The following is a 115,343-nucleotide window of genomic DNA, read 5'->3' on the forward strand; positions in this document are numbered from 1 at the left end:
CCCGCTGATTAAGAGTCAGCTGCTCTAACCAACTGAGCTAGCGGCGCCTGCTGACGTCGTAGACCTTAGCATCCTGATCGGCGGGAGGAAAAATCGATATGCGCACCGTCGCGCGGGCTGCCCGCACGGCCGCCCAGAGCAGGATTTCCGCGCCGGGGAGCCAGGGGCGGCGGGTGTCGGGAGCGACCAGCCAGCGGGAGTCGAACGGCGCCGGATCGGCCGCGCCGACCAGTGCCGGGACGGTCACCGCGTCTCCCTTGCCGTGGCACAGCAGCGGCGGGACGGACTCTGTACGGCCGTGCTCCGCGGCATCCGTGCCCCACTCCTCCCAGCCCAGCAACGAGGGCAGCCGTTGAGCCGTCCCGGGGGTGGCGAACAGGAGCATCCGGCCCCGGTAGGTCGCGACCGGCCCGGAGCCGGGACCCTCGTCCCACAAGCGGTCGACCATACGGCGGCCGAAGATCGCCGGAGCGTTCACCACGTCGAAGGCGGAGCCGCAGGGCAGGACGACCGGGGCGTCCGGCCGCTCCCGCCACAGGGCGAGCGTGCTACGCGGATACGTTCCTGCCGAGGCGAGCCAGGCGGCACCGTCCGGGGTCACGCCCGAGATGTCGAAGCGGTCGGCGAAGGGGTCGTCCTGTGTGCGGCTCATGGCGAACAGATCTACCGCCCGTGAGCGTACGGTCTCCGAGAGTTGCCAGAAATCGGGACAGGAGGGGGCGGTAGGGAGTATCTTGCCCGCCGGGCATATGCCAAAAGCCAAGCCGAAAACTCCCGGGTCCCTCGGGTCACACCGGGTCTGCGGCCCCGCTGTCCCGCCCCTCGGTGCCGCGCAGCAGATCCCGCCCGAACTCGACCATCTTCTTCGCGTAGTCCTCGGTCCACTCGGCCTGCTCCGCGATGTCCGCCGGCGTCAGCCGGTCGAACCGGCGCGGGTCGGCGAGCTGAGCCGCCGCGATCGCCTGGAACTCCACCGCGCGGTCCGTCGCGGCGCGGAACGCGTGCGTCAGCTCCGTCGCCCGCGCCAGCAGCGCGCGCGGGTCGTCCATCGACTCCAGGTCGAAGAAGTGCTCCGGGTCCTCGGCCGCCTGCGCGGGCTCGAAGAGCAAGGGCGCGGGGCGTAGCCGCGATTCGTTGCGACGCGGCGTGTGCTCCGCCATGTCTTCTCCTCCTCGTACGTCACGGATGACCCGCCTCACGAGCCGGACCACCGTCCATTGTCTCCCGACCGCGCAAGAGGCCCCGGGCATACCACCCGGGCACGGTCCCGGGACTCTCAAGCCCCCCGGACCACGCGATGTTCCCCGAAGCGCGACGGCACCGCGTGATTGGCTGCCCAGCCGTCAGGGTCTCCACACCACCCGGTGTTCTGCCAGGTGCGCGAGCACAGCGTGATTCGCCTCCCACCCGTCCGGAAACTTCACCGTCACCCCCAGCTGCACCGGCTCCGTGGACGGGTGGTCGTCCAGCAGTTCGCTCACCCCGGCCCGGCAGACCACGATGCACGCGTGGCGGTGTCGGGAGGCCAGGACGCAGAGGCGGCCCGTCTCCAGGTGGAAGGCGGTGGCGTCGGGGCGGCCGGAGAGGGGGTGGAGGACCACCGTGACGTCGAACTCCCGGCCCTGGAGCCGGTTCGCCGTGTCCACGGTGACGTCCGTGACGCCCAGCTCCGCCAGCGCCGCGCGGACCGCCGCCGCCTGGTCCCGGTGCGCGGTGCCGACCGCGATCCGGTCGGCGGTCAGGGGGGTGGGGTCGGGCGAGCGCTCCGACGTGGCCGCGCCGCCCCGGTCCAGCAGCCGTCGTACGACCGTCGCCACCGCCCGCACCGCCTCCGGGTCCGTGCGGGGCGTGTGGCGGGCGGGGAGTTCCAGCAGGCCCCAGCCCGACTCGGCGGCCTCGTCGAGCACCCGGTCCGGGCCCGAACCGTCCGACGGGACACCGAAGGCGAGCCGCCGGTCGCCGTGGCCGGTGCCGCTGCGGAAACGGGTGTACGGGTAGAACGCGTTCGAGACGAGGGGGGCGGCCGACGCCGGGAGGCGCCAGGACACCGGGAGGCGGTGCTGCGGGAGTTCGGGGTTGTGCGCGAGCAGGGTCGTCACCGCCGAGGCCGAGGGGTCGTACGACAGGCCCGCCCACTGCTCCGCGCCGACGATCGCGAACGGGTCCAACTGCCCCGGGTCGCCCACGAACAGCGCCCGCTCGAACAGCCCGGCCACGGCCAGCAGCGAGTCCGAGCGCATCTGGTACGCCTCGTCGACGATCGCGTGCCGCCACGGCTCGTCAACTTTGACGTGCGCCCACTTGGCCGCCGTCGAGATGACCACCGGGAGCCCGGCCAGCTCACCCGCCTTCGCCGACTTCCGTACGTTCGGCAGGTCGTCCAGCGCCTTGTCGTACGGGTCCGCGTCACTGCTGTGCAGCCGGCCCACGGGCAGCTCGCCGTTCTTCTCGGCGAGCCGGACGACGAGGTCGTCGACCTGGGCGTTGGTCTGCGCGACCACCATCAACGGGCGCCCCGCGTCGGCCAGTTCGAGCGCGGCCCGGACCACGAGGGTGGACTTGCCGGCACCGGGCGGGGAGTCGACGACCACTCCGCGCGCCGTGCCGTGCAGGGTGTCGCGCAGGATGGCGTCGGTGGCCCGGCCGGCCTCGGCACCGGGGTCGAAAGTCGGGTCCGGAGTCACAGGACGTCCTCCTCGGTCACCGGATCCGCCGACTCCTGTACGGCGATCTCCTCGCCGGGCGGGCCGCCGTGCGTCCACGGTGTGTCCTCCTGGTCGGGCAGTTTCGCCCCGCCCCGCTGCTCGTGCTCGAAGAGCGTGAAGCAGATCCGGTCGCCCTTCTCCGGCACGGAACCGACGTCCGGCTCCTTGCCCCGGCCCATCTTGTCGACGACCCGGAGGACGACGAGGGCGCCGTCCTCCTCATGGCCCACGAACTCCGCCGACTGCGGCTTGCCGCCCAGGGACCGGAACACCTTCACCCGCTCCCCGAGATGCGGCCGGTCGTCCGTCCGCACGGTCACCAGCGGGCGCGGACGGGGGCTCTTGCCCTCGCTGTACGACATCACCACATCCGTGACCTCGCCCGCGAAGGCCTCTCCGGCGAGCCGCCGCCCGGCCATCACCAGCGGGTCGTCCAGGGCCTCCTGGGCGTCCAGGCGGGCCTGTTCGCGCTCACGCGTGGCGAGCTTGTTGGCCGCGGTCACCGCGTCGTCGCGGCGCGGCTGCGGGGGCTCACCGGCGGTGATCCGGTCGCGGTGCCCGGTGAACGACCAGCGGTCGCGCGTCCACCGGTCGACGGCGTGCGCGCCCTCCGGGAGTGCCCGCAGCAGATCCAGCCCGTGCCACACCGCGTCCCAGGTGGGGCGGGTGCGGCTCTCGACGAGGGCCCTGATCTCCCGCTCGGCGGCGGTGAGTTCACCGAGCCGGTCGTCGGCCTCCAGGCCGTCCTCGGCGGCGGCGAGGGCGGTACGGGCGCGGTCGTAGCGCTCGATGGCCGGGGCGAGCAGCTTGTTGTCGAACGCCGGGTCGGTGGCCGGCCCCGCCGGCGGGCACACCAACTGGCCCTGTGCGTCCCGGCGTAGCTCCGCGTCGAGCGCGGCCTCGGCGCCCGGGACGCCGTCCGGGGGGTCGATCCAGGCGAGCAGCGCGCCCAGGTGCTGGTCCTCCAGGCTGGACTGACCGGTCGCCCAGTGTCGGCCGAGCACCTCGGTGAGCGCGAGCAGCAGCGCCGAACCGGGCACCCGGGCCCGCTCCCCGAAGTGGGTCAGCCAGCGCCCGAGCAACGGCACGTGCGGGGGCGCGGGATGCGGGGTCTCCGGGTCCTGCTCGGCCGTACGGCGAAAGCGCATCGAGCGGCCGAGCAGCCGGACCAGCTCGATGCCGGGGCGGCTCGGCACGATCAACTGCGGGGCGTCGGCGCACAGTTCGACCTCGACCTTGACCCGCTTGCCGGTCTCCGGATCGGTCTCGTTGCGCTCGGCGGCCTCCACGTCGTCCGCGAACGTGTCGATGTACGGCAGGACCACGTCCGCGAGTTCGGCCAGGAACGCGAACCTGAGGTCACGGTCGCGCGGCTGCGGTACGACGAGCAGCCGCGGCGCGTCCCGGTCCGTGCCGACGAGCGCACCGAGGGGCGCCCCCGCCTCACCGGCGGTGGTGAGCGGCACGAGGACCAGGGGGCGCTCGGACAGGTGCCGGTGGCGCACGGTGGCGGTGGGCTGGGCGCGGCCGGTGCGAACGGCCTCCAGCCGGGCGAGAGTCGAGATCAGCGACATGGGGCGCCCTCCGGGAGGTGCGCCAGCGCCTCGGCCCGCAACTCCGCCGCTCTCCGCAGTGCCGCCACCGCCGGGTCGTCCGGGTCGCCCGCCTCGCCGTGGGCAGCCGCCAGGACCTCGTCGATCGTGGTCAGGTCGCCCAACTCGGCGCGCAGGGAACGGCCGAGAGCGGTGACGGCGCCGGACGCGCGGGAGTGGTCGCGGCAGTGGAAGGCCAGCTCGCAGGCGGCCAGGCACTCGGGGGCGTAGCTCGCCGGGACCGACTCGACGGCCGCCGTCAGCTCGGCGGCCGGGCGGTCGGGGGCGAAACAGGTGCCCTCGGGGAGGGTGTCGGCGATGTCCTCGATGCGGGTGAGACGGGCGAGTTGACGCCCGGTGACCGCACGCTGTTTGCGGACGTCGACGGCGGACGCGGTGGGCAGGTTGGAGAAGTCCTTCGGGCAGACGAGCAGCACGCGCGTGCGTACCCGGGGGACCGGATCGAGGCGGGCGGCCACCTCCTCCAGGGCCAGCACGTACACCGCCGACTGGCGGGCCGCCGCGCCGACCTTCGCCGGGTCCGCCGAACCGTCCAGCATCGGGAAGGACTTGATCTCCACGACCGTCCAACTGCCGTCCGGGTGCACGACCACCGCGTCCGGCTCCAGGAAGGCCGGGGAGCCCGCCACGTCCAGGGCGAGCATCGGGTGGTCCAGCAGCGTCCAGGCGGCGGCCTCGGTCGCCTCGCGCAGTGCCAGCGCCGTACGCGCCGCGCGTCCCTCGGGGCCGACCGCCGTCAGTACGGGCACATGCGCGTGCACCGGCGGCTCGGCGCCCGGGTCCAGCTTCTCGTGCACCAGCCGCAGCAGCTCCGCGCCGCCGTCCGCCTTCACCCGGGCCTCGAACGCGTTGCCCCGCATGAAGGCGAACTGGGACTGCCCGAAGGCGGACGGGGAGCCGAGCGCTTCGGCCAGCACCGCCTTGTTCACCCCCGCGCCGTCCAGGATCGCCCGCCGCTCGCAGCCCGGGTTCGCGGCCAGGGCCGCCAGGGCGCGTGCGTCCAGCGCCTTGGCCGGGACGTCCGGGCCGCGCAGCTCAGCGAGCCGGTGCCGGAGCGCCGTCCCCCGCGTCCGTGGGGGAGGCACCCGGCTCGGCTCCGGTACCGAGCTGTGACTCGCGCTGCCGTGGAATTCGTTCACCCGGGGAAGTCTGGCATCCACCACTGACAATTGAGGTTTCTGTGCCGGGAGAGGCGTCACGGGAGCGGGCCGCGACGAGTGAGCCGCGCCCCTCGAACCGCGCCCTGATCCGGTCCGCGCCCTTCATGACCTGCGGCGCCAGCAGGAACCCGAGCCCCATCACGACCACACCCGCGACCGCGTCGAGGAGGTAGTGGTTCGCGGTGCCCATGACCACGATCGCCGTCAGCAGCGGATAGGCGACGCCGAGGACCTTGGTGAGCCGCGTGCCGCCGTAGCGCCACAGCATCACTCCGCACCACAGCGCCCAGCCGCAGTGCAGGCTCGGCATCGCCGCGTACTGGTTGGTCATCCCGCCCAGGCCGCGCGGCGCGCTCGCGTCGCCGCCCCACCAGCCGTACGAGCTGTACTTGGCCATCGTGTCGACGAAGCCGTAGTCCGGGGAGAGGAGACGGGGCGGGCAGGTCGGGAGCAGGGTGAAGCCGATCAGGCCGATGAACGTGGACGTCATCAGCCAGGTGCGGGCCGCGCGGTAGACCTGTGCACGTGACCGGAACAGCCAGATCAGGATCGCGGGCGTGACCAGGTAGTGCAGCGACGCGTACCAGAAGTCGGCCGGGATGCCGAGCCAGGCCTCGCGCGTGAAGAGCCGGTTGAGCGGGTGCTCGGCGTTGATGTGCAGGAACTTCTCGACGCGCAGGATCGCCAGCCCGTGGTCCACGGCGCTCGCCGTGTCGCCCCTGGCCAGCAGGCGGCCCGCCGAGTACGAGGCGTACACCATGAGGATCAGCGGCAGCTCGGTCCACCAGCGCAGCCGGCTTCGCCGGTCCGCCTCGATGCCTGGTGTCTCGGTCTGCGGCATCCGATCGCCCTCCCCCTTCTCTCCTGGTGCGGTGCCCGGTGTTCCGGCTCGCCGGTGTTCGGTCGGGACACTTTACGGCGTATGTGCGCGCCCTGTTTCGGGCGCCCCCGGACCTCAAAGACGCAGAGATCGCCCCCCGGGTTGCCCTTCTCAATGGTGCGAGATGATGGAGTGACCCGCCTCTCGGCATCTCCCGGAAAGGTCCCCCATGGCACCGCGCATCCTGCTGGCCCGGCACGGACAGACGGCATGGTCGCTGTCCGGGAAGCACACCGGCAGGACCGACGTCCCGCTCCTCGAAGAGGGCCGGCGCGGCGCCAAGGTGCTCGGCGAGCGACTGCACCGCTCCCCGCTGGACGGCCTCCCCGGGGTCGAGGTGCGCACCAGCCCGCTGGCACGCGCGCGTGAGACCTGCGAACTCGCCGGCTTCGGCGACCGCGCCACCGACTGGGACACCCTCATGGAGTGGGACTACGGCGCCTATGAGGGCCTCACCCCGCAGGAGATAGCGGTCTTGCGGCCGGGCTGGCTGATCTGGCGCGACGGCGTCCCCGAAGGGGAGACCCTCGCGGAAGTGACCGCCCGCGCGGACGAGGTCGTCGCCTGGGCACGGTCCGAGGACCGTGACGTCCTGGTCTTCGCGCACGGCCACATCCTCCGCTCGATCGGCGCCCGCTGGCTGGGCCTGCCGATCGACTTCGCGGCACGGATACGGCTCAACCCGACGTCCCTGTCGGTGCTCGGCTGGGCCTACGACGAACCGGCGATCGAGAGCTGGAACGACCTGGGGCATCTGGTTACGTAGTCATAGGCGTGCCCCTTCAGGGGCGCGGGGCTGTGTCGATCTGCGGCTCCGCCGCGTGGGCGCGCCCAGCCCTCACCGGCCCGCAGCAAAAAAACTACGCCGCAGTTCGAGGCAGACTGGAGTGCCTCTCCAGAAACGTGGAAACCCCCGAAGCCCGCCGATGAGGCAGCAGCACCCGCGCGGTCCCGGCCAGCATCGTCTGAATCCGCGACGACTGCACCAGGTCCAGAAGATCCAGCACCCGCATCCCCGCAGTCGCCGCCTCGTCGGGCCGGCCTCCCCGCGCGAGATCGTCGGCAAGTTCGGCTGTGTACAGCGCGATGTTCCGCGTGAAGTGCGGATCCTGGAGCTGGGCCGCACGCCGAGCGTGCCGAGAAGCCCTCGGCCAGTCGCCCAGCGTCGACCAGCACTGCGCCTCAAGCCCCTCCAACTCGGCCTCTCCGTAGAAGCTCATCCACTCGGGGTCGGCGTCCGAGTGGCCCCGCTCGTAGAGGGCCTGCGCTCGGGCCAGCGCCTGTTCGCAGCCGGTGCGGTCGGCGAGCCCGGCCCAGCCGCCCGCCTCGCGCAGCGCGAGCAGCGACATCAGACGGGCGGAGCCCACCGGGCGGGCGACCCGCTGCGCGGCCTGTGCGGCGCGTACCGCCTCGCGCGGGCGTCCGGCGTCCCGCGCGAGGAACGCCGTATTGCAGAAGGCGTGTGCCTCAAGGCCCGCGTCGCCGGTCATGCGGGCGGTGGCGAGGGCTTCCGCGTAGTGCGAGCGGGCGTCGTCGAAACGGCCGGAGTCGTGGGCCAGCCAGCCCACCGAGATGGCGAGTTCACCGGCTCCGGAGTGCAGTCGTTCGGCGACCGACTGCCGGGTGGTGCCCGCGTCGAGCAGGGCGTAGGCGGCGCGCAGCGGGGCCGCCGCGCGCCGGTAGAGGCCGTCGGCGCCGTGCCGGTCGTCGAGCAGCCGGATTCTGCGGACGGCCTCTTCCAGGGCGCCCGCCTCGCTCGTACCGGGGCGGCGGACGGAACGTTCCGCTGCCACGGCGTCCAATGTGAGCCCCAGCGGGCCCAGGGTGCCGGCGGCCACCGTGACGGTGCCGCCCCTCATGAATGCGCGACGCAGCACGTCGCTCTCCTCGTGGTTCTCGTGGTTCTCGTGCGTGTCGTACGGGTCCTGGGTGTCATACGGCTCGTACGCCCCCTGCGTCTCATCCGTCCCACCTGTCTCGCCCGAGGTGTATCCCGGGCTCGTGGGGTGTGCGGGGGGCGTGTCCTCGGCGGTGCGCGCCCCGCGTCCGCGTACGGACGAGCGGGGCGCGAAGCCGAGGTCGGCGAGCGTGCGGCCGGGGAACATGTGCAGGAACACCCGTTCGTACGCGTAGTTGGGGCAACGGATCTCACCGGCTTCGACGCGGCCGACATAGCGCGCGTCGCAGCTGACCCGCTCGCCGATCTCGCGGGCGGACCGGCGTACGGCCGCGGCGAACTCCGCCGGTGAGCGCTGTCCGCGCAGCCGCCGGAAGGCGAGATTGGGTCTCGGTGGTTGGGGGAACTGGGGCGGGAGCACCGTTGACGACGCCATGGCCGGGTCCTCTCGTGCGAACCGTCGAACCATGCCGGATTCAGGGTGACTTGTTGAGTGACGCCCTGTTTCCAGCGGGCAAGAACGTACCTGCTGTGCATGACCCGCCACGCAGGGTTTGGCTACAAACCGGATATCTCATCCGGGATCTGCCATGAACTGCCATCCTTTGCGGCGGACTTGTGCCGTAGCCGTTGACGCTTCGACGCGTTGAACTCCATGGATCCGGGAGCCACCCGACTCCCGACCCGCTCGTCCAAGGAGGGGTTCCGTGGTGGAGACCGGGCTGGAGACCAGTCAGAGCGTCGATCCTCGAATGCCGAGCGCGGAGTGCAGTGCGCCACCGTTCGCGGACTCCGCCTGCGATCTGGTGACCGTGCCGACGCGGCAGGGCCTGGAGGCCGTCGACATCCTGCGGCGCGGTGCGGGCGACGGGGTCGGCCCCGTCCTGCACGACGACGGCGGCGACACCCTCGGCTTCCTGGTCCCGCCGGGCACGGCGGCGGCCTGGGACGTTCCGGGCAGTACCTGTACGGAGACCCACGGCCGGGGTCTGCGCCTCGCCCCCGACCCCGAGCCCCCGGTCGAGGGCTCCGACTGGCTGCTGCCCCCCGGCGACGCCGACCTCGCGACCGACCCGGCGGTCCTGCGGGCCGCGCTGGGCGAGGCGGCCCGCCTGATCGAGGCGGCGGACGGCTGTCGCTGAGCGCTCGGCGGCGGTGCGCGGACGGTGGCCGTCGGTGCCGGGCGCGCCGTCCCGTCCAGGGCCCCCGATAATGGGCCAATGGGAAAGTCCAGGAACACCCGGCGAGGTGGTGCCGGCTCTGCCGAGGCCGTCGTCGAGGCGGTCGACGGTGGGCTCGCCGAGCTGATACCCGACCGGGACCGTGCGCGGGCCTGGACCCTGTTGATCGACGGAGCGCCGCAGTCCTACGTCGACCTCGACGACCCGGCGTATCTGTCCTTCGAGTACCAGCGCCGCCTGGGCCACGTCATCGACCTCGCCGCACCGGCAGGCAAACCGATCCAGGCAGTGCACCTCGGCGGTGGCGCCCTCACGCTCGCCCGGTACGTCGCCGCCACCCGCCCCCGATCCACCCAGCAGGTCGTCGAGTTCGACGCGGCCCTCGTCCAACTGGTCCGGCGCGAGCTGCCGTTGGACCCGAACGCGCGGATCAGGGTGCGCTCCACCGACGCCCGCGCGGGACTCGCGAAACTGCCCGAGGGCTGGGCGGACCTCGTCGTCGCGGACGTCTTCAGCGGCGCCCGGACGCCCGCCCACCTCACCTCGATCGAGTTTCTCGACGAGGTGCGCCGGGCGCTGGGACCCGGCGGGATCTACGCCGCCAACCTCGCCGACGGACCCCCGCTCGCCCATCTCCGCGGTCAAATCGCCACCGTGGCCGCCCGGTTCACGGAACTCGCGCTGATCGCCGACCCGACCGTGCTGCGCGGCAAACGGTTCGGCAACGCCGTCCTCGTCGCCTCCGACCACCCGCTGCCGCTCGCCGAACTCACCCGGCGCGCCGCCTCCGACCCGCACCCCGGCCGGCTCCAACACGGCCGCGAACTCACCGACTTCACGGGCGGCGCCGTACCGGTGACGGATGCCGCGGCGGTCGCCTCACCGGCGCCGCCCCCGTCCGTGTTCCGCTGAGTTCGAAAATCCGGCCGACCGGAATCCGGCCCGACCGGAATCCGGCCCGACCGGTCAGAAGTCCAACCCCCTTGCCAGCAGCGGCAGATGGCGCTGGTACAGCTCCGCCAGGTCCTCCTGGCCGTCACCCTCCACCCAGTGCCGTACGAGCGTCGTGAACACGGCGATGATGGCCGCCGCCGCGCACTTGATCTCCAGGTCGGTCGCGGCGCGGCCGGTGCGTTCGGCGATGATCGCGGCGATCACCTCCTCGCTGCGCTGCTGTTCGACGACGTTGCGGGCCCGGATCGCGGCGTCGGTGAAGGTGATGCGGGTGCGCAGGAGCAGGTCCTCGCGGTCCTGGTCCAGCATCTGACCCAGCGGCCCCTTCAGGGAGTTGAGGATCGCGTCCACGATCGGTTCGTCGGCCGGGCGCGCGCGGAGGGCCTCGGCGAGCGCGGGGTCGTACTCGTCCTGGATGACCACGTCCTCCTTGGTGGGGTAGTACCGGAAGAACGTGCTCGGCGAGACCTCCGCCGCGTCCGCGATCTGGTCGACCGTGGTCGTCTCGTACCCGTGCTCGGCGAAGAGGCGGTAGGCCTCACGGCGGATGCGCTCGCGGGTCTGCCGCTTCTTGCGCTCACGCAGGCCGAGGGGGGCGGCGGAGGTCTCGTGCGTCGTCATGCCACTGATTCTGCGTGTTCGCGCGGGGACCGGGCCACCGTCCGGGAGCAGGTGGCGCGGCCGGGCAGGAAGAGCAGGGCCAGCACGGCGGCGAGCAGGGAGATCGTGCCGCAGGCGGTCAGCACCAGGTTCATGCCGTGCACGAAGGCCTCGTGGGCGGAGTTCGCGAGGCCCGTGTCGTGCAGTTGCCGGGCGACCTCGTCGGCGCCGGAGACCGAGTCGCGGGCCGTGTGCGCCGCCTGCGCCGGGAGGCCGCCGGTGCGGACGCGGGCGAGATAGCCGTAGCCGAGGAGGCTGCCCAGGCCGGCCACGCCGAGGACGCCGCCGAGTTGCTGCACGGTCTCCAGGAGGCTGGTGCCCGAACCGGTGTTGTCGGTGGGCAGCGAGCCCATCACCAGGCTGGTCGCGGGGACGACGGCGAGTCCGAAGCCGAGGCCGGTGAGGGAGAGCCACAGCGCGGTGAAGCCGTATCCGGTCGAGCCGTCCGAGGTCGCGCCGAGCAGGGCGCCGGCGGCCAGCACGGACAGGCCGAAGGGGATGACCGTACGGACACCGAGCCGCGGCACCAGGGGCTCGCTCGCCGCGGCTGCCGCCATCAGGCCGCCGATCAGGGGCAGTACGCGCAGTCCGGTGCCGAAGGAGTCGTTGCCGAGGACCGCCTCCAGGTACTGCGGGACGACGAACAGGATGCCCATCACCGCGAAGTTGACGAAGACGGCGATCAGGGTGCCCCACAGGAAGCGGCGGTCGGTGAAGAGCCGCAGGTCGACGATCGGGTGCGGGTGGCGGCGCTCGCGCACCACGAAGGCGGTGAGCAGTACGGCCGCTGCGGCGAGCGGGACGACCACGCGCGCGTGCGTCCAGCCGAGCTGCGGGATGAGGATCGTGCCGTAGACGAGAGTCGTGATGCCGAGGCCGCCCAGGAGGGTGCCGAGGGTGTCGAAGGCGGGTGTCTCCCGGGGGCGGGCCTTGTCGTGGGGGAGGAGCCATATGCCTGCTGTCAGGGCGAGGGCGGCCACGGGGAGGTTGAAGAGGAAGATCGAGCCCCACCAGAAGTGGTTCAGGAGCCAGCCGCCGACCAGGGGCCCGACCGGCATGCCGAGCGCGGTGGCGGCGGTCCAGACGGCGATGGCCCGGGGCAGTTCCTCCTTGGCGAACACGCGCGGCAGGATCGCCATGGAGAGCGGGGTGATCGCGGCGGCGCCCAGACCGAGGACCGCGCGGGCCGCGATGACCTGAGCCGTCGAGGAGGCGAGCGCCCCGCCGAGCGAGGCGAGTCCGAAGAGCGCGATGCCGGACAGGAGCAGGCGTTTGTGGCCGTAGCGGTCGCCGAGCAGGCCGACCGGGAGCATCGCCACGGACAGGGTCAGCAGATAACCGCCGCCGATCCACTGCAACTGGGCGCTGTCGGCGTGGAGTTGGCCCGCGATGGTCGGCAGGGCGACGTTGATGACGGTCCCGTCGAGGCCGACGATCAGCACGCTCAGGGTGAGCGCGGCGAGCGCGAGCCAGCGGCGGGGGGACGAGGACAGAGGAGTGAGGGCGTGCGCGGACATGCGGACCTCCCAGAAGGTGGCAACCTAATGAGAGGCTACTTCCAAATGGGAGTCGACTGTCAATATGTAGTTGGCTTTCACTTTCTGGTTCGTGCGGTCCGGGCCGCCCGCGCGCTAGTAGTTCCCCACATCCACCCGCGGCGCCCCGTCGTGCCAGGTGCAGATCACCGACACCTTGCCCGTGCCCTTGGTGAACTCCACCCGGAGCCACGAGGGCGTCTTCCACACCTGCATCGACCAGCCCGTACCCGGTGTCGCCGACACGAGCGTGACGTAGGCCGGATCGGTGTCGAGTTCGAGCACCACCCGCCCGCCGTCGGTGTCGTAGCTCTTGACCTGGCCCGAGGTGGAGACGGAGGGGGACGGGGACGGGCTCGCGGTCGCCGTCTCCGTGGGGGTCGGACTCGGGGTGCGGGTCGGTGTCGGGGTGCTCGACGGGCTCGGGGCCGACTCGGCCCGTACCGTCGGCTCGGCGGGCGGTGTCGCCTCCTGCGCGGTCGCGCCGGCCGCCGTGATGGGCAGGGCGCGCGGGGGGTCGTAGGCCGTGCCCGTCATGACCGTGTGGACGCCCCACCAGGACAGCGTGACCGCCGCGCCGGTGGCGAGCAACCAGGCCAGCACGTGCGCGAATCCGTTGACGAGTCCTCTGGGCATCGCGGCCATACTGCCTCACGCGCCCCACGAGTGTCCCGGCGATGGCCACGGCTTTGTCCACAGGCGGGAGTTGTCCACAGGCCCGGATACGGTTCGCCCGCATGGGCTACGGTGCGGCGCATGGCAAGTGTGCTCGTGGTCGAGGACGACCAGTTCGTACGCTCGGCCCTCATCCGGCATCTGACCGACGCCGCACACACGGTGCGCAGTGTCGGTACGGCACTTGAGGCGCTGCGCGAGGTCGCCCATTTCCGTTTCGACGTGGTCATCCTGGACCTCGGACTGCCCGACCTGGACGGGTCCGAGGCGCTGAAGATGCTGCGTGGAATCACCGACGTACCGGTGATCATCGCCACCGCGCGGGACGACGAGTCGGAGATCGTCCGCCTGTTGAACGCGGGCGCGGACGACTACCTCACCAAGCCCTTCTCGGTCGACCATCTCTCGGCTCGTATGTCCGCGGTCCTGCGGCGCTCCCGTGCCGCCACCGGCGAGGCACCCCCGTCCTCGGTCCTCCGCGTCGGCGGCCTGACCGTCGACCCGCTGCGCCGCCAGGCGGACCTGGACGGTGTCCGACTCGACCTCACCCGCCGCGAGTTCGACCTCCTCGCCTTCCTGGCCGGGCGCCCCGGTGTCGTCGTCCCGCGCAAGGAACTCCTCGCCGAGGTGTGGCAGCAGTCCTACGGCGACGACCAGACGATCGACGTCCATCTGTCGTGGCTGCGCCGGAAGTTGGGGGAGACGGCGGCCCGGCCGCGCTATCTGCACACCCTGCGGGGTGTCGGCGTGAAGCTGGAGCCACCGGGAGCGGAGTCGCTGCGATGAGGTGGGCACTGGTCAGGGTCTGTCTGGCGATCGCGGCCATGGTCGTCGTCGCCTTCGCGGTGCCGCTCGGCCTGGTCATCAAGGAGATGGCCCGCGACCGCGCCTTCTCGAACGCCGAGCGGGAGGCCGCCGCCGTCGCCCCCGCGCTGTCCATCACCACCGACCGGGACCAGTTGGAGAAGGTCGTCGCCTCGGCGGGCACGGACTCCGGAATGGCCGTCCACATACCGGCGGGGGAGGGGAAGGCCGCCCTCGACATCGGCCGGCAGCGCGCCGCCGGCAAGGACATCGCGACCGTACGGAAGCTGGGCCGCGCCTCCACCACCGAGGTGCCCGGCGGCTCCGTCCTGCTCCAGCCCGTCGCGCTCAGCTCCGGCGAGATATCCGTCGTCGAGGTGTTCGTCCCGGAGTCGGAGGTCAGCAACGGCGTGGGTACGGCCTGGGCGGTGCTCGCCGGGGTCGGCATCGCGCTGATCGTCGGTTCCGTCGCGGTCGCCGACCGGCTGGGCGTACGGATGGTGCAGCCCGCGCAGCGCCTGGTCGAGGGCGCGCACGAACTGGGGGAGGGGAAGCTGGGGGCGCGGGTGCCCGAGGAGGGGCCGACCGAACTGCGGCTGGCGGCGGTCGCGTTCAACTCCATGGCCGACCAGGTCGTACAACTTCTGGCGAACGAGCGGGAGTTGGCGGCCGACCTGTCGCACCGCCTCCGCACACCCCTCACCGTGCTGCGGCTCAACGCGGCCTCGCTCGGGGACGGTCCGGCCGCCGAGCAGACGCGGACCGCCGTCGCACAGCTGGAGCGGGAGGTCGACACCATCATCCGGACCGCGCGCGAGGCCAAGCCGCGGACCGTGGCGGCCGGGCCCGGCGCCGGGTGCGACGCGGCCGAGGTGGTGCGCGAGCGGATGCGGTTCTGGTCCGCGCTCGCCGAGGACGAGGGCCGCAAGGTGCGGGTGGCCGGGGTGGAGCGGCCGGTGCGGATACCCGTGGCCCGCGCCGACCTGGTCGCCGCCCTGGACGCCCTGCTGGGCAATGTGTTCCGGCACACGCCCGAGGGCACCGCCTTCGCGGTCGACGTGCACAACAGCGACGACGCGGTGATCGTGCTCGTCTCGGACGCGGGCTCCGGCATACGGGACCCCGAGGCGGCGATGGCCCGCGGGCGCGGCTCCGGCAATGACGGGTCGACCGGGCTCGGCCTCGACATCGTGCGCAGGCTCGCCGAGTCGACCGGCGGGGACGTCCGGATCGGCTCCTCGATGCTCGGCGGTACCGAGGTGCGGATCTGGATCCAGCTGGACGGGCGGGAGCCGGAGCGCAAGGGGCATCGGGGAGCCGTACGACGGCGTCGGCCCGGCAGATTGGTCTCGACCTTTAACCGTTCCCGATCCCTTCCTTAAGCGCGCCCTAAGATCGCCAACCCCCGTCCGGATCAGGCGCTTTGCCCGATTCCGGATCGCTAGCGTGCTGCCGCACCCACCCCCCAGGCGGACAGCGAAAGCAGGCACGCGATGAGCACCCACCGGCGCAGGATCAGCAACAGGAACAAGGTGATCGGCGGCGCGGTCGCCGCGGCGGTGGTCGGCGGCGGCGCGATCCTGCTGACCGGCGTGGCCCAGGCGGCGAGCGTCGGCGCGGCCTACACCAGGACCAGTGAGTGGTCGACCGGGTACACCGCCCAGTACGTCGTCACCAACACCACCGGTGCCACCAAGAAGGACTGGACGCTGGAGTTCGACCTGCCGTCCGGTTCGAAGCTGAGCTCGCTGTGGAACGCCGAGTCGAGTGTGAGCGGGCAGCACATCACCGTGAAGCCGCCGAAGTGGGACACGGACGGTCTCGCGGCCGGCGAGTCGGTCACGGTCGGCTTCGTGGTCAACGGCACGGGCCAGCCGACGAGTTGTCTCATCGACAACGCCAAGTGCTCGGCCGACGGCACAGCGACCCCCGAGCCGACCGGCCGCCCGACGACCTCGTCGCCGACGCCCACGCCGACCCCCACACCCACCGCCAAGCCGACGCCCACGCCCACCCCGACCCCCACCGCCTCGCCTTCTCCAAGCACCGGCACGACCGCCGCCGGAGGCTTCGCCCCGTACGTCGACACCTCCCTCTACCCGGCCTTCGACCTCCTCGGGAACGTCACCGCGACCGGCGTGAAGAACTACAACCTCGCCTTCATCACCGACGGAGGCGGCTGCACCCCGAAGTGGGGCGGGGTGACGGACCTCGCGAGCGACGGCGTGGCCTCCCAGATCGGCGCGCTGCGCGCCAAGGGCGGCGACGTGCGGGTCTCCTTCGGCGGTGCGTCCGGCTCCGAGCTGGCGACGACGTGCGGTTCGGCGAGCGCGCTGGCGACGGCCTACGGCAAGGTCGTGGACACGTACGGCCTAACGAAGGTCGACTTCGACATCGAGGGCGGCGCGCTGCCCAACACGGCGGCGAACACGATCCGCGCCCAGGCGATAGCAAAACTCCAGCAGCAGCACCCGAATCTGGACGTCTCCTACACCCTTCCGGTGATGCCCGAGGGGCTTACCCAGGACGGTGTGAACCTGTTGTCCAATGCCAAGTCCAACGGCGTGAAAATCGCCACGGTCAACATCATGGCGATGGACTACGGACCGGCTTACAGCGGAGATATGGGAACGTACTCAGAGCAAGCGGCTACCGCTACTCAGGCCCAAGTCAAGAGTTTTCTCGGGCTCTCTGAAAGCGCTGCATGGAAAGCGGTTTCTGTCACGCCGATGATCGGTGTGAACGACGTTTCATCGGAGGTCTTCAAGGTCGACGACGCGACCCAGCTCGTCGCTTTCGTCAAGGCGAAGGGGCTGGGCGGCATCTCGATGTGGTCCGCGACCCGCGACAAGCAGTGCGCCGGCGGGGCCAAGCCCACCGCCGACGCGACCTGCAGCTCGATCGTGCAGGCCCCGTCCGCGTTCTCCAAGGCCTTCTCCGCCTTGCAGTAGTCGCCCCATGCGCCCCAGGAGCCCCTTGCGGCTCCCGCGGCCCCAATCGCCCCACAGCGGACGTATGGCCACTCGGCTGTACGTCCGCTTCTCTTGCTGGTGCATGTCGATTACGTTTCGACAAATGAAGGCGGCGGGTGTTGACGCATGACCAGACATGGGACTGTTATTACGCCACCGTGTTTGGTCGCGTTGGTTTCTGGTCGGTTACGACGACCTGGGGCGTGGCGCATTCCGGCCGAACCCTGTCCGTCAGGAGCCGTTCATGCCCGACTTCTCCCTCCCCGCCGCGAGCCGCCGTTCCGTCCTGCGCGGCATCGGCGGCGCCGCCGTCCTCGGAGCCGGTATCCCCCTGCTGAGCGCCTGTGGCAGCAGTGGCAGCGGGTCCGACTCGAAGACCGTGACGCTCGGGTCCAACGCGTCCGACGCCGTGCCGAAGAAGGCGTTCGCGAGCGTCTACGCGGACTTCAAGAAGACCTCCGGCATTACCGTCAAGGTCAACACGAAGGACCACAACACCTTCCAGGAGCAGATCAACTCCTACCTCCAGGGCACCCCGGACGACGTGTTCAACTGGTTCGCCGGGTACCGCATGCAGTTCTTCGCGGCCAAGAAGCTCGCCACCCCGATCGACGACGTCTGGGCGAAGATCGGGGACAACTTCCCCGACGCGATGAAGAAGCTCAGCAAGGGCGAGGACGGCAAGTACTACTTCGTCCCGCTGACCACGTACCCGTGGGCGATCTTCTACCGCAAGAGCGTCTTCGCGGCGAAGGGCTACACCGTCCCCACCACCTGGGACCAGCTGGTCGCCCTGTGCAAGAAGATGAAGAGCGACGGCCTGGTCCCGATCGCCTTCGGCGACAAGGACGCCTGGCCGGCGATGGGCACCTTCGACCAGATCAACTTCCGCCTCAACGGCTACGACTTCCACAAGGCGCTCATGGCGGGCACCGAGTCGTGGACCGACCCCAAGGTCAAGGCGGTCTTCGACCACTGGTCCGAGCTGCTCCCGTACCACCAGGACGGCTTCATGGGCCGCACCTGGCAGGACGCCGCCCAGGGCCTGGTGGCGAAGAAGGCCGGCATGTACCTCCTGGGCACCTTCGTGGCGCAGCAGTTCACCAACAAGGCCGACCTCGACGACCTCGACTTCTTCGCCTTCCCGGAGATCAACTCCGCGTACGGCCAGGACACCGTCGAGGCGCCCACCGACGGCTTCATGGTCAGCAAGTCCCCGAAGAACCACGACGGTGTCGTGAAGCTCATGGAGTACCTGGGCAGCCCGGCGGCCGAGGAGCTCTACCTCAAGACCGACCCGAGCGTGGTCGCCGCCTCCAGCAAGGCCTCCACCGCCGCGTACTCGCCGCTGCAGAAGAAGGCGTTCGACATGATCGGCGCCGCCAAGAGCCTCACGCAGTTCATGGACCGTGACTCCCGTCCGGACTTCACCTCGACGGTGATGCAGCCCGGTCTGCAGAAGTTCCTCCAGAACCCCAAGGGCGTCGACAGTCTGCTGTCCTCGATCGAGCGCCAGAAGAAGACGATCTTCGCCTCCTCATGATCTCCGAGACGACTACGACGAGCCCGGAGGCGGACGCCGTTCCGCCTCCGGGCCCCGCGCCTGCCAACAAGCGGGTCCCGAAGGGCGCCAAGCGCCTGCTGACCCGCCGTGACCGCATCACGCTCGCCTTCATGGCGGGCGTGCCGACGGTCCTGCACGTGGCCCTGGTCTGGGTCACCGCCCTCGCGTCGATCGCCCTGGCCTTCACCAGCTGGGACGGCATCGGCTTCGACTCGATCAAGTGGGTCGGGCTGGACAACTTCAAGCAGTTGTTCTCCGACAACCCGCAGTTCTGGCCCGCCCTTGAGCACAACGTCATCTGGTTCGTCGTGCTCATCCTGCTGCCGACGCCCTTCGGCCTGTTCCTGGCCGTGCAGCTGGACAAGAACATCCGCTTCAGCCGCGTCTACCAGACCGCGTTCTTCCTGCCGGTCGTCATGTCGCTGGCGGTCACCGGCTTCGTCTGGCAGCTGATCTACAACCCGGACACCGGCCTGATCAACAGCCTCATCGGGGCCAACAAGCCCGGCCACTACATCGACTGGATCGGCGACCCCAAGCTCAACCTGTGGGCCGTCCTGATCGCCGCCTCCTGGCGGCACGCCGGCTACATGATGATCTTGTACCTGGCCGGTCTCAAGGGCGTCGACCCGTCCCTGCGGGAGGCCTCCGCACTGGACGGCGCGAACGAGTGGCAGACGTTCAAGAACGTCATCTTCCCGACGCTGCGCCCCACCAACACGGTCGTCCTGGTCGTCACCATCATCGAGTCGCTGCGCGCCTTCGACCTGGTCTACGTCTTCAACAAGGGCGCCCAGGGCACCGAGCTGCTGTCGATCCTGATCACCAACAACATCATCGGCGAGTCCAGCCGGATCGGTTACGGGTCGGCGATCGCCGTCGTCCTGCTGGTCATCTCCCTCGCGGTCATCATCCCGTACCTGATCGCGACCTTCCGGAAGGAGCGGCGCGCATGACCACCCCCACCGCCGCGCTCGGCGGGAAGCAGCGCACCCCGCTCCGCCCCGCCCGGGTCCTGCTGCACACGTTCCTCGTCGTCACCTCGCTGGCCTGGCTCGCCCCGCTCCTGTGGGCGGTCTACGCGGCCCTGCGCCCGTACTCGGAGACCAGCAACAAGGGGTACGTCTCCTGGCCGGACAAGCTGAACCTCGACAACTTCAAGAACGCGTTCCAGCAGTCCGACATGACGCACTACTTCGTCAACACAGTGATCATCGCGGTCCCGGCCGTGCTGCTCACGCTGCTGCTGGCGTCGATGGTGGCTTTCTACGTCAGCCGCTTCGACTTCCGGTGGAACATCGCCCTGCTGCTGGTGTTCACGGCCGGCAACCTGCTGCCGCAGCAGGTCATCATCACCCCGCTGTACCGCCTGTACCTGCTGATCGACCTGCCGGGCATCACGGCGAGCGGCAAGCTCTACGACTCCGCGCTCGGCCTGGTCCTCATCCACGTGGCGTTCCAGTCCGGCTTCTGCGCGTTCGTGCTCAGCAACTACATGCGGATGCTGCCGACCGAGCTGACCGAGGCGGCCCTCGTGGACGGCGCGTCCGTGTGGCGCCAGTACTGGCAGATCGTGCTGCCGCTGTGCAAGCCGGCGATGGCGGCCCTGGGCACCCTGCTCTCCATCTGGATCTACAACGACTTCTTCTGGGCGATCGTGCTGATCTCGACCGGCGAGAACATGCCGATCACCTCCGCCCTGAACAACCTCTCCGGCCAGTACTTCACCGACCCCAACCTGGTCGCGGCCGGCGCCCTGCTCACCGCGATCCCGACCCTGATCGTGTACTTCGCGCTCCAGCGCCAGTTCGTCAGCGGTCTCACGCTGGGCGCCAACAAGGGCTGACGCCACTCCGGTCCAGCCCTTCCCGTTGAAAGAGAACCACCGTGCACGACCACCCCTTCACCGCGCTCGCCTCCGTCCCCGTGAATCCGCGCACCGCCCGGGTCCACGAGGAGGGCTGGCAGTCCTGGAGCCCGAGCGGCGCCTACCCCCTCGGGGCGCGGCCGTACCGGCCGGCCAACGCCAACTGGGCGACGGTGTGCTACCGCCCCGGTGCCACCGTCCCCGCCGATGTCTTCCAGGGCGAGGGTCTGCTCGCCCTCGACCCCGGCGACGGCTCACCGACCCGCCTGTGGGCGGCGGTCGACCCGACCGGATCGGTCCCGTCCATCCGGCTGTCGGTACGGGACGGGGTGGCGGAGATCGCCGCCGACGGCCCGGTGAAGGAGTGGACGGGGTCCGGCATCCAGTCGGTGCTGGGGGACTGGGCCGACAGCCTGGCCCTGCCGTCCCTCCGCCCCGCGCCCACGGTCTGGTGCTCCTGGTACGAGTACTTCACCGCCGTCACCGAGGACGACATCCACGAGAACCTGCGCGCGATGGACACCCTCGACCTGCCCATCGACGTCGTCCAGATCGACGACGGCTATCAGAAGGCGCTGGGCGACTGGCTGACCCTCTCCGGCCGCTTCCGCTCACGGGCCGGCATCGCCGACACGATCCGCGCGCGTGGCCGCAGGGCGGGCATCTGGACGGCCCCCTTCCTGGTCGACCCGGCGAGCGACCTGGCCGCCGAACACCCCGAGTGGCTGGTGCGCGACCCGGCGGGCGGCTTCGCCCACGCCGGCCGCAACTGGGGCCACGACCTCTGCGTTCTGGACCCCACCCACCCCGGCGCGGCGGCGTACCTGACCGAGGTCTACGCCACCCTCCGCACCGAGGGCTACGACTACTTCAAGGCCGACTTCCTCTACGCCGGCGCCCTGGACGGCGTACGCCACAAGGAAGTTGACGCCATCGAGGCCTACCGGGCCGGGATCGCCCTGATCCGAGAGGCGATCGGCCCGGACGCCTACCTGCTGGGCTGCGGGGCGCCGATCCTCCCCTCCATCGGCCTGTTCGACGCGATGCGGGTCAGCCCCGACACAGCACCGCACCGCCGCCCCGAGGCCGACGACCACTCCCAACCCGGCCAGGATTCCGCCGAGTTCACGGGATTCGCCCGCCAGTGGCAGCACGGCCGCCTCTGGACCAACGACCCCGACTGCCTCATGGCCCGCCCGGCCGTGGAGACCCGCGAACGCTGGGCGGCCCATGTCGAGGCCACCGGCGGCCTGATGGCGTCGAGCGACCGCCTGCTGTCTCTGGACCAGTGGGGTGTGGCGACAACCCGTCGCCTCCTGACGGGAGTTGAACAATGACCATTGCCTACGGCGGCGACTACAACCCCGAGCAGTGGCCCGAGGAGGTCTGGGCCGAGGACATGCGGCTCATGGCCGAGGCCGGGGTGACCATGGTCAGCGTCGGCATTTTCTCGTGGGCGCTGCTGGAACCGGCCGAGGGCGAGTACGACTTCACGCTCCTGGACAAGGTCCTGGACCTGCTCCAACAGCACGGCATCCAGGCCGACTTGGCGACCCCGACGGCGGCACCCCCGGCCTGGTTCTTCCGCGCCCACCCCGAGGCACTGCCGGTGGACCGGGACGGCCGCAGACTGTCGTACGGCAGCCGCCAGACGTTCTGCCCCTCCAGCCCCGCATACCGTACGGCCGCGTTGCGCATCGCGGGCGAACTGGCGCGGCGCTACGCAGCTCACCCCGCGGTCGCGATGTGGCACATCCACAACGAGTACGGCTGCCACAACCCGGCCTGCTACTGCGACGAGAGCGCCGAGGCGTTCCGGGTGTGGCTGCGCGCGAAGTACGGCGACAGCCTCCCGGCGCTCAACGACGCCTGGGGCACGGCCTTCTGGAGTCAGTGGTACTACGACTGGGCGGAGATCCTGCCCCCGCGCGCCACGGGCGCGGTCCCCAACCCGACCCACCAGCTGGACTGGCGCCGCTTCTGCAGCGACGCGCTCCTGTCGCTGTACAAGGCGGAACGGGAGGTACTGCGCGAGGCGGCCCCTGCGATCCCGGCCACCACCAACTTCATGGTGATGTTCAACTTCGACGCGCTGGACTACTGGCGGTGGGCACCGGAGTTGGACGTCGTCTCGAACGACCACTACCTCCGCTCCACGGACCCCGAGTCGGAGATCGACATCGCGATGAGCGGCGACCTGGTCCGTTCGCTGGCGGGCGGCCGGCCCTGGCTGCTGATGGAGCACTCGACCGGCGCGGTGAACTGGCAGCCGGTCAACAGGGCCAAGAACCCCGGTGAGTTGAGACGCAACGCGCTCGCCCATGTCGCGCACGGCGCGGACGGCATCGCCTACTTCCAGTGGCGGGCGGCGAAGGCGGGCGCCGAACAGTGGCACTCGGCGATGCTGCCGCACGCGGGGACGGACAGCGCGATCTGGCGGGACGTGGTCCAACTGGGCGCGGACCTGCGGTCGTTGGCGGAGGTGCGGGGCAGCACGGGCACGGCATCAGTCGCAGTGGTCTGGGACTGGAACGCCCGCTGGGCCCTGGAACTGCCGTCCCAGCCCAGCGAGGAGGTCCGCTACCTGGACCAAGTCCGCTCCTGGTACGAGCCGTTGTGGCGGTCGGGCATCGCGATGGACTTCGTCCGCCCCGACGCGGACCTGTCGCCGTACCGCCTGGTCCTGGCCCCCAGCCTGTACCTGGTGGACGACGCCGGCGCGGCCAACCTCTCCGACTTCGCGTCGTCCGGCGGCACGCTCGCGGTGGGCTTCCACAGTGGGGCCGTGGACGAGAACTGTCATGTGCGGCTGGGCGGTTACCCAGGCGCCTTCAGAGACGCGCTGGGCGTCCGGACGGATGAACTGTTCCCGCTGCTGCCCGGGGATTCCCTCGGACTGAGCAGCGGCGGCGGTACGGCGTCCTTGTGGTCGGAGCGGGTCGCCCTGGCGGGCGCCGAGGCGATCACGTCGTACGCGGAGGGCCCGTTGACCGGCATCCCGGCGGTGACGCGGAACGCGTACGGCACGGGCACGGCCTGGTACCTGGCCACGCAGCCCGACCCGGCGACCCTCGCCGGGCTCCTGGACCTCATCCGCCGTGAGGCGGGAGTTGAGCCGGTGCGGGTGACGCCGGACGGCGTGGAGGCGGTGCTGCGGCGCGGGGCGGACGCGGACTATCTGTTCCTCATCGACCACGCGGGGACGGGCGCGGAGGTGCCGGTCGCGTCCGGGGCGGCCGAACTCCTCACAGGCGAGGGTGAGTTGGGCGGCTCGGTGAGTGTTCCGCCGGGCGGAGTCGCGGTCGTCCGGGAGCCACGCAGGCCCTAGCTCAGAACGGCCCGGGCCCGCCGAACCCCCCGAACCCGCCGGGTCCACCGGGCCCGCCGCCGAACATCCCTCCATGCGGCCCGTGATGGTGGAAGCCGTCGAAGAGCGCGTCCGCGAGCAGCATGCCGCCGACTCCCGCGGCGCCCGCGACGAGGGCGGTCTTCCACCATGGGGCGCTGTACCAACCCCCGGCCATGGAACGGCCGTTGACGACCCCGCCGGGGTAGTAGTACGGCGTGTTCGCACCGGGTTGCGCGGACGCGGTGTACGTCTGCCCGCCGACCGTGACCTGACCGCCGGCACCCTGCGCGGGCAACTCGGGCCCCGGGTCGAGCCCCAGCGCGGTGCGGGCGCTGCGGATGTGGTGCAGTCCCTCGATGGCGGTCTGCGTCACCAGCCCGTACTGCATCGGCGAGTAGGCGACGGCGAGTTGCCCCTCGGCGGCACGGTGCCGCTCGGCGGCGTCGGCGAGGGCCTGGCGGGCGGCCGTGTTGCCACCCGCGTCCAGCGTGGACAGACTCCCGCCGAGCCGCTCCACCCAGCGGGTGGCCTCGGCGCCCGCGTCGGCGTCGTAGACCTGCTGCGCGTTCCCGGCTCCGTATCGCGAACTCCCGCCGCCCGCCTGCCGTTTGCCGTAGGCGACCGCGCCGCCGACGATCAGGGCCAGCAGCACCAACACGATGAAAAACATGACGTCCTCCCGTCTGCGCCGGGATCGAATCACCCGTACACAGGGATCAGACGCCTTGGGGCTGAGAGGCTGCTGCGGGGGGTCTGAGGGGCAACTGTGAAAGGCCGCGAGACCTCAGTGGCGCAGCGGGCCGACCACGTCCTCGACCACCCGCAACGCCTCCCCGTTCCGCACGAGTTCGGCGATGTGCTCGATGTCGGCGTGGAAGCCCCGGTCCTCGTCGACGGTCGGCACCGTCTCCCGGATCCTGGCCCGCAAGGCCTCCGCGGCCGGGGAGGGCGTGAGCGGTGCGAGCAGGTCGAGGGCCTGGGTCGCGCACATCAGCTCGATCGCGACGACGTAGGTGAGCTTGTGGGCCGCGCGGTAGGCCTTCAGGGCGGCCAAGTAGCCGTTGCTGACCGCGTCTTCCTGGTTGGCCGAGGTGGTGACGTTGTCGGCGGACGCGGGGACTGCCATGCCCCGCAGTTCCATCGTCAGGGCGGCGGCCGTGTACTGCGCGATCATGTAGCCGCTGTTGAGGCCGGGCTTCGGCGCCAGGAAGGCGGGCAGCTCGCTGAAGTTGCTGTTGACCATGCGGTCGGTACGGCGTTCGGAGACCTTGGCCAGGACCGTCATCGCGTTGACCATGGTGTCGGCCTGGATACCGACGTAGGTGCTGTCGCAGTTGGCTCCGCTCAGCGCGACCCCGTCCTCGCCCTCGGGGTGGATGACCGGGTTGTCGCCCACGGAGTGCAGTTCCTCGACGATGACCTCCCGGGCCTGCGCGAGCGCCCGCTTCGCGCCGCCGTGGATCTGCGGGACGGCGCGCAGGGAGAGGCTGTCCTGGAGCCGGTGGTCGAGGAACGTGGCGCTGATCGCGCTGGACGCGGTGAGCCGTCGTAGGTTGTCCGCCACGGCGGCCTGCTCGGGGTGCCGTTTGCGGGCCTGCAATCGGGCGTCGTAGGCGCGGACCGTGCCCTTCAGTGCCTGTACCGACAGGCTCGCGGCGATGTCGGCGGTGGTCGCCGCGAGGCCGGCGTCGTGGGCGGCGAGGACGGCTATCGCGGTGACCGAGTGCGTGCCGTTCGTCAGCGACAGCCCCTCCTTGCAGGCGAGCCGGGTCGGCTGCTCGCCGATGCGGGCCAACGCCTCGGCGCCGGGGAGGAGTTGGCCGCCGTAGGATGCCCGGCCCTCGCCCAGGAGCACGAGGGCCATGTGGGCCTCGGGGGCGAGGTAGCCGACGGAGCCCTCGCCGGGGACGTGGGGGGTGACGCCGGCGTTGAGCATGCGCCGGATCAGTTCCAGGGTCTCGAAGCGGATGCCGGAGAAGCCCTCGCCGAGGCCGACCAGTTCCATGAGCGCGATGGCTCGGACTATCTCGTTGGGGAGCGGTTCGCCCACGGACACGGCGTGCGAGCGGACTATGTTGCGCTGGAGTTGTTCAGCGTCCGCCGGGTCGACGACCTCCGTGACGTTGTCGCCGAAGCCGGTGGTGACGCCGTAGACGAGGCGGTTCTCGGCGAGGAAGCGTTCGATCAGCGTGCGGGACTTGCGGACCCGGTCGACGTAGGTCGCGTCGAACTCGACCCGGGCGCCGTGCCGGGTGACGGCGACGAACTGCTCGATGGTGATCGGGTCCTCGCCCAAGGTGACAGCGGCCATGGACATCTCCCCGCGCTTGACGTGCATCCATTCACTTGCGTGGCGAATGAATCACTTTATTTGGGGCTTGGCAAGGGAGGGCGGGACTTCACCGCGTGGAGGAGGGCGGCGAGGGTGTGGGGTGCGAGCGTGGCGATGCGGTGGGGGTGGTCGCTCTCGCGGAGGTGGATGTGGGGGCCGGTCGCCGCTGCCGCCAGCTCCACGCACTCGCCTTCGCCGCCGGTGCTGAACGACGACTTCTGCCAGACGAGCTGAGGCATGGCGGGTCCTTTCACAGGGCGTACATGACGTGCTGGATCAGGCTCAGCGAGTCGCGTGACTCGTGCGACTCCGGCGCGGATTCCGGGTCGACCGGCGCCAGCGCCAGCTTCGAGAGTCGCTCGAACATCTTGGCGTACTCGTCGAGTTGCTCTCCATCCCGCAGGAAGAGCGAGTTCGTCGGATGCTCCAGGTAGACCGTGTCCAGTTCAGGGGCCCCGCCGCCGAAGACGACGAAGGAGCGGGTGTGCGCGGAGTAGACGCCGGCTTCGAACGGGTAGATCTGAACGATCACGTTGGGCAGTCTGGAGACTTCCATCAGCCGCAACAATTGCCTGCGCATGACAGCCGGGCCGCCCACGCGCGTGTGGAGCGCGGATTCGTGGATGACAGCGCGGTACGTGACGGGTGAGTCGCCGGTCAGCACGCGCTGGCGGGCCAGGCGGAACTCGGCGTATCGGTCGGCGTGTTGAGGGGCTGACTCGGTGGCGGCCAGCACCGCCCGGGCGTACTCGTCGGTCTGCAGCATGCCGGGGATCACGAGGGGGTTGTGGGTGCGCAGCACTGTCGACCGGGATTCCAGCTCGGCCAGGTTCCGCGCCGCCGGGCCGATCGTGTCGTTGAACTCGTCCCACCACCCTTTGCCGCTCTCCTGGGCCATCGCCATGATCCCGTCGAACAGGGGGCCGGGCGGGCAGTCGTATTCGCGCAGGAGCATGTAGAGGCGGTTGCGTGAGACGTCGATGCGGCCCGCCTCGATGTTGCTGATCCGGGTGCGGTCGGCGTCGAGCAGTTCGCCGGCCCGGTCGCCGGACAGCCCGGCACGGTTGCGCAGTTTGCGGAGTTCCAGGCCGAGTCGCCGCTGACGCTCGCTGGGGTTGTTCCTGGGTGGCATGAGTGACCTCCTGCGGGCAGTCTGCACAGCCGAACTCCCTTGGAGCACAAGGTTGTTCGGCGGTCACTCACAAGGGTGACGCGGTGGGTAAACGGTTGCAACTTCCGAAACGGATTCCCTACCGTCATCGACAACCGCACCCCCGGAAGTACCGCCACCCACAAGCCGGTTGCCCCTCCGAAGGAGAAGCCCCTCCATGGACGACGACCCCCGATGCCTCCCCGACGTCTCCCTCGTCTTCCCGCCCCACCCCGCCTGGGTCCGCACCGCCCGTGAAACGGTCCGCACCCTCCTCGCCACATCTCGCCGCCCCGAACTCACCGACACGGCCTTGCTGCTGACCTCGGAAGCCGTCACCAACGCCATCAACGCCTGCAAGCTGGACGGCAACCTAACCCCCGTAACCCTCTACGCAGGTTGGTCCAACCCCCACAGCTTCCGCGTCCTCGTCCACGACGAGGCCCCGGGCGTCCCCACCTGCCGTACCCCCCGTCCCCACCGACGAGGACGGCCGCGGCATTCAGCTCATCGCGTACGGCGCCGACGCCTGGGGCGTGTGCACGCACGGGCCCGGCCGGGGGAAGGCGACCTGGTTCGAGCTGGGGGACCGGTGACACGGACGAGGAACCGCGGGCCTCGACAACCCCGCCGGGGCGCGGCACGTCCCCTAGGCGTGCCGCGCCCCGTCCCCCGGAGTCCCCCGTCGGTCAGGCTTCCCCCGCCGTCGGCAGTACGCCCGTCCGCGCCGCCTCCCCGTACCACCGCGCGCTCGACTTGGGCGTCCGCTCCAGCGTCGCGTAGTCCACGTACACCGCCCCGAACCGCTTCTCGTAGCCGTACGCCCACTCGAAGTTGTCCATCAGGGACCAGAGGTAGTAGCCGCGTACGTCCGCGCCGTCCGCGATGGCCCGCCGTACGGCCGACAGGTGGCCGTGGAGGTACGCGATCCGCTCGGGATCGTGCACGCGGCCCTCCGGGTCCGGCTTGTCGTCGTAGGCCGCGCCGTTCTCGGTCACGTACAGCGGCAGGCCCGGTGCCTCCCTCGTGTACCGCATGATCAGGTCGTAGAGGCCCGTCGGGTCGATCGTCCAGCCCATCTCCGTGCGCTCGCCCGGGGTTTGGAGGAACGCCACGTCGTCCGCGCCCGGCCAGGGGGAGTGCGCGCTCGCGCCATGGCCGTCGGCGCGCGGGCCCGCCGAGGCCGAGGCCGCCGCCTCCACCAGCGTCGGGGTGTAGTAGTTCAACCCCAGTGCGTCCAAAGGCTGGTGAATCAGCGTCAGGTCGTTGTCGAGGACGTACGACCAGTCCGTGATCGACCTCGTCGCGTCGAAGAGGGACTGCGGATACGAACCGTGCAGCATCGGCCCGTGGAACACCCCGTTGGCCAGGTCGTCGATCTTCCGGGCCGCCGCCAGGTCCGCCGGTGACTGCGAAGCGGGCCTGACCACAGACGAGTTGAGGCTCACCGCGATCGAGTTGCGGGCCGGAATCGCGGACCGCAGCGCCGAAGTGGCCAGCCCGTGCGCCAAGTTCAGGTGATGGGCCGCTCGTAGCGACGCCGCCGCGTCCGTACGACCCGGTGCGTGCACCCCGGAGCCGTAGCCCAGGAACGCGCTGCACCACGGCTCGTTGAGCGTGATCCACTGCTCCACCCGGTCGCCCAGCGCCTCGCCCACGATCTGCGCGTACTCGGCGAAGCGGTACGCCGTGTCGCGCTCCGGCCAGCCGCCCGCGTCCTCCAACTCCTGCGGCAGGTCCCAGTGGTAGAGGGTGAGGGCCGGCTTGATGCCGACCGCCAGCAACTCGTCCACCAGGCGGCGGTAGAAGTCGAGGCCCACCTGCACCGCCGGGCCCCGGCCGGTCGGCTGCACCCGTGACCAGGAGACCGAGAAGCGGTACGCCGTCAGGCCCAGGTCCGCCATCAGCGCCACGTCGTCGCGGTAGCGGTGGTAGTGGTCGACAGCGATGTCACCGTGCTCACCACCGGCCGTACGGCCCGGCGTATGACTGAAGGTGTCCCAGATCGAGGGCGTACGGCCGTCCTCCCGCACCGCCCCCTCGATCTGGTACGCGGAGGTCGCGGCGCCCCAGAGGAAGGCGGGAGGAAAGGTCACGGGGGTCACGGGCTCAGGCATGGAAGCGCTCCCATAAGGGGTCGTGGAGACCAACGAGTAGGCGGAGGGGGGAGGGAGGGGCCGAGCCGGCTGTGCCCGGCCCCCGGGTCGGGCGTCAGCCCTTGACCGCGCCCTGCATGATTCCCCCCACGATCTGCTTGCCGAAGAGCAGGAAGGCGATCAGCAGTGGCAGCGTGCCCAGCAGGGCGCCCGCCATGATCACCGACTGGTCGGGGATGTAGCCGGTGCCGAGGGAGTTCAGGGCGACCTGGACGGTGGGGTTCTGCTGGTTGAGGGCGATGATCGGCCAGAGGAAGTCGTTCCAGGCCATCACGAAGGTCAGGAGGCCCAGCACCGCCATCGCGGGGCGGGCCGCCGGGAAGACCACGTGCCAGACCACGCGGAGGCTGCTCGCGCCGTCCACCCTCGCCGCCTCGATCAGTTCCGTCGGCAGGGCCTGCACCAGGTACTGGCGCATGAAGAAGGTGCCGAAGGCGCTGACCAGAGTCGGCAGGATCACCGTCTGGAGGTGGTTCGACCAGTGCAGGTCCGCCATCCACAAGTACAGCGGTACGACGGCCAGTTGGGGCGGGATCATCATCGTGCCGATGGTGAGGAGCAGCAGCGTGCTGGAGAACTTGAACTTCAGCTTGGCGAAGGCGAAGCCCGCCAGGGTCGAGAACAGCACCGTGCCGATGGTGATGGTGCTCGCGACGACCGTGGAGTTGAACATCGCGGTGCCCATGCCGGCCTGGTCCCAGGCCGTCTGGAGGTTCTTGAACAGGTTCCCGCCGAACCACAGTGGCGGCGGGGTCTGGGCGAGCCGCGTGTTGGTGCGCGAGGCCGCGATCGCCGTCCACACCAGCGGGGCCAGCGAGACCAGCGTGAGGAGGACGAGGACGGCGTAGGTCAGCGGGCCCGCGTGCATCTGCTTGCCCGCGCCCATGATCCGGCGGCGGCGTGGGCCGCGCTCCGTCCGTACGGGCGCCTGATCCTGAGGGAGTGTCAATTCGCCTGTGGTCATTGGGACTTCCTCAGCCGTCGGGTGAACAGCAGGTTGATCGCGGCGACGATCAGCAGGATCAGGAACATCGACCAGGCGATTGCGGACGCCTTGCCGAGGTTGCCGATGATCCAGCCCTGGTCGTACATGTACAGACCGAGCGTCTGGTACTGGTGCTCGGAGCCGCCCTTCGAACCGCTGACCCCGCCGAACAGCAGGGGCTCGCCGAAGAGTTGGGTCGCGCCGATGGTGGAGACGACGACCGTGAAGAGGATCGTGGGGCGCAGCTGGGGGATCGTCACATGGCGGAACTGCTGCCAGCGGTTGGCGCCGTCGATCGCCGCCGACTCGTAGAGGTCGGCGGGAATCGCCTGCATCGCCGCCAGATAGATCAGCGCGTTGTAACCCGTCCAGCGCCAGATCACGATCGACGACACCGCGAACTGCGAACCCCACGTGGACTCACGCCAGTTGATGGCGTCCACGCCGACGAAGTGCAGCAGCCAGTTGACCATGCCGCCGTCCCACGAATACAGCAGCGTGAAGACGAGGGTCGCCGCGGCCACCGAGGTGGCGTACGGAGTGAGCATCACGACCCGCCACACGGTCGAGCCGCGCAGCCGGTAGTTGAGCAGATGCGCGATCCCGATCGCCATCAACAGCTGCGGCACGGTGGAGATCAGACCGATGGTGAACGTGTTCTTCAGGGCGTTCCAGAAGAAGTCCGAGGACAACAGGTTCCGGTAGTTGTCCAGCCCCGCCCACGTCTTGTGGTCCAGCGACGACAACTGCACGTTGTGCAGCGAGTACCAGGCCGTGTAGAGGAGGGGGATGAGGCCGAAGGCCCCGAAGATGATGAAGAACGGGGAGATGAACGCGTACGGCGACGCCTTCATGTCCCAGCGGTACAGCCGGCTCCGCCACGAACTCGGGCCGGGCGCCGGCGTACCGCGACCGCCGCGGGCCGCGCCCGGCTGGTGGCCGGGCGCGGCGCCGGAGCCCGGCGCGGGGTGTGCGAGGGCCTGCTTGGAGCTGCTCACTGCCCGAGCACGTCCTTGATCTCCTTGGTGGCGGCGCTCCATCCCTGGGCCGGGGTCTTGCCCTTCTGCTCCACCTGGAGGATGCCGACGTCAGTGATCGCGGTACCGATCGGCTGGTCCTTGATGCCGAAGACCTGCACCGGGATCGTCTTCGCCGAGTCGGAGAAGATCTGCGTGATCGGCGCGTTCGAGAAGTAGGCCGTCGTGGCGGCGGCCGGCTTCAGGTTCGGGTACGCCGCCGGGGTGGACGGGAAGCTGGCCTGCTTGGCGAAGACCTTCTCCTGCTGCTCCGGCGCGGTCAGCCACTTCGCCAGTGCCACGGCGTCGGCCTGGTGCTTGGTCGCCGTGGGAACGCCGAGGAACGAACCGCCCCAGTTGGCCGCGGTCGGCGCCGCCGCCACGTCCCAGTTGCCGCTGCCGGAGGTGCCGGCCTTCTCCTGGATGTAACCCATCATCCAGGCGGGGCAGGCCACCGTCGCGAAGCTGGCGTTGGCGAAGCCCTGGTCCCAGGTCGGGTCGAACTGCTTCAGCTTCGCCGACATGTTGCTGGTCGCGACCTCCATCGCCGCGTTCCAGGCCGCCTTCACACCGGTCGACTTGTCCCAGATGACGTTGCCGTCCTTGTCGTAGTACCGCTGGCTCTCGCCGCCGATGGCCGCGTTGTAGACGGAGGACGCGGAGTCCACGAACTTGGTGCCCTTGGGCGCCTTCTTCATGTAGTCCTTGCCGACATCGACGTACTTCGTCCAGTCGCCCTTCCACAGGGCGGCGAGCTGGGTGCGGTCGGTGGGCAGACCGGCCTTCTTGAAGAGGTCCTTGCGGTAGCAGATCGCCATCGGGCCGGTGTCGGTGCCGAGGCCTATCTGCTTGCCGTCCTTGGTGGTGGCCTGGGCGTTCTTCCAGGGCAGCCACTGCGACTTGTCGACGTCCTTGCCGAGGTCGACGAACTTGTCGGCCTGCGTCTGCACGGCCTCGGTGATGTTGCCGACCTCGATGGCCTGGATGTCGTCGGTGCCCGCGCCGGCCTGGAGCCGGGTGAGGACCTTGGGCCAGTACACGTCGGTACGGGTGGTGACGTCCTCCTTGATGGTGATGTTCGGGTGGAGCTTCATGTACTCGTCGTACAGACCGGCCTGCTTGTAGCCGAAGACGCCGAAGGTACCGACGGTCAGCGTGGTCTTGCCCTTGCCGCTGTCGCTCGCGTTCGACGAAGTGCCGTCCGAGTCACTTGAGCAGCCGGCCAGCACCCCTGTGGTCAGGGCGGCGACGGCCGCGAGGGCCATCAGCCGATGGGACCGTCGGGTACTCGTGCGCATTGCGTCCTCCTGTTGCCTGACGTGCCGACCCCCCGGCCAACTGCATTGTTGGGCCCGTTAGTTCACGCTGCGGCTCGGGCGGGGAACGTGCGGGATGTGTATGTGTCAGGTACCGTGGGAGCGCTCCCACCGGTGATGTGTTGAAGAGTCGTCGGTTCGCGCGGGGGTGTCAAGGGACCGGACACGGAGAGATGCGTTCAGTTATTCGTCTGTTAGCTAACTGTGCGGGAGGCGGGGATTCGGCCGGAGGCGGGGCTCCGCACGCCCCTCTTCCCTGATCAGGACTGTTACATTCCAGGCCAACGGGTGGGTCTACAGGAGGCGGAGCCAATGGCAAGCCACGGAGCGCGGGGCCGGAGCGGCGGCCGGCCGACCTTGGAGGAGGTCGCGGCGCGCGCCGGAGTGGGCCGCGGCACGGTCTCCCGGGTGATCAACGGTTCGCCAAGAGTCAGCGACACGACCCGCGCGGCGGTGGAGGCGGCGGTCGCCGAACTCGGCTACGTCCCCAACACGGCCGCCCGCGCCCTCGCCGCGAACCGCACCGACGCCATCGCCCTCGTCGTCCCCGAGCCGGAGACCCGCTTCTTCGCGGAGCCGTACTTCTCGGACATGCTGAAGGGCGTAGGCGCCGAACTCTCGGAAACCGAGATGCAGTTGCTGCTCATCTTCGCGGGCAGCGACCGCGAACGGCAGCGCCTCGCCCAGTACTTGGCCGCACACCGGGTGGACGGCGTCCTGCTGGTCTCGGTCCACGCGGACGACCCGCTGCCGGACTTGCTGGCGCAACTGGAAATCCCGGCGGTGATCAGCGGCCCGCGCTCGGCGGCGGAGACCCTGACGTCCGTCGACTCGGACAACTACGGCGGAGCCCGCTCGGCGGTCGAGCACCTGCTCTCCCGAGGCCGCACCCGCATCGCCCACATCACCGGCCGCCTCGACGTCTACGGCGCCCAGCGCCGCGTCGACGGCTACCGCGAGGCGCTGCTCGACGCGGGCCACGCGGTGGACGAACACCTCATCCAGCCGGGCGACTTCACGGAGGAGGGCGGTCGCAGGGCGATGACGGAACTGCTGACCCGCCGCCCCGACGTCGACGCGGTCTTCGCCGGCTCGGACGTCATGGCGGCGGGCGCCCGCCAGGTGCTCCGCGAGGAGGGCCGCGTCATCCCCGACGACGTGGCCCTCGTCGGCTACGACGACTCGGCCATCGCCCGCCACATGGACCCGCCCCTCACCAGCGTCCGCCAGCCCATCGAGGAGATGGGCCGCGCGATGATCGACCTGCTCCTGGCCGAGATCGCGGACCGGCGTCCGGCCACGTCCCGGGAACTTGAGCGCCGACAGGCGGTACTGGCAACGGAGTTGGTGACGCGGGCCTCTTCATGAGGGAGCGGTTGCTCGGACAAGCTGATGCCCGTGACTCGTCATCCCCTCCTGGCCGTTGCCGAAATCCCCGCCGTCGAGCCGTACCTCCGCACGGTGGGCGAGGTGTTCCGCGTCTTCCGCGAGCAGGACTCGGGATGTGTCTCCTACGGTGTCCAACTCCCGGACGGCGAGCGCTGGTTCGTCAAAGAGGCGACAACAGCCCCCGCCCAGACCTCACTTGACCGCGCCTGGGCCTTCCATCGGGCGGTACGACACCCGGCGATCGTCCCGCAGTCGCATCGGATCGCTGTGGCGGACGGCCGTACGGCGGCGGTCATGCCCTGGCGCCACGGGGAGTCCCTGTACGGCCCGGCCCGCGCCCGTTTCCGCGCACTGCCCCTCGCCTCCGTCCTGCGCGCGGTCGACCGGGTCCTGGACGCGCACCTCGCGGTGGAGGCGGCGGGCATGGTGGCGGTCGATCTCTACGACGGAGCGTTCCTGTACGACTTCGGCGGCGATCTGCTCCACCTCATCGACCTCGACGAGTACCGCCCCGGCCCCTTCGTCCTCGACGCGGACCGCCTCCCGGGCTCGGCCCGCTTCATGGCTCCCGAGGAGTGGTACCGGGGTTCCGCCATCGACATCCGTACGACGGTCTACGCCCTCGGCCGCAGCGCCCATGTACTCCTCGACGGCGGTGAGCGGCGGGCCTGGCGCGGTACGGCGGGTCAACTCGCCGTACTGGAAAGGGCGACCCGTGACGATCCCGCCGAACGGTTCGCGGGCGTACGGGAGTTCACGGAGGCGTGGCGCGCTGCCACCTGATCTCGCCGTGCTGAGAGGTGTCGGCCGCGGCACAGTACCCTGACCTTTCGGACAGACCGAGTCCGGAGACCCGGCTGATGGGGGGAACGTGGAGCTCGTCGGTCGGGACGATCAGCTGGATCTGTTGCGCCGGCTGCTGGCCGAGCCGCGGAGCCACGGGAGCGCGGTGCTGGTCCGCGGGGCCCCAGGCATCGGGAAGACGGCGTTGCTCGCCGAGACCGCCGCCCTCGCCGAGGGGCTCGGCCACCGGGTGCTGCGCACCAGCGGTGTGGAGGCCGAGAGCGACATCCCCTATGCCGGTCTGCAACTCGTCCTGCGCCCCCTTGCCGCGGGAGCCGCTGACCTCGCCACCCCGCACCGGCAGGCCCTGGACACCGCTCTCGGACTCGCCGGGGCCGGCGTCCCCGACGTGTTCCTGGTCGGTCTGGCGGTCCTCAACCTCCTGGCCGACGCGGCCGCCGTCGCGCCGGTACTGGTCCTGGTCGACGACGTCCAGTGGCTCGACGACGCCACCGCCAGCGTCCTGGCCTTCGTGGCACGCCGGGTCGGCACGGAGCCGGTGGTCATCGTGGGGGCCGCACGCGAGGGCTACCGCTCGCGCCTGAACGCCGACGAACTCACCTCCGTGCCCCTGGGTCCGCTCACGGACGGCCAGGCCGCGGAGATCCTGGCGGACCGGGCCCCGGACCTGCGGCCGACCGCGCACCGCCGGCTGCTGGCCGAGGCCGCCGGCAACCCCCTGGCCCTGACGGAGCTCTCCCGTTCCCTCGGGGCGTCGGCCGATCCGTACATGTCCCAACTGCCGCTCACCGAGCGGCTCGAACAGGCCTTCACCGACCGCTTGAAGACCCTGCCCGACATCACCCGGAGCCTGCTGCGGATCGCCGCCCTCAACGACAGCCCGTCGCTCCCCGAGATCTACCGCGCGACCCGGCTGTTCACCGGCGCGACGGCCGGGGCCCCGGAACTCGACCCGGCCGTGCGCGCCCGCCTCGTCCACGTCGTCGGCGGCGAACTGCGGTTCGGGCATCCGCTGATGCGGTCGGCGATCCACCAGACCATGCCCACCGGCGCCCGCCACGCCGCACACGCGGCGCTCGCCGCCGTACTGTGGGAACACCCGGACCGGCAGCTGCGACACCGGGCCGCCGCGGCCGACGAACCGGCGGAGGCGGTCGCCGCCGCGTTGGAGGACGCCGCGCACCGGGCCGCCCGCCGCGGTGGCATCGCGGCGGCCGTCACGGCCCTCGAACAGGCCGCCGCGCTCAGCGAGGACGCCGATCGCCGAGTGGAACGGCTGCTGCGCGCCGCCGACTTCGCCGTGGAGCTCGGCCGGCCCGAGACCGTGACCCGGCTGCTGGACCAGGCGCTCACCGGCCCACTGTCACGGCGTCAGCACGCCACGGTTGTCTGGCTCCGCGGCAGCTTCGACGAGGGACTGCACAGCCACGCGTCCGGCGCCAACTCCCTGACCGCCCTCGCCGAGGAGATGGCCGCTCAGGACCGTGCGCTGGCGCTGCGGATCCTGTGGAGCGCCGCGCAGTTGTGCTTCTGGTCCGACCCGGGCCCGGAAGGCCGCCGTACGGTCCTGGAGGCAGTGGAGCGGCTGGAACTCGACGAACTCGATCCGTGGCGGCTGGCCATCTGCGCCTACGCCGCGCCGGTCGACCGCGGCACGTTCGTGCTGGAGCGGGCCCGGCGCGTCGCCCTGAAGGAGGGCGACGACGGCCGCGCCTACCGCATGCTCAGCACCGCCTCGCTCCTCGTCGGCGGCTTCGACCTGGCGCGGGCGTTCTCGGCGGCCGGCGCCGAACCGCTGCGTGCCCAGGGACGCCTGGGGCTTTTGGCCCGCACGGTCGGCGCGGACGCGTGGAGCGCGCTCGTGGTCGGCGATCTCGGCGCGGCGATCGCCACGACCGAGGAGTCGCGAAGACTGGCGCGCGAAACCAGCCAGACGATGATGTACGCGTTGATGACCGCCACCGCGGCCAAGCTTGCCGCGTTGCGCGGCGAGGTGGATTCCGCCCTGGGGCTGGCCGAGGAGGCGGAGGAGATCGGGCTGCCCGCCGGGGCGCGTCCGGTGCTGGCCACCGCGTCGATGGCCCGCGGGCTGGCCGCGTTGGGCACGGGGCGGTTCGAGGAGGCCTTCGGGCACTTCCGACGGCTGCACGATCCGGCGGATCCCGCGTTCCAGGTCGCCCTGCGGCTGACGACCGTGGTCGACCTGGTCGACGCGGCTGTGCACTGCGGGCGGTTGGAGCTCGTGCTCCCGGTCGTGGCCGAGCTGGAGGAGATCGCCGCGGTGACCTCCGCGCCGGTGCTGCACGCCGAACTGCGTCTGGTCCGGGCGCTGTTGGCCGACGACGAGGACGCCGACCCGCTCTTCGCGGACGCGCTGCGCGCCGACCTCGGCGCCTGGCCGCTGATCAGGGCCCGTACCCACCTGGCCTACGGTGAATGGCTGCGGCGCCGGCGGCGCAGCGTCGAGTCCCGCGACCACCTCCGTGCCGCCCGCGACATGTTCGACGCGCTCGGCGTGATCCCCTGGGGGGAGCGGGCCCGCCGTGAACTGCGCGCCGCGGGCGAGACCAGCCGCCGCCGGGCCCCGGACGCCCGGGACCAGCTGACCGCCCACGAGCTGCAGATCGTCCAGCTCGCCGCCGACGGGCTGACCAACCGTGAGATAGGGCAGCGGCTCTACCTGTCCCACCGCACCGTCAGCTCGCATCTCCACCGGATCTTTCCCAAGCTGGGCGTGGCCTCGCGTGCCGAGCTGCGGACGGTGGTCAGCGCACTGCGCTGACCGGCACACCACCGTCACATGACGCTCGCTTCCGCCGGCGCGGCGTTCCTAGCGTTCCCCATGTCAGGGCATCGACAAGCGGGGGAGCGATCCCATGGTGTGGAACGGCGGCCGGCCCGCGTCCGGGCCGCGGATGGTCGGACGCCACGCCGAACGCGAAGCCGTCGGGCGGCTGCTCGACGCGGTGCGCGACGGCCTCAGCGGAGTCCTTGTCCTCACCGGCGAACCGGGGATCGGCAAGACCCGGCTCCTCGAGTACGCCGCGGCCCGGGCCTCCGAACTGCGCGTGGTCCGGCTGACCGCGGCCGAGCCCGAGACAGGTCTGGGTTTCGGCGCGCTGCACCGGTTGCTGCGGCCCTTCCTGAACCGGACGGACCGGCTGCCCGGACCGCAGCGGGCCGCGCTCGACGCGGCCCTGGGCCTGGTGCCGGGGCCGCCGACCGACCGCTATCTGGTCGGCCTCGCGACACTGACGCTGCTGTCCGAGGCCGCCGCCGACCAGCCGCTGCTGTTCCTGCTGGACGACGCGCAGTGGCTGGACCGGGAGTCGGCCGAGGCGCTCGCGTTCGCCGCCCGCCGGCTGCACGCCGACTCCCTGGGCCTGATCATCGCCGTCCGCGACGGGCTCGGGGACAACGGCCTGTTCGACGGGCTGAGCGTGCACGCGGTGACCGGCCTACCGGAGTCGGAGGCCAGGAACCTGCTCCTCTCCGTCCCCCGGCGGGTGGACGCGGACGTGGCCGACCGGATCGTCGCCGGGACCGGAGGCAACCCGCTCGCGCTGCTGGAGCTGGCCGACGCCCTGGCCGCCGAGCAACTGTCCGGTATCGCCCCGCTGCCCGATCCGCTGCCGGTGGGCCGCCTGCTGGAGGGCCACTTCCAGCAGCTGGTCCGAGCCCTCCCGCCCGAGACGGGAACCCTGTTGCTGCTGCTCGCGGCGGCCCCCTCGGACGACACGGGACTGATGTGGCGGGCCGCCGGACGGCTCGGACTGTCCGCCCGGGCCGTCCAGCCGGCGGTCGCCGCGGGAATCCTCGGCCGGGACACACCGACGGCCTTCCGGCACCCCCTGATCCGCTCGACGGTCTACGCCGCGGCCGAACCCGGCGAGCGCCGCCGGGCGCACTCGGCCCTGGCCGCCGCCTGCGACCCCGTACGGGACGCCGACCGCCGAGCCTGGCACCGGGCCGAGGCCGCCGAGGGAGTGGACGACGACGTCGCCGACGACCTGGCGGCCGCCTCCGAGCGAGCCCGCTCCCGCGGCGGCTACTCCCAGCAGGCCCGCTTCCTGTCGCGCGCAGCCGATTTCACCAGCGACTCGGACAAGCGGGCCGAGCGGCTGCTCGACGCGGCGCAGGCCCATCTGGCGTCCGGCGAGGCGGCGGCGGCGCGGATCGCGCTGGACCTGGCCGGCGCCGGCCTCCGCGGCCCGGTGATGCGCACGCGCGAGCTGCGGATGCGGGCGACCGCCCAGATGTTCCAGATCGCCGTCGCCGACGTCCCGGCGATGCTGATGGACGCCGTGACCAGGCTCGGCCCGCGGGACCCCCGGCTGACCTGGGAGCTGCTCCGTGAGGCGCTGCATGCGGCGCTGGTCGCCGACGGCTGTCCGCAGGGCACGTCGTTGACCGAGGTCGCGGTGGCTGTCGTCGCCGCCCGGCATGCCCCGGACACCGCCGCGTACGGCCGTGACGTACTGATGGAGGGTCTGGCCCGACGCGTGGCCGAGGGCTACGAGCGCGGCGCGTCCGTGTTGCGTGCCGCCCTGGACCGGCTGCGGGACGGCGCCGAGATCGGGGACGCGAACAGCCCCTTCGCGGTGATGCTGTCCATGGCCTGCGACGATCTCTGGGACGTCCGGGCCGAGCGCGAACTCACCGACCGCCTCGCGGCGGCGGACCGCGACGCCGGCGCACTGTACGCGCTGAGCATGACGCTGCTCGTCGCGGCCCGCTGCGATCTCTGGGACGGACGGTTCACGGAGGCGGAGGTCCGCTACGCCGAGTTCGACGACATCGCGGCCGATACCGGCTTCCGCGGCGGCGGAGTCATCAACCGGCTCCACCTGTTCGCCCTGGCAGGCCGGGAGCCCGAGCTGCGGGAATCGGTGCGGCAGACCGCGGCGATGAAGAGCATGGGCCACGGCCTGCTCCAGCTGCTGGCACAGCACGCGCTGTCCCTGTTCGAGCTGGGACACGGCCGCTACCGACAGGCGCTGCGGCACGCTCGGGCCGTCTTCGAGGGCGACCCCCCGGCCTGTGGCAACCTCGTTCTCCCGCTGCTCATCGAGGCCGGAGTGCGCGCCGGCGACCGGGCCGTCGCCCTCGCGGCACTGTCCCGGCTGGAGGAACGCGCCCCGCTCGCCGGTACGCCCTGGGCCCTGGGCGCCCTGGCCCTCGGCCGGGCACTGGCGGCGGACGGCGACGAGGCCGAGAAGCACTACCAGGAGTCGGTCGAACGGCTGGGGCAGGCACCGCTGGCCCTGGAACAGGCCCGGGCCCGGCTGCTGTTCGGCGAGTGGCTGCGCCGCCGCAAACGGCGTTCCGATGCCAGGAAGCAGTTGCGCGCCGCCTACGAGAGCTTCGACGCCTTCGGCGCGGTGCCGTACGCGGAGCGGGCCCGGATCGAGCTGCTGGCCACCGGTGAGACGGCACGCAGACGCACGGTCGACACCCGGTTCGACCTCACACCGCGGGAACGGCAGGTGGCTTCCCTGGCCGCCTCGGGGCTGACCAACGGGGAGATCGCGACGCGGTTGTTCGTCACCGCCTCGACCGTCGAGTTCCATCTGAACAAGGTGTTCCGCAAGCTCGGCATCACCTCCCGGAAGCAGATCCCCCGCGCGATCGGCGAACCGGACCCGGTGGCCGGGGACTGACCCCGACCGCCCGTGTCGGACCGTCACTTCTGCGCGGTCGCGAAGAAGTCGAGGTAATGACGCGCGAGTTCGGCGGGTGCCTCCAACGGGATGTTGTGCCCCGCCCGCTCGATCACCACAGCCGGCCGGGACCGATGTCACGCAGCCCGCTCCCAAGTCCTCGTACGCCGCCCGCAGTTGGACCCGGCCGCCCCGCGCGACTACTTGGCCAGGAAGGCCAGCAGCGCGGCGTTGACCTCTTCGGCGTGCGTCCACAGCAGGCCGTGCGGGGCGCCCTCGATCTCGACGTACTGGGCCGAGGGCAGCAGCGCGTGGAAGGGCCGCCCGGTGGAGTCGACCGGCAGGATCCGGTCGGCCGTGCCGTGCAGGATCAGCGTCGGTACGTCGATCCTGGCGACGTCGGCGCGGAAATCTGTGATCCAGGTGGGCACGCAGGCCACCGACGCGTACGCCGACGCGCCCGCCGCCACGTTCCAGCTGGCCCGCACCGCCTCCTCGCTGATCCGGCTGCCGAGCGTCTCGTCGAGGTTGTAGAACGCCTCGTAGAAGCCGGTGAAGTAGGCGTAACGGTCCTCCGTGACCGCCGCCAGGATGCCGTCGAAGACCGACCGGTCGACGCCGTCCGGGTTGTCGTCGGTCTTGACCAGGAAGGGTTCGAGGGAGGCGAGGAAGGCCGCCTTGGCGATCCGCTGCGAGCCGTACGTGCCCAGGTAGCGGCCGACTTCCCCGGTGCCCATGGAGAAGCCGACGAGTACCGCGTCGGTGAGGTCCAGCCCGGTCAGCACCGCGTCGAGATCGGCGGCGAAGGTGTCGTAGTCGTAGCCCGTGGTCGGCTGCGAGGACCGGCCGAAACCGCGCCGGTCGTAGGTGATGACCCGGTGGCCCGCGTCGAGCAGGGCCGGGAGCTGCTTCTCCCAGGAGTGGCCGTCCAGCGGGTAACCGTGGATCAGCACGACGGGCTGCCCGCTCCCGTGGTCCTCGTAGTACAGCTCGATGTCGGCGGAGTTCTCCCGGCCGACGGTGATGTACGGCATGTCGGTTCCCTTCGGGGGCTCGGTGGACCGGCGCAGGGTGACGGCGCCGGTGCAGTGGGGTGGACGGTGTACGGGTGCCGTGGGTCATCCCGGGGCGGTCCGGCTCACAAGGACGGCGGTGGTCCGGTGACGCGCAGGTGGAAGGCCTCGGCGGAGGCCACGACCGCGGCGAGGTCGAACTCCGGCGGAAGGTCCCCGGCCTCGGCCACCGGGGTGCCGTTGGCCCGGAAGTACTCCTCGATGCAGGCCGGGCTGAACAGCACCGCTATCCGCGCCCCCTCGGGCGAGCGCACCAGATAGCTGTGCGGAACCCCGCGAGGCCCGTACGCCACCTGTCCGGGCACCAGGTCGTGGCGCTGATCGCCGACGAAGAACGTCACCTCGCCGTCGAGGACGAACCAGACCTCCTCCTCGTCCTCGTGGACGTGGTGCGGGGGCGCGTGGCCGGCCGGGTCGGCGAACTCCATCAGGCTGAGCCGGTTGTCGGTCGCGGTGCCGGGCAGCAGGATCCTGGCCTGGCCGCCGAGGAACCAGAAGGGTTCGCGCTCGGCCGTCGGGCCGAAGGTGGGGAAGGAACTGGTCATGTCCGCTCCTGACGTCATCGGTGGCTGCTCAGGAAACGCAGCAGCATGTCGGTCGTCTCTTTCGGGTGTTCCTCGTAGATCCAGTGGCCGGAGTCGGGCACGACCGCCGGAGTGACATGGGTGGCGTAGTGGCGCACCTGTTCCGCGACCGACGTACCGAGGCTGCCGGAGGCGCCGATCGCGAGCACCGGCATGGTCAGGGGCGTCTTCTGGAACCGCGTGTTGTCGGCGATGTCCTGCGGGAACGTCCTGAACCACGCGAAGCTCGCTTCCAGGTGTGCGTAGTCGCGCAGGTAGGAGGCGAAGACCCGAAGGTCGTCCGGGGTCAGGGCGTCCTTGTGTACGGCGATGCCCCGCATGAAACCGGTCGTCCAGGTCAGCTCGCGGCCCCGGATCAGACTCTCCGGGAGGCCGGTCCGCAGGGAGAAGAAGCCGAAGTGCCACGCTCCAGGGCCCTGGGCCGTCAGAGAGGGGAACTCGTAGATGCCCGGGTCGGGGATGGGGGCCTCGCTGAGCACGAGCTTCCTGACGGTGTGCGGGTACTGCGCCGCGTATGCGTAGGCGACCATCGTGCCGATGTCGTGGCCGACGACGTTCACGCCCTGGTCCTTGCCGAGCGACACCAGGAGCGCGTGCAACGTGGCGGCCATGGTCTTCTTGTCGTAGCCGGACGCCGGGGCGTCGCTCCGGCCCGCGCCGGGCAGGTCCGGCGCGACGACGGTGTAGTGCTCGGCGAGCGCGGGCATGATGCCGTGCCACTCGTACCAGGTCTGGGGGTAGCCGTGGATCAGGACGAGGGTCGGGCCGTGCCCGCCGATCACGTAGTCGATGCCGGTTCCGGCGACGCGCGTCCTGTGTTCGCTGAAGCCGGCGGGTACTTGCTCGCCGGCCGGGGCCGCGGGCCCGGCGGAGGCCGCGGCCGTGAGCGTGATCGAGCCGAGGCCGACGGCCAGGGCGAAGACCGCGGCCACCAGGCGGCGGGATCTGGGCAGGCGGAATCTCACTGGTCTCTCCAGGGGAGGCGAGGGAGGCGGGGCTCGGCGCCCGCCGTGCCGTCACGGCCGGTCAGAGGGATTCGACGAGGCCGCCGTCGATGACGAAGTCGGCGCCGGTGATGTTCGCCGCCTGAGGACCGGCGAGGTAGAGCACGAGATCGGCCACCTCCGACGGCCGGGTGAAGCGGCCGGTCACGGACTGGGCCGCCGCGCCGCGGGCCACCTCCCGGGGGTCGACGTCCCGGGACCGGCCCACCGTTGCGGCGACCCCGTCGGCGCCCTGCCACAGCGCCGTCTCCACCGGGCCGGGACCGATGGTGTTCACCCGCACACCGCGCGGCCCCACCTCTTTGGAGAGGGCCTTGCAGAAGTTGGTCAGCGCGGCCTTCGCCGCGCCGTAGTCGATGACCAGCGGGTCGGGCAGCCGGGCGTTGACCGAGGAGACGGTGACGATACGGCCCGCTCCGGTGGCGAGCAGGTGCGGCAGCGCGGCCCGGGTGGCGCGGACGGCGGCCATGAAGTTGACCGTGAACGTCCACTCCCAGTCCTCGTCCGTCACGCCGAGGAAGCCGTCGACCCGCGGCCGTACCGCCCCGACGTTGTTCACCAGGACGTCGACACCGCCATGGAGCGCCACCGCCTCGGCGATCAGCGCGGCCGGGCCGTCGGGCGTCGCGAGGTCGAGCTCCACGACGGTCAGCTCGGCCCCCTGCTTCACGTGCCGGTCGAGGGCGTCGGTGCGTTCCCTCGAACCCGCGACGACGCGGTGACCGGCCGAGAGGAAGGCCTCGACGACGGCCAGCCCGATGCCGCGCCCGGCGCCGGTGACCACCACGGTCCGTCCGGCCGGACCCGCGTCCGCACCGGACGGGCCGGCGGCCCGGGTACTCATCGCCCGGTCCCCAGATTCTGCTGCCGCAGCCAGGTGAGAACGGTGTCCGCGACCTCGCGCCAGCCGCCGTCGATCGTCAACGAGTGCCCGCGGTCGGGGAAGTTGACGATGTCGGTGACCGCCTCGGAGTGCCGGTACTGCTTGAGAGTGGCCCGGGTGACGACCTCGGGCACGGTGTGGTCCTTGCCGCCGGAGACGAGCAGCAGCGGGCCGCGTCCGCTGTTGTCCGTGTCGACCTTCGCCGGCGAGTGGGGGTTGAAGTTGGCGGAGGCGGCCTCGTACAGCGGCTTGCCCGGCGCGGGGATGGTCCAGCGCTCGTACAGGGCCGCCGACTCCTCCTCCGCGACGGCGTTGCCGAACGCGAACCGGAACTGCTCCGCGGTCAGGGAGACCGCCCGGCGCTTGTTGGCCGGGTTCTTGAAGACCGGGAGCGTCGCCTTCAGCGCGGACAGCGGCAGGGGCAGCACGCCCTTGATCTGCGCGGCGTCGATCGCGACCGCCGCGGCGGCGCGGTCCTGGCCGAGCAGTTTCTGCGCGATCATCCCGCCGAACGAGTGGCCGATCACGAGGGGCCGTACGGGCAGCGCCTCGATCAGGGCCGCGTAGTGCTCGACGACGTCGTCGATGCCGTAGCCGGCGATGCTCTCGGGGTTCTGGCGCGCCTCCTCGACGGTGGCGGGGTCGCCGGGCCATCCGGGCGCGGAGGGGTCGTAGCCCTCCGCGCGGAACAACTCGATCCACGGCTGCCAGGAGGTGCTGTGCAGCCAGAGCCCGTGGACGAAGACCACGGGAAGGGGAGCGGTCATGGCGGGGCCTCTCGTGTGTGGGTGTCCTCACCCGGCGTGTGCACACGAAACCGGAAACCCCGGTGCCCTCGCACTGGGGAGGCACCCCAGTGGTTCGGGGCTCGATGCCGAACGGCCCCAGGTCGGCAACTCGCATGATGCGGGCGGGAGTCGATACACTCCTGCGCTCCGCCGACAACCGAGAAAGGCCCCTCGGCCCGCGTTTCCGCGGGCCGAGGGGCCTTTCTTCAAGGGTGAGTGACGGGACTTGAACCCGCGACTTCCTGGACCACAACCAGGTGCTCTACCAGCTGAGCTACACCCACCATGCCCGGTCGTTCACTCTGCGAGTTTCCGACCGGCCGAGAAAAAGTGTACAGGGTCCGAAGGGGTGCTCGCGCCCGCCTTTATCGCGCAGGCTGGACGTGCTTCGCGGCGATCGTGCGGGCGGTGTCGGAGTCCGGGCCGGGCTGCGGGACGAAGATCGCCTCGCGGTAGTAGCGCAGCTCCGCGATGGACTCGCGGATGTCGGCGAGGGCGCGGTGATTGCCCTTCTTCTCGGGGCTGTTGAAGTACGCCCGCGGGTACCAGCGACGGGCCAGCTCCTTCACCGAGGACACGTCCACGATGCGGTAGTGCAGGTACTCCTCCAGGGTCGGCATGTCACGGAGGAGGAAACCGCGGTCGGTGCCGACCGAGTTGCCGCACAGCGGGGCCTTGCCCGGCTCCTTGACGTGCTCGCGGATGTACGCGAGGACCAGCTCCTCCGCGTCGGCCAGTGTCGTACCGCCGGCCAGCTCGTCGAGCAGACCGGATGCGGTGTGCATCTGGCGTACTACGTCCGGCATCGTCTCCAGCGCCTGGTCCGGCGGGCGGATGACGATGTCCACCCCCTCGCCGAGCACGTTCAGCTCGGAGTCGGTGACGAGGGCGGCCACCTCGATGAGAGCGTCGTCTGACAGCGAGAGGCCGGTCATCTCGCAGTCGATCCACACCATGCGATCGTTCATGTGTCTAACCCTAAGGTGCGCGCCGCTCAGCTGAGCCAACCGTGCGGTGACCTTGTGGTGCGGGGGCGCGCGAAAGCCCCCGGAGATCTCCTGACGGAGACCCCCGAGGGCGTGCTCTGGTGCTACGTCGCGCTGCGCTGGCCGGGCAGGCTCGCCGCCGTCCGGCTCGTGGCGTACGCCTCACGGCCGTTGTCCGCCGCCGAGGCGGAGGAGGCCGCCGCGGACGCTGCCGACAGCGCGCTCGCCGCCGTACGACGGGACTGCATCGGGACCGGGCCCTCCGGGTGGAGCGAGGGCGGCAGGCCCGCCGGGCCCAGGGACGACGGACCGCCGGGCTGGCTCGGTGCGCCGTCGCCGTCCGACTGCTTGTCGCCCTGGGGCCTGCGGGCGCGGTACGCGGCCCGGTAGGCGGCGGGCGACGAGCCCAGCTGGCGGCGGAAATGCCCGCGCAGGGCCACCGGTGAGCGGAAGCCGCAGCGCCCCGCGACCTCGTCCACCGAGTAGTCCGACGTCTCCAGCAGACGCTGCGCCTGGAGCACCCGCTGCGTGATCAGCCACTGCAGGGGAGCGCTCCCGGTGAGCGAGCGGAAGCGGCGGTCGAACGTACGCCTGCTCATGTACGCGCGTGCCGCCAGCGTCTCCACGTCGAACTGTTCGTGGAGGTGCTCCAGCGCCCAGGCGACGACCTCCGCGAGCGGGTCGGCGCCGATCTCCTCTGGTAAAGACCGATCGAGGTAGCGCTCCTGACCGCCGCTTCGGCGCGGGGGGACCACCAGGCGCCGGGCGAGCGCGCCTGCCGCCTCGTTGCCGTGGTCCGTCCGCACGATGTGGAGACAGAGATCGATTCCGGCCGCCGTACCGGCGGACGTCAGTACGTCTCCGTCGTCGACGAAGAGTTCCCGTGGATCCACGTGCACCGACGGATAGCGCTTGGCCAGCGTCGGCGCGTACATCCAGTGGGTGGTCGCGGGACGGCCGTCCAGCAGGCCCGCCGCCGCCAGCACGAAGGCGCCGGTGCACAGGCCGACTATGCGGGCCCCTTCTTCGTGCGCCCGGCGCAGTGCGTCGAGCGCTTCCTCCGGCGGCGGCGCGGTGATCGACCGCCAGGCAGGCACGACGACGGTGCCCGCCCGCGAGATCGCCTCCAGACCGTGCGGTGTGGTGAGTTCCAGCCCGCCGGTGGTGCGCAGCGGGCCGTCCTCTCCACCGCACACAAGAAGGCGGTAGCGCGGAACTCCGGCGTCCTGCCGGTCGATTCCGAACACCGACAGCGGTATGGAACTCTCGAAGATGGGGCCGCCGCTGAACAGCAGCACCGCGACGATCTCCTTGCGGCGTCGCCCGGAAAGCTTCCGGGCCGCGGCTTCCGGCGCGGCAGTGGAGTCGTGGCTCATACTGCTAAGCCCCCCTCGGTGGTCGCGGCTCCTCGGTTGTGTCGCTCCTGCACGTTTCCCCTCGGTCCTGCACGAGTCCCCCGCCGTAAGACGTCAAGATCGAATCTACTGTGTCCAGTGGTGCCGGGGTGACCAGTTCGGCAACCGGCACATTGTCGACATGGCAACTTGGCGTGAAGCATTCGATCACGAAGCGTTGCACTCGTGGGCCGTGCAGGGAAGTGCGCCTCCCCTTAGTGGCCAATCCCCGTAGGGTGCGCAGGGCCTCCCAGGCCCTTTCGGTGCAGGTGGAACGGGGGTTGGGGGGTGGTTCGGACAACAGATGCGCGGTGGCCGGAAGTTGGCTGAAAAGCGTCGGGCGCGTGCGCGGAAACCGGTCAGTCGACCGGTGTACTTCCTCCGGCGTGCCGACCGCCCCGGTGCGCCCCCGCCGCCGCCCGGTGGCGATGGCCGCGGTGCGGGGACTCCTCCTCGTCCAGCAGCCGGGCCGTACCCCGCTCGGAGCGGCGCAGCAGCACCCGGCAGGCGGCGGTGACGGCCGCGAGGCCGAGGGCCGTGCCGGCGGCGCCGGCGAGCGAGGTGCCGTACCAGAGGAGGACCAGGGGGACGAGGACACAGCTGAAGACCGCCCAGCGGACCACATCGGTGGCGGTGTCCGGGCCGGGGTGTGCCTCGGAGGTCGTACGGTGTCCGGACATGGCGTGCTCCCTGGGGCGGCGGTTCGCCGGGTTCAACGCTTGTTCGATGCGTCGGTCACTGTAGGGCAGCCCAAGGGTGGACGCGGGGATAAGTGAATCCTGTGCAAACCGCCTGTACGGGGCAGCAACCATTGCGTTACGGGCGTCCCCTCGTGCATGCTCCGGGGAACTCCGCCGGAGCGTGTGCGGAATGTGGGCTAAGGAGGACTGGCGCCGTACCCTTGGGGGTATGGGGTTGGGAAGATGATTCCCGGACACAGCTCCGCCGCACACTGTTGTCCCCTCCCAAGAGGATCAAAAAGCCGAGACATCCATGGCCGGTCACGAATCTTTCGAACCCGCGGACCGCAAGCGGCCCGTCGCCGATCCCACGGCGGCCGAGCCCCTGGCGGCGGAACAGCCACGTCATTCCTGCGATCCCGCCTTCAAGCACGGCGTCGTCGTCGGTTTCGACGGCTCCACGTCCAGTGAGCGTGCCCTCGCGTACGCCATCGGCATGGCCCATCGTTCGGGCTCGGGCCTGGTCATCGTGCATGTCGCCAACCGGCTGCCCACCACGGTGTGGGCGGGCTGCGAGCCACCGGTCTTCGTCGACGTGCCGGATCACCGCACCGAGGTGCTGGGGCTTGAGCTGGCGTGCGCCGAGTATCTGGCCGAAGTGCCCTGGATCCTGGTCGAGCGCGGCGGCGACATCTGCCACGAACTCGAAGAGGTGGGGCGGGAGTACGAGGCGGACGCGATCGTCGTGGGCTCGACCCACGGCATCGTCGGACGCATCTTCGGCTCCGTCGCGGGGCGGCTCGCGAAGCGGGCGCAGCGGCCCGTCGTCGTCATCCCGTAACTCGTAGGTCCAACTCGCCGGTCGGCTCCGAATTCACTGCTGTGCAGAGGTGTTTGTGTCCTTGTGAAGGGCATATATCGGTCACACCGCACAACCGCACATGCATGAAGGGAGCCCGCCGTGGACAATGACGTCTCCGCGGGAAGCACCACCTCGGTCGTCGGCCGACTCGCCCTGGGAATCACCCTGTTGGCCTTCGGGCTCGGGTACACGGATGTCATCAACGGAGTGTCGGCGGCTGACGCCGTGTCACTCGCTCACTACGTAGGCGGAGTTGCGCTCTTCGTCGCCGGGCTGTTCGCGTTCCGCGACGGTGACTCGGCCACGGGGACGGCCTTCGCGGCCTTCGGTGCGCTCTGGTTCACCTGGGCCGTCAGCGCGGGTGGCTCCACCTCGGACAACGCGGCGGGGCTGTTCCTGGTCCTGTTCGCTCTCGTCGCTCTCTCGGTGACTCTCGCGGGTGGGGATCAACTCACCCAGGGGACATACGGGTTGTTCTTCGTCTCCCTCGTGCTTCTCGCCATCGCGCAGTTCGCCGGCAACGACGGGCTGAGCAAGGTCGGGGGGTGGTTCGGTGTCGCTGCGGGGGCTGTCGCCTGGTACTCGGCGACGGCTGCGTTGGCTCACTGGCCGACGGTGCTTCCGCGGCGGACGGCCGGTCGGGGCGTGACGGCTACCAGTTGACCGGCAGCGGAAAGGCCCCCCGCGTGTATGAGGCACACGTGGGGGGCCTTTCCGTTCGTCGGCCTCTACCGGCCGGTGGGGGTTGCTCGCGCCCACGCGGCGGAGCCGCAAATTGACACAGCCCCGCGCCCCCAAAAGCAAAGACCTACTCCACCGTCACCGACTTCGCCAGGTTCCTCGGCTTGTCGATGTCCCTGCCCAGCGCCAACGCCGTGTGGTACGCGAGGAGTTGGAGCGGGATGCCCATCAAGATGGGGTCCAACTCGTCCTCGTTCTTCGGGACCACGATCGTCTGGTCGGCCTTTTCCTGGTGCTGGTGGGCCACCGCGAGGATTCGGCCGCTGCGGGCCTTGATCTCCTCCAGGGCGGCGCGGTTCTTCTCCAGGAGGTCGTCGTCGGGGACGATTGCCACCGTGGGGAGGGCGGGCTCGATCAGGGCGAGGGGGCCGTGCTTCAACTCCGAGGCGGGGTAGGCCTCGGCGTGGATGTACGAGACCTCCTTGAGCTTGAGGGAGGCCTCGCGGGCGACCGGGTAGCCGCGGACGCGGCCGATGAACAGCATCGAGCGGGCCTCGGCGTACTCGGCGGCCAGCTTCTTGATCTCGTCCTCGCGGTCGAGGATCTCGGAGATCTGGGCCGGCAGCTTGCGCAGGCCCTCGATGATGCGCTTGCCGTCGCGGACCGAGAGGTCACGGGTGCGGCCGAGGTGGAGGGCCAACAGGGCGAACGCCACTGTGGTGTTGGTGAAGCACTTGGTCGAGACGACACAGACCTCGGGGCCCGCGTGCACGTACATGCCGCCGTCCGCCTCGCGCGCGATTGCCGAGCCGACGACGTTCACCACGCCGAGGACGCGCGCGCCCTTGCGCTTCAACTCCTGGACCGCAGCGAGGACGTCGTACGTCTCACCGGACTGCGAGACCGCGATGTAGAGGGTGTCGGGGTCGACTACCGCGTTGCGGTACCGGAATTCGGAGGCCGGCTCGGCGTCCGCGGGGATGCGGGCCAGCTCCTCGATCATCTGGGCGCCGATCATGCCCGCGTGGTACGAGGTGCCGCAGCCGAGGATCTTGACGCGGCGGATCTGCCGGGCCTCGCGGGCGTCCAGGTTCAGGCCGCCGAGGTGCACGGTGGAGAAACGGTCGTCGATCCGGCCGCGCAGCACGCGGTCCACCGCGTCGGCCTGCTCGAAGATCTCCTTGTGCATGTAGGTGTCGTGGCCGCCCATGTCGTAGGAGGCGGCCTCCCACTCGACGGTGGTCGGCTCGGACGTCGTCCGCGTGCCCTCGGTGGTGTATGTCCGGAAGTCGTCGGCCTTGAGGGTCGCCATCTCGCCGTCGTCGAGGGTCACTATCTGGCGCGTGTGAGTGACGAGTGCGGCGATGTCCGAGGCTACGAACATCTCCTTCTCGCCGATGCCGAGGACCACCGGGGAGCCGTTTCGAGCCACCACGATGCGGTCGGGGAAGTCGGCGTGCAGCACGGCGATGCCGTACGTCCCCTCGATCACCCGGAGCGCCTGGCGGACCTTCTCCTCCAGGGTCTCCGCCTGGGAGCGGGCGATGAGGTGGGTGAGGACCTCGGTGTCGGTCTCGGAGAGGAACTCGACGCCGTCCGCCTCGAGCTTCTTCCGGAGGTCCGAGGCGTTGTCGATGATGCCGTTGTGGACGACGGCGACCTTGCTGTCGGCGGACAGGTGCGGGTGGGCGTTCACGTCGGAGGGGGCGCCGTGCGTGGCCCAGCGGGTGTGGGCGATGCCGGTGGTGCCCTTGAAGCGCGCCGGGACCTTGGCCTCCAGGTCACGGACCCGGCCCTTGGCCTTGACCACCTTCAGGCCGGCCGTCTTGGGGGCCGTGATGGCGATGCCCGCGGAGTCGTAGCCGCGGTACTCCAGCCGCTGCAGGCCCTCCAGCAGAAGCGGCGCAACGTCACGCTTGCCGATGTATCCGACGATTCCGCACATGTATAGGTATTCCTAGCCGTAGACGATGCGGCGCAGCTGCCTGAGCGTGAGCTCCGGCGGTGCGACCGCCCGGTATTTCAGGTCCGCCTCGATCCGGTCGAAGATCGTCGCGTTGACCAGGCCCTGGGCCTGGAGCTCGCGGTGGCGGCGACGGACGTAGTCCTCGGTCGTCTCGTCGAAGTACGCGAGCACGTCCTGGATCACCCGCAGCGCCTCGCCCCGGTTGAGGGTCGTGGAGCGCGTCAGATGATCAACGAGTTCGTCGTGCACCCGGTTGATCCTGGGGTACCGGGGAAAGGTTTGCAAGAATCCTGCCCGATATCGGGCAACCGGCTGTTGAAAGTCTTATGGGGCTCTGTTCGTAAGCTGTCCATCCTGTGTCTTGCGCCCCGTCGCTCATATGGACGAGTTTCAGACGCCATGGACATTCCTCGTATGGGAGTACCCGCAGAGCTCGCAGAGCGCATGAGCATGGCGGAGCAGCACGAATACCTGCGCGCGAGATTCTCGCGGCGCACGATGGTCAGAGGCGGTGCCGTGACGCTCGGCGCCATCGCGGGTGGCGTGTTCGTACCGGGCGCGGTCGCCCAGGCGGCTGTCCCCAGCCAGGCCTCCGCCACCTACGCCTCCACCTCCGGCGAGTCCGTCGACGGGGCCCTCGTCTCCCCGTTCGGCCGGCACCTCGCGTTCGGCAACGACCCGAGCACGGAGGTCACGGTCTCCTGGCAGGTCCCGACCGACGTCAAGAAGCCGTTCGTCCGGATCGGCGCGCAGCCCTGGGACCTCTCCCGCAAGATCGAGGCCGAGGTGCGCACCCTCTACACCCCGGCGGGCGTCGGCGCGAGCGGCGACCACACCCAGTACTACCTGCACGCCAAGCTGACCCACCTGCGTCCGGGCCGGACCTACTACTACGGCGTCGGCCACGCGGGCTTCGACCCGGCCGAGCCCCACCTGCTCGGCACGCTGGGCACCTTCACCACCGCCCCCGACCACAAGAAGCCGTTCACCTTCACGGCCTTCGGCGACGAGGGCGTCGGCTACCACGGCCTCGCCAACGACAGCCTCCTGCTCGCCCAGAACCCGGCGTTCCACCTGCACGCCGGTGACATCGCGTACGCCGATCCGGCCGGCCAGGGCAAGACCGCCGACACGGGCTTCGACTCGCGCGTCTGGGACCAGTTCCTCGCCCAGACCGAGTCGGTCGCCAAGTCCGTGCCGTGGATGCCCGCCTACGGCAACCACGACATGGAGGCCTGGTACTCGCCCAACGGCTACGGCGGCGAGGACGCCCGCTGGAACCTGCCGGACAACGGCCCCGACAAGACGAACCTGCCGGGCGTCTACTCCTTCGTCTACGGCAACACGGCGATCATCTCGCTGGACGCCAACGACGTGTCCTTCGAGATCCCGGCCAACCTCGGCATCTCCGGCGGCACCCAGACCAAGTGGCTGGAGGCGCAGCTCAAGAAGTTCCGCGCGTCCAAGGACATCGACTTCGTGGTGATCTTCTTCCACCACTGCGCGTACTGCACCTCCACCGCGCACTCCTCGGAGGGGGGAGTGCGCAACGAGTGGGTGCCGCTGTTCGAGAAGTACACGGTGGACCTGGTCATCAACGGCCACAACCACCAGTACGAGCGCACCGACGTCATCAAGAAGAACGCCGTTGTCAAGAAGCTGCCGATCGGCGGCACGGCGTACCCGGAGACCGAGGGTGTCGTCTACGTGACGGCGGGCGCGGCCGGCCGCAGCCTGTACGCGTTCTCCGCCCCGGACTCCTACGAGGGGCACGTCGCCGACGTCGACTCGGTCGCCGCCTTCGTCAACACGAAGGACGGCAAGGTCAACGAGACGGTCGCCTGGTCGCGCGTGCGCTACCTCAACTACTCGTTCCTGCGCGTGGACGTCCAGCCCGCCCACAAGGGCCGTACGACCACCCTGACGGTCCGCGGCATCGCCGAGACCGGCGCCGAGGTCGACCGCTTCACGGTCGCCCGCAAGGCCAAGTAAGCATCCATCAGCGGCCTCCGGCCGCGGGCCGACTGCGCTCTGAAGGCGGGGCGTAGACGCAGACACACCGCAGGCGGTCCTCAACTCCCGGATGGTCACATCCGTTTGAGGACCGCCTGTTTGGCCATCGCGAACTCCTCGTCCGTCAGCACCCCGTCCCGGTGCAGCTCGCCGAGTTCACGCAGCCGCCGCAGCTGCGCGTCGTGGCCGTCCTCCGCCGCGGTCGCCAACTGCCGGGCGGGCTCGGGCCGTTCGGGTCGTACGTCCGTCTCGGCGGCGGGGTGCGGGAGGCGGGCCTGGACGGCCGCGGCGATCAGGGCCATCAGCGGGTCCTTCTTGAAGCCCCACAGCTCCACGGAGTTGGGGTCGTACTTGGGCGGCGCCTTGGTCGGCGCGTGGCGCACCGCGAAGCGGATGTAGCCGTTCTCAAGACCGGCCGACGGACGCCACTCCACGCCGACGAGGTCCGTGACGGCGAGCGTGCGGGCACCGGCCGCGGACTTGGCGTCCTCGGTCTTCCAGTTCCACTCCAGCCGTATGTGCTCGCCGTCGAAGCTCGCGGTGCCGTCCCCGGCGGAGACGGAGAGCGGCACGGCCGGGCCCGGCAGCAGGTACTCGGCGACGGGGTCGGCCGGAACCCCGTCGAGCAGCAGGGCGTTGCGCACCTCGTCCACGAAGTACTCGGCGACGCCGTACCGGTCCGATTCCACTGCCAGTTGATAGGGGTCGTCGCCCTCGGCGAGCCGGCCGCCGGTGGCGTGCAGCAGCGGGTCGGCGCCGTCGCGCAGGCGCAGTCTCAGCCGCCCCGACTTGCGGCCCTGCTCGAACGAGACGCCCGCCAACGCGCCCAGGGGGACGACGAGTTCGCCCAGCGTCCGGCGGAACAGGCCGACGTTCTTGTCCCGTCCGGGAGTCAGCCGCAGGGCGTCGCCGTCGAAGATCCAGGTGCCGTCCTTCTGGATGATTTCCGCCATAGGAGGGATTGTTCCATCGCTGTGGCGACAGAATGGTCTGTACCTGTCCGGCTTCCGGCTTCTGGCTTTCGGCTTCCGACTTTCGGCTTCAAGGAAGGCACCGCTTGTGAGACACCTTGTGAGACAGCGCCACAGAACGACCCGCCTCCTCGGTTCGCTGCTGCTCGTCGCCGCCGCGAGCGTGTCCGTGGTCGGCGCCGCACCCTCCGCCGCGCCCGCCGCGGTGACCCCGCTGGGCCGGGTGGTCCCGGCGCCCGCGTCCGTCGCCCCCGGCGGACAGCCGTACCGGATCACGAGCGCCACCCGTATCCGCGTCGGCGAGTCACGCGAGTCGCGCCGGATCGGCGAGTACCTCGCGGGCATACTGCGCCCCTCCACCGGCTACCGGCTGCCGGTCACGTCCCGGGGCAAGGGTGGTATCCAACTCCGGCTGTCCAAGGGCACGTTCGGCGCCGAGGGCTACCGGCTCGTCAGCGGGACCTCCGGAGTCACCATCACCGCGAGCAGGCCGGCCGGGCTCTTCCACGGCGTCCAGACCCTGCGCCAACTCCTGCCCGCCGCCGTCGAGAAGAACTCCGTGCAGCGCGGACCCTGGCAGATCGCGGGCGGCACCATCGAGGACTCCCCGCGCTACGCCTACCGCGGCGCGATGCTCGACGTCTCCCGGCACTTCTTCACGGTCGCCCAAGTCAAGCGCTACATCGACGAGTTGGCCCTCTACAAGATCAACGAACTGCATCTGCACCTCAGTGACGACCAGGGCTGGCGCATCGCGGTCAACTCCTGGCCCCGCCTGGCGACTTACGGCGGCTCGACCGAGGTCGGCGGTGGCGCGGGCGGCTACTACACGAAGGCCGACTACAAGGAGATCGTGCGGTATGCGGCCTCCCGCTTCCTCGAAGTGGTCCCCGAGATCGACATGCCGGGGCACACGAACGCGGCCCTCGCCTCCTACGCCGAGCTGAACTGCGACGGCGTGGCACCCCCGCTCTACACGGGCACGGACGTCGGCTTCAGCTCGCTGTGCGTCGGCAAGGACGTCACCTACAGCTTCGTGGACGACGTCATCCGCGAGCTGGCCGCGCTCACCCCGGGCCGCTATCTGCACATCGGCGGCGACGAGGCGCAGTCCACCAGCCATGAGGACTACGTCAAGTTCATGGACCGGGTGCAGCCGATCGTCGCCAAGTACGGCAAGACGGTGATCGCCTGGCACCAGATCACCGGAGCGCATCCGATCAAGGGCGCCCTCGCCCAGTACTGGGGGCTCGACGACACCGACGCCGCCGAGAAGGCACAGGTCGCCGAGGCCGCGAAGAACGGCACCGGGCTGATCCTCTCGCCCGCCGACCGGGTCTACCTCGACATGAAGTACACCGAGGACACCCCGCTCGGCCAGGACTGGGCGGGCCTGGTCGAGGTGAAGCGGTCCTACGACTGGGACCCGGGCAACTACCTTGCCGGGGTGCCGTGTTCGGCGATCCGGGGGGTCGAGGCACCACTGTGGACCGAGACCATCGTGACCGGCGCGAACATCGACTACATGGCCTTCCCGAGGTTGCCCGGCGTGGCCGAGCTGGGCTGGTCGCCGGCCTCGACGCACGACTGGGACACCTACAAGGTGCGGCTGGCGGCACAGGCCCCGCGCTGGGACGCGCTCGGGATCGACTACTACCGGTCACCCCAAGTGCCGTGGCCCGCAGGCTAGTCGAGCTGCGTTCGTGAAAAGGGCGGGCACCCCGGGGGACCGTACCCCGGGGTGTCCGCCTGTTTGTGGTGTCAGAACCCGGCGATGGGGTTCTTCAGGGTGCCGACGAGCTGGAGCGCGCCGGACGGGTCCGCCAGGTCCACCATCTGCTCGTTGTTGCGCAGTTGGAGACGGTTGAGGCAGGACAGGGAGAACTCGGGGGCGAACATGTCGTACTGCCGGAACTTGTCGGCGAGTTCGGGTGCCGAGTCCTGGTACTCGCGGGTGACCGCCGCGACCGTACGCCAGAAGTCGTCCTCCTCCAGGACGCCTTCGGCGGCCAGGTTGGAGGCGAGGAAGCGGAAGAAGCAGTCGAAGACATCGGTGAAGATCGACAGCAGCTTCTTGTCCTCGGGAACCTCGACCCGCAGCCGCTCCACAGTCGGCGGCAGCACCGCGTCCGGGTCCATGACGGCGATCTCCTCGGCGATGTCCTTGTAGATCGCGCGCTGGACGACACCGTCCTTGAGGACGAGGATCACGTTCTCGCCGTGCGGCATGAAGACGAGGTCGTAGGCGTAGAAGCTGTGCAGCAGCGGGGTGAAGTACGCCCGCAGATAGCGCCGCAGCCACTCCACCGGGGTCAGCCCCGACCACTCGATCAGCGCGCCCGCGAACGACGCGCCCTCGTGGTCCAGGTGCACCAGCGAGGCCATCGTCGCCAGGGACTCGCCGTCCCGGAGCGAGGACACCGGGCTCTCGCGCCACAGGGCGGCGAGCATTTTGCGGTACGGCGAGTAGCGGTCGGTGGCTGCCTCGTACTCCAGATGCCGGTAGCCGACGGCGGCCCGCTCGCGGATGATCGACAGGCCGGTGGACTTCAACACCGGGTCGTTGTCGATGAGTTGGGCGAGCCAGTCGTTGATCGCCGGGGTCGCCTCCATGTAGGCGGCCGAAAGTCCGCGCATGAAGCCCATGTTGATGACCGACAGGGCCGTCTTCACGTAGTGCTTCTCGGGGTTCGACTTGTTGAAGAAGGTCCGGATGGACTGCTGGGCGAGGTACTCGTCGTCGCCCTCGCCGAGGCAGACGAGGTGGCCGCGGGCGACCTCGGCGGCGAAGGTGACGGTGAGCTTGTTCCACCACTGCCAGGGGTGGACGGGGATGAGGAGGTAGTCGTCGGGGTCGAGACCCTTCTCGGAAAGTGTGTCGCGGAAACAGTTCAGCGTCACACTTCCCAGCTCGTCCCGCAGGAAGGACTCGTACTCGATGCCCACACCCGCCGTGAACGCCGCCCGCGAGCGGTGCGCGGCCAGCCAGACCAGCCGGACCGGGCTCGCGGTCTCGGGGGCGTACGAGAGGTACTCGTGGACGCCGAAGCCGAGCCGCCCGTTGTTGGCGACGAAGCAGGGGTGGCCCTCGGTCATCCCCGTCTCGATGGCCTGGAAGTCGCTCCGCACCAGCTCGGCGACCGGGGGCTGCGGCTTGGTGAGCTTGTAGCAGGTACCGGAGAGGGTGGAGGAGATCTCCTCCAGGTAGACCGGCAGGATCGCCTCGCTCAGACCGAGCGACTTCTGCAGTTCGATGAAGAACTCCAGTGCGGCGAGGGGGAGTTCGGTGCCGTCACGCTGCCGGTTGATGGAGTCGGCGTCGACCTGCCAGTGGTCGAGGGCGCGCCGGGTGGCGGTGAACCGGTAGCGGGTCAGACCGTCGTCGCTGCGGACGACGTACAAGTCACCGTCTTTCTCGACCGGTTCAGGGCTGATCAGCCGCTCGTGCGCGAACTCCGCGAGCGCCTTGCGGATCAGCTGGCGGTTGGCCTTCTCCCAGCGCTCGGGGGAGAGATGGGCCACGGCGTCGGCGAGACTCATGCGGACACCGCCGTGGCGAGCAGGAACTGCTCCCGGGTGCAGAAGCTCAACAAGGCCATTTTCTCCGGCTTCTGGATCTCACGCTCGGGCACGAACCCGACGGCTTCGTTCAGGGCGTGGACGGCGGTGTTGGACACGTCCGGTTCCACGACGACACGCTCGACGGCCGGGTCCTCGAAGAGGCGGGCCATCACGGCGGTGATCACCGCACGGGTGAAGCCGTGGACGGGGGTGGCGGTGGCCGGCGTCAGGAAGTGCATCCCGACATCACCGGGCAACGGCTCGTACAGACCGACGAGTTCGCGATGCCGCGGGTCGTAGTACTCCATCAGGAAGACGGGCACTCCGTCCTGGAGCCCGAGCAGCGCCTGCTGGTGCTCGTCGGCCGCGATCTCCATGTAGGCGCGCTCGACGTCCTCCAGTTTCGCGTCCTGCATCATCCAGTACGCGGCCTTGGGATGGGTGACCCACCGATGCAGCAACTCGGCGTCCCGCAGCGGGTCCAGGGGGCGGAAGGTGAAGGTCATACGGCGAACTCCTGGAACGCGATGGTCTGTTCGACCGGGTAGTACTCGGTGCCGAGCAGCTCACGGATGATGTACGAGTTCCGGTACGCGCCCATGCCCAGGTCCGGGGACGTGATGCTGTGCGCGTGGACGCCGGCGTTCTGCAGGAAGACGCCCCGGCCCGTGGTGTCGATCGAGTAGTTGCGCGCGATGTCGAAGTTGCCCCAGGAGTCGTAACGCAGCCGCTCGTGCACGGGCTTGAGGAACTCCGGCTCGGCGTACTTGTAGCCGGTGGCGAGGACCAGGCCCTGCGAGCGCAGGGTGTAGTCCTTCTCCTGCTCCTCCTGGCGCAGCGCCAGTTCGTAGACGCCGTCGCGGTAAGTGGCGTCGTTCAGCGAGGAGTTGGTGAGCAGCCGGGTGGGGACGGGTCCGCCGACCTTCTTCTGGTACAGCAGGTCGAAGATCTCGTTGACGAGGTCGCCGTCGATGCCCTTGAAGAGGCCCTTCTGCTCGGCCGTGAGGCGGTAGCGGGTCTGCTCGGGCAGCGCGTGGAAGTAGTCGATGTACTCCGGGGAGGTCATCTCCAGCGTGAGTTTCGTGTACTCCAGCGGGAAGAAGCGCGGCGAGCGCGTGACCCAGTTCAACTCGTAGCCGTGGACGTCGATTTCACTGAGCAGGTCGTAGTAGATCTCGGCGGCGGACTGCCCGCTGCCGACCAGTGTGATCGACTCCTTGGCCTGCAACTCCGCTTTGTGGTGCACATAGCGGGAGTTGTGGATGAAGTCGCCGCCCAGTCCGGCGACGGCCTCCGGGAGATACGGCGGGGTACCGGTGCCGAGGACCAGGTGCCGGGCGCGGAAGACGTCACCGGCCTCGGTCCGGACGACGTAGACCTCGTCCTCGTACGTCACCTCCGACACCGTCGCGCTGAAGCGCACGTTGGACAGCCTGTTGGCGGCCCACCGGCAGTAGTCGTCGTACTCGACCCGCAGCGGATAGAAGTTCTCGCGGATGTAGAAGGGGTACAGACGCCCCTTCTCCTTCAGGTAGTTGAGGAAGGAGTACGGCGAGGTCGGGTCGGCGAGGGTGACCAGGTCGGACATGAACGGGGTCTGGAGGTGGGCGCCGTCGAGGAACATGCCGGCGTGCCACTCGAAGTCGGGCTTCGAGTCCAGGAAGATCCCGTCGAGTTCGGCGATGGGCTCCGTGAGGCAGGCGAGGCCGAGGTTGAAGGGTCCGAGCCCGATGCCCACGAAGTCGTAGGTCTTGGTGGCGGGTTCAGGAAGCGCGGTCAAGGGACTCTCCCAGGTACTGCTCGGCGTGGCCGGCGATCAGGTCGAGGACGGCGGCGATGTCGTCGGCCGTCGTCTCGGGGTTGAGCAGGGTGAACTTCAGGTAGTGGCGGCCCGCTACCTTGGTGCCCGCGACCACCGCGTCACCGGAGGCGAACAGGGCCTTGCGGGCGTACAGGTTGGCGCGGTCGATCTCGGCCGGGTCGGTGACGGCGGCCGGGATGTAGCGGTAGACGAGGGTGGAGAGCGTGGGCTCGACGACCACGTCGAAGCGCGGGTCGGCGGCCAGCAGCCGCCACCCTTCCTCGGCCAAGTCGCAGACCTCGTCGAAGAGTTGGCCGATGCCGTCGGCGCCCATCACGCGCAGCGTCATCCACAGCTTGAGCGCGTCGAAACGGCGGGTGGTCTGCAGGGACTTGTCGACCTGGTTGGGGATGCGCTCCTGCGCCATGCGGCGCGGGTTGAGGTAGTCCGCGTGGTAGGTCGCGTGGCGCAGGGTGTCGGCGTCGCGGACCAGCAGGGCGGACGAACTCACCGGCTGGAAGAAGGACTTGTGGTAGTCCACGGTGACCGAGTCGGCGCGCTCGATGCCGTCGATCCGGCTCCGGTGCTTGAGGGAGGCGAGCAGACCGCAGCCGTAGGCCGCGTCGACGTGCATCCAGACCCCGAACTGCTCGCACAGGGCGGCGATTTCGGGCAGCGGGTCGATGGAGCCGAAGTCGGTGGTACCGGCGGTGGCGACGACGGCCATGGGCACAAGACCGGCGTTCTTGCAGCGCTCCAACTCCCGGGCGAGCGCGACGGTTTGCATGCGCTTGTCGGCGCCGACGGGTATCGACACGACGGCGTCCTGCCCGAGGCCCAGCAGTTTCGCGGACTTCTTCACGCTGAAGTGGCTGACCTCGGAGGCGAAGATACGCAGTTCGGCGAGTGTGTCGCTCTTCGCCTCCTCGCGGGCCAGCAGCAGCGCCTGGAGGTTGGACTGGCTGCCGCCGGAGGTGAACACCCCGTCCGCGTGCGGCCCGAGGCCGATCCGTTCATTCGTCCAGTCGATCAGCTTGCGCTCGATGAGGGTGCCGCCGGCCGACTGGTCCCAGGTGTCCAGGGAGGAGTTGACGGCGGAGAGCACCGCCTCGCCGAGCACCGCGGGGATGACGACCGGGCAGTTGAGGTGGGCGAGGTAGCGCGGGTGGTGGAAGTAGATCGCGTCACGCAGATAGACCTCGTCCAGCTCGTCGAGCACCGCGGCGGTGTCGTGGAGCGGGTGGTCGAGGTCGATGCGGTCGATGAGGGGGGAGAGGGCGTCGACCGTGACGCCGGTGAACGGCCGTTCGGTGGTGGCGAGTTTGGCCGCCACCCGCTCCACGCCTTCCGTCACGGAGCGGCGGTAGTGCTCCGCAGTCGTGTCATTGAGCAGGTGCGAGCGCATGTGGGGGTCCTCCGGTGGGGACGGGTTTGAACTTAGGTAAGGCTAACCTAACTTAGATCTTTCGGAACCTACCCCTCCCGTGACTGCCGTCACTCGCGTCTCACTCGGCTTCGCGCAACTGCTCCTCACTGAGCCCCTGCCGCCAGTACCCGACGAAGGTCACCCGCCGCCGGTCGAACCCGCGCTCACCCACGAAGTGCCGCCGCAGCGCCTTCACTTGACCGGACTCGCCCGCGATCCACACGTACGGCCGCTCGGCGGACGGGAGTTGGGCCGCACGCAGGGCGCCGAGGGTCATGGGGGACCCCTCGGCACCCTCGTCATCGCGCACCAGCCAGGTCACCTCGACGTCGGCGGCGGACACCAAGTCCTGCACATCACCGGCATGTTGGACCTCAAGCCACACCCGCGCACGGATACCGGCGGGCAGCGCTTCGAGGATGGCGGACACGGCCGGCACGGCGGTCTCGTCGCCCCAGAGCACCACGAGATCGGCGTCCTCCGGCGGCCGGAACCGAATAGCCCGATTGTCCGCGACAGCCGGCCCGAGCAGCACGACCCGGTCCCCGGCGGAGGCACGTGAAGCCCACCGGGAGGCGGGCCCGGCGGGTTCGTGAAGCACGAAGTCGATGTCGATCTCGTCGGGTTCGCGGCGCAGGGCGCGAAGTGTGTACGAGCGCATCACGGCCCGTACGTCGTCCGGCAGTTCACGCCACGCCTGCCACCACCCGTCACCGAGTCCGTACGGCACGGCGGGCTCACGCTGGCCGGGGTGGGGAAGGAACAACGACAGGGACTGATCACACCCGTCGGAAAAGAAGTACGCCAGGTCGTCCCCACCAAAGGTGACCCGGACGACAGACGGCCCGAGCCGCTCCGTCCGCACGACGTGGAGTGAGAAGAAGCGGAACGGGACGGGCATGGGGTTCCTTCAGAGAAACGGGAGGGGATGCGCCCCAAAGGGGCGCGGGGAACTGCGCGACCAGCCCCCACCGGCCCGCAGCTCCCCACAAAGTGCAACCACCCCAAATTCAGCTGACCTTCTTCGCAGATTCGATCGCCTTCGCCAGGCTCTCCACCATCGGCACACACTTGTCGTACGACAGAATCGGCTCGGGCGACCGCGAGATGACCTGCCCCGCCTTGACCGCAGGCAGCGCCTTCCACGTGGCCTCAGTGATGTCCGCGGGCTGAATCGTCGCGGACCGGTCGTCCATCATGATGATGTCGGCCGGGTACTTGTCCGCGTTCTCCCAGCTGAGGTTCTCGTACCAGCCACCGCTCGCCTTGAGCGCAGCCGCGGACGGCTCGACGAAGTTCACGCCGAGTGCCCTGTAGTACTCCAGGTCGACGGAGAGGTTGGACCCGGAGACGTAGAACACCGTGTCCGCCGCCGAACCGGCCAGCACCTTGATCTCGGGGCGCGACTTGGCCGCCTTGCGCAGTCGCTCCGAGGCCTCCTCGAAACGCTTCTTGGCGTCGGTGACCTTCGTGGCCGTCATGTCGGCGCCCAGCGACTCGGCCAGCTCCCACATGCGCTGGAGCGGCGTGGTGAGCTGGCGGTCGAACACGGAGACGGCGGCGCTCGGCGCCAGCTTGGCGATCTTGTCCTTGGACTCCTCGGGGACGTACCAGAGGGTCCCGGCGGCGTCGAACGTGGTGGTGAGGAGGACGTCGGGGGCGAGGGTCGCGTACTTCTCGATGTTGAACTGGCCCCAGGTGTTGCCGAGGATCGTGACCTTGCTGATGTCCATGTCGCCGGCCTGGACGTCGGGCTTGCCGTTCTTCAGCTCGGTCGGTCCGAAGACGCCCTTGACGGAGATGCCGTAGTCGTGGAGCGCGGCGCCGACGCCGACGAACGCGACGATGTTCGCGGGGATCCTGTCGAGCTTCACCGTGGTGCCGCGGTCGTCCTTGAAGGACCAGGGGCCGGACTTCTTCGCGGCCGTCGTCTCCTTGACCGAGCCACCGCTTTTCGCGTCGTCGTCGCCGCAGGCCGCGAGCACGGCGCCGAGGCCGAGGGCGCCGCCCGCGGCGAGGATGCCGCGGCGGGAGAGGTGAGTGGCACGGGCGTTGGACATGTGTGGCTGCTTTCGAACAGGGCGGAGTGCCCGCCGGACAATTCGAAGGTAGGTTAGCCTAACCTCACTAGATGTCCAGTGGGCGGGTGCCCGCCCGGCCGGGCCCGTGCCGGTGTCGTGCCGAGCCTGCGGGTGCGGCGCCGATGCACTTTGGCTTTCAACCTCCTTGTCCCATCGGTCCGTTGTGATCATGCTCGTTCGTAGCGAGCTCTGCGCACTGATGTTCGGTGATATTCGGAGATGGAGTGGCTACCACGGTGGAAACGACGGATGTGGAAGCGGTGGTGCGAAGTGACGCGGCACTGCTGGAGGACGACCTCGCCGAGTTCCTCGGCTCGCTGACCGCCCCGGCGCGGGCGGCGGCCTCCGTCTACGACACGGCACTACGACGTTCCCTGTACGAACCCGTCGCCGACGCCGTCGGCTCCAAGATCGGCCAGCAGGCGCTGCCCCCCACCGCCGCGACACCCGGCGGCCGGGCCCCGCTGCGCCCCTCGATGGTCTACTGGGCCTACCGCAACTACCGGGGTTTTCCGGGCGAGTTGGCCGCGGGGGACGACACGGCCGCCGAGCTGGACGTCGTCCGCCGCACGGCAGTTGCCGTAAGGATTCTGCTGAAGGCCGCCGTCGCCCTCGACGACATCCAGGACGGCAGCGACGTCCGCTACGGCGAACCGGCCCTGCACACCACCCACGGCGTGCCCCTCGCCCTCAACACCGGCGCCTGGCTGATCATGTCCGCGCTGCGGCACACGGCCGACCCGGCCGTCGTGGACAGCCTGGTGCGCTCGGTCGGCGACGGCTTCACCGGGCAGGCCGTCGACATGTCCTCGCGTACGGCCCTCACCCGCGCCGAGTTGCTGGCCGCGCCGCGCGCCGTCCGGGTCGGCTTCTGGGAGGAGACGGCCGCCCTCAAGACCGGCACCCTGTTCCGGATGCCGCTCGACGCGGCGGTCGCGGGGCTGCGGGTGGTCGAGGACGACCGGCTCGCCCTGGACGGCGCGATGCGTCAACTCGGCCTCGCCAGCCAGCTGTTCAACGACCTGACCGACTTCGTGCCGGAACTCGGCGGCGCCAACACCCACGAGGACTTCGACGCCCTCGGCAACCGCGTCCTCCTGGAACTCCTCGACGACGTGCCGCCCGAAGCGGAATTCAAACGGTACGTTCTCGGTCACCCCGAACTGGAGCGGACGCTTCTCGCGCTCGCCGAGGAGGCCGTGGCCCTGAAGCGCGCCGCGAAGGACGCCGTCCACGGGGTGTGCCGCTCCGAGCGCAGCGCCGCCTACTTCGACGTGACGATCGAACGCAAGGGCCACCTCATCGACCGTCTGCTCGCTACGGGCCGGCAGCGGAGCGGCGTATGACGGACACGGTGAGCCGACGCCTGAGGAACGGCACCCGCACCTGGCACGAGGCCCTGGAGAGCACCGGATTCGCCACCGCGATGCTCGCCGGGACGCTCCCGCTCGACCGCTACGTCGGCCAGCTCGCCGCCTATCGCGTGGTGTTGGAGGCGCTGGAAGCCGAACTCGCCCGCGCCGTCTGCCCGTCGGTCGGCTCGGTGTGGTCGCCGGACCTGGTCAAACTCCCGCTCGTCGAACGCGACCTGCACCATTTCGAGGCGCTGGGCACCGCCCCTCGGCCCTGCCCGGCCGCCGAGGAGTTCGCGGTCGAGGTGCGGCACACCGCCGTCACCGAACCCACCGAACTCCTCGGCTTCCTCTATGTGTTGGAGGGCTCCACCCTTGGCGCCCGCTTCCTGCTCCGGTACGTCATCGAGGCGTACCGGCTCACGGACGGGAACGGCGCGTCGTACTACGGCAGCGGTGACCGCGCCCGCTGGGCGGCCTTCGCCGAGCGCCTCGACCGGGCACTCGGCGAACCCGCAGTACAGGACCGCGTCCTGGCCGCCGCCGACCGGGCCTACCGTCATGTCGCCCTGATCTCGGGGGAGTTGTCGGCAGGCCTCGACAGCGCGGCCCGTGAGGTGGCTTAGCGGGTGCGGTCAGCCCGTGAGGCCCAACTCGCGGGCGATCAGCATCCGTTGGACCTCGCTGGTGCCCTCGCCGATCTCCAGGATCTTGGAGTCGCGCCACATCCGGGCCACCGGGTACTCGTTCATGAAGCCGTAGCCGCCGTGCACCTGGGTGGCGTCGCGGGCGTTGTCGACGGCGATCGTGGAGGAGTACAGCTTGGCGAGGGCCGCCTCCTTCTTGAAGGGCTCGCCTGCCACCAGGCGGGAGGCCGCGTCGCGCCAGGCCAGGCGGGCGGTGTGGGCCTTCATCTCCATGTCGGCGATCTTGAACTGGATGGCCTGGTTGGCGCCGATCGGCCGCCCGAACGCGTGCCGTTCCTTGGCGTACTTCACCGACTCGTCGACGCAGCCTTGGGCGAGCCCCGTCGCGAGCGCGGCGATGGCGATCCGGCCCTCGTCGAGGATGCGCAGGAACTGGGCGTAGCCGCGGCCCTGTTGGCCCAGCAGGTTCGCCGCCGGGACCCGTACGTCGGAGAAGGACAGCTCCCGGGTGTCCGAGGCGTTCCAGCCGACCTTCGAGTACGGCGCCGCGACCGTGAAGCCGGGCGTCCCGGACGGCACGATGATCGCCGAGATCAGCGGCTTGCCGTCGGGCTTGCGACCGGTGACCGCGGTGACCGTCACCAGACCGGTGATGTCCGTACCGGAGTTGGTGATGAAGCACTTCGAGCCGTTGATCACCCACTCGTCGGTGTCCGGGTCCAGGCGGGCCGTCGTCCGGGTCGCCCCCGCGTCCGAGCCGCCGTCCGGCTCGGTCAGCCCGAAGGCGCCGAGCATCTCGCCGGAGCACAGCCGGGGCAGCCACTCGGCCTTCTGGGCGTCGGTCCCGAAGAGATGGATCGGCATCGCGCCGAGGGACACCCCGGCTTCCAACGTGATCGCAACCGACGAGTCGACCCGGGCCAGTTCCTCCAGGACCAGGCCCAGCGCCAGATAGTCGCCGCCCATCCCGCCGTGCTCCTCGGGGAACGGCAGCCCGAACAGGCCCATGCGGCCCATCTCGCGGACGATCTCGTACGGGAACTCGTGCCGCTCGTAGAAGTCGCCGATCTTCGGCGCGACGACGTCGTGCGCGAACTCCTCGACCGTACGGCGGAGTTCTTCCAGCTCGGGGGAGAGACGGTGGTCCATGGCGGTCACTGCTCCTTGTGGGGCTGTGCTGTTTTACCGAGTGCTCGGACGGTGCGGGACGGGCTGGGTCGGCCCAGTTGTTCGGCCATCCACACGCTGGTGGCGGTGAGAGAGCCGAGGTCGACTTCGGAGTCGATGCCGAGACCCTGGAGCATCCACACCAGGTCCTCGGTGGCGAGGTTGCCGGTGGCGGACTTGGCGAACGGACAGCCGCCGAGGCCGCCCGCGGAGGCGTCCACGGTGGTGACGCCGTGCTGGAGGGCGGCCAGGGTGTTGGCGAGGGCCTGGCCGTAGGTGTCGTGGAAGTGCACGCCCAACACGTCGGTGGGGACGTGCTGTTCGTTGAGCGAGGCGAGAAGTTCCAGGACGTGCCCGGGAGTTGCCACGCCGATGGTGTCGCCGAGGCTCAGCTCGTCGCAGCCCATGTCGACCAACGCCCGGCAGACACGCACCACTTGGGCGATGGGGACCTCGCCCTCCCAGGGGTCGCCGAAGCACATGGAGAGATAGCCGCGCACATGGGCGCCCTCCTCCTTGGCGCGGGCCACGACCGGGGCGAACACGGCCAGCGACTCGTCCACCGTGCGGTTGAGATTGGCCTTGGCGAAGGACTCGGTGGCGCTGGCGAAGACGGCGACGCGGTTCGCGTCCAGGGCCAGGGCCCGGTCGAGTCCGCGTCCGTTCGGGACGAGGACGGGGAGGTGCACCCCTGGCAGATCCCGCACGAGCGGGAACAGCTGCTCGGCGTCGGCCAGTTGGGGCACCCACTTCGGGTGGACGAAGCTGGTGGCCTCGATGGTGGTGAGGCCCGCGTCGGCCAGCCGCCGGATGAACTCGGCCTTGACCTCGGTGGGCACGGTCGACTTCTCGTTCTGGAGTCCGTCACGGGCCCCGACCTCGTGGATGCGCACCCGGGCGGGCAGATCGGGCGCCGGTACGACCATCGGGAGTGTCACTGGTCCTCCTCCGCAGGTGTGACGACCGCCAGCACCTGGTCCATGGCGACCGTGGCGCCGGGGGTCACATCGAGTTCGGCGACGGTGCCGGCGTGCGGCGCGGAGACGACGTGCTCCATCTTCATCGCCTCGACCACCAACAGGCTCTGTCCGGCGGTCACTTGATCTCCTACGGCGACCTTCACCACGGTCACCGTCCCCGGCATCGGCGCGGTCAGCGAACCCGCACCGGACCGGTCGGCGCCACTGAGCGAGGCGGCCACCGGATCGTGGTCCCGCACCTGCCAGGCGTCCCCGTCCCGGCCCAGCCAGTCACCGGCGCGGCGGAAGGTGTGCCGCACCCCGTCGAGGGTGACGGCGACCTGATCGGCGGTGACGGTGTGGCTGCCGCGCGGGACGTACTCCACGGGCTCGGTGACCTTCAGGTGGAAACCGACCGGCTTCGGAGTACCGCCCAGCCGCCAGCCACTCGGCACCGAGAACGGGTCGGTCCAGCCCTCGCCCTTCGGCCGCAGCGCATCCAGTCGTACGGCGGCTGCCGCCTCGTAGACCTCCTCTGGCACCGCATCCGGGATCAGGGAGTCCGCCTCGCGCTCGACCAGCCCGGTGTCCAACTCGCCCGCCACGACCGCCGGGTGGGCCAGCAGCCGTCGTAGGAACCCGGCGTTCGTCGGCACGCCCAGGGTGACCGTGTCCGCGAGGGCGGCCCGGAGTTTCCTGAGCGCGGTCGCGCGGTCGGGGCCGTAGGCGATGACCTTGGAGAGCATCGGGTCGTAGAGGCTGCCGACCTCGGTCCCTTCGGAGAGGCCGGAGTCGGTGCGGATGCCGTCGCCGGAGGGTTCGTTCAGTTTCAGGACGGTGCCGCCGGACGGGAGGAACCCGCGCGCGCCTTCTTTGACAGACACGGTTTCCGCGCAGATGCGTGCCTCGATGGCGTGCCCGGTGAGGGTGATGTCCTCCTGGCCGAAGGGGAGTCGCTCACCCGCCGCCACCCGCAGCTGCCACTCCACCAGGTCGAGTCCGGTCACCAACTCCGTTACCGGGTGCTCCACTTGGAGACGGGTGTTCATCTCCATGAAGTAGTACGACGACGGGTCGTTGCCCGGCACGATGAACTCCACCGTGCCCGCGCCCGCGTACCCGCACGAGCGGGCCGCCTGGACCGCCGCCTCGCCCATCGCCGCGCGCGTGGCCTCGTCGAGGAGCACGCTCGGGGCCTCCTCGACGACCTTCTGGTGCCGGCGCTGCAGGGAGCACTCGCGCTCGCCGAGGTGGACGACGTTGCCGTGGCCGTCGGCCAGGACCTGGATCTCGATGTGGCGGGGGGGGTCCACCCAGCGCTCGACCAGGAGGGTGTCGTCGCCGAAGGAGGCGCGGGCCTCGCGGCGGGCGGCGGCGATCTCGTCGTCCAGGAGGGTGAGGTCGCGGACCAGCCGCATGCCCTTGCCGCCGCCGCCGGCTGACGGCTTGAGGAGCACGGGGGCGCCCAACTCGTGTGCGGCCTTGGCCAGTTCGGGGTCGCGTCCGCCGGGGACGACCGGGACACCTGCCGCCTCCACCGTCTCCTTGGCGCGGATCTTGTCCCCCATGAGGGCGATCGCGTCCGCCGGAGGACCGATGAAGACCAGCCCGGCGTCGGCGCACGCGCGCGCGAAGGCCGCGTTCTCCGCGAGGAAGCCGTACCCCGGGTGGACGGCCTGCGCGCCTGTGCGGGCCGCCGCCTCCAGGAGCCGCTCCACGGAGAGATAGCTTTCCGCCGCCGGTGCGGGGCCGATCCGTACCGCCGTGTCGGCCTCCCGGACGTGCCGGGCGTCCGCGTCGGCGTCGGAGAAGACGGCCACCGAGCGCACGCCGAGCGAGCGCAGGGTGCGGATCACGCGGACCGCGATCTCGCCCCGGTTGGCCACCAGGACGGTCTCGAACATCCGGACCGTCTTGGGCATCTCGACCGTCTTGGGCATCTTGGGCACCCTCATCACATCCGGAAGACGCCGAACTGGGTGTCACCCAGCGGCGCGTTGGCACAGGCGGTCAGAGCGAGGCCGAGGACCTGACGGGTCTCCAGGGGGTCGATGACCCCGTCGTCCCAGAGGCGGGCGGTCGCGTAGTAGGCGTTGCCCTGGCGCTCGTACTGCTGCCGGATCGGGTCCTTGAAGGTCTCTTCGTCCTCCGTGGGCCAGGACTCCCCGCGCGCCTCCAACTGGTCGCGCTTCACGGTCGAGAGGACCGACGCGGCCTGCTCGCCGCCCATGACGGAGATCTTGGCGCCGGGCCACATCCACAGGAAGCGGGGGGAGTAGGCCCGGCCGCACATCGAGTAGTTGCCCGCGCCGTAGGAGCCGCCGACCACGACCGTCAGCTTGGGCACGCGCGCGCAGGCGACGGCCGTGACCATCTTGGCGCCGTGCTTGGCGATGCCGCCCGCCTCGTAGTCCTTGCCGACCATGAACCCCGAGATGTTCTGCAGGAACACCAGGGGGATGCCGCGCTGGTCGCACAGTTCGATGAAGTGGGCGCCCTTCTGGGCGGATTCGGAGAACAGGATGCCGTTGTTGGCGACGATGCCGACCGGGTGGCCGTGGATCCGGGCGAAGCCGGTGACCAGGGTCTGCCCGAACTCCGCCTTGAACTCGGCGAAGCGCGAGCCGTCGACCACGCGCGCGATGATCTCCCGTACGTCGTAGGGGGTACGGGAGTCGACCGGGACCGCGCCGTAGATCCCGTACGGGTCGACCTTCGGCTCGACCGCCTCCGTGACCTCCCAGGGGAGCGGCCCGCGCGCGGGGAGCGTGGCGGCGATGTTCCGGACGATCCGCAGCGCGTGCGCGTCGTCCTCCGCGAGGTGGTCGGTGACACCCGACACGCGTGCGTGCACGTCGCCGCCGCCCAGCTCCTCGGCGGTGACGACCTCACCGGTGGCGGCCTTCACCAGGGGAGGACCGCCCAGGAAGATCGTCCCCTGATTCCGGACGATCACGGCCTCGTCGCTCATGGCCGGGACGTAGGCGCCCCCGGCGGTACACGACCCGAGCACGGCGGCGATCTGCGGAATCCCCGCCCCCGACATCCGGGCCTGGTTGTAGAAGATCCGCCCGAAGTGCTCGCGGTCCGGGAACACCTCGTCCTGCATGGGCAGGAACGCGCCCCCGGAGTCGACGAGATAGACACAGGGGAGGCGGTTTTCGAGGGCGATCTCCTGGGCGCGCAGATGCTTCTTCACGGTCATCGGGTAGTACGTGCCGCCCTTGACCGTGGCGTCGTTCGCGACGATCACGCACTCCCGGCCGCTCACCCGGCCGATCCCGGCGATCACACCGGCGGCGGGGGCGGCCCCGTCGTACATCCCGTCGGCCGCGAGGGGAGCGAGTTCCAGGAAGGGCGAGCCGGGGTCGAGGAGCGTATCGACGCGGTCGCGGGGAAGCAGCTTGCCGCGCGCGGTGTGCCGGTCCCGGGCCCGCTCACCGCCGCCGAGCCGGGCCGCGGCGAGCTTCCGCCGCAGCTCCTCGCCCAGCGCGCGGTGCGCCGCCTCGTTGGCCCGCCACGCCTCCGACGCGGGATCCGCCGCGCTCGTCAGCTCCGGTGCCTCTTGCATTCTGTGGGTCCCCTCGCACAGCGATCGGCCGCTCTCGGCTGTTAATGAGCGTTAACCATCTCCTTCAGGTTAACGACCGCTAACCTCCCTGTCTAGAATTGCTTTCATGACCACGAGAACCGACGCCCCCACCCGCCGCGAGCAGATCCTCAAGGAGGCCGCGCGGCTCTTCGCCGAGCGGGGATTCCACGGCGTCGGGGTGGACGAGATAGGTGCCGCGGTCGGCATCAGCGGCCCCGGCCTGTACCGGCACTTCCCGGGCAAGGACGCGATGCTCGCGGAGCTGCTGGTCGGCATCAGCGGACAGCTGCTGACGGGGGCGAAGCGGCGGCTGGCGGAGGCGGAGGGGGTGACTTCTTCGGAGGTGCTCCTCGACTCGCTCATCGAGGGCCACATCGACTTCGCCCTCGACGACCGCCCGCTGATCACGCTGCACGACCGCGAGCTGGACCGGCTGCGGGACAGTGACCGCAAGTTGGTGCGGCAGCTTCAGCGGCAGTACGTCGAACTGTGGGTGGAGGTCGTACGGGACGTGTACCCGGAGCTGGCCGAACCCAGCGCCCGGTCGGCGGTCCACTCGGTCTTCGGCCTGCTCAACTCGACTCCGCATCTGGGGCGACCGGGGTCGTTGCCCGGGCGGGGGGCGACGGCGGAGTTGTTGCATCGGATGGCGAGGGGGGCGTTGGGGGCGGCGGCTTCGGGTGGATGACGGGTGGGCGAAGGGGCGTGACGAGCGTTACGTGCCCGTTCCACTGGACGCCCCTGCCTACTCGCCGGTACGCTCGATGCTGAGCAAGCGCTTAGCCGATCGGGCCGCAACCATCAACTGAGGAACCCCGATGGCGAGCAACCACATCCGCGCGAGCGGCGCCGGTTTAGGCGCAAAGAAGGGTGGCGGCGGTGCGCCGTACGGTGTTTGACGAGGACCACGAGGCGTTCCGGGAGACCCTCCGGGCCTTCATCGAGGCCGAGGTCGTCCCGGTCTACGACGAGTGGTTCGCCGCCGGCCAGGCGCCGCGCGAGTTCTACTACAAGCTCGCCGAGCTCGGCGTCTTCGGCATCCGCGTGGACGAGGAGTACGGCGGCGCGGGCATCGACTCGTACAAGTTCGAGGCCGTCCTCTACGAGGAGACCGCCCGCGCGGGTGTCTCCTTCGGCGGCTCCGGTGTGCACGTGCTGCTCGGCCTGCCCTACATCAAGCTGCTCGCCAACGACGAGCAGAAGAAGAAGTACCTCCCGAAGTTCGTCTCCGGCGAGGAGATGTGGGCCATCGCGATGACGGAGCCGGGCACCGGTTCCGACCTCGCGGGCATGAAGACCACCGCCAAGCTCTCCGAGGACGGCACGCACTACGTCCTCAACGGCGCCAAGACCTTCATCACCGGCGGCGTGCACGCCGACCGCATGATCGTCTGCGCCCGCACCGACGCGCCCAGCAAGGAGGACCGCCGCCACGGCATCTCCCTCTTCGTGGTGGACACCAAGGCCGAGGGCTACTCGGTCGGCCGCAAGCTCGACAAGCTCGGCCTGAAGACCTCCGACACCGCCGAACTGGCGTTCGTCGACGTCAAGGTGCCCGTCGAGGACCTCCTCGGCGAGGAGAACAAGGGCTTCTACTACCTCGGCCACAACCTCGCCTCCGAGCGCTGGGGCATCGCCTTCGGCGCCTACGCGCAGGCCAAGGCCGCCGTCCGGTTCGCCAAGCAGTACGTGCAGGACCGGGTCGTCTTCGGCCAGCCCGTCGCCGCGTTCCAGAACACCAAGTTCGAACTGGCCGCCTGCCAGGCCGAGGTGGACGCCGCCGAGGCCGTCGTGGACCGCGCGACCGAGGCCCTGGACGCCGGTGAGCTGACCCCCGCCGAGGCGGCCAGCGCCAAGCTGTTCACCACCGAGGTCGCCCACCGCGTGATCGACCGCTGCCTCCAGCTGCACGGCGGCTACGGCTTCATGAACGAGTACCCGATCGCCCGCCTGTACGCGGACAACCGCGTCAACCGCATCTACGGCGGCACCAGCGAGATCATGAAGACGATCATCGCCAAGGACATGGGCCTGTAAGGTCCCGGCAATTACCGCCCGGTACAACTGGACGCCATGAACCAGGCACTACAGGATCTCCTCGATCTGCTCGACCTCGAGCAGATCGAGGAGAACATCTTCCGCGGCCAGTCCCGCTCCGCCGTCGTCCCCCGCGTCTTCGGGGGCCAGGTGGCGGCCCAAGCACTGGTCGCCGCCGGGCGCACGGTCCCCGCCGACCGCCACGCCCACTCCCTGCACGCGTACTTCCTGCGCATGGGCGACCCCGGCGCGCCCATCGTCTACAACGTCGAGCGCATGCGCGACGGCCGTTCCTTCACCACCCGCCGCGCGGTCGCCGTCCAGCACGGCCGGCCGATCTTCGCGCTGTCGGCGTCCTTCCAGACGTACGAAGAAGGCCTCGACCACCAGACCCCCATGCCGCCCGCGCCCGACCCGGAGACGGTCCCCACCGGCCGCGAGCGGCTGCTCGGCTACGACCACCTCGACCAGAGGATCGTTGAACGATTCCTGGAGGCCCGCGAGGCGATCGACCTCCGGTATGTCGACGACCCGCCGTACGGCAGGTTCGGCGAGCCGCGCGAACCGCACTCCCAGGTCTGGTTCCGCACCAACGGCAAGCTCGCGGACGATCCCCTCCTCCACGTAGTCCTCGCGACCTACGTCTCCGACATGACCCTCCTCGACTCGATCCTCCTCGCGCACGGCCGCGGCGGCTGGGCCGTGGGAGATGTCGTAGGAGCGTCGCTCGACCACGCGATGTGGTTCCACCGGCCGTTCCGCGCGGACGATTGGCTGCTCTACGACCAGGAGTCGCCGTCGGCCTACGGCGGACGCGGTCTCGGGCAGGCCCGGATCTACACCCAGGACGGTCAACTGGCCGTCTCCGTCATCCAGGAGGGCGTGGTCCGGGTTCCTCGGGAAGACTGAGGGCATGACAGAAACCGTGGAGACAGAGGCGAGTGAGGGCGGCGGCGAGTCCACCTTCACGGTGATCGTCGCGGCCGTCGCCAACCTGGGGATCGCGCTCGCCAAGGCGGTCGCCGGCGTCATCAGCGGCTCCAGCGCGATGCTCTCCGAGGCGGCCCACTCGGTCGCCGACACGGTCACCGAACTCCTCCTCCTCACCGCCCTCAAGCGCAGCGAGAAACCCGCCGACGAGGAACACCCCCTCGGCTACGGCCCCGAGCGCTACATCTGGGCGATGCTCGCCGCCGTCGCCACCTTCGTGGGCGGTGCGGTCTTCTCCCTCTACGACGGAATCCACACCCTGGTCGCCGGCGAGGACCTCGGCGACCCGCTCATCTCCTACATCGTGCTCGGCGTCGCCTTCCTCCTGGAGGGCTACTCCCTGCGGACGGGCGTACGCCAGGCGCGCGGCGAGGCGGCCCGCTTCGACGCCTCCTTCAAGCGCTACCTCCGCTACACACCCGACACCGCGGTGAAGGCCGTAGTACTGGAGGACTCCGCCGCACTGGTCGGCCTGGTCCTGGCGGCCGGCGGCCTGCTCGGCGGACAACTCACCGGCTCCGGCGTCTGGGACGGCCTCGCATCCCTCTGCATCGGCCTCCTGCTGCTCTACGTCGCCTGGGTGCTCGGCCGTTCCAACGCGGAACTCCTCATCGGCCGCCCCCTGCCCAAGCCCATGCGGGACCGCATCCGCGAAGAGCTGCTCGGGGTCGAACACATCGAAGCCGTACTGGAGTTGACGACCCTCGTGCAGGGCCCGCGCGAGGCACTGGTCGCCGCGAAGATCGACTTCCGGGATCGGTCGACGGCCGCCCAGATCGAGTGGGCCTGCGAACAGGCCGAACAACGACTGCGGGAGGCGTTCCCGGCGGTGAGCCGGGTGTATCTGGACCCGACACCGGGCTATGCGCAGCGACGGGCGGAAGGGCTGAACCCCTGGCCGTGACAGGGGAGTTGAGCCCGGTCGCTCAGGACGACAGCCCGGCCTCCGCGAGCAGATACGCCGTCAGCGGGTCGTAGTACCTGGGGCTGACCACGTGGTCGTCGAGCGGGACGGCCACCTGGAGGGTGCCCTCGGACTCGGCGAGGAAGAGCGCCGGGTCGTTGCAGTCCGCGTAGCCGACGGAGTCGACGCCGTGGCGGCCCGCGTAGCCCGCCCAGCCGTGGTCGGCGACGACCAGGTCGGGCAGTGGGCGGCCCTCGCGCTCCAGGGCGGTCAGGATCGCCTTCATCGGCTCGCCGGAGTGGGTGTGCCACAGCGTGGCGCCGTGCTCCAGGACGGCCACGTCCGCGAACTGCATGACGTACCCCTCCTCCGTCTGCAGCCCCTCCGGGATCACCACGATCTCGCAGCCGGCCGTGCGCAGGGCGGCGGCCGTGGAGTGGTGCACTTCGAGCAGACCGCCCGGGTGGCCGGTGGCGAAGAGCACTCGCTGCTGTCCGTCGGCCGCCTTGCGCAGCCGCGCGGCGAGGCGGTCGAGCGCCTCGACCGTCAGCTCCGGGTCGATGGTGTCCTGGCCGTAGCGGTACTCGGGATCGTCGTTCACCCCCACCCGCTCCGCCATCACCGCGAGCACGTCCTGCTCGTCGGACCAGCGGTCGCCGAGCTCCAGGCCGAACCAGTAGTGGCGGTCGCCGTTGGCCAGCTTGCGGTAGTGGGAGAGGTTGTTCTCGCGGGGAGTGGCTACGTCGCCCGCGATACGGGTCTTCACAAGGTGATCGACGAGCTCGGCGCGGCTGGGGGTCCCGGGTATCGGCATGGCCCCATTGTGGAGCAGCGGGCTGTGCCGGTGCCCGGCGTCCCGGACGCTGGGATGTGGATCACTCGCGGGTGACCGCTCACAGGTGACGCAGACCGAACCACAGCTCCATCCGTACGTCCGGATCGTCCAGGTCCGCGTCCAGCAGCGCCGCGCACCGGACGATCCGCTGCCGCACGGTGTTGCGGTGCACGGCCAGCGCGACCGCCGTGCGGTCCCAACTCCCGTGCAGGGAGAGCCAGGTGCGCAGGGTCTCGGTGAGCGCGGGGTTCGCGGCGAGCGGGGCGAGGAGGGTGCGGGCGTGCGCCTCGGCTTCCCCGTGGGGGACCAGTTCGGCGAGGCCGGGGCGGCCGGCGGCGCCGTGCCGGACCAGCGGGGCGCGGGTCGCGCGGGCCCGGGCCAGAGCGCGGGCCGCCTGGGTGTCCGCGGCCGGCCAGTCCCGTGGAGCTACGGGTGCACTGACACCGAGGGTCCAGCCGGGTTGGGGGGCGGGTTCGCGATCGGCGGGGACCAGTACCCGTACTACCTCCGGCGCCAGGTCGATCAGCGCCGACCCGAGGGCGGCGCCCAGCGCGGACGCGGCGACCGGGTCGGAAACAGGGGTGTCGGGCGCCGCGTGCACGACGACCCACCGGTCCCCGCCGAGCAGCGCCGCGACGTCCTGTGGCGGGGCGCCCAGCAGCAGTCGTACGAGCGCCGACGAACGGTCCGCTCCCGTACGGCTCTGGTGTTCGCCGGTGAGGAGGGAGAGCAGTACGGCGGCCACCGAGGCGATGGTGTGGTCGCCGGGGTCGCGGTGCGGGGCGGCGACCCCTAGGACGAAACCCTGACCGGTACCCAGGGCGTAGGCCGAGAGATGGGCGCCAGGGACGGTGTCGGTGGCGGACGTGGGGGAAGGGGCCGTAGCGGATGAGGACGTGGGGGAAGGGGGCGTGGCGGGAGCGGGGCTTTCGGTGGGACGCACGACTCGCGCCAGCCCCGCCAACGCCTCCCGCGTCGCCCGGGCCTCCGCCCCCGCCGCCCCCCGCCCCGCCGCCGCGATCTCCGTGCCGTCGGGCCCGTACAGCACGGCCCGTCCGCTGACGCGCTGGGCGAGTTGCCGTAGCACCGAAGGGACCGGGTCGGGGCGGGAGGCCGCTGCCGCCAGGCTCTGCTGGGCCTCGGTGACGCGGCGGAGTTCGGCGAGGCGGGCCTGTGCCATCAGCTGCCAGACCGCGCGGGCCACACGGGAGAAGGGGGTCGGGGGCGGGACCTCCAGGAGTGGCAGGTCGTAGTGGTCGCAGGCCGCGACCAGGGCCCTCGGCACGGTGTCGTGGACGGGCGCCACGCCGAAGCCGAGGGCCACGCCGCCCGCCTCGACGATCCGGGAGACGTAGTCGGCGAAGTACGTGCCCGAGCCGGCTGCCTCCGGGATGTGGACCCCCGCTGTCAGCAGCAGCTCGCCGCCCAGCAGGTACGGATACGGGTCCGGCATCTCCGACGTGTGCGCCCAGTGGATGACGATGTCGGGGTCGGTGGGCCCCGCGATCTGCCTCAGCCCGAGGTCCTCGACGGCCAGGAGGGCGGAGAGGGGTACGGGAGGTGTAGGGGGAGTAGGGGGAATCGTGAGGTCCGGCATGGTGGACGTTTCCTCCATCACCTCGTGCTCGAATGGATGAAACGTACACTTCGCAGCCGCTTCCCGGCCACCTACTGTCGACCCGGACCAGGCAGCGACCGCGCGAAGGAGGCCCCCGTATGGCCGTCGACTACACCGTCATCGTCGTCTACCTGGCCGGCATGCTGGCCATGGGCTGGTGGGGCATGCGCCGCGCCAAGTCGAAGAGCGACTTCCTGGTCGCGGGCCGCCGGCTGGGCCCGGTCATGTACTCCGGCACCATGGCCGCCATCGTCCTCGGCGGCGCCTCCACCATCGGCGGGGTGGGCCTCGGCTACCAGTACGGGTTGTCCGGGGCGTGGATGGTCTTCACCATCGGCCTCGGCCTGCTCGCGCTCTCCGTCTTCTTCTCCGCCCGCATCGCCCGCCTGAAGGTGTACACCGTCTCCGAGATGCTCGATCTCAGGTACGGGGGTCGTGCGGGAGTGATCTCCGGCGTGGTCATGTGGGTCTACACCCTGATGCTCGCGGTCACCTCGACCATCGCCTACGCCACGATCTTCGACGTCCTCTTCGACATGAACCGCACGGTCGCGATCGTCCTCGGCGGCTCGATCGTCGTCGCGTACTCGACCCTCGGCGGCATGTGGTCCATCACGCTGACGGACATGGTGCAGTTCGTGGTGAAGACGATCGGCGTGCTGCTTCTGCTCCTGCCGATCGCGGTCGTCAAGGCGGGCGGGTTCAGCGAGATGAAGGCGAAGCTGCCCACCGGGTACTTCGACCCGCTGGGCATCGGCGGCGAGACGATCTTCACGTACGTCCTGATCTACACGTTCGGCATGCTCATCGGCCAGGACATCTGGCAGCGCGTGTTCACGGCCGGCAGCGACAGGACCGCCAAGTGGGGCGGCACGGTCGCCGGCACCTACTGTCTCGTCTACGCCCTCGCAGGAGCCGTCATCGGCACGGCGGCGAAGGTCCTGTACCCGAACCTCGGCAGCGCGGACGACGCCTTCGCGACGATCGTCAAGGACGAACTCCCGGTCGGCGTACGGGGGTTGGTGCTGGCCGCCGCCCTGGCCGCCGTGATGTCGACGTCCTCCGGCGCGCTGATCGCCTGCGCCACGGTCGCCAACAACGACATCTGGTCGAAGCTGCGCGGAGCCGTCCGGCGGGACGGCGAGGAGGAGCGGCACGACGAGGTGCGGGGCAACCGTGCCTTCATCCTCGTCATGGGCGTCGCGGTGATCGTCACGGCGATCGCGCTGAACAACGTGGTGGAGGCGCTGACCGTCGCCTACAACCTCCTCGTCGGCGGTCTCCTCGTCCCGATCCTCGGTGGCCTGCTGTGGAAGCGCGGCACCGCGCAGGGCGCGCTCGCCTCCGTCGCCGTCGGCGGCCTCGCGGTCGTCGGCCTGATGGCGACCTACGGCATCCTCGCCAACGAGCCTGTCTACTACGGCCTGTTGCTGTCGCTGGCCGCCTATGTCACGGTCTCGCTCGCCACGCCGGCGACCGACGCGGCCGTACTCGACGCCTGGCGGGACCGGCTGGCGGGGCGTGGCGCACCCGAAGTCGGGGCCGAGCCGGTCGCGGCACACCGGTAAATTCAATGACAGAGGTTGGAAACAACCCCACACGCGACGAAGCGTAGGAAAGAAGGCAGTCCCCATGACCAGCAACGAGACGCCCCGAGGCCCCGTCGACTCCTCTCGCACCCCGCGCTACGCCGGGCCCGCGACCTACGCCCGGCTGCCGCGGCTGGACGAGGTCGGCAGCGCGGATGTCGCCGTGGTCGGGGTGCCGTTCGACGCCGGTGTCTCCTACCGGCCGGGCGCGCGCTTCGGCGGCAACGCGATCCGCGAGGCGTCCCGGCTGCTGCGGCCGTACAACCCGGCGCAGGACGCGTCCCCGTTCGCGCTGGCGCAGGTCGCGGACGCCGGTGACATCGCGGCGAACCCGTTCAACATCAACGAGGCCGTCGAGACCATCGAGGAGGCCGCTGACCAACTCCTGGGCACCGGCGCGCGGTTGATGACGCTCGGCGGCGACCACACCATCGCGCTGCCGCTGTTGCGCTCGGTCGCGAAGAAGCACGGCCCGGTGGCCCTGCTGCACTTCGACGCCCATCTCGACACCTGGGACACGTACTTCGGGGCGGAGTACACGCACGGGACGCCGTTCCGCAGGGCAGTTGAGGAGGGCATCCTCGACACGGAGGCGCTCTCGCACGTCGGTATCCGCGGTCCGCTGTACGGCAAGCAGGACCTCAAGGACGACGAGAAGATGGGCTTCGGCATCGTCACGTCCGCGGACGTCTACCGGCGCGGCGCCGACGAGGTCGCCGACCAGCTCCGCCAGCGCATCGGTGACCGCCCCCTCTACATCTCCATCGACATCGACTGCCTCGACCCGGCCCACGCGCCCGGCACCGGCACGCCCGAGGCGGGCGGCCTGACCTCCCGCGAACTTCTGGAGATCCTGCGCGGCCTGGCATCCTGCAACCTGGTGTCGGCGGACGTCGTCGAGGTGGCGCCGGCGTACGACCACGCCGAGATCACGTCGGTGGCCGCCTCCCACACCGCGTACGACCTGATCACCATCATGTCCCGTCAGATTGCCGAGGCTCGTTCGAAGTGACCCACGACCACGACCTGGAACTCCGCCCCACGGCCGCGCAGATCACCGCCGCGCTGAACCCGCCCCCCGGGCGCAACGGCGGCGACGTGGTCGTGGAGACCCTGGCCGGGCTCGGCGCGACGACCGTCTTCGGCCTGCCCGGGCAGCACGCGCTCGGCATGTTCGACGCACTGCGCCGCTCCGACCTGCGGTACATCGGCCTGCGGGTGGAGAACAACGCCGGTTTCGCGGCGGACGCGTACGGCCGCATCACGGGTGAGGCGGCACCGCTGCTGCTGTCCACGGGCCCCGGCGCGCTGACATCGCTGGCCGCGCTCCAGGAGGCGCGGGCTGCCTCGGCCCCCGTCCTGGCGATCAGCAGCCAGATCCCGACGGCGGGCCTGGGCGGCGGTCGCCACGGCTATCTGCACGAACTCCCGGACCAGCCGGCCTCGTTCAGGGGCGTGGTGAAGTCGGTCCACACGGTCCGCGCCCAGTCGCAGATCCCGTCCGCGATCGCGGAGGCGTGGAAGTCGGCGCTCACGGCCCCGCACGGCCCGGTGTGGGTGGAGATCCCGCAGGACGTCCTGCTGGCCGAGACCCGCCTCCCCGTGGTGACGGCGGTGGACGCGACCCCGGAGGACTTGATCCCACGCCCCGAACTGACCGCCGTAGCAGCCGACTTGCTGTCGCGCGCGGTCCGTCCCGCGATCATCGCGGGCGGGGGAGTGGTGAGGGCGGACGCGTCGAAGAAGCTGCGGCAGCTGGCGGAGAAGCTCCGGGCGCCGGTGGTCACGACGCCGGGCGGCAAGGGTGCGTTCCCCTGGAACCATCCGTTGTCGTTGCAGTCCTGGCTTGAGGACCGTCACACGACGGACTTCCTGGAGGACGCGGACGTCCTGCTGGTGGTGGGCTCGGGTCTGGGTGAACTGTCGTCCAACTACCACACGTTCGCCCCGCGCGGCCGGGTCGTCCAGATCGAGGCGGACCTCGGCAAACTGGAGTCGAACCACCCGGCGTTGGGCATCCACGCGGACGCGTGGCACGCGGTGCAGGCGCTGTTGGAGACGGTGACGGAGCGGGCGGACGCGACGGCGGAGGGGCGGGTGGCCGAACTGCTCGGCCGAGTGCGGGAGCGCATCGACTCGCAGGAACTGACCCTGGAACAGGGCGTCTTGGAGTCGGTCCGCAGGGCGCTGCCGGCCGACTCCCCGTCCTTCTGGGACATGACGATCCTGGCCTACTGGGCCTGGTCGGCGTTCGACGCGAAGGGCCCCAACCAGCTCCACTCCGCCCAGGGCGCGGGCGGCCTCGGCTACGGCTTCCCGGCGGCACTGGGCGCGGCTGTGGCGGACCCGACGCGGCCGGTGCTGGCGGTGTCGGGTGACGGCGGAGCGCTGTACTCGATCGCGGAGCTGGCGACGGCCAAGCAGTATGACCTGAACGTCACTTGGCTCATTGTCGACGACGGCGGCTACGGGATTCTGCGTGAGTACATGACGGACGCCTTCGGCGAGGCCACGGCGACGGAACTGACCCGGCCGGACTATGTGGCGCTGGCGGAGTCGTTCGGGGTGCCCGGCGTGCGGACTTCGCCGGAGGCACTGGAGTCGGACCTGGCGAAGGCGTTGGCGGAACCGGGGCCCTCCGTGGTCGTACTCCCGGCTGTGCTGCGGATGTTCGCGGCTACGCATTTGGGGTGACGGGGGAGGGCGAGGGCGGCCGTCCTTGCCGGTCCCCCTCACGATCCCCCTCCCGCGTTCGGCGTCACATCCGCGGATCCGGCTTCAGCAGGGCGAACGCCGCGCCGAAGGGGTCCGCGAGCCAGGCGATCCGGCCGACCTCAGGTACGTCCGCCGCCGGCATCAGTACGGAACCGCCGTTGGAGCGCGCCGAGTTGATCGTGGCGTCGACATCCGTCGAGTGGAAGTACGGTACCCAGCGCGGCTGTTCACCCTCGCCCGCATTGAGTGGCGCGACCCCGCCGAAGGAGGCGTCCTGCTGGTCGCCGGCGCTGGTGCTCAGCACCCGGTACGTCATGCCGGGCGCCGGCATGTCCTGGCTGCGCCAGCCGAACAGGCCCTGGTAGAAGGCGATGTCCGCCTCCGGATCGGGGGCGTGCAGTTCCGCCCAGAGCAGGGTGTTCGGGGCCGAGGTGAGTTCCAGACCCGCGGTCCTGCCGGGCTGCCAGAGCGCGAACTGCGCGCCCTGCGGGTCGGTGGCCTGCGCCAGCATGCCCTCACCCATGACGTCCATGGGCTCCATCCGTACGGTTCCGCCGCCGGCCGTGACGGCCTGGACGGTGGCCGCGATGTCGTCGGTCTTGAAGTGGATCATCCAGGCGGAGCGCGCGCCTTCCTCGGTGAGTGGTCCGAGGGCCGCGACGGTCCTGCCGTCCACCTGGAAGAACCCGTATCCGCCCGTCTCGGGCCCGGCGGAGACGAACCGCCAGCCGAGGACGGCGCCGTAGAACGCGGAGGCGGCGTCGGTGTCGGGGCTGCCGAGGTCGAGCCAGTTGGGCGATCCGGTGATGAAGTCGGTGCCGAGCATGAAGTCCTCCTGGACGGGGCGGATCGGGACGGGAGCCACGATGCCGTCCCGATCGTCGCCGTCCGCGAACGAGCACCGACAGGCCTCCGGTTTCCACCGAACGGCCGAACGCTCGCCAGCACCGGCGTCGCGCGCTGACAGACTTCCTGCCATGGGTGGACACGAGGCGGGCGATGGTAGCCGGGCGGCCCAAGTCAGCGTGAGCTTCGGGCTGTTGGCGGCCTGGGCGGTGCACGATCTGGAGGAGGCGGCCACGCTGCCGGGCTGCCCCCGGGGGCGGCGCTCGCCGCGGCGGCCACGGCCGGCGCGCAAGATGGCCAGGACCATCGGTGACACCACGAGTTGGTCGACCAGGGGAGGGCTTGTACGGAGGACTCTTGATGCGCGTCCTTCCGGTTGCAGACGGCGAGGAGGACTGATGTGTCCGACGTGACACGCATCGCTCGACGAGTCGCCTGCGGCCCTCAATGGAGAGAGGTGCGTTGGCATAGGTGCCCGTCAGATGGCGGCGAGGGTGTTGAGCAGGTGGCCAAGTTCCGCCGGCGCCTGCATGTGGGCCAGGTGGCCCTGGCCGGGGAGTTCGTGGACTCCGGCGTGAGCGACGTGCTGCCGCACGTTGTCGAACGACGTTCCGTAGGGGGCTGTTCCGCGGTTGCACTGGCCGATGATCAGGTCGACTTGATCTGCCTGTCGCGCCATCACATCCGGAGGCGGCGCCGAGTTGAGCGCGTCGAGTTCGGCGTACAGCGGTCCGCTCAAGCGACGCAAGATCGCCCAACCGTGCTGATCGGCCCGAAGATCCTCGACATGCGCAGCGGAGAAGCCGGAGATCTGCCGATTGACGATCTCGACGCAGCGATCCCAGTCCGCCGTCTCCGCTGCGACCTTCAGGTCCGGCAGTGCATGACGTCCGAATGGCCGCATCACCGGCTCGTAGGCGATCACCTGGGGAATCGGGCGATCGTTGGCGGTCAGCAAGGTGATCAGGCCGCCGTAGCTCCAGCCGAAGAGTGCTCTCGTGCTGTCGAACTCGTCAAGGACCACGCCGAGGTCCTCAACCTCTGTCCGCAGTGAGTACGAGTTGGTCAACGGCCCTGAGGACGTACGTCCCCGGCGGTTTACGACTACCACTGAGGGCCAGGCGTCGATGGCGCCCGCAACACGGCGCCACGTATGCGCATCGCTCATCACACCCGGGACGACGACGAGGCTCGGGGCATCCGGCTCGCCGTACACATCGACTGTGACCCAGCTGTCACCGCCGACCGACAGCTTCTTCTGAATCGTTCGCTCCATAAATCAATTATGGAGCGAACGATCTACAATGCAAGCGTGACCGAGCGCAACCGTGGACGACCACGAGCCTTCGACCGCGACCGTGCGGTCCTTGACGCCGCTCGCCTCTTCTGGCGACGCGGCTACTCCGGCACCTCGACCCGCACCCTGACCGCGGCCCTCGGGCTTTCCACCTCCAGCCTCTACGCCGCCTTCGGCAGCAAGGCCGGACTGTTCGAGGAAGCGGTGCGGACCTACGCCGAGCGTTACCGCGAGATCTACCAGCAGGCTGTCGCCCAGAAGGACATCCAGACGGTCATCGAACGCATCCTCACCGACTCGGTCCACGAGTTCACCCAGCCAAGCGGCACGCATCCCGGATGTCTCATCAGCAGCGCCGTGATGACCGACAGCACGAGCACGCTCGATACCAGCGCCTACGTCGCCGAACTGCACAGCTCGAACGAGCAGGCCCTCCTCGGGCGCATCGAACGAGCGATCCAGGACGGGGAACTGGCCGCGGGCACCAACGCGGCGGTCCTGACCGGGCTCATCCAATCCGTCTGGCACGGACTGTCAGTGCGGTCCAACGTCGACACGGCTCGCGAGGACCTGCTCGCGACGGCCCAACTTGCCCACCAGCTGATCTGCCGACAACTCACGTCACCAATGTCCTGACCGATCGGGCTCCCCGCAGATCGCGAGGAGCCCGGCCCGGTACTGCCGCCTACCAGATCGCCTCGACCCACTCCGGGTGGTCGATGAACGGGTTCCGGTTGTGTTGGTACGTGTTGTAGATGACGTTGTTGCGGTTCTCCTCGAAGGCGCTCGGCGGGTCCGCCTCGTTCCAGGCCTTGAGGACGGAGAGCTTGCCCATGTAGGGGTTGCTGCCGTTGCCCACCTTCTCGTTGGGCTCCAGGTCGGCGAAGCCGTCGTCGCCCTCGTAGCGCACGGCCATGTAGAGGATCATGCGGGCCACGTCGCCCCGGTCCGCCGCGCGCGGCGCGAAGGAGTCGGAGTCGACCGTGCTGCCGCCGCCGTTGGTGACCGCGCTGCCGCCGTTGTCGAAGTCCAGGTTGCCGCGGATGCTGTTGACCTGGACGTCGGCCGGACGCAGGTGGTGCAGGTCCGTGCCGGGGCCGACCACCTCGCCGAAGTCGCCGTGGGACTTGGCCCAGGTGTGCTCGCGGTTCCAGTCGCCGACGTCGCCGCCGTTGAGGGACTTGGCGCGGGAGACACCGCTGTACAGCAGGATCACGTTGCTGCTGTTGTTCGGGTCCTGGTCGGTGGCCATGAGGGCGTTCCAGACCGCGGAGTACGAGATCTTCGTGACGTTGGTGCTGATGATCGTGTGCAGCGAGGACTTCAGGGTCGTACCCGTCTTGCCGACCGCGTTCTTGTAGTACGTCGAGTCGTACGCGGTCGTCGTGGCGGCGGCCGGAGTCGCCGTCAGGGTCGGGGCCGCGAGGCCCACCAGAACCGCGGCGGTGGTCAACGCCACCGTTTTCCAGCGGTGCATGCGAGTCACCAACATAAAGAGTGTCCCATCTACGCGGGTTGAATGGGGCGGCAAACGGGAGCGTGGCATGGACATGCAGTCCTGTAAATAAACGAGACGTGTCGATCAGGTGACCGGACGCGACAATTTGCCTCGTGTCTACGCGAGTTGACGTACCAAAACGGCCCCCGACCGGTGGGTCGGGGGCCGTTCGCCGTCGTCTACGGCACTTGCGTCGGCGTCACTTCACGTCCGACGGGTCCAGCCGGTACAGCGTCGAGGTGTTGGTCGTCGACGTCGTGGAGGTGGAGGACGAAGAGCTCGAACTCGACTCCGTCGTCGCGCTCTTGTCGTACGCGCTCTCCTTCACCGCCGTCGCGTTCTTCTGCACCCACGCGGTGATCTCGGTGTTCAGGGTGCTGTTGCCGCCCATCCCGCCGCCACCGAGCTGGATGTAGTGCAACTCGCCCTTCTTCACCAGCTCCTTGAGCTTGGCGAGGGTCATCGCCTTGTCGGAGCCGGTGAAGCCCCACATGGAGATGACGGGCTTGTGGGTGCTGAGGATCAGCTGGCCCGCGCTCTGCGAATTGGACACCGCGAGCAGCCACTTGGCGCCGTCCTGGTGCTTCTCCAGGTACGAGACGAGCGCGCTGGACGTGGTGCCGCCCATGCCGCCGCCACCGCCGAAGCCGCCGCGCGTACCGCCGGTGCCACCAGGAGCCGTACCGGTGCCGGTCCCGCCGGGAGCCGTACCGCCGCCGGGCAACTCCCCAGTCGTACCGCCCTGTTGGCCACCGGCCGTACCGCCGGTCGGCGCTCCGGTCGGCGCTCCGCTCGGCGCTGTGCCGCCCTGCGGCAGCTCACCCGTGCCGCCGCCACCCGGCGTCATCCCGCCGGGAGCCGTGCCGCCGCCGGGGAGTTCGCCGGTCGCCTGGCCGCCACCCTGCTGGGTGCCGCCGCCGGGACCGCCCTGGCCGCCGCCGAAGCCGCCGCGGTTGCCGCCCCCGCCGGGACCGCCGCCCATGCCGCCGCCGGTCGACGGACCGGCCGTCGGGTTGGTGCCGCCCATGCCGCCGCCGGAGCCGCTGGACGCGGCCGGGGTCACGGCGTACGCCGTCGGACCGGCGAGCGCGGCGACGATCGCCGCCACGACCGACGCGGTCAGCAGCCGGGCCCGGTTGCCCGAACGGAACACGAACAGGCCCACGATCGCGAGGACCATCAGCACGCCCACCGTCGGCCACAGCCAGGTGTTCCAGCCGGAGGCCCGGCGGAGCACCACGATCGCCCAGATGCCCGTGACCGCGAGACCGGCCGGGAGGACCCAGGACCAACGCGCGTCGCCGCTGCGGAAGGCGCGCCACAGCATCACGCCGCCGCCACCGCACAGGGCCGCGATGCCGGGAGCGAGCGCGGTCGTGTAGTAGGGGTGCATCGTGCCCTGGGCCATGCTGAAGGTGACGTAGTGGAGCAGCGTCCAGCCGCCCCACATGACCAGCGCGGCGCGCGTCGCGTCGGTGCGCGGGGCGCGGCCGACCAGGACCAGGCCGGCGATCAGGGCGATCGCCGAGAAGGGGAGCAGCCAGGAGATCTGGCCGCCGAGGATGTCGTTGAACATCCGGCCGAGGCCCGCGGTGCCGGCGAACGTACCGCCTCCGCCGCCACCCCCGCCTCCGCCGCCGTTGCCCTCGCCGCCGAAGACGCGGCCGAAGCCGTCGTAGCCCATGATCAGGTCCCAGGCCGTGCCGTCCGTCGAGCCGCCGATGTAGGGGCGGTCGGCGGCGGGGACGAGGGAGACGGCCGTGGCCCACCAGAAGCTGGAGACGGCCAACGCGACGGTTGCCAGGGCCAGTTGGACCAGCTTCTTCTTCCAGCCGAGCTTCGACGCGAAGAGGTACACGGCGAAGACGGCGGGCAGCGCGATGTAGCCCTGGAGGAGCTTGGTGTTGAACGCGAAGCCGAAGCAGACCGCGGAGCCGAGCAGGGGAAGCAGCTTCTCGGTGCGTACGGCGCGCAGGCCGAGGGCCGCGCCCGCCACCATCAGCAGGACGAGAAGGGTGTCGGGGTTGTTGTCGCGGTTGATGGCGACCGTGATCGGGGTGAGCGCGAGGACCAGCGCCGCGATGGTCGCGGCCACATGGCCGAAGTACCGCTTCACGGAGGAGTGCAGGATCCAGATCGTGCCGAGCGCGGCGGCGACCTCCGGCAGCATCATCTGCCAGGTGCCGAAGCCGAAGATCCGGCACGACAGGCCCATCACCATCAGGGAGAAGGGAGGCTTGTCGACCGTGATGAAGTTGCCCGCGTCCAGCGAGCCGAAGAACCAGGCCTTCCAGCTCTGCGTGCCGCTGTAGACGGCGCTGCTGTAGAAGCTGTTGAGGCTGGAACCGGTCAGGTTCCAGGAGTACAGCACGGCAGCGAGGACCATGATCGCGACCAGCGCGGGCAGCGACCAGCGGGGCGCCTTCTCGGGCGGGGCCGTCTCGGGTGGGGCCGGCGGCGGCCAGTCGGCGGACGCGGGTTCGGTGTGGGGGTGTGGATCGGTGGCAGATGTCACCCGGCCATCGTGCGAAGGCAGGGTGGGTGCGTGCTGTGCCGGACCTAGTGCTCGGCTGTGAATTCGCAAAGGCCCGGGTAACGGGTCGTACAACCGTTCCCCAACCCGTACAACCTTTCACGCCTTCCTGTGAGTCAAGTCATGCATGACTCAATGGATATCCCGCCGAGCCAGAGTGCTGGCGGCCGGCGCGGGCGCCGGGGTGCTCATACCCGTGCTGGCCGCCGCGACGCCCGCTGCCGCCGCCACCCCGACGGTCAGCTGTACGTCTGCCAAGGCCGGCCTCGCCGACAAGCTGAAGAAGGACATCACCGCCGCCCTCGCGACCCGTAAGGGAACCGTGGCCGTCGGCCTCTACGACCGCAAGACCAACACCACCTGCACACTGCGGGCGACGACCGCCTATGACTCGGCGAGCACCGTCAAGGTGACCGTTCTCGCCACGCTGCTGTGGGACGCGAAGAAGCACAACCGCACGCTGACGACGCGGGAGTCGACCCTCGCCAAGGCCATGATCACCAAGTCGGACAACACCGCGACCTCCACCCTGTGGAAGCAGCTGGGGCTGACGAAGATCAAGGGCTTCCTGACGGCGGCCGGTATGACGCAGACCAAGCCCGGCGCCAACAACTACTGGGGTCTGACCCAGGAGACGGTCACCGACGAGCAGAAGCTGCTCAAGCTGGTCACCGCCAAGAACTCGGTGCTGAGCGACAACTCCCGTGCGTACATCCTGAAGTTGATGAACCAGGTTGTCTCCGGCCAGCGTTGGGGCACTCCGTACGGCGCCCCGTCGACCGTCACCGTGCACGTCAAGAACGGCTGGCTGCAACGCTCCACGCACGGCTGGCGCGTGCACAGCCTGGGCACCTTCAACGGCGGCGGCCACGACTACATGATGAGCGTGCTCACGCAGGACAACAGCACGATGAGCTACGGGATCACCACGATCCAGGGCGTCGCAAAGGCGATTCACAAGGACCTCGCCTAAAACCCCTGCTCAAGGACATCGCTTTACTGCGCGGTCTCCCGCCCGTCATCCACCCGTCCTACGGTGGCGCCCATGCGCCTGAGAACCGTACTCGCGACCGCGACCGCCGGCCTGGCGGCGGCCACCTGCCTCACCGCCGCCGGGCCCGCGAGCGCCGTCAGCAGCACCCGTACCAGCAACTCCCGCACCGCCAACGCCTGTTCGTCGTCCGTCTCGATCGACCGCTTCTCCGACGCGCTCGACAAGACGACGTACGACGGCACCTTCGTCGGCAACTTCTCCGCGCTCGCGGTGGACAAGGACGGCTCGCTCGCCGCGCTGGAGGACCGTTCCTCCCTGTTCGACCTCGACGCGAAGACCCTCCAGCCGAAGCGGGTCGTCCCGCTCGCCGACGAGAACGGCGCCGCCCTCGACTCCGAGGGCCTGGTCATCGACCGGGACGGCACCCGCCTCATCACCTCCGAGACCGAGCCGTCGATCCGCCGCTACTCAACCGACGGCAAGATCCTCGACCGCCTCCCGGTCCCGTCCTCCCTCCTGGTCGCCCCGGCCGGCCGGGCCGTCTCCAACCAGACCTTCGAGGGCCTGACCCTGCTGCCCGGCGGCCACACGCTCCTCGCGTCGATGGAGTACCCGATCGCCGGTGACACCTCCGGCGCCGTCCGCTTCCAGACCTGGACCCGGACCAAGGGCGACCACTTCGAGCTCGCCGCGCAGTACGCCTACAAGACCGACGCGGCCTTCCTCGGCGTCCCCGAGGTGCAGGCCCTCCCCGACGGCCGCCTCCTCGTCCTGGAGCGCGGCTTCACCAGCGGCGTCGGCAACACCGTCCGCCTCTACCTGGCCGACCCGCGTCACGCGACGGACACCAGCAAGATCGACACCCTCACCGGCCAGCCCGGCGTACGCCTCATCAAGAAGACCCTCCTCGCGGACATCGCCGACTGCCCGTCCCTCGGCGCGACGGCGAAGCAGCCCCAGCCCAACCCCCTCCTCGACAACATCGAGGGCATGGTGATCACCGGCCACGACAAGGGCCGCCTGAAGGTCCTGCTGGTCAGCGACGACAACCAGAACGCCGTACAGACGACCCGCTTCTACTACCTCCGGGTCCGCGTCTGACCCACCGGCCCTCCGCCCGTTTGTTGCGGAGGGATGAAATCCGCTCCATTCCGCGTTGGTGCCTTCCGGAAGACCAGCTGATCAGGGACTCCATGATCAGGGCGAACGGAAGGCACCCGCGTGGCAGTGAAACAGGGGGAGACGCAGGGCTGGGCCCGAAGGCTCGCCGGGTACGCCTGGCGATACCCCAAGGACGTCGTCCTCGCCCTCGGCGCCTCCCTTGCCGGTATGGCGGTCACGGCCGTCGTCCCGCTGGTCACCAAGGTGATCATCGACGACGTGATCACCGGCCACACCCGCTCCATGGCCCCCTGGGCGGGCGCCCTGATCGCCGCCGCCCTTCTTGTCTACGTCTCCACCTACGTCCGGCGTTATTACGGCGGCCGGCTCGCCCTCGACGTCCAGCACGACCTGCGCACCGAGATGTACGGCACGATCACCCGCCTTGACGGCCGCCGCCAGGACGAGCTGTCCACCGGCCAGGTCGTCGGCCGCGCGACCAGCGACCTCCAGCTGATCCAGGGCCTGCTGTTCATGCTCCCGATGACCATCGGGAACGTCCTGCTCTTCGTGATCTCCCTCGCCATCATGGCCTGGCTGTCGCTGCCGCTGACCCTGGTCGCCCTGGCCGTCGCCCCCGCCCTCGGCTTCATCGCCCGCCGCAGCCGCAGCAAGCTCCACCCCTCCACCTGGTACGCGCAGGCCCAGGCCGCCGCCGTCGCGGGAGTCGTCGACGGCGCCGTCAGCGGTGTACGCGTGGTGAAGGGCTTCGGGCAGGAGGACCAGGAGACCGGGAAACTGCGCGAGGTCGGTCGTCGCCTCTACGCCGGCCGGCTGCGCACCATCCGGCAGAACGCCAAGTACACCCCCGCCCTCCAGGCCGTCCCCGCCCTCGGCCAGGTCGCGATGCTCGCCCTCGGCGGCTGGCTCGCGGTGCGCGGTCACATCACGCTCGGCACGTTCGTCGCTTTCTCCACCTACCTAGCCCAACTCGTCGGCCCGGTCCGCATGTTGGCCATGGTCCTCACAGTCGGCCAGCAGGCCCGCGCCGGCACCGAACGCGTCCTGGAACTCATCGACACCGAGCCCTCGATGGCGGACGGCACCAAGGAACTCCCCGCCGACGCCCCGGCCACGGTCGAGTTCGACGACGTCTCCTTCGGCTACGACCACGACCGCCCCGTCCTCGACGGCCTCAGCTTCGAGATCCACCCCGGTGAGACCCTCGCGGTCGTAGGCTCCTCCGGCTCCGGAAAATCCACGGTCTCGCTCCTCCTCCCGCGCTTCTACGACGTCACCCACGGCGCCGTCCTCATCGGCGGCCACGACGTCCGCGAACTCACCCTGGACTCCCTCCGCGCCGCGATCGGCCTGGTCCCCGAGGACTCCTTCCTCTTCTCCGACACGGTCCGCAACAACATCGCCTACGGCCGCCCCGACGCGACCGAGGAGGAGATCCTCACCGCCTCCCGGGCCGCGCAGGCCGACCGGTTCATCGCGGAACTCCCCGAGGGCTACGACACGACGGTCGGCGAGCAGGGCCTCACCCTCTCCGGCGGCCAGCGCCAGCGCGTCGCCCTCGCCCGCGCGATCCTCACCGACCCGCGCCTGCTGGTCCTCGACGACGCGACCTCGGCGGTGGACGCGCGCGTCGAGCACGAGATCCACGAGGCCCTGAAGCAGGTCATGGAGGGCCGGACCACGCTGTTGATCGCGCACCGCCGCTCCACCCTCAACCTCGCCGACCGCATCGCCGTCCTCGACGGGGGCCGGCTCGCCGACATCGGCACGCACGACGAACTCCAGGAGCGCTCACCGCTCTACCGCCGCCTCCTCACCGACCCCGACGAACTCGGCGGTGTCTCGCCCGGCCACGCCCTGCCCGCCGCGGAACCGGCCGAAGACACCTCCGTACGCGCGGAGTTGGACGCGGAGTTCGACGCCGAGCGCGGGCTCACGCCCCGGCTGTGGACCGGCGACCGCGAGCCCAAGGACACCGCGCTGTCCGGGATGCCCGCGACGCCCGAACTCCTTGCACAGGTCGACGCGTTGCCCCCGGCGACCGACACCCCCGACATCGACGAGTCGCGCGCGGTGCGTGCCGAGGACTCCTACGGGCTGCGCCGGCTGCTGCGCGGTTTCGGCGCCCCGCTGCTGATCAGCCTCGGCCTCGTCGCCGTGGACGCGAGCATGAGCCTGCTGCTGCCGGTCATGATCCGGCACGGCATCGACCAGGGCGTGACCAAGATGGCGATCGGCGCGATCTGGTCGGCCTCGCTGCTGGCGCTCGTCGCGGTGGCCGTGCAGTGGGTCGCACAGCGCGGTGAGACGAGGATGACCGGACGCACCGGGGAGCGGGTCCTCTACACGCTCCGCCTGAAGATCTTCGCGCAGCTCCAACGCCTCGGACTCGACTACTACGAGCGGGAGTTGACCGGCCGGATCATGACGAGGATGACGACGGACGTCGACGCCCTCTCGTCCTTCCTGCAGACGGGCCTGGTCACGGCCTTCGTCTCGGTCGTCACCTTCTTCGGCATCATGGTCGCCCTGCTGGTGATCGACGTACAGCTCGCGCTCGTCGTGTTCGCGACGCTTCCCCCGCTCGTCATCGCCACGTTCTTCTTCCGCCGGGCGAGCGTGAAGGCGTACGAACTCGCCCGTGAGCGCGTGTCGTTGGTCAACGCCGACCTTCAGGAGTCGGTGTCCGGGCTGCGGATCGTGCAGGCGTTCCGGCGCGAGCGCGATGGTGGCCGACGGTTCGCCGAGCGCAGCAGCAGCTATCGCGCGGCCCGCACCCGGGGCCAGTGGCTGATCTCGATCTACTTCCCCTTCGTGCAGTTGCTGTCGTCGGTGGCGGCGGCGTCGGTACTGATCGCGGGCGCGGGCAGGGTGGACGACGCGACGCTCACGACAGGCGCCCTGGTCGCGTACCTGCTCTACATCGACCTGTTCTTCGCCCCGGTCCAGCAGCTCTCCCAGGTCTTCGACGGCTACCAGCAGGCCACGGTCTCGCTGGGCCGCATCCAGGAACTCCTCCAGGAACCGACCTCCACCCGAGCGGCCGACGAACCCCTCGAAGTCCTCTCCCTGCGCGGCGACATCGCCTTCGAGGACGTGCACTTCGCGTACGGCGATGACGAAGAGGCCATCGGGGGCGTCGAGTTGACGATCCCGGCGGGCCAGACGGTCGCCTTCGTCGGCGAGACGGGCGCGGGCAAGTCGACCCTCGTGAAGCTGGTGGCCCGCTTCTACGACCCGACGGGCGGCCGGGTGACGGTCGACGGCACGGACCTCCGGTCCCTGGACATCACGTCGTACCGCCACCACCTGGGCGTCGTCCCCCAGGAGGCGTACCTCTTCCAGGGCACCGTCCGCGACGCCATCGCCTACGGCCGCCCCGACGCCACCGACGCCGAGGTGGAGGCGGCGGCCCGCGCGGTCGGCGCACACGAGATGATCGCCACGCTGGACGGCGGCTACCTGCACGAGGTCGCCGAGCGGGGCCGCAACCTCTCGGCGGGCCAGCGCCAGCTGATCGCCCTGGCCCGCGCGGAGCTGGTAGACCCCGACATCCTCCTCCTGGACGAGGCGACAGCAGCCCTGGACCTGGCCACAGAAGCCCAGGTCAACCAGGCCACCGACCGCCTCGCCGGCCGCCGCACCACCCTCGTCGTGGCCCACCGCCTGACAACGGCGGCCCGCGCGGACCGGGTCGTGCTGATGGATCACGGCAGGGTTGTCGAGGACGGCACCCACGACGAGCTGCTCGCGCTCGACGGGTACTACGCCGAGCTGTGGCGAACCTTCGTCGGAGAGGATGTGCCCGCGACCGCCGCCTGACCTGCGCGGGCTCGCGGCCACACCGAGCGCCGGACGGAGTCCGGCCGCCGGGCTGTGGCGGACTTTCGTCGGTGTGCCCGAGGCCGAGGAGCCGGTCGGTACGTCCCGCTGAGGGGGCGCGCAACCGTTCGACATACGTCTTGCGTCCGTACATCAGTACGCTGTTCGGCTGCTGTGCGGGAGGGATGACTGTGGACATGGGTGCGCTACGACGGCGGGTGGCGCTCGGCATGGCCGTGCTCACCGTGTCCGGACTGCTCGCGCTCGCGGCCCCAGGCAGCGCCCAGGCGGCCTCGGTCTGCCCGGGGCGGGAGGTGGCGACGCTGCCCTTCTCCACCGGCACCGTCCATGTGTTCCGGCGGGGCGACTACATCTGCGCGTACACCGCCCCCAAGACCCCCGGCGCCAAGCGCACGATGTCGGTCAGCGTCCAGGCCCGCGGCAGCCGCCCGGTCGTCGACAAGGGGCGGTACACGCGCCGCGCCGGACCGGTCACCGTGCACGCCGGCCACCGCTGCGTACGGATCAAGGGCGCGGTCGCCGGCGGCTCGGTCGGCTCGGGCTGGATCCTGTGCTGAACCCCAGGCCAGTGCCCTGAGTGAACAAACCCCTCTGGTGTGACGGTAGTTGCTCGGATAGCTTCCGGTTCACAACTGCCTCACAGGGGAGACCGCATGCGCAAGGCGCTCAGATGGCTGCTGGCGCTCACCGTGCTCATAGGCACGCTGGGTACGGCCGGGGTGGCCACCGCCGCCCAGGCCGGCCAAGTCACTGACATCAAGGACCAGTTGCTGGCGATACCCGGCATGAGCCTGGTCCAGGAGAAGCCGTACACCGGCTACCGCTACTTCGTCCTGAACTACACCCAGCCGATCGACCACCGGCACCCGTCCAAGGGCACGTTCCAGCAGCGGATCACCGTGCTGCACAAGGACGTCTCGCGCCCGACGGTCTTCTACACCAGCGGCTACAACGTCTCCACGACCCCCAGCCGCAGCGAACCGACCCGGATCGCGGACGCCAACCAAGTCTCCCTGGAATACCGGTACTTCACGCCGTCCCGGCCCGAGCCCGCCGACTGGTCCAAGCTCGACATCTGGCAGGCGGCCAGCGACCAGCACCGCGTCTTCAAGGCCCTCAAGTCGGTCTACACCAAGAACTGGATCGCCACCGGCGGCTCGAAGGGCGGCATGACCGCCACTTACTACGAGCGCTTCTATCCCCGTGACATGGACGGCGTCGTCGCCTACGTCGCCCCCAACGACGTGGTCAACAACGAGGATTCGGCCTACGACCGCTTCTTCACCAAGGTCGGCACCAAGGAGTGCCGCGACCGTCTGGACGCGGTACAGCGTGAGGCGCTGGTGCGCCGGGAGCCGCTGGAGCAGAAGTACGCGGCCTACGCGGCGGAGAACGGCTTCACCTTCACCACCGTCGGCAGCCTGGACAAGGCCTACGAAGCCGTCGTCCTCGACTACGTCTGGGGCTTCTGGCAGTACAGCCTGCTCTCCGACTGCGACACCATCCCCGCCGACGCGGCGACCGCCACCGACGACGAGATCTGGACCTCGGTCGACACGATCTCCGGCTTCTCCTTCTACACCGACCAGGGCCTGTCCCCGTACACCCCGTACTACTACCAGGCGGGCACCCAACTCGGCGCGCCCACCGTCCAGTTCCCGTACATCGAGAAGAAGTACGTCCGCTACGGCTACCAGCCGCCCCGCAACTTCGTCCCGCGCTCCATCCCGATGAGGTTCCAGCCGGGCGCGATGCGGGACGTGGACACCTGGGTCCGCCACCACGCCGACCACATGCTCTTCGTCTACGGCCAGAACGACCCGTGGGGCGCCGAGCGGTTCGCCGTCGGCAAGGGCGCGAAGGACTCGTACGTCTTCACCGCGCCCGGCCTCAACCACGGCGCGAACGTCGCGGCGCTGACCGCCGACCAGAAGGCACTGGCCACCGCGCGCATCCTGGCGTGGGCGGGTGTCCCCGCCGCGACGACGGCACAGGCGAAGCCGCTGGCGCCGTACGACGCGAGGCTGGACCGGCAGGGCGTCGAGCGCGAGCCGACACTGCGCCCGTAACACCCTTACTGCGCCCGGCCGTTGGTGGTGGTTCGACTACACCGGCCGGGCGCAGCCCACCGGTTGCGGGCCGCCGAGCTGGACGTACAGGGCGGTCGACGCCGGGCAACTCGCGCGCTTGACCACTGCCTTGACCACCTTGTACTGCGGCTTCCGCTGTCCCGAGCCGTCGCACGCGGTCTCCCGGACCTGGCCGCTGCCCGAGCCGTAGACGCAGTCGCCGGCGATCGTGCGGGGGCCGCCCCCGCCGCCCGGGTCGCCGGGGTGCGGGGGTTCCAGGTTGCGCATACAGGCGTAGCCCTTCGGTACGGCGCTGTCGCGGCCCGTGCCCGAGGTGCCCTGGGCGCTGATGTGCAGCACGAAGTCGGTGGTCGCCGGGCAGACGGGACCGCTGCTCACGTCGCCGTCGTAGCGGGCGATGACCCGGGCGGCGGCCCGTTCGCTGGTGCACGGCACCTCGGTGAAGCTCGTCGTACCGAAGGAGCTGCACTCGTCGACGCCGAGGAACACCGCGCCGTAGCCGGTGGGTTGGGTGGCCGAGGACGGGGAGGCCTTGGCGCCGAGGCGGCCGTCACCGGCGTCGGAGCCGTTGGCGGAGGAGCAGCCGGCCAGCAGGGCGGCGAGCAGCGCGCACACCGCCCCGGCGCTCCATCTCTCACCCATCGTTCCCCCCGGACGTCCCCTGCCCAGCGTGACCCTCGGTGCCGGGCGCACGCCAGCCGTGCGGGGGGCTTTGGGCCAGTTGGCGGGGGCGGGGAGGGTGGCCGACGTACCTCTAGTACGACAGTCCGTGACCGACCGGATACAGCACCTGCGCCGGGTCGTCCGCGCGCTGCACGGCCACCGGGAGCTTCCCGCGCGGGGTGACCCGGCCCGCGATCACCCGTGCTGCCGCCCGCAGTTCGACGTCGGTCCAGGAGTAGGACGCCAAGTAGGCGGGGACGGTGGGCAGTTGGGCAACATCGTAGGGGTTGCGGACGGCGACGGCCACGACCGGTGTGCCGGTCGGGATCAGTTGCTCGACCAGGGTCTTCTGCGGGTCGGCCGCGGTGACGTTGTAGGTCGCCACCACCACTGCGTCCACCGCCCGCGCCGCCGCCACGGCCTTGGCGACGGTGTCGGCGGAGGGGGCTGTGCCGGTGGACAGGACGGTCACGATGAAGCCCAACTCCCGTAGGGCCGCGGCCAGTGCACCGGTCGGCGGTCCCGTCGTACCGGACGGCGAGGCCGGATCGGCGCCGACGACCAGGAGGTTCCCGTGCGTACGGCGGGACAGCGGGAGCAGCCCCGCCCGGTTGACGAGCAGGGTGGTGGTGCGCTCGGCGATGCGGTCGGCGGTGGCGAGATGTTCGGCGCTGCCGACGACGAGGTCCACGCCCGCCCGGCTGACGTACGGCTCCTCGAAGAGTCCGAGCCGTGCCTTCAGCCGCAGCACCCGCAGCACCGACTCGTCGAGCCGTGCCTCGGTCAACTCCCCGTTTCGTACTGCCTTGATGACGGCGTTCCACGCGATGTCCAGGGAGGGCGGGTCGAGGAGTTGATCGACCCCGGCCTTCAGCGCGAGCACCGGCACGCGGTCGTCGCCGTACTTCTGGCGGACGCCCGCCATGCCCAGCGAGTCGGTGACCACGACGCCGTCGTAGCCGAGTTCGCCGCGCAGCACGCCGGTGACGATCGGGTGGGAGAGGGTGGCCGGGTCGCCGGAGTCGTCGAGGGCCGGGACCTTGAGGTGCGCGGTCATGATCGCGTCGATCCCGGCCTTGACGGCGGCCCGGAAGGGCACGGCGTCCAGCTTTCCCCACAGTTCGCGGCTGTGCGTGATGACGGGGAACCCGGTGTGGCTGTCCACGGCGGTGTCCCCGTGCCCGGGGAAGTGCTTGGCGGTCGCCGCCACCCGGCTGGCCTGGTACCCCGTGACCTCGGCGGCGACCAGGCCGGCCACCGCGTCCGGGTCGGCACCGAAGGACCGTACGCCGATGATCGGGTTGGCCGGGTTCACGTTCACGTCGGCGTCGGGGGAGTAGTCCTGGTTGACGCCCATCGCGCGCAGCTCGGCGCCGGAGATCCGGCCGACCGCGCGGGCGTCGGCGCGGGAGCCGCCGGCGCCGAGCGCCATCGCGCCCGGGAAGAGCGTGGCGGGCTTGCCGATCCGGCAGACGGCACCGTGTTCTTGATCGGTGGCGATCAGCACGGGCAGCCCGCGCGGCAGGCCGAGCGATGCCTGCTGGATGCCGTTGGAGAGGTCGGCGATCTGGTGCGGGTCGCGGGTGTTGTGCGCCCAGCTGAAGTAGATGATCCCGCCGACCCGGTACTTCGCGATCAGCTCGGCGGCCGTGCGCACCCCGAGCTCGCTCAGGTTGGCGTCGGCGTCGGCCCGGTCGGGGGCGGTGGCGGAGTGGCCGTAGACCCGCGTCACGAAGAGCTGGCCGGCCTTCTCCTCCAGGGGCATGCGGGAGATCAGCGAGCGGAGTGCCGTGTCGTCGGCGTGGGCGGGGGTGCCGACCGCGAGGGACGCCGTGACGCCCATGGTCGCGGCGAGGACGGTGCGTCTGGAGGGCATGTGCGCTCCTTCCGGATTCCGGAGAGGTTTCCGCCTGTCAGGGGAGTGCACAGTAACCAGGGGAGGGGCCGCCATCGGCGCAGTTGGAGGGGGGCGCGCCGATGACGGCTTGCTGCCGGCCGCGGTACGGAGGAGAGGGTTGGTCAGCGTTCGCAGCCAGCAGCGAGGCCGACGCCGTACCGCGGAGACTCATCCGGCAGCATGCCGGTTGGACGGAGTTGAACGGGCCCGGGTTCCCGTCCGCGGGCCGATTCCCGGAAGTTGGTGAACCTGTGCACAACGGGACGGATGCGGTCACGCACAGGTACACGCGGGCGAACGGCGGTCGTCCATCCCGTGGACGTCCCGGCGCGGCGGGCGGCCACCGCCCGATCATGAGGACATGCCCGTAGTCGACATCCCCGGTTCCAAGTCCGTCACCGCCCGCGCGCTCTTCCTGGCCGCCGCGGCCGACGGCGTCACCACCCTCCGGCGTCCGCTCCGCTCGGACGACACCGAGGGCTTCGCGGAGGGACTGACCCGGCTCGGCTACCGGGTGGGCCGCACCCCCGACGCCTGGCAGATCGACGGCCGCCCGCAGGGACCGGCGGTCGCCGAGGCCGACGTGTACTGCCGGGACGGCGCGACCACGGCCCGCTTCCTGCCCACCCTCGCGGCGGCCGGCCACGGCAGCTTCCGCTTCGACGCGTCCCCGCAGATGCGCCGCCGGCCGCTGCTCCCTTTGACCCGTGCCCTGCGCGACCTGGGCGTGGACCTGCGCCACGAGGAGGCCGAGGGCCACCACCCGCTGCGCATCGAGGCGTCCGGGGTCGAGGGCGGCGAGGTGGTGCTCGACGCCGGCCAGTCCTCGCAGTACCTGACCGCCCTGCTCCTGCTCGGCCCGCTGACCAGGAAGGGCCTGCGGATCAGGGTCACGGACCTCGTCTCCGCGCCGTACGTCGAGATCACCATCGCGATGATGCGGGCGTTCGGGGTGGAGGTGCGCAGGGAGGGCACGGTCTACGTCGTCCCGCCGGGCGGCTACACCGCGACCACCTACGACATCGAGCCGGACGCCTCCACCGCGAGCTACTTCTTCGCCGCCGCCGCGGTCACCGGCGGCGAGGTCACCGTCCCCGGGCTCGGCACCGGCGCGCTCCAGGGCGACCTGGCCTTCGTCGACGTACTGCGCCGCATGGGCGCGGAGGTGACGACCGACGCGCACGGCACCCGGGTGCGCGGCACCGGCGAACTCCGCGGCCTCACGGTCAACATGCGGGACATCTCGGACACCATGCCGACGCTGGCCGCGCTCGCGCCCTTCGCCTCCGGCCCGGTCCGCATCGAGGACGTCGGCAACACCCGCGTCAAGGAGTGCGACCGCCTGGAGGCCTGCGCGGAGAACCTCCGGCGGCTGGGCGTGGAGGTCGTGACGGGGGACGACTGGATCGAGATCCGGCCCGAGACCCCGGTCGGCGCGGAGATCAAGTCCTACGGCGACCATCGCATCGTCATGTCCTTCGCGGTGACCGGGCTGCGGGTGCCGGGTATTTCGTTCGACGACCCGGGGTGCGTGCGCAAGACTTTCCCCGGTTTTCACGAGGCGTTCGGGGCGCTGCGGGGGCAGTTGCCGGCATGAGGGGAGCAGCGTGGCGTTCGAGCTGAAGGCACCGGTCCTGACGGGTGAGTCGGTGCGGCTGGAGCCGCTCGACCACCGGCACGCGGCCGATCTGGCGGTGGCGGCGGAGGAGGACCGGGGGTCGTACGCGTTCACCTGGGTGCCGAGGGCGGACCAGGTGGGCCCGTACATCGACGCCCAGCTGGCCCGCGCGGCCACGGGCATGCTCGCCCCGTACGCCCAGATCTCGACGGCGACCGGGCGGGCGGTCGGGGCCACGGCCTACTGGGAACCCCGCTGCTGGCTGACGGACGATCAACTCGACGCCGTGGAGGTCGGGTTCACCTGGCTGGCCGGTTCCGCGCAGGGCACCGGCATCAACGCGGAGGCCAAACTCCTGCTGTTCCGGCACGCCTTCGAGGAGTGGCACGTCTCCCGGATCGACCTCAAGACGGACGCCCGCAACGACCGCTCCCGGGCCGCGATCCAGCGTGTCGGCGCCCGCTTCGAGGGCGTCCTGCGCAACTGGTCCCGCTCCTGGGCGCCGGGTGAGGACGGCCGGCTGCGGGACTCCGCGATCTACTCGATCACGGCGGAGGAGTGGGAGGAGTGCGAAAAGGCGCTGGAGGAACGGGTGTCCAGGTCATGAGCGCGTATCTCATCCTGCACGGCTGGCAGAACCGCCGCCCGGAGGGACACTGGCAGCACTGGCTCGCCGACCGGCTCCGCGCACTCGGCCACGAGGTGACGTACCCCCAGTTGCCCGATCCCGACGACCCCGACCTGGAGGTGTGGCTCGGCGAACTCGCCCGGCGGCTGCGGGAGTTGCCGGAAGGCGAGCGGGTCGTCCTCGCGCACAGCGCCTCCGTCCTGCTGTGGCTGCACGCCGTCGCCCGCGGGGTGGTCCGGGACGGTGACGCGGACCGGGTGCTGCTGGTCGCACCGCCGTCCGCCTCCGTGGTCGTACAGCATCCGGAGATCGCCGAATTCGCGCCGCCCACCGCCGAGTTGACGCTTCCCGGGGTCACCCGGCTGGTCGCCGGCGACGACGACCCGTACTGCCCGGAAGGCGCCCGCACCGTCTTCGGCGACCCGCTCGGCATCCCCACCGAGATCATTCCGGGCGCGGGTCACCTCGACCTGGACGCCGGGTACGGCTCCTGGCCTGCGGTACTGGAGTGGTGTCTGGACGGGACGGCGCCGCTCACGGCTCGCTGACGTCGTGCTCGCGCCGTGCCTACGCTCTACGCGGAGTCGTTGAGCAGCCGCGCCAGATGGTGGTGACCGGCGGCCAGCAGCTCGGGCAGCGGCGCGGCGGCCTCGTACCAGCGCTTCTCGTACTCCCAGCACAGCCAGCCGTCCCAGTCGTGCCGGGTCAGGAGCTCCACGCACTCGGCGAGCGGCAGGACGCCTGCGCCGAGTGCCAGCGGGGTGGTGTCGTCGGCCGACGCGATGTCCTTGACCTGCACGTATCCGAGATACGGGCCCAGCGCGGCCAACGTCTCCGCCGGCTGCTCGCCGCCCAGCCAGGTGTGCATGACGTCCCAGAGCGCGCCCACCTGCCGGTGCCCGACCGGGCCGAGCACGCGGAGCGCGTCCGCGCCGGTCCGGTGCGAGTCGTGGGTCTCCAGCAGAATCCGTACGCCGAGGTCGGCACCCCACTCCGCCGCCGTGCCCAGCCGCCGCGCGGCCGTCGCGTCGGCCTCGTGGGCGGACTGGTCGGTACCTCCGCCGGGGAAGACGCGGACGAAGGGTGCCCCCAAGTCCCGTGCCAGTTCCAGGAGTTCACGGATCTCCGCGAGTACGGTGTCGTCGTCGCCCGGCGCGGCCACGCGTGCGTACCCTGCGAGACCCAGGACTTCGACCCCGGCCGCCTTGAACTCGGCCACCGCATCGGCCCGTTGGGCGGCGTCGATACCGGGGTGCACGGGCTCCTCCGGGTGCGCGCGCAACTCGACACCGTGGTAGCCGTGCGTGACGGCGAGGTGCAGCACGTCGGCGAGGGGGAGCCCCGGGACACCGAGGGTGGAGAACGCGAACTTCATGCTCTCGACCCTACTCGTCACTCACGACTTCCGTGCAGGTCGAGGCGCCAGTCCTGGCCGACGAGGTCCTGACCGAAGGAGCGGTGGGGTTTCTCGGCGACGAGGGCGAAACCGTGCCGCTGGTAGATGCGGCGGGCGGCGCCGAGGATGTCGTTGGTCCACAGCACGAGGTCGCGGTAACCGACACCGCCCGCGAACTCGACGACCGCCGAGACGAGTTGGTCGCCGATCCGAAGCCCTCGGGCATCCGGCTCGACGAGCAGCAACCGCAGCCGGGCGGTACCCGGGGCGTCGTCCCGTACGCACATCACACACCCCACCGGCCGCCCGTCGAGCTCGGCGATCCACACCCGCTCCAGATGCGGATCGTGATCCTCGGCGAAGTCGGCGACGATCCGTGCCACGAGCCCTTCGTAGTCGGCGTTGAAGTGGTACTCGGCGGAGTAGAGCGCCGCGTTGCGCTGCACGATCCACCCCAGGTCACCGGGCCCGGGCTCCCGCAGCACGACGTCCTCGGGCCGGGGCCGGTGACCGTCCGTGTCCGGCGACAGGATGGTGCGTACGGTGTGCAGCGCCTCGGAGAGCCGGGGCCGGTCGGTGGCCGGTACGGTCGCGAGCAGCGCGCCGACGGATTCGTCCGCCCGCTCGGCCAGCAGGTCGGCGGTCTCCCGCCCGTGTGCGGTGAGCGTTATGTGCCGCCGCCGCGGATCCCGCTCCGAGGGCGCCCGCTCGATCAGCCCGTCCTGCTCGAACCGGTTCAGGATCCGGCTCAAGTACCCGGCGTCCAGGGACAGTTCGGAGCGGAGGTCGGCCGCGTCCGTGTGCGGGGAGTGCGCGAGTTCGTACAGGACGCGGGACTCGGTGAGGGTGAAGGGGGCGTAGAGGTGGCGGCTGTAGTCGAGGGCGCCGATGACGTTCGTGTAGAAGCGGTTGAAGGCGCGGATGTCCTGGACGGTCATGATCGATCCCCGGTGCTCGCTCAGGGTAGTTGACTCAGTCAGAGGTATTGCGGTTCCGACGGTAGTACCGAGGAGGACCGCTCGTCCATGGTTTTGCTCCCGGACCCGGAGCGGCTCCCCGTGGGCACCGGCTCAGCCGATCCCCCACAGCAGCACGCCCGGTATCGCCACGAGGGCGGCGCTGCCCACCACCGCCAGGCCAAGGAGGAGGGCGGGCAGCAGGATCAGCAGGGTGAACCCGGCGTCGGCCCGAGACCGGGCACCCTGCTTGCTGTCGGGGACGACGGTGACCGTTCTGGTCGGCGGGGGCTTCGAGCCGCGCAGCAGCGGACCGGTCAGGTACTCGGACACCTGACCGTCCAGGCCCGTGTACCGGTACACCCAGGTGCGCGCCATCCGGCCGCTGCTGCCGGGACGCGTCTCGGACCTGACGTAGTCGGCCTCCACCTCCACACCCCGGGTGAGGGACGCCCACGGGTCACGCGCGACCGAGACGATGTGACCTGTCAGGTCGGCACAGCCCCACCAGGCGAAGAACCCGAAGCAGCTCAGTACGGCGGCCATGAACCGTCCGGTCGCCAGGACGGCCAGGAAGTTCAGTACGACGACCCCGAGCAGTACACGAAAGGCGGGCTCACCGCGGGTGCGGCGGGTCGGCGGAGCCGCCGTGCGCGGCTCGTCCGTCACGGACGGGACCGCATCCGTCGCCGGCAGGGCGGCGCGCTGCGAGAGTACGGCGCGTACGAATGTCCGGGCGGCACGCCTGCCACACACCAGCTCATACCCGCCGGGCCGGCCGTGGGCACTGTCGGCGACCTCGATACGCAGCCGGACCTGTCGGGCGCCGACCGGTTCCGTGGCGGCACGGAGGACGGCGAGGTAGGGAATGCGGGTGACGGTGGCACGCTCCTCCCACACGACACCCTCGGCCGTCAGCCGGGTCACGGCGTCCGGCGACCGCACGATCAGCGTCGGCGGCCCACTCTGCCCCGCACTCGTCATTCCCGGCTCTCCTCATGGCGCTGGAGCGGTACACCGGGCCGATTGTTCTCCGCCGCTCCGAGGCTGTCGACGCCCTGAACTCGCAGGAACGGACGGGAACTTCTTGCCGGAGACCGGAAGCGGTGTCCATGGGGGACTGCGGGCGATCGGCTCTGGAACGATCGGCCCGTGGTCACGGTTCCTGAATCCGCCGGGCGTCCAGTTCTCCTCGCGCACATGTATGTCCAGTCGACGCCGGTCGCCTACGTCGTCCTGCTGGCCGTTGCCACACCTGTGGCCCTTCCGGCCTGGTGGTTCTGGGCCCGCCTGATGGTCCCGAAATGGCGCGAGAAAACACCCGAGTCGAGCAGGGACAGACCCAACGCCGTTGAAATGGCCTGCGGTTGTCACCTGCTGGCCTTCACCATGCTCGGTCTGGTGGTGTGGGGCATAGGGGGCCTCGCACTTCGATGGTGAGTTCCTAGTCCCACCAGAACCGCCACAGATGTCGCCCGACAAGCTCGCCCGAGTACTCCGGGAACGGGGTCGGAGGATCGTCCACGATGTTGTCGGCGGTCGTCAGCACATGCTCCAGGGCGAGCCGTTCGGCCTGCGGGAGGTCCTGGGGCGGCCGGGCGACCGACACGGTCAGGGCGCCCCCGAACCCGGACAGGACCCGTGCCCCGAACCGCTCTTCCCAGCTTCGCAACAGCGCGCACAGCAGCGGAAGCGGAGCCCTGGGCTCCCACCCGACGATCGCCGGCACGTCGGCGCTGCGGCGGGCGGGCACCAGGGCCAGCTGGCAGGTGCGCACGAAGGGCTCGGTGCGCAGCAGTTGATCTACTGCCCACCCCGCGGTCTGCGCGGGGCTCAGTCCGGCACCGGTCACCGGCTCGGCGGGCGCGAGCCCGGGCCAGGACTCGAAGGGCGGCCCCGGATCGTGCGGCCAGGGCGTGATGTCGTCCGGATCGTCGTCGTCCGGCAGGACGTCGGTCGCCGGCGGACTCGACCAGTACGGCAGCCGCCGGCGCCGGTACTCGGCGAAGTCCGCCGCGAGTTCGGTGTCGAGCCGGACGGCGTCGACCGTGCTCAAGTCCTCGGGCTGGTAAGGGTCGTCGCGCCAGCAGATGAACGGATACAGGCCGTCGGCCTCGGCCCGCTCCAGCAACCGGGGCCACAACTCCACGATGCCATCGGGCAGTTCGTCGGCGAACCAGACCTCCGTCTTCCCCCGGGTCTCGAAGCGACCGGGGGACAGGGACAGTTCGTCGGGCAGTGGGAAGACCATGGCGGGACGATAGGTGGAGGCACTGACAAGGCGGGCCTGCCCCGCTACTTCCGAGGCACCCCCGAAGACCCCCGCACCATCAACTCCCCGCGAACCGTGGCGATCCCGCCCGGCGGCGGCTCCTCCCGCCCCATCGCGATCCGTCCGGCCCGCGCGCCCGCCTCCGACAGCGGCAACCGCACCGTCGTAAGAGAAGGCACCGCGTCCACGCTGAACGGGAGATCGTCGAAGCCGGCGACCGAGACGTCGTCCGGGATCCGTCGACCGGACTCCCGCAGGGCCGCACACGCCCCCACCGCGACGGAGTCGTTCGCCGCGACCACGGCCGTCAACGACGGGTCGCGGCGCAGGAGTTCCAGCGTCGCCTCGTAGCCGGACCGGCGGTCGTAGCGTCCGTGCACGGTCCACCGGGGGTCCTCCGCGATGCCGTGCGCGGCCAGCGCCTCGCGGTGGCCCTCCAGCCGGTGCCGGGTCGTGGTCCGTTCCTCCGGGCCCGCGATGTAGCCGAGCCGCCGGTGCCCGAGGCCGATCAGGTGCTCGGTCAGCTCCCGCCCGCCCCCGCGGTTGTCGAAGGTCAACGCGAACGCCCCGGTGTCCGGTGCCGGCGGGCGTCCGCACAGCACCACGCGCGTCCCGGCCTCCCCGAGCTTTCGCAGTTTCGCCGCGACGGCAGCCGCGTGCGGCGCGTTCTCCATGGCTCCACCGGTCAGTACGACGGCCGCCGCCCGCTGCCGCTGCAGCAGGGTCAGGTACGTCAGCTCGCGCTCCGGGGAGCCTCCTGTGTTGCACACCACAGCCAGACGTTCACCGCCCGCACGCCCGCCCGGACCCCCGATCTCGGCCTGGATCGCGCTCGCCATGATCCCGAAGAAGGGGTCGGCGATGTCGTTGACCAGGATGCCGACGAGGTCGGAGGTGGCCGCCGCGAGCGCGCTCGCGGGACCGTTGAGGACGTAGTCGAGCTCGTCGACCGCGCGCAGCACCCGCTCGCGGGTGGTGGCCGCGACCGGGTAGTTGCCGTTCAGTACGCGCGACACCGTCGCGGGGGAGACCTGGGCGCGGGCCGCCACGTCCGCCAGGGTCACCGTCATGTCGTTCGTCCTCCGGTCGCGCATCTTGTCGTACGACGTTGTGCATAGGCTGCTCATAGGAAGCCCCCGTCCGAGCAGACGATAAGGCCATCGGCCCCTGTTGTTCGCCCCCTCGAACAACTCGACCCCATCACGGTCTTGTACAGACCTATGTGCAAAGGCTAGCTTCTGCATATATAGAAAGCGCTTGCTGCGTTGTTGAGACGTATGTGGACGAAGGGAAACACGTGACACGCAAGACGGTGCGTATCGCCATGAACGGCGTGACGGGGCGCATGGGCTACCGACAGCACCTCGTCCGCTCGATCCTCGCACTGCGCGAGCAGGGTGGTCTAGACCTCGGCGACGGAACCGTGCTGTGGCCGGAACCGATCCTCGTCGGCCGACGCGAGCACGCGCTGAAGGCGCTTGCCGAGCAGCACGGCCTCGACCCGGCGAACGTCTCCACGGACGTCGACGCGGTCCTCGCCGATCCGACCGTCGAGATCTACTTCGACGCCCAGGTCACCTCGGCCCGCGAGGAGGCGCTCAAGAAGGCGATCGCCGCGGGCAAGCACATCTACACCGAGAAGCCGACCGCGACCGGCCTCGACGGCGCCCTGGAGCTGGCCCGCCTCGCCGACGCCGCCGGCATCAAGCACGGCGTCGTCCAGGACAAGCTGTTCCTCCCGGGCCTGCTCAAGCTCAAGCGGCTCATCGACGGTGGCTTCTTCGGCCGGATCCTGTCGATCCGGGGCGAGTTCGGCTACTGGGTCTTCGAGGGCGACTGGCAGAGTGCCCAGCGCCCGTCGTGGAACTACCGCTCGGAGGACGGCGGCGGCATCGTCGTCGACATGTTCCCGCACTGGGAGTACGTCCTCCACGAGCTGTTCGGCCGCGTCAAGTCCGTCCAGGCCATCGCCACCACCCACATCCCGCAGCGCTGGGACGAGAACGGCAAGCCCTACGACGCCACCGCCGACGACGCCGCCTACGGCATCTTCGAACTCGACAGCGGAGCCATCGCCCAGATCAACTCCTCCTGGGCCGTCCGCGTCAACCGCGACGAGCTCGTCGAGTTCCAGGTGGACGGCACGGAGGGTTCGGCGGTCGCAGGCCTGCGCAACTGCCGTGCCCAGCACCGCAGTTCCACCCCCAAGCCGGTGTGGAACCCCGACATCCCCGCCACCGAGGTCTTCCGCGACCAGTGGCAGGAGGTCCCCGACAACGCCGACTTCGACAACGGCTTCAAGGCGCAGTGGGAACTGTTCCTCCGCCACGTCTACGCCGACGCCCCCTACCACTGGGACCTGCTGGCCGGCGCCCGTGGCGTCCAGCTCGCCGAGCTGGGCCTGAGGTCGTCCGCCGAGGGCCGCCGCCTCGACGTCCCGGAGATCGCACTGTGACCATCCAACTCCCCGACGCGTCAGGGGCCTTGAGGTCCTACGAGCCGCGCCCCGAACCCCTCGCCGTCACCTCCGGCACCCCCTTCACCTCTCGTACGGTGTTCTCGGCGGCCCACGTCGTCGCCGACCCGTTCGCCGACACGAGCCCCGACTCGGCCGCCGCCGTCGACTGGGACGCCACCCTCGCCTTCCGCCGCCACCTCTGGTCGCACGGGCTCGGTGTCGCCGAGGCGATGGACACCGCCCAGCGCGGCATGGGCCTGGACTGGGCGGGCGCGGCCGAGCTGATCCGCCGAAGCTCCGCAGAGGCCAAGGCGGTTGGCGGCCGGATCGCGTGCGGTGTCGGCACCGACCAGATCACCGGCGGCACCCTGGCCGACGTACAGGCCGCGTACGAGGAGCAGTTGGCCCTCGTCGAGGAGTCCGGCGCGCAGGCCATCCTGATGGCTTCGCGGGCGCTCGCGGCCGTGGCGAAGGGCCCCGAGGACTACCTTGAGGTCTACGGCCACCTGCTCCGGCAGGCCACCGAGCCCGTCGTCCTGCACTGGCTCGGCCCGATGTTCGACCCGGCGCTGGAGGGCTACTGGGGCTCGTCCGACCTGGACGCCGCCACCGACACGTTCCTCGAAGTCATCGCGGCCCACCCCGACAAGGTGGACGGCATCAAGGTGTCGCTCCTGGAGGCTCAGCGGGAGATCGACATCCGGCGCCGACTGCCGCAGGGCGTCCGCTGCTACACCGGCGACGACTTCAACTACCCCGAGCTGATCGCGGGCGACGACCAGGGCTTCAGCCACGCCCTGCTCGGCATCTTCGACCCGCTCGGCCCGCTGGCGGCGGAGGCGGTCCGCGTCCTGGACACCGGGAACACGGCCGGGTTCCGCGAACTCCTCGACCCCACCGTCGAGTTGTCCCGGCACCTCTTCCAGACCCCGACCCGCTTCTACAAGACGGGCGTGGTGTTCCTGGCCTGGCTCGCGGGCCACCAGTCGCACTTCACGATGGTCGGCGGCCTCCAGTCGGCCCGCTCCCTCCCGCACTTCGCCCGCGCCTACCAACTCGCCGACGGCCTGGGCCTGTTCCCCGACCCGAAGCTCGCGGAGGAACGGATGAAGAACCTGCTCGCCCTGTACGGAGTGACCCAGTGAGCAATCCGGATCTGTCCCGCTTCTCCATCAACCAGATGACGGTGAAGCAGCTCGGCATGCCCGAACTGGTCGACGCCTGCCTGGAGTTGGGCGTCCCCGGTGTCGGCCTGTGGCGTGAGCCGGTCCAGTCGTACGGCCTGGAGGCCACCGCGAAGCTGGTCCGCGACGCGGGGCTTACGGTGACAACGTTGTGCAGGGGCGGCTTCTTCACGGCGCTCGACCCGGCCGAGCGCACCCGTGCCCTGGACGACAACCGCAGGGCCGTGGACGAGGCGGCCACGCTCGGCACGGACACCCTCGTGCTGGTGTCGGGCGGTCTGCCGGCCGGCTCGAAGGACCTGCACGGCGCGCGGGAGCGGATCGCCGACGCGCTGGGGGAGTTGGGGCCCTACGCCGAGGAGCGGGGCGTACGGCTGGCCATCGAGCCGCTGCACCCCATGTTCGCCTCCGACCGCTGCGTGGTCTCGACGCTCACCCAGGCCCTCGACCTCGCCGAGCGCTTCCCCGCGCGGCAGGTCGGCGTCACGGTCGACACGTACCACATCTGGTGGGACGACCAGGCCCCGGCGCAGATCGCCAGGGCCGGCGCGGGCGGCCGTATCCACACCTTCCAACTCGCCGACTGGACCACCCCGTTGCCCGAGGGCGTCCTCAACGGCCGCGGGCAGATCGGGGACGGCGCGATCGACATGCGGGAGTGGAAGGCGTACGTCGAGGCCGCCGGATACACCGGTCCCGTCGAGGTCGAGCTGTTCAACGACGCGCTGTGGGCACGCGACGGGCGCGAGGTGCTGGCCGAGACGGCGGCGCGGTTCGTGGAGCACGTGCTGTGAGCCGCTGAGGTGTGCGTGGGGCTCCCGTGCGGTGGGTCGACTCACCGGTGCGGGAGTCCCACTCCTGGAAAACGGTCGGCCGCCGACTCGACGTACTAGACCCGACCACCCTTGACGGCACCGACGAACGCCGCCCAGTGGCCGGTCGAGAACACCAACGCCGGGCCGGTGACGGCCTTGCTGTCGCGGACGGGCACACCGGCGTAGCCGCGCGCCACCTCAAGGCACTCGCCCTGATCGCCGCCGCTGTGGCTGGACTTGTACCACCCGGTGAGGGCGGACGAGTCGGAGACGATGTGCTCACTGCTGACCATGCGCGTGTTCCTCCGCTGCCGCTCTGACGAGGGCCAGTGACTCTTGCTGCGACAAGGCGTCGCCCAAGACCAGAGCGTAGGCCGTCTGGCCGGCGGTCACCAGCGCTGGATCATCCATCAAGTTGCCGGTGAGGAAGCCCTCGGCGTAGGCCACCGGGGCCGAGTCGTCGAAGCTCATGAGCGTGAGCAGGCTCTGTTGGAGCGCGTGTGCTCCGACGCCGAACGGGAGGATGTGCAGTCGCATGCGCCCCGCTTCAGCCAAGTCGCCGATCTTGTGCAGTTGTTCGGCCATCACCTGACAGCCGCCAACCCGGCGCCGCAGCACGGACTCGTCGAGCAGCGTCCAGACGACCGGTTTCAACGGGCCGTCGAGAATCTGGGCACGCTTTGTTCGAATGACAACGGCCTCGTCAAGTTCCGCCGCGGTGTGGTTCGGCCGGTACGCGCGGAACAACGCACGCGCGTAGTCGTCGGTCTGGAACACGCCTGGAACGAGCGAGAGAGCGAACTGCTGGATGAGCGTGGCCTGTTGCTCCAGCTCGGCTACGGCTGCGAAGTGGTCCGCGTACTTCGACTCCAGGTCCTCCAGCCAGCGAAGGAAGAACCCGTCCGTTGCCAGCGCCTGATCGATCCGCCGTGCGTCATCGGGCCTCGGCAGCCGCCTCCCCGACTCCCAGTGGCTGATCAGCGTCGGCGAGCACACGACCAGTTCGCCCAGTCCCTCCTGCGTCAGACCGGCCGCAAGTCGCCGCAGCCTCAACTCCTCCCCGTACTTCTCCCGTTGCGTCCGAGGTGAACGAGATCCGGTCATGGCCGCGACCCCCAACTTGACGTACGCGCTGTCAACCTCCAGGTACTGGCAGCGTAGCCAGCGCCGACCCCACTCTGTGACTGATTCGCCACAGCTCGCAGTCGAGGGAAAGCAGGAGGTCACCGTGTTCGCCCGCATCGCCCGGTTCCTGAAGCCAGGGTGCTACCGCCCCTACTCGTGTCCGTACGTCGGCGGCTCCACCCGCTACGCCACCGGAGAGCGCCCGCCCACCCCGTCGTACGAACTCCGCGGTGTCGGCATGGGCTCGCTCGGCGTTCCCCGTCGGGAGGGCGGCAAGTGACCGACCAAGGACGCCTGTTGCCCTGGACCACCTTGGACGGAAACCCCTGTTACGTCGTCGGCGACGGCGCCGGCTACGTATCGCGGATGGCCGACGACGTCGAAGACGTACAGCTCGGGATGGCCGACGAACTGCTCGGGCACGCCGATGCCATCCTCGCCGCGCACCGCGCCACCGGTGCCGAACTGCGCTATCTGGCAAGGCGGTTGGTCGAGTCCCTGAGCGATGTCCGGCGGATCGCGGAGAGCCGGGGAGCCCGGCTGGAGAAAGGCGGTGCCCTGGTGCTCCATCACACCCCCGCGGCGATGGAGCACCAGGCACCGAATGATCAGGATGCGGGGTGAGCCCCGGAACTGTCGTTAGCGGAGAGTCCATGCGTGATGTTGGTTCTCCGTCTACTCGACTCCCCGTATCCGGTACTCCCTCGGCGACAACCCGTACGCCTGGCGGAACGCCCGCGTGAAGTCCGCCGCGCGCAACAAGCCCCAGCGGGCGGCGATCGCGCGGATCGGGGTGTCCCGCAACGCCGGGTTCGCCAGGTCGCGGCGGGCACCTTCCAGACGCTGCGCACGTATCCACGCCGCCACCGTCTCGCCCCGGGCGTCCTCCTGGAAGAGGCGGTGCAGGTAGCTCAAGGAGATGTGGTGCGCGGCAGCCACCACCGGCGGAGTCAGCTCCGGATCGTGCAGGTTGTCCCGGATGAATGCCCGGATGTGTGCGATCAGGGTTCGGTGGCGCGTCTCCGGCGACAGCGCGGACTCCACCTCCAGCACCTGCGCGAACCACGCCGCCAGCAGGTCCACCACCACCGTGCCCAACCGCGTCGCGTCCGACGGCCGCAGGGACTCCGCCTGCTGGTCCAGGCCGGCCAGGAAACCCGTCAGCAGTGCGCCCGTACCCTCCCGGCCCGACAACCGCCTGCCCAGCAACGGCCGCATCCGGTCCGGGGACATCGGCATCAACGCCTTGGGGAAGTCCACCCCGACCCCCGTGACCGCCCGCCGTCCGTCCGCCGTCGACGGGCGGACGTCGTACGGGCGCGAACTGTCCGTCACCCACAGGTCGAGCGGGCCGTAGAAATCGGTCCGGCCCACGTGGTCCAGACCCAGGCCGCCGCCGAGCACCAGCGACAGGTGGTACGTCTCCGGGTCGCACTGCCGCACCAGCTTCTCGGTCCGTACGAAGCGCGCCGGCAGCAACGACGTGGGCCACACATACACCGGCCCCAGCTCCATCATCCGCTGCTCCGCCCAGAAGTCCCCGGCGTGCTCGCTGCTGATGTGACTGGGCGCGATCGCCTGATGGATCAACTCCCGCCAGTAGTCGAACCGGTCCTCCACCGGCACGTCGTCACTCCGGAACAACGTCCCGATCATCCGGCCGCCCCTCTCCGTGTCTTCGTCGTCTCCGCCAAAAGAATCTTGGAAGTCCGTACAACCCTGCCCGCACCGCGCGGGTCGTACTTTGCATCAGGACTCTTGGAGGGGGATCTGGGGGGATCGTGGGGGTTCTGATGCTGGAGGGGAAAACCCGAGGGGGCCCGGTCGACGGACCGGGCCCCCTCGAATTTGAAAGCGTTACACATTCGCCCGAACTGTCACACTTCTAGAAGAACACCCCGCACCGCAGCAGCACGTTCGCGTACGGCCGCGCCTCGCCCGTCCGTACGATCAGCCGCGCGCCCGCCGACAGCTCCTTGAGCCGCTCGTGGGAGACGAGGTCCAGGTCGGGGAAGCGGGCGTCGAGGAGGGCGGTGGCGGCTCGGTTGGCGCCGCGTATCTCGCTCGCCGCCGTCGCGCCCTCCACCACCAGCTCGGCCAGCAGCCCGTCCAGCACCTCCGCGAACGACGGCACCCCGGCCCGGAACGCCAGGTCCACCACCCGGGGCCCGGCCGGGATCGGCATCCCGGCGTCGCACACCAGCACCCCGTCCCCGTGCCCCAACTCGGCCAGCGCGCCGGAGAGATGGCGGTTGAGGATCCCTGCCTTCTTCACAGCGCGGCGACCTCGTCCGCCGTCGGGAAGGAGTCCTGGGCGCCCTTCCTGGTGACGGCCGCCGCCCCGACCCGGGCCGCGTACGACGCCGCGTCCGCCAGCGACGCACCCGTGCCCAGCTTCCAGGCCAGCGCCGCGGTGAAGGCGTCGCCCGCGCCCGTCGTGTCCACGGCGTCCACCTTCACGGACGGCACCCGGGTGACCCCGTCCTTGGAGGCCACCAGCGCGCCCTCCGCGCCCAGCGTCACGACCACCGAACGCGGTCCCTTCGCCAGCAGGATCCGGGCCCAGTCCTCGGGCCGCTCGCTCACACACGCGTCCCCGAGGATCACCCTCGCCTCGTGCTCGTTGACGATCAACGGGTCGCAGGCCGCCAGGACTTCGGACGGCAGCGGCCGGGGCGGCGACGGGTTCAGCACGAACCGGCTGTCGGGCGCCAGACTCCGTACGACCTCCACGACCGTCTCCAGCGGGATCTCCAGCTGTACGGACACCACCCGGGAGGCGTGGAAGAGGCAGGCGGCGGCCTGGATGTCCACCGGGAACAGCTTCCCGTTGGCCCCCGGCGACACCACGATGCTGTTGTCGCCGGACGGATCCACCGTGATCAGCGCGACCCCGGTCGGCGCCCCGCCGACCAGCACGCCCACCGTGTCGACCCCGGCCGCCCGCTGCGAGTCGAGCAGCAGCCTGCCGTACGCGTCGTCGCCGACCCGGGCCAGCAGGACCGTACTGGCACCGAGCCGGGCGGCGGCGACCGCCTGGTTGGCGCCCTTGCCGCCGGGGTGGACGGCCAGGTCGGAACCGAGGACCGTCTCGCCGGCGCCCGGCCGCCGCTCGACATCGATCACGAGGTCGGCGTTGGCCGATCCGACGACCAGCAGGTCGTAGTCGTACATGAAGTGACTCCCCACAGTGGTGACTTGGTGTGGTGACCGGTCCGCTGTCAGCCGGTGAAACCGGCCACGTTCTCCTTGGTGACCACCTTCACGGGCACCTTCACCGTCGTCTCCACCTTCTTGCCCTGAGCCGCGCGCAGCGCGTTGTCCACGGCGATTTTGCCCAACTGGCTCGGCTGCTGTGCCACGGACGCGTACAGCGTCCCCTGCTTCACCGCCGTCAGCCCGTCGGGCGTACCGTCGAAGCCTACGACCGAGACCGACTTGCCCGCCTTGGATCCGAGCGCCTTGATGGCGCCGAGGGCCATCTCGTCGTTGGCCGCGATGACGCCCTGGACGTCGGGGTGGGCCTGGAGCAGGTTCGACATCACGTCGAGGCCCTTGGTTCGGTCGAAGTCGGCGGGCTGCTGGGCGAGGACCTGGATGCCGGGATAGGCCTTCAGCCCCTTGGCGAAGCCCTCGGCCCGCTCACGCGCCGCCGAAGTACCCGCCTGGCCCTGGAGGATGACGATCTTGCCGCTGCCGCCCAGCTTCTCGGCGACGGTCTTCGCGGCGAGTTCACCACCGGCGATGTTGTCGGAGGCGACGAGGGTGTCCACGGCCGCCTTGTTGACGCCGCGGTCGACCGCGATCACCGGGATCTTCGCCTTGTCCGCGGCCTTCACGGAGTTGCCCGCCGCGTCCGAGTCCACCGGGTTGACGATGATCGCGTCGTAGTTCGAACTGGTGAAGTTCTGCAGCTGGTTGGCCTGTTGCGAGGCGTCGTTCTGCGCGTCGGTGACGGTCAGGTCCAGGCCCAGCTTCTTCGCCTCAGCCTGCGCACCGGCCCGGATCTGCACGAAGAACGGGTTGTTGAGCGTGGAGAGCGACAGACCGAGCTTGGGCTTCGACGTCGTGGAGGAGTCGTTGTGCAGGAAGGAGGTCGCGCCGACGATCGCGATGGTGACGACTGCGGCGAGGACGTACGTGGTCGCCTGCTTGCCCTTTCCGCCACCGCCACTGCCAACACCCGTACCGGCGACGGGAGTTGCCCCGGCCTTGCGGCGCACGGTGTCCAGCAGGACGGCCAGCGCGATGACGACACCGATGACGACCTGCTGCCAGAAGGCCGACACGGAAAGGAGGTTGAGGCCGTTGCGCAGCACCGCGAG

Annotated in this window: 101 protein-coding genes and 1 tRNA gene (1 of these 102 running past the window's edge); 43 read left to right on the plus strand and 59 right to left on the minus strand. The window is 70.3% G+C overall.

Going from position 1 to position 115,343, the window contains the following annotated elements:
* Positions 1–37: 37 nt before the first annotated feature.
* The 6 genes from OC490_RS12335 to OC490_RS12360 form a co-directional block, all read right to left on the minus strand.
* Entirely contained in the window at positions 38–652 is a 615-nt protein-coding gene (locus OC490_RS12335; protein WP_262057938.1) for a bifunctional DNA primase/polymerase, read from the minus strand.
* Between the two features lie 136 nt (positions 653–788).
* Positions 789–1,160, minus strand: a complete 372-nt coding sequence (locus OC490_RS12340; protein WP_262057939.1) for a hypothetical protein — start codon at positions 1,158–1,160, stop codon at positions 789–791.
* 183 nt (positions 1,161–1,343) lie between these two features.
* Complete coding sequence (locus OC490_RS12345; protein ID WP_262057940.1) at positions 1,344–2,684, minus strand: AAA domain-containing protein; 1,341 nt, start codon at positions 2,682–2,684, stop codon at positions 1,344–1,346.
* Positions 2,681–4,279, minus strand: a complete 1,599-nt coding sequence (locus tag OC490_RS12350) for a hypothetical protein (RefSeq protein ID WP_262057941.1) — start codon at positions 4,277–4,279, stop codon at positions 2,681–2,683. Before OC490_RS12350 ends, OC490_RS12345 begins: the two co-directional genes overlap by 4 nt.
* A complete protein-coding gene (locus tag OC490_RS12355) occupies positions 4,270–5,403 on the minus strand; it encodes a hypothetical protein (protein ID WP_262057942.1) in 1,134 nt (377 codons plus the stop codon). The genes OC490_RS12350 and OC490_RS12355 overlap by 10 nt, the downstream gene beginning before the upstream one ends.
* The gene (locus tag OC490_RS12360) at positions 5,354–6,319 is read right to left on the minus strand and encodes a phosphatase PAP2 family protein (protein ID WP_262057943.1); all 966 of its coding nucleotides are present in this window, start codon (positions 6,317–6,319) and stop codon (positions 5,354–5,356) included. Before OC490_RS12360 ends, OC490_RS12355 begins: the two co-directional genes overlap by 50 nt.
* 208 nt (positions 6,320–6,527) lie before the next feature.
* On the opposite strand from OC490_RS12360, the gene OC490_RS12365 reads away from it, so the two are divergent.
* Positions 6,528–7,124, plus strand: coding sequence for a histidine phosphatase family protein (locus OC490_RS12365; protein WP_262057944.1), 597 nt, complete (start codon positions 6,528–6,530; stop codon positions 7,122–7,124).
* A 94-nt stretch (positions 7,125–7,218) separates the two neighbouring features.
* Here OC490_RS12365 and OC490_RS12370 read toward each other — a convergent pair whose 3' ends face one another.
* Positions 7,219–8,691 (minus strand): hypothetical protein, encoded by a 1,473-nt coding sequence (locus tag OC490_RS12370; RefSeq protein WP_262057945.1) that lies wholly within the window; start codon positions 8,689–8,691, stop codon positions 7,219–7,221.
* Between the two features lie 271 nt (positions 8,692–8,962).
* Here OC490_RS12370 and OC490_RS12375 point away from each other — a divergent pair, with 271 nt between their 5' ends.
* Together OC490_RS12375 and OC490_RS12380 are read left to right on the plus strand one after the other, a co-directional pair.
* Positions 8,963–9,397 (plus strand): hypothetical protein, encoded by a 435-nt coding sequence (locus tag OC490_RS12375; protein WP_262057946.1) that lies wholly within the window; start codon positions 8,963–8,965, stop codon positions 9,395–9,397.
* Positions 9,398–9,475: 78 nt separating this feature from the next.
* Complete coding sequence (locus tag OC490_RS12380) at positions 9,476–10,348, plus strand: spermidine synthase (protein ID WP_262057947.1); 873 nt, start codon at positions 9,476–9,478, stop codon at positions 10,346–10,348.
* Positions 10,349–10,402: 54 nt separating this feature from the next.
* On the opposite strand, the gene OC490_RS12385 is transcribed toward OC490_RS12380, so the two are convergent.
* The 3 genes from OC490_RS12385 to OC490_RS12395 form a co-directional block, all read right to left on the minus strand.
* A complete protein-coding gene (locus tag OC490_RS12385) occupies positions 10,403–11,011 on the minus strand; it encodes a TetR family transcriptional regulator (protein ID WP_262057948.1) in 609 nt (202 codons plus the stop codon).
* Positions 11,008–12,567 carry an MFS transporter gene (locus OC490_RS12390; RefSeq protein WP_262057949.1) on the minus strand — a complete coding sequence of 520 codons (1,560 nt, stop codon included), beginning with the start codon at positions 12,565–12,567 and terminating at the stop codon, positions 11,008–11,010. Before OC490_RS12390 ends, OC490_RS12385 begins: the two co-directional genes overlap by 4 nt.
* 114 nt (positions 12,568–12,681) lie before the next feature.
* Positions 12,682–13,230 (minus strand): hypothetical protein, encoded by a 549-nt coding sequence (locus tag OC490_RS12395; protein ID WP_410098611.1) that lies wholly within the window; start codon positions 13,228–13,230, stop codon positions 12,682–12,684.
* A gap of 111 nt (positions 13,231–13,341) precedes the next feature.
* On the opposite strand from OC490_RS12395, the gene OC490_RS12400 reads away from it, so the two are divergent.
* The 8 genes from OC490_RS12400 (at position 13,342) to OC490_RS12435 (ending at position 23,795) form a co-directional block, all read left to right on the plus strand.
* Positions 13,342–14,046, plus strand: coding sequence for a response regulator transcription factor (locus tag OC490_RS12400; protein ID WP_262057951.1), 705 nt, complete (start codon positions 13,342–13,344; stop codon positions 14,044–14,046).
* Complete coding sequence (locus OC490_RS12405) at positions 14,043–15,446, plus strand: sensor histidine kinase (protein WP_262057952.1); 1,404 nt, start codon at positions 14,043–14,045, stop codon at positions 15,444–15,446. Before OC490_RS12400 ends, OC490_RS12405 begins: the two co-directional genes overlap by 4 nt.
* 111 nt (positions 15,447–15,557) lie before the next feature.
* Complete coding sequence (locus OC490_RS12410) at positions 15,558–17,015, plus strand: cellulose binding domain-containing protein (RefSeq protein WP_262057953.1); 1,458 nt, start codon at positions 15,558–15,560, stop codon at positions 17,013–17,015.
* A gap of 265 nt (positions 17,016–17,280) precedes the next feature.
* On the plus strand, positions 17,281–18,579 hold the full coding sequence (locus tag OC490_RS12415; RefSeq protein ID WP_262057954.1) for an ABC transporter substrate-binding protein: 1,299 nt from the start codon (positions 17,281–17,283) through the stop codon (positions 18,577–18,579).
* Complete coding sequence (locus OC490_RS12420) at positions 18,576–19,556, plus strand: carbohydrate ABC transporter permease (protein ID WP_262057955.1); 981 nt, start codon at positions 18,576–18,578, stop codon at positions 19,554–19,556. Before OC490_RS12415 ends, OC490_RS12420 begins: the two co-directional genes overlap by 4 nt.
* A complete protein-coding gene (locus tag OC490_RS12425) occupies positions 19,553–20,446 on the plus strand; it encodes a carbohydrate ABC transporter permease (protein WP_262057956.1) in 894 nt (297 codons plus the stop codon). Before OC490_RS12420 ends, OC490_RS12425 begins: the two co-directional genes overlap by 4 nt.
* Positions 20,447–20,487: 41 nt before the next feature.
* The gene (locus tag OC490_RS12430; RefSeq protein WP_262057957.1) at positions 20,488–21,804 is read left to right on the plus strand and encodes a glycoside hydrolase family 36 protein; all 1,317 of its coding nucleotides are present in this window, start codon (positions 20,488–20,490) and stop codon (positions 21,802–21,804) included.
* Positions 21,801–23,795: a beta-galactosidase gene (locus OC490_RS12435; RefSeq protein WP_262057958.1), complete on the plus strand. Its 1,995-nt coding sequence runs from the start codon at positions 21,801–21,803 to the stop codon at positions 23,793–23,795. Before OC490_RS12430 ends, OC490_RS12435 begins: the two co-directional genes overlap by 4 nt.
* 1 nt (position 23,796) lies before the next feature.
* On the opposite strand, the gene OC490_RS12440 is transcribed toward OC490_RS12435, so the two are convergent.
* The 8 genes from OC490_RS12440 to OC490_RS12480 form a co-directional block, all read right to left on the minus strand.
* A complete protein-coding gene (locus tag OC490_RS12440; protein WP_262057959.1) occupies positions 23,797–24,486 on the minus strand; it encodes a hypothetical protein in 690 nt (229 codons plus the stop codon).
* Positions 24,487–24,600: 114 nt separating this feature from the next.
* Positions 24,601–26,127, minus strand: a complete 1,527-nt coding sequence (gene hutH, locus OC490_RS12445; RefSeq protein ID WP_262057960.1) for a histidine ammonia-lyase — start codon at positions 26,125–26,127, stop codon at positions 24,601–24,603.
* Positions 26,128–26,183: 56 nt separating this feature from the next.
* A complete protein-coding gene (locus OC490_RS12450; protein WP_262057961.1) occupies positions 26,184–26,387 on the minus strand; it encodes a DUF397 domain-containing protein in 204 nt (67 codons plus the stop codon).
* A gap of 11 nt (positions 26,388–26,398) precedes the next feature.
* Positions 26,399–27,280 carry a helix-turn-helix domain-containing protein gene (locus tag OC490_RS12455; RefSeq protein ID WP_262057962.1) on the minus strand — a complete coding sequence of 294 codons (882 nt, stop codon included), beginning with the start codon at positions 27,278–27,280 and terminating at the stop codon, positions 26,399–26,401.
* A 707-nt stretch (positions 27,281–27,987) separates the two neighbouring features.
* Entirely contained in the window at positions 27,988–29,415 is a 1,428-nt protein-coding gene (locus OC490_RS12465; RefSeq protein WP_262057963.1) for a GH1 family beta-glucosidase, read from the minus strand.
* Between the two features lie 94 nt (positions 29,416–29,509).
* Positions 29,510–30,418 carry a carbohydrate ABC transporter permease gene (locus OC490_RS12470; protein WP_262057964.1) on the minus strand — a complete coding sequence of 303 codons (909 nt, stop codon included), beginning with the start codon at positions 30,416–30,418 and terminating at the stop codon, positions 29,510–29,512.
* Complete coding sequence (locus OC490_RS12475; protein WP_262057965.1) at positions 30,415–31,437, minus strand: carbohydrate ABC transporter permease; 1,023 nt, start codon at positions 31,435–31,437, stop codon at positions 30,415–30,417. Before OC490_RS12475 ends, OC490_RS12470 begins: the two co-directional genes overlap by 4 nt.
* Positions 31,434–32,753, minus strand: coding sequence for an ABC transporter substrate-binding protein (locus OC490_RS12480; protein WP_262057966.1), 1,320 nt, complete (start codon positions 32,751–32,753; stop codon positions 31,434–31,436). The genes OC490_RS12475 and OC490_RS12480 overlap by 4 nt, the downstream gene beginning before the upstream one ends.
* Positions 32,754–33,083: 330 nt before the next feature.
* Between OC490_RS12480 and OC490_RS12485 the strand changes: the two genes are divergently transcribed.
* The 4 genes from OC490_RS12485 to OC490_RS12500 all read left to right on the plus strand — a co-directional run bounded on the left by OC490_RS12485 (position 33,084) and on the right by OC490_RS12500 (position 40,624).
* A complete protein-coding gene (locus tag OC490_RS12485; protein WP_262057967.1) occupies positions 33,084–34,139 on the plus strand; it encodes a LacI family DNA-binding transcriptional regulator in 1,056 nt (351 codons plus the stop codon).
* 24 nt (positions 34,140–34,163) lie between these two features.
* On the plus strand, positions 34,164–34,943 hold the full coding sequence (locus tag OC490_RS12490; protein ID WP_262057968.1) for a serine/threonine protein kinase: 780 nt from the start codon (positions 34,164–34,166) through the stop codon (positions 34,941–34,943).
* An 88-nt stretch (positions 34,944–35,031) separates the two neighbouring features.
* Positions 35,032–37,746: an AAA family ATPase gene (locus OC490_RS12495; protein WP_262057969.1), complete on the plus strand. Its 2,715-nt coding sequence runs from the start codon at positions 35,032–35,034 to the stop codon at positions 37,744–37,746.
* Positions 37,747–37,840: 94 nt separating this feature from the next.
* Positions 37,841–40,624, plus strand: a complete 2,784-nt coding sequence (locus OC490_RS12500; protein WP_262057970.1) for a helix-turn-helix transcriptional regulator — start codon at positions 37,841–37,843, stop codon at positions 40,622–40,624.
* A 200-nt stretch (positions 40,625–40,824) separates the two neighbouring features.
* Here OC490_RS12500 and OC490_RS12505 read toward each other — a convergent pair whose 3' ends face one another.
* The 9 genes from OC490_RS12505 to OC490_RS12545 form a co-directional block, all read right to left on the minus strand.
* Positions 40,825–41,658 carry an alpha/beta fold hydrolase gene (locus tag OC490_RS12505; RefSeq protein ID WP_262057971.1) on the minus strand — a complete coding sequence of 278 codons (834 nt, stop codon included), beginning with the start codon at positions 41,656–41,658 and terminating at the stop codon, positions 40,825–40,827.
* Positions 41,659–41,762: 104 nt separating this feature from the next.
* Positions 41,763–42,242: a cupin domain-containing protein gene (locus tag OC490_RS12510; RefSeq protein WP_262057972.1), complete on the minus strand. Its 480-nt coding sequence runs from the start codon at positions 42,240–42,242 to the stop codon at positions 41,763–41,765.
* Positions 42,243–42,256: 14 nt separating this feature from the next.
* Entirely contained in the window at positions 42,257–43,246 is a 990-nt protein-coding gene (locus OC490_RS12515; protein ID WP_262057973.1) for an alpha/beta fold hydrolase, read from the minus strand.
* Positions 43,247–43,307: 61 nt separating this feature from the next.
* Positions 43,308–44,129, minus strand: a complete 822-nt coding sequence (locus OC490_RS12520; protein ID WP_262057974.1) for an SDR family NAD(P)-dependent oxidoreductase — start codon at positions 44,127–44,129, stop codon at positions 43,308–43,310.
* Positions 44,126–44,935: an alpha/beta hydrolase gene (locus tag OC490_RS12525; RefSeq protein WP_262057975.1), complete on the minus strand. Its 810-nt coding sequence runs from the start codon at positions 44,933–44,935 to the stop codon at positions 44,126–44,128. The genes OC490_RS12520 and OC490_RS12525 overlap by 4 nt, the downstream gene beginning before the upstream one ends.
* 232 nt (positions 44,936–45,167) lie before the next feature.
* Positions 45,168–45,240: transfer RNA gene (locus OC490_RS12530), tRNA-His, on the minus strand.
* An 81-nt stretch (positions 45,241–45,321) separates the two neighbouring features.
* Entirely contained in the window at positions 45,322–45,924 is a 603-nt protein-coding gene (orn, locus tag OC490_RS12535) for an oligoribonuclease (protein WP_262057976.1), read from the minus strand.
* A 122-nt stretch (positions 45,925–46,046) separates the two neighbouring features.
* Complete coding sequence (locus OC490_RS12540) at positions 46,047–47,318, minus strand: GlxA family transcriptional regulator (protein ID WP_262057977.1); 1,272 nt, start codon at positions 47,316–47,318, stop codon at positions 46,047–46,049.
* Between the two features lie 377 nt (positions 47,319–47,695).
* Positions 47,696–48,016 carry a hypothetical protein gene (locus OC490_RS12545; protein ID WP_262057978.1) on the minus strand — a complete coding sequence of 107 codons (321 nt, stop codon included), beginning with the start codon at positions 48,014–48,016 and terminating at the stop codon, positions 47,696–47,698.
* A gap of 313 nt (positions 48,017–48,329) precedes the next feature.
* Here OC490_RS12545 and OC490_RS12550 point away from each other — a divergent pair, with 313 nt between their 5' ends.
* Both OC490_RS12550 and OC490_RS12555 read left to right on the plus strand, forming a co-directional pair.
* On the plus strand, positions 48,330–48,857 hold the full coding sequence (locus OC490_RS12550) for a universal stress protein (protein ID WP_019065779.1): 528 nt from the start codon (positions 48,330–48,332) through the stop codon (positions 48,855–48,857).
* Between the two features lie 120 nt (positions 48,858–48,977).
* Positions 48,978–49,541 carry an acetate uptake transporter family protein gene (locus OC490_RS12555; RefSeq protein WP_262057979.1) on the plus strand — a complete coding sequence of 188 codons (564 nt, stop codon included), beginning with the start codon at positions 48,978–48,980 and terminating at the stop codon, positions 49,539–49,541.
* Positions 49,542–49,686: 145 nt separating this feature from the next.
* Here the strand turns inward: OC490_RS12555 and glmS are convergent, their stop codons facing one another.
* Together glmS and OC490_RS12565 are read right to left on the minus strand one after the other, a co-directional pair.
* Entirely contained in the window at positions 49,687–51,504 is a 1,818-nt protein-coding gene (gene glmS / locus OC490_RS12560) for a glutamine--fructose-6-phosphate transaminase (isomerizing) (RefSeq protein ID WP_200712217.1), read from the minus strand.
* A 12-nt stretch (positions 51,505–51,516) separates the two neighbouring features.
* Positions 51,517–51,774 carry a hypothetical protein gene (locus OC490_RS12565; protein WP_019065776.1) on the minus strand — a complete coding sequence of 86 codons (258 nt, stop codon included), beginning with the start codon at positions 51,772–51,774 and terminating at the stop codon, positions 51,517–51,519.
* Positions 51,775–51,939: 165 nt separating this feature from the next.
* On the opposite strand from OC490_RS12565, the gene OC490_RS12570 reads away from it, so the two are divergent.
* Positions 51,940–53,517 carry a purple acid phosphatase family protein gene (locus OC490_RS12570; protein WP_262057980.1) on the plus strand — a complete coding sequence of 526 codons (1,578 nt, stop codon included), beginning with the start codon at positions 51,940–51,942 and terminating at the stop codon, positions 53,515–53,517.
* A 95-nt stretch (positions 53,518–53,612) separates the two neighbouring features.
* On the opposite strand, the gene OC490_RS12575 is transcribed toward OC490_RS12570, so the two are convergent.
* Positions 53,613–54,491 carry a DUF4429 domain-containing protein gene (locus OC490_RS12575; protein WP_262057981.1) on the minus strand — a complete coding sequence of 293 codons (879 nt, stop codon included), beginning with the start codon at positions 54,489–54,491 and terminating at the stop codon, positions 53,613–53,615.
* A 118-nt stretch (positions 54,492–54,609) separates the two neighbouring features.
* Between OC490_RS12575 and OC490_RS12580 the strand changes: the two genes are divergently transcribed.
* Positions 54,610–56,199 (plus strand): beta-N-acetylhexosaminidase, encoded by a 1,590-nt coding sequence (locus OC490_RS12580; RefSeq protein ID WP_262058251.1) that lies wholly within the window; start codon positions 54,610–54,612, stop codon positions 56,197–56,199.
* A gap of 71 nt (positions 56,200–56,270) precedes the next feature.
* Here the strand turns inward: OC490_RS12580 and OC490_RS12585 are convergent, their stop codons facing one another.
* The 6 genes from OC490_RS12585 to OC490_RS12610 form a co-directional block, all read right to left on the minus strand.
* Positions 56,271–58,049: an IucA/IucC family protein gene (locus tag OC490_RS12585; protein WP_262057982.1), complete on the minus strand. Its 1,779-nt coding sequence runs from the start codon at positions 58,047–58,049 to the stop codon at positions 56,271–56,273.
* Entirely contained in the window at positions 58,046–58,576 is a 531-nt protein-coding gene (locus OC490_RS12590) for a GNAT family N-acetyltransferase (RefSeq protein WP_262057983.1), read from the minus strand. The genes OC490_RS12585 and OC490_RS12590 overlap by 4 nt, the downstream gene beginning before the upstream one ends.
* A complete protein-coding gene (locus OC490_RS12595) occupies positions 58,573–59,850 on the minus strand; it encodes a lysine N(6)-hydroxylase/L-ornithine N(5)-oxygenase family protein (protein WP_262057984.1) in 1,278 nt (425 codons plus the stop codon). Before OC490_RS12595 ends, OC490_RS12590 begins: the two co-directional genes overlap by 4 nt.
* Positions 59,834–61,276 (minus strand): lysine decarboxylase DesA, encoded by a 1,443-nt coding sequence (desA, locus tag OC490_RS12600; RefSeq protein ID WP_262057985.1) that lies wholly within the window; start codon positions 61,274–61,276, stop codon positions 59,834–59,836. Before desA ends, OC490_RS12595 begins: the two co-directional genes overlap by 17 nt.
* Positions 61,277–61,376: 100 nt before the next feature.
* Positions 61,377–62,198: a siderophore-interacting protein gene (locus OC490_RS12605; RefSeq protein WP_262057986.1), complete on the minus strand. Its 822-nt coding sequence runs from the start codon at positions 62,196–62,198 to the stop codon at positions 61,377–61,379.
* A gap of 109 nt (positions 62,199–62,307) precedes the next feature.
* Positions 62,308–63,357: an ABC transporter substrate-binding protein gene (locus OC490_RS12610; RefSeq protein ID WP_262057987.1), complete on the minus strand. Its 1,050-nt coding sequence runs from the start codon at positions 63,355–63,357 to the stop codon at positions 62,308–62,310.
* Positions 63,358–63,614: 257 nt separating this feature from the next.
* Between OC490_RS12610 and OC490_RS12615 the strand changes: the two genes are divergently transcribed.
* Positions 63,615–64,724, plus strand: coding sequence for a polyprenyl synthetase family protein (locus OC490_RS12615; protein ID WP_262057988.1), 1,110 nt, complete (start codon positions 63,615–63,617; stop codon positions 64,722–64,724).
* Positions 64,721–65,356, plus strand: coding sequence for a biliverdin-producing heme oxygenase (locus OC490_RS12620; RefSeq protein ID WP_262057989.1), 636 nt, complete (start codon positions 64,721–64,723; stop codon positions 65,354–65,356). Before OC490_RS12615 ends, OC490_RS12620 begins: the two co-directional genes overlap by 4 nt.
* 9 nt (positions 65,357–65,365) lie before the next feature.
* On the opposite strand, the gene OC490_RS12625 is transcribed toward OC490_RS12620, so the two are convergent.
* From OC490_RS12625 to OC490_RS12640, 4 genes are read right to left on the minus strand one after another with little or no spacing between them, the layout of a single operon-like run.
* Positions 65,366–66,526, minus strand: a complete 1,161-nt coding sequence (locus OC490_RS12625) for an acyl-CoA dehydrogenase family protein (RefSeq protein WP_262057990.1) — start codon at positions 66,524–66,526, stop codon at positions 65,366–65,368.
* 5 nt (positions 66,527–66,531) lie between these two features.
* On the minus strand, positions 66,532–67,470 hold the full coding sequence (locus OC490_RS12630) for a hydroxymethylglutaryl-CoA lyase (protein ID WP_262058252.1): 939 nt from the start codon (positions 67,468–67,470) through the stop codon (positions 66,532–66,534).
* An 8-nt stretch (positions 67,471–67,478) separates the two neighbouring features.
* Positions 67,479–69,407 (minus strand): biotin carboxylase N-terminal domain-containing protein, encoded by a 1,929-nt coding sequence (locus OC490_RS12635; protein ID WP_262058253.1) that lies wholly within the window; start codon positions 69,405–69,407, stop codon positions 67,479–67,481.
* Between the two features lie 50 nt (positions 69,408–69,457).
* Complete coding sequence (locus tag OC490_RS12640) at positions 69,458–71,074, minus strand: carboxyl transferase domain-containing protein (protein ID WP_262057991.1); 1,617 nt, start codon at positions 71,072–71,074, stop codon at positions 69,458–69,460.
* A gap of 106 nt (positions 71,075–71,180) precedes the next feature.
* Here OC490_RS12640 and OC490_RS12645 point away from each other — a divergent pair, with 106 nt between their 5' ends.
* The 4 genes from OC490_RS12645 to OC490_RS12660 all read left to right on the plus strand — a co-directional run bounded on the left by OC490_RS12645 (position 71,181) and on the right by OC490_RS12660 (position 75,026).
* Complete coding sequence (locus OC490_RS12645) at positions 71,181–71,783, plus strand: TetR/AcrR family transcriptional regulator (protein ID WP_262057992.1); 603 nt, start codon at positions 71,181–71,183, stop codon at positions 71,781–71,783.
* 191 nt (positions 71,784–71,974) lie between these two features.
* Positions 71,975–73,132 carry an acyl-CoA dehydrogenase family protein gene (locus OC490_RS12650; RefSeq protein ID WP_262057993.1) on the plus strand — a complete coding sequence of 386 codons (1,158 nt, stop codon included), beginning with the start codon at positions 71,975–71,977 and terminating at the stop codon, positions 73,130–73,132.
* 36 nt (positions 73,133–73,168) lie between these two features.
* On the plus strand, positions 73,169–74,041 hold the full coding sequence (locus OC490_RS12655) for an acyl-CoA thioesterase (RefSeq protein ID WP_262057994.1): 873 nt from the start codon (positions 73,169–73,171) through the stop codon (positions 74,039–74,041).
* Between the two features lie 4 nt (positions 74,042–74,045).
* Positions 74,046–75,026, plus strand: a complete 981-nt coding sequence (locus tag OC490_RS12660; protein WP_262057995.1) for a cation diffusion facilitator family transporter — start codon at positions 74,046–74,048, stop codon at positions 75,024–75,026.
* Between the two features lie 22 nt (positions 75,027–75,048).
* Here OC490_RS12660 and OC490_RS12665 read toward each other — a convergent pair whose 3' ends face one another.
* Both OC490_RS12665 and OC490_RS12670 read right to left on the minus strand, forming a co-directional pair.
* Positions 75,049–75,840 (minus strand): phosphatase, encoded by a 792-nt coding sequence (locus OC490_RS12665; RefSeq protein WP_262057996.1) that lies wholly within the window; start codon positions 75,838–75,840, stop codon positions 75,049–75,051.
* A 79-nt stretch (positions 75,841–75,919) separates the two neighbouring features.
* Complete coding sequence (locus tag OC490_RS12670; RefSeq protein WP_262057997.1) at positions 75,920–77,458, minus strand: PucR family transcriptional regulator; 1,539 nt, start codon at positions 77,456–77,458, stop codon at positions 75,920–75,922.
* Between the two features lie 119 nt (positions 77,459–77,577).
* Here OC490_RS12670 and OC490_RS12675 point away from each other — a divergent pair, with 119 nt between their 5' ends.
* The 3 genes from OC490_RS12675 (at position 77,578) to OC490_RS12685 (ending at position 81,762) form a co-directional block, all read left to right on the plus strand.
* A complete protein-coding gene (locus OC490_RS12675) occupies positions 77,578–79,047 on the plus strand; it encodes a sodium:solute symporter (RefSeq protein WP_262057998.1) in 1,470 nt (489 codons plus the stop codon).
* Positions 79,048–79,111: 64 nt separating this feature from the next.
* Entirely contained in the window at positions 79,112–80,080 is a 969-nt protein-coding gene (gene speB / locus OC490_RS12680) for an agmatinase (protein WP_262057999.1), read from the plus strand.
* On the plus strand, positions 80,077–81,762 hold the full coding sequence (locus tag OC490_RS12685) for a thiamine pyrophosphate-binding protein (protein WP_262058000.1): 1,686 nt from the start codon (positions 80,077–80,079) through the stop codon (positions 81,760–81,762). The genes speB and OC490_RS12685 overlap by 4 nt, the downstream gene beginning before the upstream one ends.
* Before the next feature lie 64 nt (positions 81,763–81,826).
* Here OC490_RS12685 and OC490_RS12690 read toward each other — a convergent pair whose 3' ends face one another.
* Complete coding sequence (locus tag OC490_RS12690; protein WP_262058254.1) at positions 81,827–82,609, minus strand: VOC family protein; 783 nt, start codon at positions 82,607–82,609, stop codon at positions 81,827–81,829.
* A gap of 498 nt (positions 82,610–83,107) precedes the next feature.
* Positions 83,108–83,905, minus strand: coding sequence for an alpha/beta fold hydrolase (locus OC490_RS12695; RefSeq protein ID WP_262058001.1), 798 nt, complete (start codon positions 83,903–83,905; stop codon positions 83,108–83,110).
* Positions 83,906–83,941: 36 nt separating this feature from the next.
* Between OC490_RS12695 and OC490_RS12700 the strand changes: the two genes are divergently transcribed.
* Positions 83,942–84,562 carry a TetR/AcrR family transcriptional regulator gene (locus tag OC490_RS12700; RefSeq protein ID WP_262058002.1) on the plus strand — a complete coding sequence of 207 codons (621 nt, stop codon included), beginning with the start codon at positions 83,942–83,944 and terminating at the stop codon, positions 84,560–84,562.
* 49 nt (positions 84,563–84,611) lie between these two features.
* Here the strand turns inward: OC490_RS12700 and OC490_RS12705 are convergent, their stop codons facing one another.
* Positions 84,612–85,418: an endonuclease I family protein gene (locus OC490_RS12705; protein ID WP_262058003.1), complete on the minus strand. Its 807-nt coding sequence runs from the start codon at positions 85,416–85,418 to the stop codon at positions 84,612–84,614.
* A gap of 205 nt (positions 85,419–85,623) precedes the next feature.
* Positions 85,624–87,939, minus strand: a complete 2,316-nt coding sequence (locus OC490_RS12710; RefSeq protein WP_262058004.1) for an ArnT family glycosyltransferase — start codon at positions 87,937–87,939, stop codon at positions 85,624–85,626.
* 145 nt (positions 87,940–88,084) lie between these two features.
* On the opposite strand from OC490_RS12710, the gene OC490_RS12715 reads away from it, so the two are divergent.
* The 5 genes from OC490_RS12715 to OC490_RS12735 all read left to right on the plus strand — a co-directional run bounded on the left by OC490_RS12715 (position 88,085) and on the right by OC490_RS12735 (position 95,985).
* Positions 88,085–88,930, plus strand: coding sequence for a class A beta-lactamase-related serine hydrolase (locus OC490_RS12715; RefSeq protein ID WP_262058005.1), 846 nt, complete (start codon positions 88,085–88,087; stop codon positions 88,928–88,930).
* A gap of 72 nt (positions 88,931–89,002) precedes the next feature.
* A complete protein-coding gene (locus OC490_RS12720) occupies positions 89,003–90,052 on the plus strand; it encodes an esterase-like activity of phytase family protein (RefSeq protein WP_262058006.1) in 1,050 nt (349 codons plus the stop codon).
* A gap of 120 nt (positions 90,053–90,172) precedes the next feature.
* A complete protein-coding gene (locus OC490_RS12725) occupies positions 90,173–93,895 on the plus strand; it encodes an ABC transporter ATP-binding protein (protein WP_262058007.1) in 3,723 nt (1,240 codons plus the stop codon).
* 185 nt (positions 93,896–94,080) lie between these two features.
* The gene (locus OC490_RS12730) at positions 94,081–94,473 is read left to right on the plus strand and encodes a hypothetical protein (protein WP_262058008.1); all 393 of its coding nucleotides are present in this window, start codon (positions 94,081–94,083) and stop codon (positions 94,471–94,473) included.
* A gap of 96 nt (positions 94,474–94,569) precedes the next feature.
* Entirely contained in the window at positions 94,570–95,985 is a 1,416-nt protein-coding gene (locus OC490_RS12735; RefSeq protein ID WP_262058009.1) for a S28 family serine protease, read from the plus strand.
* A 36-nt stretch (positions 95,986–96,021) separates the two neighbouring features.
* On the opposite strand, the gene OC490_RS12740 is transcribed toward OC490_RS12735, so the two are convergent.
* On the minus strand, positions 96,022–96,648 hold the full coding sequence (locus OC490_RS12740) for a hypothetical protein (protein WP_262058010.1): 627 nt from the start codon (positions 96,646–96,648) through the stop codon (positions 96,022–96,024).
* Between the two features lie 112 nt (positions 96,649–96,760).
* Positions 96,761–98,545: a glycoside hydrolase family 3 protein gene (locus OC490_RS12745; protein ID WP_262058011.1), complete on the minus strand. Its 1,785-nt coding sequence runs from the start codon at positions 98,543–98,545 to the stop codon at positions 96,761–96,763.
* A gap of 382 nt (positions 98,546–98,927) precedes the next feature.
* Here OC490_RS12745 and aroA point away from each other — a divergent pair, with 382 nt between their 5' ends.
* From aroA to OC490_RS12760, 3 genes are read left to right on the plus strand one after another with little or no spacing between them, the layout of a single operon-like run.
* Positions 98,928–100,163 carry a 3-phosphoshikimate 1-carboxyvinyltransferase gene (gene aroA, locus OC490_RS12750; RefSeq protein WP_262058012.1) on the plus strand — a complete coding sequence of 412 codons (1,236 nt, stop codon included), beginning with the start codon at positions 98,928–98,930 and terminating at the stop codon, positions 100,161–100,163.
* 10 nt (positions 100,164–100,173) lie between these two features.
* A complete protein-coding gene (locus OC490_RS12755; RefSeq protein ID WP_262058013.1) occupies positions 100,174–100,791 on the plus strand; it encodes a GNAT family N-acetyltransferase in 618 nt (205 codons plus the stop codon).
* On the plus strand, positions 100,788–101,360 hold the full coding sequence (locus OC490_RS12760; protein WP_262058014.1) for an RBBP9/YdeN family alpha/beta hydrolase: 573 nt from the start codon (positions 100,788–100,790) through the stop codon (positions 101,358–101,360). Before OC490_RS12755 ends, OC490_RS12760 begins: the two co-directional genes overlap by 4 nt.
* A 26-nt stretch (positions 101,361–101,386) precedes the next feature.
* Here OC490_RS12760 and OC490_RS12765 read toward each other — a convergent pair whose 3' ends face one another.
* From OC490_RS12765 to OC490_RS12775, 3 genes are all read right to left on the minus strand, one after another.
* Positions 101,387–102,187: a sugar phosphate isomerase/epimerase family protein gene (locus tag OC490_RS12765; protein ID WP_262058015.1), complete on the minus strand. Its 801-nt coding sequence runs from the start codon at positions 102,185–102,187 to the stop codon at positions 101,387–101,389.
* Positions 102,188–102,204: 17 nt separating this feature from the next.
* Complete coding sequence (locus OC490_RS12770; protein WP_262058016.1) at positions 102,205–103,146, minus strand: bifunctional helix-turn-helix transcriptional regulator/GNAT family N-acetyltransferase; 942 nt, start codon at positions 103,144–103,146, stop codon at positions 102,205–102,207.
* A 132-nt stretch (positions 103,147–103,278) separates the two neighbouring features.
* Complete coding sequence (locus OC490_RS12775; RefSeq protein ID WP_262058017.1) at positions 103,279–104,148, minus strand: hypothetical protein; 870 nt, start codon at positions 104,146–104,148, stop codon at positions 103,279–103,281.
* Positions 104,149–104,364: 216 nt separating this feature from the next.
* On the opposite strand from OC490_RS12775, the gene OC490_RS12780 reads away from it, so the two are divergent.
* A complete protein-coding gene (locus OC490_RS12780) occupies positions 104,365–104,604 on the plus strand; it encodes a hypothetical protein (protein ID WP_262058018.1) in 240 nt (79 codons plus the stop codon).
* Between the two features lie 4 nt (positions 104,605–104,608).
* Here OC490_RS12780 and OC490_RS12785 read toward each other — a convergent pair whose 3' ends face one another.
* Both OC490_RS12785 and OC490_RS12790 read right to left on the minus strand, forming a co-directional pair.
* A complete protein-coding gene (locus tag OC490_RS12785; protein WP_262058019.1) occupies positions 104,609–105,415 on the minus strand; it encodes a DUF4253 domain-containing protein in 807 nt (268 codons plus the stop codon).
* Between the two features lie 44 nt (positions 105,416–105,459).
* On the minus strand, positions 105,460–106,506 hold the full coding sequence (locus tag OC490_RS12790) for a LacI family DNA-binding transcriptional regulator (RefSeq protein ID WP_262058020.1): 1,047 nt from the start codon (positions 106,504–106,506) through the stop codon (positions 105,460–105,462).
* Positions 106,507–106,733: 227 nt separating this feature from the next.
* Between OC490_RS12790 and OC490_RS12795 the strand changes: the two genes are divergently transcribed.
* Genes OC490_RS12795 through OC490_RS12805 form a run of 3 tightly spaced genes read left to right on the plus strand, consistent with a single transcriptional unit; the run spans position 106,734 to position 109,872 of the window.
* Positions 106,734–107,891, plus strand: a complete 1,158-nt coding sequence (locus OC490_RS12795; RefSeq protein ID WP_262058021.1) for a Gfo/Idh/MocA family protein — start codon at positions 106,734–106,736, stop codon at positions 107,889–107,891.
* A complete protein-coding gene (locus tag OC490_RS12800) occupies positions 107,888–109,039 on the plus strand; it encodes a dihydrodipicolinate synthase family protein (RefSeq protein WP_262058022.1) in 1,152 nt (383 codons plus the stop codon). The genes OC490_RS12795 and OC490_RS12800 overlap by 4 nt, the downstream gene beginning before the upstream one ends.
* Before the next feature lie 35 nt (positions 109,040–109,074).
* The gene (locus tag OC490_RS12805) at positions 109,075–109,872 is read left to right on the plus strand and encodes a sugar phosphate isomerase/epimerase family protein (protein ID WP_262058255.1); all 798 of its coding nucleotides are present in this window, start codon (positions 109,075–109,077) and stop codon (positions 109,870–109,872) included.
* A 95-nt stretch (positions 109,873–109,967) separates the two neighbouring features.
* Here OC490_RS12805 and OC490_RS12810 read toward each other — a convergent pair whose 3' ends face one another.
* Positions 109,968–110,186 (minus strand): DUF397 domain-containing protein, encoded by a 219-nt coding sequence (locus OC490_RS12810; RefSeq protein ID WP_262058023.1) that lies wholly within the window; start codon positions 110,184–110,186, stop codon positions 109,968–109,970.
* Positions 110,173–110,997, minus strand: a complete 825-nt coding sequence (locus OC490_RS12815; protein WP_262058024.1) for a helix-turn-helix domain-containing protein — start codon at positions 110,995–110,997, stop codon at positions 110,173–110,175. Before OC490_RS12815 ends, OC490_RS12810 begins: the two co-directional genes overlap by 14 nt.
* Positions 110,998–111,121: 124 nt before the next feature.
* Between OC490_RS12815 and OC490_RS12820 the strand changes: the two genes are divergently transcribed.
* Both OC490_RS12820 and OC490_RS12825 read left to right on the plus strand, forming a co-directional pair.
* The gene (locus OC490_RS12820; RefSeq protein ID WP_262058025.1) at positions 111,122–111,298 is read left to right on the plus strand and encodes a hypothetical protein; all 177 of its coding nucleotides are present in this window, start codon (positions 111,122–111,124) and stop codon (positions 111,296–111,298) included.
* Complete coding sequence (locus OC490_RS12825) at positions 111,295–111,642, plus strand: hypothetical protein (RefSeq protein ID WP_262058026.1); 348 nt, start codon at positions 111,295–111,297, stop codon at positions 111,640–111,642. The genes OC490_RS12820 and OC490_RS12825 overlap by 4 nt, the downstream gene beginning before the upstream one ends.
* A gap of 51 nt (positions 111,643–111,693) precedes the next feature.
* On the opposite strand, the gene OC490_RS12830 is transcribed toward OC490_RS12825, so the two are convergent.
* From OC490_RS12830 to OC490_RS12845, 4 genes are all read right to left on the minus strand, one after another.
* Positions 111,694–112,674 carry an AraC family transcriptional regulator gene (locus tag OC490_RS12830; RefSeq protein WP_262058027.1) on the minus strand — a complete coding sequence of 327 codons (981 nt, stop codon included), beginning with the start codon at positions 112,672–112,674 and terminating at the stop codon, positions 111,694–111,696.
* Between the two features lie 229 nt (positions 112,675–112,903).
* Entirely contained in the window at positions 112,904–113,293 is a 390-nt protein-coding gene (gene rbsD, locus OC490_RS12835) for a D-ribose pyranase (RefSeq protein ID WP_262058028.1), read from the minus strand.
* On the minus strand, positions 113,290–114,192 hold the full coding sequence (locus tag OC490_RS12840; RefSeq protein ID WP_262058029.1) for a ribokinase: 903 nt from the start codon (positions 114,190–114,192) through the stop codon (positions 113,290–113,292). The genes rbsD and OC490_RS12840 overlap by 4 nt, the downstream gene beginning before the upstream one ends.
* A gap of 47 nt (positions 114,193–114,239) precedes the next feature.
* Positions 114,240–115,343 carry the 3' portion of a substrate-binding domain-containing protein gene (locus OC490_RS12845; protein WP_262058030.1) on the minus strand. Its footprint extends 855 nt past the window's final position, so the window shows 1,104 of its 1,959 coding nt (coding positions 856–1,959); its start codon lies off the right edge, out of view — the gene reads right to left on this strand; it ends in the stop codon at positions 114,240–114,242.

The organism is Streptomyces sp. STR69 (assembly GCF_024519455.1).
Lineage (GTDB): Bacteria > Actinomycetota > Actinomycetes > Streptomycetales > Streptomycetaceae > Streptomyces.

Coding starts and splice junctions, on each gene's coding strand:
- OC490_RS12810 (WP_262058023.1), bottom strand. CDS start 110,186: ATGGTCAGCAGTGAGCACATCGTCTCCGACTCGTCCGCCCTCACCGGG.
- OC490_RS12830 (WP_262058027.1), bottom strand. CDS start 112,674: ATGATCGGGACGTTGTTCCGGAGTGACGACGTGCCGGTGGAGGACCGG.
- OC490_RS12805 (WP_262058255.1), top strand. CDS start 109,075: ATGACGGTGAAGCAGCTCGGCATGCCCGAACTGGTCGACGCCTGCCTG.
- OC490_RS12485 (WP_262057967.1), top strand. CDS start 33,084: ATGGCAAGCCACGGAGCGCGGGGCCGGAGCGGCGGCCGGCCGACCTTG.
- OC490_RS12660 (WP_262057995.1), top strand. CDS start 74,046: ATGACAGAAACCGTGGAGACAGAGGCGAGTGAGGGCGGCGGCGAGTCC.
- OC490_RS12505 (WP_262057971.1), bottom strand. CDS start 41,658: ATGCCGTACATCACCGTCGGCCGGGAGAACTCCGCCGACATCGAGCTG.
- OC490_RS12715 (WP_262058005.1), top strand. CDS start 88,085: ATGACTCAATGGATATCCCGCCGAGCCAGAGTGCTGGCGGCCGGCGCG.
- OC490_RS12840 (WP_262058029.1), bottom strand. CDS start 114,192: ATGTACGACTACGACCTGCTGGTCGTCGGATCGGCCAACGCCGACCTC.
- glmS (WP_200712217.1), bottom strand. CDS start 51,504: ATGTGCGGAATCGTCGGATACATCGGCAAGCGTGACGTTGCGCCGCTT.
- OC490_RS12435 (WP_262057958.1), top strand. CDS start 21,801: ATGACCATTGCCTACGGCGGCGACTACAACCCCGAGCAGTGGCCCGAG.
- OC490_RS12520 (WP_262057974.1), bottom strand. CDS start 44,129: ATGAGTACCCGGGCCGCCGGCCCGTCCGGTGCGGACGCGGGTCCGGCC.
- OC490_RS12400 (WP_262057951.1), top strand. CDS start 13,342: ATGGCAAGTGTGCTCGTGGTCGAGGACGACCAGTTCGTACGCTCGGCC.
- OC490_RS12590 (WP_262057983.1), bottom strand. CDS start 58,576: ATGACCTTCACCTTCCGCCCCCTGGACCCGCTGCGGGACGCCGAGTTG.
- OC490_RS12720 (WP_262058006.1), top strand. CDS start 89,003: ATGCGCCTGAGAACCGTACTCGCGACCGCGACCGCCGGCCTGGCGGCG.
- hutH (WP_262057960.1), bottom strand. CDS start 26,127: ATGGCCGCTGTCACCTTGGGCGAGGACCCGATCACCATCGAGCAGTTC.
- OC490_RS12675 (WP_262057998.1), top strand. CDS start 77,578: ATGGCCGTCGACTACACCGTCATCGTCGTCTACCTGGCCGGCATGCTG.
- OC490_RS12585 (WP_262057982.1), bottom strand. CDS start 58,049: ATGAGTCTCGCCGACGCCGTGGCCCATCTCTCCCCCGAGCGCTGGGAG.
- orn (WP_262057976.1), bottom strand. CDS start 45,924: ATGAACGATCGCATGGTGTGGATCGACTGCGAGATGACCGGCCTCTCG.
- OC490_RS12570 (WP_262057980.1), top strand. CDS start 51,940: ATGGGAGTACCCGCAGAGCTCGCAGAGCGCATGAGCATGGCGGAGCAG.
- OC490_RS12640 (WP_262057991.1), bottom strand. CDS start 71,074: ATGCAAGAGGCACCGGAGCTGACGAGCGCGGCGGATCCCGCGTCGGAG.
- OC490_RS12510 (WP_262057972.1), bottom strand. CDS start 42,242: ATGACCAGTTCCTTCCCCACCTTCGGCCCGACGGCCGAGCGCGAACCC.
- OC490_RS12390 (WP_262057949.1), bottom strand. CDS start 12,567: ATGTCCGCGCACGCCCTCACTCCTCTGTCCTCGTCCCCCCGCCGCTGG.
- OC490_RS12670 (WP_262057997.1), bottom strand. CDS start 77,458: ATGCCGGACCTCACGATTCCCCCTACTCCCCCTACACCTCCCGTACCC.
- OC490_RS12440 (WP_262057959.1), bottom strand. CDS start 24,486: ATGTTTTTCATCGTGTTGGTGCTGCTGGCCCTGATCGTCGGCGGCGCG.
- OC490_RS12415 (WP_262057954.1), top strand. CDS start 17,281: ATGCCCGACTTCTCCCTCCCCGCCGCGAGCCGCCGTTCCGTCCTGCGC.
- OC490_RS12605 (WP_262057986.1), bottom strand. CDS start 62,198: ATGCCCGTCCCGTTCCGCTTCTTCTCACTCCACGTCGTGCGGACGGAG.
- OC490_RS12410 (WP_262057953.1), top strand. CDS start 15,558: ATGAGCACCCACCGGCGCAGGATCAGCAACAGGAACAAGGTGATCGGC.
- OC490_RS12730 (WP_262058008.1), top strand. CDS start 94,081: ATGACTGTGGACATGGGTGCGCTACGACGGCGGGTGGCGCTCGGCATG.
- OC490_RS12665 (WP_262057996.1), bottom strand. CDS start 75,840: ATGCCGATACCCGGGACCCCCAGCCGCGCCGAGCTCGTCGATCACCTT.
- OC490_RS12695 (WP_262058001.1), bottom strand. CDS start 83,905: ATGGAGCGAACGATTCAGAAGAAGCTGTCGGTCGGCGGTGACAGCTGG.
- OC490_RS12470 (WP_262057964.1), bottom strand. CDS start 30,418: ATGACCACAGGCGAATTGACACTCCCTCAGGATCAGGCGCCCGTACGG.
- OC490_RS12705 (WP_262058003.1), bottom strand. CDS start 85,418: ATGTTGGTGACTCGCATGCACCGCTGGAAAACGGTGGCGTTGACCACC.
- OC490_RS12365 (WP_262057944.1), top strand. CDS start 6,528: ATGGCACCGCGCATCCTGCTGGCCCGGCACGGACAGACGGCATGGTCG.
- OC490_RS12480 (WP_262057966.1), bottom strand. CDS start 32,753: ATGCGCACGAGTACCCGACGGTCCCATCGGCTGATGGCCCTCGCGGCC.
- OC490_RS12350 (WP_262057941.1), bottom strand. CDS start 4,279: ATGTCGCTGATCTCGACTCTCGCCCGGCTGGAGGCCGTTCGCACCGGC.
- OC490_RS12575 (WP_262057981.1), bottom strand. CDS start 54,491: ATGGCGGAAATCATCCAGAAGGACGGCACCTGGATCTTCGACGGCGAC.
- aroA (WP_262058012.1), top strand. CDS start 98,928: ATGCCCGTAGTCGACATCCCCGGTTCCAAGTCCGTCACCGCCCGCGCG.
- OC490_RS12780 (WP_262058018.1), top strand. CDS start 104,365: ATGTATGTCCAGTCGACGCCGGTCGCCTACGTCGTCCTGCTGGCCGTT.
- OC490_RS12775 (WP_262058017.1), bottom strand. CDS start 104,148: ATGACGAGTGCGGGGCAGAGTGGGCCGCCGACGCTGATCGTGCGGTCG.
- OC490_RS12785 (WP_262058019.1), bottom strand. CDS start 105,415: ATGGTCTTCCCACTGCCCGACGAACTGTCCCTGTCCCCCGGTCGCTTC.
- OC490_RS12540 (WP_262057977.1), bottom strand. CDS start 47,318: ATGAGCCACGACTCCACTGCCGCGCCGGAAGCCGCGGCCCGGAAGCTT.
- OC490_RS12770 (WP_262058016.1), bottom strand. CDS start 103,146: ATGACCGTCCAGGACATCCGCGCCTTCAACCGCTTCTACACGAACGTC.
- OC490_RS12405 (WP_262057952.1), top strand. CDS start 14,043: ATGAGGTGGGCACTGGTCAGGGTCTGTCTGGCGATCGCGGCCATGGTC.
- OC490_RS12500 (WP_262057970.1), top strand. CDS start 37,841: ATGGTGTGGAACGGCGGCCGGCCCGCGTCCGGGCCGCGGATGGTCGGA.
- OC490_RS12690 (WP_262058254.1), bottom strand. CDS start 82,609: ATGCTCGGCACCGACTTCATCACCGGATCGCCCAACTGGCTCGACCTC.
- speB (WP_262057999.1), top strand. CDS start 79,112: ATGACCAGCAACGAGACGCCCCGAGGCCCCGTCGACTCCTCTCGCACC.
- OC490_RS12550 (WP_019065779.1), top strand. CDS start 48,330: ATGGCCGGTCACGAATCTTTCGAACCCGCGGACCGCAAGCGGCCCGTC.
- OC490_RS12450 (WP_262057961.1), bottom strand. CDS start 26,387: ATGCCTCAGCTCGTCTGGCAGAAGTCGTCGTTCAGCACCGGCGGCGAA.
- OC490_RS12760 (WP_262058014.1), top strand. CDS start 100,788: ATGAGCGCGTATCTCATCCTGCACGGCTGGCAGAACCGCCGCCCGGAG.
- OC490_RS12610 (WP_262057987.1), bottom strand. CDS start 63,357: ATGTCCAACGCCCGTGCCACTCACCTCTCCCGCCGCGGCATCCTCGCC.
- OC490_RS12380 (WP_262057947.1), top strand. CDS start 9,476: ATGGGAAAGTCCAGGAACACCCGGCGAGGTGGTGCCGGCTCTGCCGAG.
- OC490_RS12385 (WP_262057948.1), bottom strand. CDS start 11,011: ATGACGACGCACGAGACCTCCGCCGCCCCCCTCGGCCTGCGTGAGCGC.
- OC490_RS12735 (WP_262058009.1), top strand. CDS start 94,570: ATGCGCAAGGCGCTCAGATGGCTGCTGGCGCTCACCGTGCTCATAGGC.
- OC490_RS12525 (WP_262057975.1), bottom strand. CDS start 44,935: ATGACCGCTCCCCTTCCCGTGGTCTTCGTCCACGGGCTCTGGCTGCAC.
- OC490_RS12340 (WP_262057939.1), bottom strand. CDS start 1,160: ATGGCGGAGCACACGCCGCGTCGCAACGAATCGCGGCTACGCCCCGCG.
- OC490_RS12335 (WP_262057938.1), bottom strand. CDS start 652: ATGAGCCGCACACAGGACGACCCCTTCGCCGACCGCTTCGACATCTCG.
- OC490_RS12655 (WP_262057994.1), top strand. CDS start 73,169: ATGAACCAGGCACTACAGGATCTCCTCGATCTGCTCGACCTCGAGCAG.
- OC490_RS12425 (WP_262057956.1), top strand. CDS start 19,553: ATGACCACCCCCACCGCCGCGCTCGGCGGGAAGCAGCGCACCCCGCTC.
- OC490_RS12465 (WP_262057963.1), bottom strand. CDS start 29,415: ATGCCTGAGCCCGTGACCCCCGTGACCTTTCCTCCCGCCTTCCTCTGG.
- OC490_RS12765 (WP_262058015.1), bottom strand. CDS start 102,187: ATGAAGTTCGCGTTCTCCACCCTCGGTGTCCCGGGGCTCCCCCTCGCC.
- OC490_RS12545 (WP_262057978.1), bottom strand. CDS start 48,016: ATGTCCGGACACCGTACGACCTCCGAGGCACACCCCGGCCCGGACACC.
- OC490_RS12455 (WP_262057962.1), bottom strand. CDS start 27,280: ATGCCACCCAGGAACAACCCCAGCGAGCGTCAGCGGCGACTCGGCCTG.
- OC490_RS12620 (WP_262057989.1), top strand. CDS start 64,721: ATGACGGACACGGTGAGCCGACGCCTGAGGAACGGCACCCGCACCTGG.
- OC490_RS12395 (WP_410098611.1), bottom strand. CDS start 13,230: ATGGCCGCGATGCCCAGAGGACTCGTCAACGGATTCGCGCACGTGCTG.
- OC490_RS12740 (WP_262058010.1), bottom strand. CDS start 96,648: ATGGGTGAGAGATGGAGCGCCGGGGCGGTGTGCGCGCTGCTCGCCGCC.
- OC490_RS12360 (WP_262057943.1), bottom strand. CDS start 6,319: ATGCCGCAGACCGAGACACCAGGCATCGAGGCGGACCGGCGAAGCCGG.
- OC490_RS12790 (WP_262058020.1), bottom strand. CDS start 106,506: ATGACGGTGACCCTGGCGGACGTGGCGGCCCGCGCCCAGGTCTCCCCC.
- OC490_RS12420 (WP_262057955.1), top strand. CDS start 18,576: ATGATCTCCGAGACGACTACGACGAGCCCGGAGGCGGACGCCGTTCCG.
- OC490_RS12370 (WP_262057945.1), bottom strand. CDS start 8,691: ATGGCGTCGTCAACGGTGCTCCCGCCCCAGTTCCCCCAACCACCGAGA.
- OC490_RS12490 (WP_262057968.1), top strand. CDS start 34,164: ATGCCCGTGACTCGTCATCCCCTCCTGGCCGTTGCCGAAATCCCCGCC.
- OC490_RS12745 (WP_262058011.1), bottom strand. CDS start 98,545: ATGCCCTCCAGACGCACCGTCCTCGCCGCGACCATGGGCGTCACGGCG.
- desA (WP_262057985.1), bottom strand. CDS start 61,276: ATGCGCTCGCACCTGCTCAATGACACGACTGCGGAGCACTACCGCCGC.
- OC490_RS12630 (WP_262058252.1), bottom strand. CDS start 67,470: ATGGTCGTACCGGCGCCCGATCTGCCCGCCCGGGTGCGCATCCACGAG.
- OC490_RS12815 (WP_262058024.1), bottom strand. CDS start 110,997: ATGACCGGATCTCGTTCACCTCGGACGCAACGGGAGAAGTACGGGGAG.
- OC490_RS12635 (WP_262058253.1), bottom strand. CDS start 69,407: ATGTTCGAGACCGTCCTGGTGGCCAACCGGGGCGAGATCGCGGTCCGC.
- OC490_RS12625 (WP_262057990.1), bottom strand. CDS start 66,526: ATGGACCACCGTCTCTCCCCCGAGCTGGAAGAACTCCGCCGTACGGTC.
- OC490_RS12645 (WP_262057992.1), top strand. CDS start 71,181: ATGACCACGAGAACCGACGCCCCCACCCGCCGCGAGCAGATCCTCAAG.